At 39.7% G+C, this 100,747-nt stretch carries 101 protein-coding genes and 1 other RNA gene (1 of these 102 running past the window's edge); 42 read left to right on the top strand and 60 right to left on the bottom strand.

The window, feature by feature from the left end:
* The 6 genes in view from LS74_RS00600 to mqnP are tightly spaced (at most 27 nt apart) and all read right to left on the bottom strand, a layout consistent with a single transcriptional unit that may run on beyond the window.
* Nucleotides 1–431, bottom strand: partial view of a hypothetical protein gene (locus LS74_RS00600; RefSeq protein WP_034585291.1) — the 5' portion only. It extends 229 nt beyond the left edge of the window; the window shows 431 of its 660 coding nt (coding positions 1–431); the start codon lies at nucleotides 429–431; the stop codon falls past the left edge of the window.
* The gene (locus LS74_RS00605) at nucleotides 428–1,696 is read right to left on the bottom strand and encodes a sialidase family protein (protein ID WP_236096734.1); all 1,269 of its coding nucleotides are present in this window, start codon (nucleotides 1,694–1,696) and stop codon (nucleotides 428–430) included. The genes LS74_RS00600 and LS74_RS00605 overlap by 4 nt, the downstream gene beginning before the upstream one ends.
* A 27-nt stretch (nucleotides 1,697–1,723) precedes the next feature.
* Nucleotides 1,724–2,911 (bottom strand): pyridoxal phosphate-dependent aminotransferase, encoded by a 1,188-nt coding sequence (locus LS74_RS00610; protein ID WP_034585288.1) that lies wholly within the window; start codon nucleotides 2,909–2,911, stop codon nucleotides 1,724–1,726.
* A gap of 23 nt (nucleotides 2,912–2,934) precedes the next feature.
* Nucleotides 2,935–3,462 (bottom strand): hypothetical protein, encoded by a 528-nt coding sequence (locus LS74_RS00615; RefSeq protein WP_014666680.1) that lies wholly within the window; start codon nucleotides 3,460–3,462, stop codon nucleotides 2,935–2,937.
* The gene (locus tag LS74_RS00620) at nucleotides 3,462–4,076 is read right to left on the bottom strand and encodes a hypothetical protein (protein ID WP_236096735.1); all 615 of its coding nucleotides are present in this window, start codon (nucleotides 4,074–4,076) and stop codon (nucleotides 3,462–3,464) included. Before LS74_RS00620 ends, LS74_RS00615 begins: the two co-directional genes overlap by 1 nt.
* Nucleotides 4,046–4,930 carry a menaquinone biosynthesis prenyltransferase MqnP gene (gene mqnP / locus LS74_RS00625; RefSeq protein ID WP_034585283.1) on the bottom strand — a complete coding sequence of 295 codons (885 nt, stop codon included), beginning with the start codon at nucleotides 4,928–4,930 and terminating at the stop codon, nucleotides 4,046–4,048. The genes LS74_RS00620 and mqnP overlap by 31 nt, the downstream gene beginning before the upstream one ends.
* A 257-nt stretch (nucleotides 4,931–5,187) precedes the next feature.
* On the opposite strand from mqnP, the gene LS74_RS00630 reads away from it, so the two are divergent.
* From LS74_RS00630 to LS74_RS00665, 8 genes are read left to right on the top strand one after another with little or no spacing between them, the layout of a single operon-like run.
* Complete coding sequence (locus LS74_RS00630) at nucleotides 5,188–5,871, top strand: CvpA family protein (RefSeq protein ID WP_034585279.1); 684 nt, start codon at nucleotides 5,188–5,190, stop codon at nucleotides 5,869–5,871.
* Nucleotides 5,872–7,467, top strand: coding sequence for a lysine--tRNA ligase (lysS, locus tag LS74_RS00635; protein ID WP_034585277.1), 1,596 nt, complete (start codon nucleotides 5,872–5,874; stop codon nucleotides 7,465–7,467).
* Nucleotides 7,467–8,717 carry a serine hydroxymethyltransferase gene (locus LS74_RS00640; protein ID WP_034585274.1) on the top strand — a complete coding sequence of 417 codons (1,251 nt, stop codon included), beginning with the start codon at nucleotides 7,467–7,469 and terminating at the stop codon, nucleotides 8,715–8,717. Before lysS ends, LS74_RS00640 begins: the two co-directional genes overlap by 1 nt.
* A gap of 10 nt (nucleotides 8,718–8,727) precedes the next feature.
* Nucleotides 8,728–9,273 carry a DUF1882 domain-containing protein gene (locus LS74_RS00645; RefSeq protein ID WP_034589604.1) on the top strand — a complete coding sequence of 182 codons (546 nt, stop codon included), beginning with the start codon at nucleotides 8,728–8,730 and terminating at the stop codon, nucleotides 9,271–9,273.
* A gap of 29 nt (nucleotides 9,274–9,302) precedes the next feature.
* Nucleotides 9,303–10,268, top strand: a complete 966-nt coding sequence (locus LS74_RS00650; RefSeq protein WP_034589605.1) for an SPOR domain-containing protein — start codon at nucleotides 9,303–9,305, stop codon at nucleotides 10,266–10,268.
* A 22-nt stretch (nucleotides 10,269–10,290) separates the two neighbouring features.
* Nucleotides 10,291–11,247, top strand: a complete 957-nt coding sequence (locus tag LS74_RS00655) for a Gfo/Idh/MocA family oxidoreductase (protein WP_138128655.1) — start codon at nucleotides 10,291–10,293, stop codon at nucleotides 11,245–11,247.
* Nucleotides 11,248–11,817: an acyltransferase gene (locus tag LS74_RS00660; RefSeq protein ID WP_034589402.1), complete on the top strand. Its 570-nt coding sequence runs from the start codon at nucleotides 11,248–11,250 to the stop codon at nucleotides 11,815–11,817.
* 1 nt (nucleotide 11,818) lies between these two features.
* Nucleotides 11,819–13,075: a nucleotide sugar dehydrogenase gene (locus tag LS74_RS00665; protein ID WP_034589400.1), complete on the top strand. Its 1,257-nt coding sequence runs from the start codon at nucleotides 11,819–11,821 to the stop codon at nucleotides 13,073–13,075.
* Here LS74_RS00665 and LS74_RS00670 read toward each other — a convergent pair.
* From LS74_RS00670 to htpX, 11 genes are all read right to left on the bottom strand, one after another.
* Entirely contained in the window at nucleotides 13,050–14,300 is a 1,251-nt protein-coding gene (locus tag LS74_RS00670) for a ComEC/Rec2 family competence protein (RefSeq protein WP_236096747.1), read from the bottom strand. The two genes, LS74_RS00665 and LS74_RS00670, sit on opposite strands and share 26 nt — an antisense overlap.
* An 81-nt stretch (nucleotides 14,301–14,381) precedes the next feature.
* Nucleotides 14,382–15,863 (bottom strand): replicative DNA helicase, encoded by a 1,482-nt coding sequence (locus LS74_RS00675; protein ID WP_034588913.1) that lies wholly within the window; start codon nucleotides 15,861–15,863, stop codon nucleotides 14,382–14,384.
* A gap of 279 nt (nucleotides 15,864–16,142) precedes the next feature.
* The gene (locus LS74_RS00680) at nucleotides 16,143–17,369 is read right to left on the bottom strand and encodes a sensor histidine kinase (protein WP_034588914.1); all 1,227 of its coding nucleotides are present in this window, start codon (nucleotides 17,367–17,369) and stop codon (nucleotides 16,143–16,145) included.
* Between the two features lie 5 nt (nucleotides 17,370–17,374).
* A complete protein-coding gene (locus LS74_RS00685) occupies nucleotides 17,375–18,076 on the bottom strand; it encodes a response regulator transcription factor (protein WP_104742914.1) in 702 nt (233 codons plus the stop codon).
* 203 nt (nucleotides 18,077–18,279) lie between these two features.
* Complete coding sequence (locus LS74_RS10850) at nucleotides 18,280–18,438, bottom strand: hypothetical protein (protein ID WP_167480455.1); 159 nt, start codon at nucleotides 18,436–18,438, stop codon at nucleotides 18,280–18,282.
* Nucleotides 18,439–18,539: 101 nt separating this feature from the next.
* On the bottom strand, nucleotides 18,540–18,953 hold the full coding sequence (locus LS74_RS00690) for a DUF1104 domain-containing protein (RefSeq protein WP_034585650.1): 414 nt from the start codon (nucleotides 18,951–18,953) through the stop codon (nucleotides 18,540–18,542).
* Nucleotides 18,954–19,016: 63 nt separating this feature from the next.
* Entirely contained in the window at nucleotides 19,017–19,799 is a 783-nt protein-coding gene (locus LS74_RS00695) for a TSUP family transporter (RefSeq protein WP_084584208.1), read from the bottom strand.
* Between the two features lie 157 nt (nucleotides 19,800–19,956).
* Complete coding sequence (locus LS74_RS00700) at nucleotides 19,957–21,144, bottom strand: porin family protein (RefSeq protein WP_034585647.1); 1,188 nt, start codon at nucleotides 21,142–21,144, stop codon at nucleotides 19,957–19,959.
* Nucleotides 21,145–21,320: 176 nt separating this feature from the next.
* Nucleotides 21,321–21,899: a GTP cyclohydrolase I FolE gene (gene folE, locus LS74_RS00705; RefSeq protein WP_034585644.1), complete on the bottom strand. Its 579-nt coding sequence runs from the start codon at nucleotides 21,897–21,899 to the stop codon at nucleotides 21,321–21,323.
* 336 nt (nucleotides 21,900–22,235) lie between these two features.
* Entirely contained in the window at nucleotides 22,236–22,370 is a 135-nt protein-coding gene (locus LS74_RS11610) for a hypothetical protein (protein WP_268903677.1), read from the bottom strand.
* Nucleotides 22,367–23,296 (bottom strand): zinc metalloprotease HtpX, encoded by a 930-nt coding sequence (gene htpX, locus LS74_RS00710; RefSeq protein ID WP_034585639.1) that lies wholly within the window; start codon nucleotides 23,294–23,296, stop codon nucleotides 22,367–22,369. Before htpX ends, LS74_RS11610 begins: the two co-directional genes overlap by 4 nt.
* A 103-nt stretch (nucleotides 23,297–23,399) precedes the next feature.
* Here htpX and ciaB point away from each other — a divergent pair, with 103 nt between their 5' ends.
* The gene (ciaB, locus tag LS74_RS00715) at nucleotides 23,400–25,457 is read left to right on the top strand and encodes an invasion protein CiaB (RefSeq protein ID WP_034585637.1); all 2,058 of its coding nucleotides are present in this window, start codon (nucleotides 23,400–23,402) and stop codon (nucleotides 25,455–25,457) included.
* Nucleotides 25,458–25,555: 98 nt separating this feature from the next.
* Here ciaB and LS74_RS00720 read toward each other — a convergent pair whose 3' ends face one another.
* Both LS74_RS00720 and LS74_RS00725 read right to left on the bottom strand, forming a co-directional pair.
* On the bottom strand, nucleotides 25,556–26,953 hold the full coding sequence (locus LS74_RS00720) for a CCA tRNA nucleotidyltransferase (RefSeq protein ID WP_034585633.1): 1,398 nt from the start codon (nucleotides 26,951–26,953) through the stop codon (nucleotides 25,556–25,558).
* Between the two features lie 63 nt (nucleotides 26,954–27,016).
* Complete coding sequence (locus tag LS74_RS00725) at nucleotides 27,017–28,198, bottom strand: FAD-binding protein (protein WP_052086371.1); 1,182 nt, start codon at nucleotides 28,196–28,198, stop codon at nucleotides 27,017–27,019.
* A 223-nt stretch (nucleotides 28,199–28,421) separates the two neighbouring features.
* On the opposite strand from LS74_RS00725, the gene LS74_RS00730 reads away from it, so the two are divergent.
* The gene (locus LS74_RS00730) at nucleotides 28,422–28,928 is read left to right on the top strand and encodes a DUF4149 domain-containing protein (protein ID WP_034585630.1); all 507 of its coding nucleotides are present in this window, start codon (nucleotides 28,422–28,424) and stop codon (nucleotides 28,926–28,928) included.
* Between the two features lie 43 nt (nucleotides 28,929–28,971).
* Here the strand turns inward: LS74_RS00730 and flgE are convergent, their stop codons facing one another.
* Nucleotides 28,972–31,128, bottom strand: a complete 2,157-nt coding sequence (gene flgE / locus LS74_RS00735; RefSeq protein ID WP_034585628.1) for a flagellar hook protein FlgE — start codon at nucleotides 31,126–31,128, stop codon at nucleotides 28,972–28,974.
* A 178-nt stretch (nucleotides 31,129–31,306) separates the two neighbouring features.
* Here flgE and LS74_RS00740 point away from each other — a divergent pair, with 178 nt between their 5' ends.
* Nucleotides 31,307–31,747, top strand: a complete 441-nt coding sequence (locus tag LS74_RS00740; RefSeq protein WP_034585625.1) for an L-threonylcarbamoyladenylate synthase — start codon at nucleotides 31,307–31,309, stop codon at nucleotides 31,745–31,747.
* Nucleotides 31,748–32,002, top strand: a complete 255-nt coding sequence (locus LS74_RS00745; protein WP_034585622.1) for an RNA-binding S4 domain-containing protein — start codon at nucleotides 31,748–31,750, stop codon at nucleotides 32,000–32,002.
* 62 nt (nucleotides 32,003–32,064) lie between these two features.
* On the opposite strand, the gene LS74_RS11140 is transcribed toward LS74_RS00745, so the two are convergent.
* From LS74_RS11140 to LS74_RS00810, 16 genes are all read right to left on the bottom strand, one after another.
* Entirely contained in the window at nucleotides 32,065–32,658 is a 594-nt protein-coding gene (locus LS74_RS11140) for an alkaline phosphatase family protein (RefSeq protein ID WP_236096736.1), read from the bottom strand.
* A 12-nt stretch (nucleotides 32,659–32,670) separates the two neighbouring features.
* Nucleotides 32,671–32,880: a hypothetical protein gene (locus LS74_RS11145; protein WP_236096737.1), complete on the bottom strand. Its 210-nt coding sequence runs from the start codon at nucleotides 32,878–32,880 to the stop codon at nucleotides 32,671–32,673.
* A gap of 47 nt (nucleotides 32,881–32,927) precedes the next feature.
* Nucleotides 32,928–33,905 carry a hypothetical protein gene (locus LS74_RS11150; protein WP_236096738.1) on the bottom strand — a complete coding sequence of 326 codons (978 nt, stop codon included), beginning with the start codon at nucleotides 33,903–33,905 and terminating at the stop codon, nucleotides 32,928–32,930.
* 264 nt (nucleotides 33,906–34,169) lie between these two features.
* Nucleotides 34,170–34,988, bottom strand: a complete 819-nt coding sequence (gene dapF, locus LS74_RS00755) for a diaminopimelate epimerase (RefSeq protein WP_034585619.1) — start codon at nucleotides 34,986–34,988, stop codon at nucleotides 34,170–34,172.
* Between the two features lies 1 nt (nucleotide 34,989).
* Entirely contained in the window at nucleotides 34,990–35,598 is a 609-nt protein-coding gene (gene coaE, locus LS74_RS00760) for a dephospho-CoA kinase (RefSeq protein WP_034585617.1), read from the bottom strand.
* Between the two features lie 8 nt (nucleotides 35,599–35,606).
* A complete protein-coding gene (locus tag LS74_RS00765; protein WP_034585614.1) occupies nucleotides 35,607–36,395 on the bottom strand; it encodes a spermidine synthase in 789 nt (262 codons plus the stop codon).
* A 95-nt stretch (nucleotides 36,396–36,490) separates the two neighbouring features.
* An RNA gene (gene ffs, locus LS74_RS11740) (signal recognition particle sRNA small type) lies at nucleotides 36,491–36,588 on the bottom strand.
* A 47-nt stretch (nucleotides 36,589–36,635) separates the two neighbouring features.
* Nucleotides 36,636–37,316, bottom strand: coding sequence for a homeostatic response regulator transcription factor HsrA (gene hsrA / locus LS74_RS00770; protein WP_034585611.1), 681 nt, complete (start codon nucleotides 37,314–37,316; stop codon nucleotides 36,636–36,638).
* Between the two features lie 47 nt (nucleotides 37,317–37,363).
* Nucleotides 37,364–38,122: a polysaccharide deacetylase family protein gene (locus tag LS74_RS00775; RefSeq protein ID WP_034585608.1), complete on the bottom strand. Its 759-nt coding sequence runs from the start codon at nucleotides 38,120–38,122 to the stop codon at nucleotides 37,364–37,366.
* A complete protein-coding gene (gene flgL, locus LS74_RS00780; protein WP_138128657.1) occupies nucleotides 38,119–40,686 on the bottom strand; it encodes a flagellar hook-associated protein FlgL in 2,568 nt (855 codons plus the stop codon). Before flgL ends, LS74_RS00775 begins: the two co-directional genes overlap by 4 nt.
* A gap of 133 nt (nucleotides 40,687–40,819) precedes the next feature.
* Nucleotides 40,820–44,386 carry a carbamoyl-phosphate synthase large subunit gene (gene carB, locus LS74_RS00785; protein WP_034586161.1) on the bottom strand — a complete coding sequence of 1,189 codons (3,567 nt, stop codon included), beginning with the start codon at nucleotides 44,384–44,386 and terminating at the stop codon, nucleotides 40,820–40,822.
* A 115-nt stretch (nucleotides 44,387–44,501) separates the two neighbouring features.
* Complete coding sequence (locus LS74_RS00790) at nucleotides 44,502–44,804, bottom strand: hypothetical protein (RefSeq protein WP_034586164.1); 303 nt, start codon at nucleotides 44,802–44,804, stop codon at nucleotides 44,502–44,504.
* 10 nt (nucleotides 44,805–44,814) lie between these two features.
* Complete coding sequence (locus tag LS74_RS00795) at nucleotides 44,815–45,012, bottom strand: hypothetical protein (RefSeq protein ID WP_034586168.1); 198 nt, start codon at nucleotides 45,010–45,012, stop codon at nucleotides 44,815–44,817.
* 57 nt (nucleotides 45,013–45,069) lie between these two features.
* Entirely contained in the window at nucleotides 45,070–45,936 is an 867-nt protein-coding gene (gene purU, locus LS74_RS00800) for a formyltetrahydrofolate deformylase (RefSeq protein WP_034586170.1), read from the bottom strand.
* Complete coding sequence (gene sppA / locus LS74_RS00805; protein ID WP_034586172.1) at nucleotides 45,933–46,817, bottom strand: signal peptide peptidase SppA; 885 nt, start codon at nucleotides 46,815–46,817, stop codon at nucleotides 45,933–45,935. Before sppA ends, purU begins: the two co-directional genes overlap by 4 nt.
* 44 nt (nucleotides 46,818–46,861) lie before the next feature.
* A complete protein-coding gene (locus LS74_RS00810) occupies nucleotides 46,862–47,242 on the bottom strand; it encodes a RidA family protein (RefSeq protein ID WP_034586174.1) in 381 nt (126 codons plus the stop codon).
* An 82-nt stretch (nucleotides 47,243–47,324) separates the two neighbouring features.
* On the opposite strand from LS74_RS00810, the gene LS74_RS00815 reads away from it, so the two are divergent.
* Together LS74_RS00815 and LS74_RS00820 are read left to right on the top strand one after the other, a co-directional pair.
* Complete coding sequence (locus tag LS74_RS00815) at nucleotides 47,325–47,807, top strand: hypothetical protein (RefSeq protein WP_034586176.1); 483 nt, start codon at nucleotides 47,325–47,327, stop codon at nucleotides 47,805–47,807.
* 84 nt (nucleotides 47,808–47,891) lie between these two features.
* Entirely contained in the window at nucleotides 47,892–48,473 is a 582-nt protein-coding gene (locus LS74_RS00820; RefSeq protein WP_034586179.1) for a hypothetical protein, read from the top strand.
* A 75-nt stretch (nucleotides 48,474–48,548) separates the two neighbouring features.
* On the opposite strand, the gene oadA is transcribed toward LS74_RS00820, so the two are convergent.
* From oadA to pgsA, 7 genes are all read right to left on the bottom strand, one after another.
* Nucleotides 48,549–50,348 carry a sodium-extruding oxaloacetate decarboxylase subunit alpha gene (oadA, locus tag LS74_RS00825; RefSeq protein WP_034586182.1) on the bottom strand — a complete coding sequence of 600 codons (1,800 nt, stop codon included), beginning with the start codon at nucleotides 50,346–50,348 and terminating at the stop codon, nucleotides 48,549–48,551.
* Nucleotides 50,349–50,416: 68 nt separating this feature from the next.
* On the bottom strand, nucleotides 50,417–51,157 hold the full coding sequence (locus tag LS74_RS00830; protein ID WP_034586185.1) for a YaaA family protein: 741 nt from the start codon (nucleotides 51,155–51,157) through the stop codon (nucleotides 50,417–50,419).
* Complete coding sequence (locus LS74_RS00835; protein ID WP_034586188.1) at nucleotides 51,154–52,350, bottom strand: DUF3298 and DUF4163 domain-containing protein; 1,197 nt, start codon at nucleotides 52,348–52,350, stop codon at nucleotides 51,154–51,156. Before LS74_RS00835 ends, LS74_RS00830 begins: the two co-directional genes overlap by 4 nt.
* Before the next feature lie 37 nt (nucleotides 52,351–52,387).
* The gene (locus tag LS74_RS00840; RefSeq protein WP_034586190.1) at nucleotides 52,388–52,771 is read right to left on the bottom strand and encodes a hypothetical protein; all 384 of its coding nucleotides are present in this window, start codon (nucleotides 52,769–52,771) and stop codon (nucleotides 52,388–52,390) included.
* A 26-nt stretch (nucleotides 52,772–52,797) separates the two neighbouring features.
* Nucleotides 52,798–53,475, bottom strand: coding sequence for a YggS family pyridoxal phosphate-dependent enzyme (locus LS74_RS00845; RefSeq protein WP_034586194.1), 678 nt, complete (start codon nucleotides 53,473–53,475; stop codon nucleotides 52,798–52,800).
* Between the two features lie 12 nt (nucleotides 53,476–53,487).
* Nucleotides 53,488–54,552 (bottom strand): RIP metalloprotease RseP, encoded by a 1,065-nt coding sequence (rseP, locus tag LS74_RS00850; RefSeq protein WP_034586197.1) that lies wholly within the window; start codon nucleotides 54,550–54,552, stop codon nucleotides 53,488–53,490.
* 10 nt (nucleotides 54,553–54,562) lie between these two features.
* A complete protein-coding gene (gene pgsA / locus LS74_RS00855; RefSeq protein ID WP_034586199.1) occupies nucleotides 54,563–55,108 on the bottom strand; it encodes a CDP-diacylglycerol--glycerol-3-phosphate 3-phosphatidyltransferase in 546 nt (181 codons plus the stop codon).
* 185 nt (nucleotides 55,109–55,293) lie between these two features.
* On the opposite strand from pgsA, the gene corA reads away from it, so the two are divergent.
* From corA to LS74_RS11040, 3 genes are all read left to right on the top strand, one after another.
* Complete coding sequence (gene corA / locus LS74_RS00860; RefSeq protein ID WP_034586200.1) at nucleotides 55,294–56,262, top strand: magnesium/cobalt transporter CorA; 969 nt, start codon at nucleotides 55,294–55,296, stop codon at nucleotides 56,260–56,262.
* Nucleotides 56,262–57,011 carry a TerC family protein gene (locus LS74_RS00865; protein ID WP_034586202.1) on the top strand — a complete coding sequence of 250 codons (750 nt, stop codon included), beginning with the start codon at nucleotides 56,262–56,264 and terminating at the stop codon, nucleotides 57,009–57,011. The genes corA and LS74_RS00865 overlap by 1 nt, the downstream gene beginning before the upstream one ends.
* Nucleotides 57,012–57,126: 115 nt before the next feature.
* Nucleotides 57,127–58,635, top strand: a complete 1,509-nt coding sequence (locus LS74_RS11040; protein WP_034589567.1) for an OmpP1/FadL family transporter — start codon at nucleotides 57,127–57,129, stop codon at nucleotides 58,633–58,635.
* A gap of 393 nt (nucleotides 58,636–59,028) precedes the next feature.
* Here LS74_RS11040 and LS74_RS00875 read toward each other — a convergent pair whose 3' ends face one another.
* The 10 genes from LS74_RS00875 to LS74_RS00920 form a co-directional block, all read right to left on the bottom strand.
* The gene (locus LS74_RS00875) at nucleotides 59,029–59,586 is read right to left on the bottom strand and encodes a Fe-S-containing hydro-lyase (RefSeq protein ID WP_034589279.1); all 558 of its coding nucleotides are present in this window, start codon (nucleotides 59,584–59,586) and stop codon (nucleotides 59,029–59,031) included.
* A gap of 18 nt (nucleotides 59,587–59,604) precedes the next feature.
* Nucleotides 59,605–60,450, bottom strand: a complete 846-nt coding sequence (locus LS74_RS00880; RefSeq protein WP_034589277.1) for a fumarate hydratase — start codon at nucleotides 60,448–60,450, stop codon at nucleotides 59,605–59,607.
* A gap of 181 nt (nucleotides 60,451–60,631) precedes the next feature.
* Nucleotides 60,632–61,324 carry a 3-methyladenine DNA glycosylase gene (locus LS74_RS00885; RefSeq protein ID WP_034589276.1) on the bottom strand — a complete coding sequence of 231 codons (693 nt, stop codon included), beginning with the start codon at nucleotides 61,322–61,324 and terminating at the stop codon, nucleotides 60,632–60,634.
* Nucleotides 61,325–61,346: 22 nt separating this feature from the next.
* Nucleotides 61,347–62,954, bottom strand: a complete 1,608-nt coding sequence (locus tag LS74_RS00890) for an ATP-binding cassette domain-containing protein (RefSeq protein WP_138128659.1) — start codon at nucleotides 62,952–62,954, stop codon at nucleotides 61,347–61,349.
* On the bottom strand, nucleotides 62,954–64,090 hold the full coding sequence (locus LS74_RS00895) for an ABC transporter permease (RefSeq protein ID WP_138128667.1): 1,137 nt from the start codon (nucleotides 64,088–64,090) through the stop codon (nucleotides 62,954–62,956). The genes LS74_RS00890 and LS74_RS00895 overlap by 1 nt, the downstream gene beginning before the upstream one ends.
* The gene (gene yejB, locus LS74_RS00900; RefSeq protein WP_034589547.1) at nucleotides 64,083–65,135 is read right to left on the bottom strand and encodes a microcin C ABC transporter permease YejB; all 1,053 of its coding nucleotides are present in this window, start codon (nucleotides 65,133–65,135) and stop codon (nucleotides 64,083–64,085) included. The genes LS74_RS00895 and yejB overlap by 8 nt, the downstream gene beginning before the upstream one ends.
* Before the next feature lie 91 nt (nucleotides 65,136–65,226).
* Nucleotides 65,227–65,427 (bottom strand): KCU-star family selenoprotein, encoded by a 201-nt coding sequence (kcuS, locus tag LS74_RS00905; RefSeq protein ID WP_002956502.1) that lies wholly within the window; start codon nucleotides 65,425–65,427, stop codon nucleotides 65,227–65,229.
* Nucleotides 65,428–65,445: 18 nt separating this feature from the next.
* Entirely contained in the window at nucleotides 65,446–66,342 is an 897-nt protein-coding gene (locus LS74_RS00910) for a hypothetical protein (protein ID WP_034588522.1), read from the bottom strand.
* 11 nt (nucleotides 66,343–66,353) lie between these two features.
* Nucleotides 66,354–67,172: a hypothetical protein gene (locus tag LS74_RS00915; protein ID WP_236096739.1), complete on the bottom strand. Its 819-nt coding sequence runs from the start codon at nucleotides 67,170–67,172 to the stop codon at nucleotides 66,354–66,356.
* 294 nt (nucleotides 67,173–67,466) lie between these two features.
* Nucleotides 67,467–69,623 carry a carbon starvation CstA family protein gene (locus LS74_RS00920; RefSeq protein ID WP_034588525.1) on the bottom strand — a complete coding sequence of 719 codons (2,157 nt, stop codon included), beginning with the start codon at nucleotides 69,621–69,623 and terminating at the stop codon, nucleotides 67,467–67,469.
* Between the two features lie 247 nt (nucleotides 69,624–69,870).
* On the opposite strand from LS74_RS00920, the gene LS74_RS11155 reads away from it, so the two are divergent.
* From LS74_RS11155 to LS74_RS00935, 3 genes are all read left to right on the top strand, one after another.
* A complete protein-coding gene (locus LS74_RS11155) occupies nucleotides 69,871–72,126 on the top strand; it encodes an autotransporter outer membrane beta-barrel domain-containing protein (protein ID WP_236096740.1) in 2,256 nt (751 codons plus the stop codon).
* 69 nt (nucleotides 72,127–72,195) lie between these two features.
* Nucleotides 72,196–73,704: a bifunctional indole-3-glycerol phosphate synthase/phosphoribosylanthranilate isomerase gene (gene trpF / locus LS74_RS00930; protein WP_138128661.1), complete on the top strand. Its 1,509-nt coding sequence runs from the start codon at nucleotides 72,196–72,198 to the stop codon at nucleotides 73,702–73,704.
* A 22-nt stretch (nucleotides 73,705–73,726) separates the two neighbouring features.
* Nucleotides 73,727–74,773 carry a CapA family protein gene (locus LS74_RS00935; RefSeq protein WP_034589368.1) on the top strand — a complete coding sequence of 349 codons (1,047 nt, stop codon included), beginning with the start codon at nucleotides 73,727–73,729 and terminating at the stop codon, nucleotides 74,771–74,773.
* Nucleotides 74,774–74,826: 53 nt separating this feature from the next.
* Here the strand turns inward: LS74_RS00935 and LS74_RS00940 are convergent, their stop codons facing one another.
* The 3 genes from LS74_RS00940 to LS74_RS00950 all read right to left on the bottom strand — a co-directional run bounded on the left by LS74_RS00940 (nucleotide 74,827) and on the right by LS74_RS00950 (nucleotide 76,762).
* A complete protein-coding gene (locus tag LS74_RS00940; RefSeq protein WP_034589369.1) occupies nucleotides 74,827–75,393 on the bottom strand; it encodes a hemerythrin family protein in 567 nt (188 codons plus the stop codon).
* A 23-nt stretch (nucleotides 75,394–75,416) separates the two neighbouring features.
* Nucleotides 75,417–75,980: a hemerythrin family protein gene (locus tag LS74_RS00945; protein WP_034589370.1), complete on the bottom strand. Its 564-nt coding sequence runs from the start codon at nucleotides 75,978–75,980 to the stop codon at nucleotides 75,417–75,419.
* Between the two features lie 71 nt (nucleotides 75,981–76,051).
* On the bottom strand, nucleotides 76,052–76,762 hold the full coding sequence (locus LS74_RS00950) for a ribonuclease HII (protein WP_138128671.1): 711 nt from the start codon (nucleotides 76,760–76,762) through the stop codon (nucleotides 76,052–76,054).
* A gap of 191 nt (nucleotides 76,763–76,953) precedes the next feature.
* Between LS74_RS00950 and LS74_RS00955 the strand changes: the two genes are divergently transcribed.
* The 3 genes from LS74_RS00955 to LS74_RS00965 are packed head-to-tail and all read left to right on the top strand — an operon-like array spanning nucleotide 76,954 to nucleotide 79,216.
* Nucleotides 76,954–77,778 carry an ABC transporter substrate-binding protein gene (locus tag LS74_RS00955; protein WP_034589242.1) on the top strand — a complete coding sequence of 275 codons (825 nt, stop codon included), beginning with the start codon at nucleotides 76,954–76,956 and terminating at the stop codon, nucleotides 77,776–77,778.
* 6 nt (nucleotides 77,779–77,784) lie between these two features.
* Nucleotides 77,785–78,492, top strand: coding sequence for an amino acid ABC transporter permease (locus tag LS74_RS00960; RefSeq protein ID WP_034589241.1), 708 nt, complete (start codon nucleotides 77,785–77,787; stop codon nucleotides 78,490–78,492).
* Nucleotides 78,479–79,216 (top strand): amino acid ABC transporter ATP-binding protein, encoded by a 738-nt coding sequence (locus LS74_RS00965; RefSeq protein ID WP_034589240.1) that lies wholly within the window; start codon nucleotides 78,479–78,481, stop codon nucleotides 79,214–79,216. Before LS74_RS00960 ends, LS74_RS00965 begins: the two co-directional genes overlap by 14 nt.
* Before the next feature lie 16 nt (nucleotides 79,217–79,232).
* Here the strand turns inward: LS74_RS00965 and LS74_RS00970 are convergent, their stop codons facing one another.
* A complete protein-coding gene (locus LS74_RS00970; protein WP_034589238.1) occupies nucleotides 79,233–79,892 on the bottom strand; it encodes a serine O-acetyltransferase in 660 nt (219 codons plus the stop codon).
* Between the two features lie 140 nt (nucleotides 79,893–80,032).
* Nucleotides 80,033–81,184 carry a GTPase ObgE gene (obgE, locus tag LS74_RS00975; protein WP_034589690.1) on the bottom strand — a complete coding sequence of 384 codons (1,152 nt, stop codon included), beginning with the start codon at nucleotides 81,182–81,184 and terminating at the stop codon, nucleotides 80,033–80,035.
* A 102-nt stretch (nucleotides 81,185–81,286) separates the two neighbouring features.
* On the opposite strand from obgE, the gene LS74_RS11160 reads away from it, so the two are divergent.
* Nucleotides 81,287–82,738 (top strand): glycosyltransferase family 2 protein, encoded by a 1,452-nt coding sequence (locus LS74_RS11160; protein WP_236096742.1) that lies wholly within the window; start codon nucleotides 81,287–81,289, stop codon nucleotides 82,736–82,738.
* 38 nt (nucleotides 82,739–82,776) lie between these two features.
* Here LS74_RS11160 and rpmA read toward each other — a convergent pair whose 3' ends face one another.
* Both rpmA and rplU read right to left on the bottom strand, forming a co-directional pair.
* Complete coding sequence (gene rpmA, locus LS74_RS00990) at nucleotides 82,777–83,034, bottom strand: 50S ribosomal protein L27 (RefSeq protein WP_034589087.1); 258 nt, start codon at nucleotides 83,032–83,034, stop codon at nucleotides 82,777–82,779.
* 10 nt (nucleotides 83,035–83,044) lie between these two features.
* Nucleotides 83,045–83,359 carry a 50S ribosomal protein L21 gene (gene rplU, locus LS74_RS00995; RefSeq protein ID WP_034589090.1) on the bottom strand — a complete coding sequence of 105 codons (315 nt, stop codon included), beginning with the start codon at nucleotides 83,357–83,359 and terminating at the stop codon, nucleotides 83,045–83,047.
* Between the two features lie 137 nt (nucleotides 83,360–83,496).
* Here rplU and pgp3 point away from each other — a divergent pair, with 137 nt between their 5' ends.
* From pgp3 to LS74_RS01080, 18 genes are all read left to right on the top strand, one after another.
* Nucleotides 83,497–84,360, top strand: coding sequence for a peptidoglycan metallopeptidase Pgp3 (gene pgp3 / locus LS74_RS01000; RefSeq protein ID WP_034589093.1), 864 nt, complete (start codon nucleotides 83,497–83,499; stop codon nucleotides 84,358–84,360).
* Nucleotides 84,361–84,380: 20 nt separating this feature from the next.
* Nucleotides 84,381–85,385 carry an NAD-dependent 4,6-dehydratase LegB gene (locus LS74_RS01005; RefSeq protein ID WP_034589094.1) on the top strand — a complete coding sequence of 335 codons (1,005 nt, stop codon included), beginning with the start codon at nucleotides 84,381–84,383 and terminating at the stop codon, nucleotides 85,383–85,385.
* Nucleotides 85,386–85,395: 10 nt separating this feature from the next.
* On the top strand, nucleotides 85,396–85,608 hold the full coding sequence (locus tag LS74_RS11165) for a hypothetical protein (protein WP_236096743.1): 213 nt from the start codon (nucleotides 85,396–85,398) through the stop codon (nucleotides 85,606–85,608).
* A complete protein-coding gene (locus LS74_RS01010; protein WP_236096748.1) occupies nucleotides 85,574–86,566 on the top strand; it encodes a radical SAM/SPASM domain-containing protein in 993 nt (330 codons plus the stop codon). The genes LS74_RS11165 and LS74_RS01010 overlap by 35 nt, the downstream gene beginning before the upstream one ends.
* A 23-nt stretch (nucleotides 86,567–86,589) precedes the next feature.
* Nucleotides 86,590–87,960 carry a glycosyltransferase family 2 protein gene (locus LS74_RS11170; protein ID WP_236096744.1) on the top strand — a complete coding sequence of 457 codons (1,371 nt, stop codon included), beginning with the start codon at nucleotides 86,590–86,592 and terminating at the stop codon, nucleotides 87,958–87,960.
* Nucleotides 87,961–88,011: 51 nt separating this feature from the next.
* The gene (locus LS74_RS01025; protein ID WP_034587367.1) at nucleotides 88,012–89,220 is read left to right on the top strand and encodes a LegC family aminotransferase; all 1,209 of its coding nucleotides are present in this window, start codon (nucleotides 88,012–88,014) and stop codon (nucleotides 89,218–89,220) included.
* Complete coding sequence (locus LS74_RS01030) at nucleotides 89,213–90,085, top strand: NeuD/PglB/VioB family sugar acetyltransferase (RefSeq protein WP_034587369.1); 873 nt, start codon at nucleotides 89,213–89,215, stop codon at nucleotides 90,083–90,085. Before LS74_RS01025 ends, LS74_RS01030 begins: the two co-directional genes overlap by 8 nt.
* Nucleotides 90,082–90,723, top strand: a complete 642-nt coding sequence (locus tag LS74_RS01035; RefSeq protein ID WP_052086421.1) for an acyltransferase — start codon at nucleotides 90,082–90,084, stop codon at nucleotides 90,721–90,723. The genes LS74_RS01030 and LS74_RS01035 overlap by 4 nt, the downstream gene beginning before the upstream one ends.
* Entirely contained in the window at nucleotides 90,720–91,352 is a 633-nt protein-coding gene (locus tag LS74_RS01040; protein ID WP_034587371.1) for an acetyltransferase, read from the top strand. The genes LS74_RS01035 and LS74_RS01040 overlap by 4 nt, the downstream gene beginning before the upstream one ends.
* Nucleotides 91,352–93,076, top strand: coding sequence for an asparagine synthase (glutamine-hydrolyzing) (gene asnB / locus LS74_RS01045; protein WP_034587373.1), 1,725 nt, complete (start codon nucleotides 91,352–91,354; stop codon nucleotides 93,074–93,076). Before LS74_RS01040 ends, asnB begins: the two co-directional genes overlap by 1 nt.
* Before the next feature lie 52 nt (nucleotides 93,077–93,128).
* The gene (gene neuB, locus LS74_RS01050; protein ID WP_034587375.1) at nucleotides 93,129–94,133 is read left to right on the top strand and encodes an N-acetylneuraminate synthase; all 1,005 of its coding nucleotides are present in this window, start codon (nucleotides 93,129–93,131) and stop codon (nucleotides 94,131–94,133) included.
* Nucleotides 94,133–95,290, top strand: coding sequence for a UDP-N-acetylglucosamine 2-epimerase (gene neuC, locus LS74_RS01055; protein WP_034587377.1), 1,158 nt, complete (start codon nucleotides 94,133–94,135; stop codon nucleotides 95,288–95,290). The genes neuB and neuC overlap by 1 nt, the downstream gene beginning before the upstream one ends.
* 109 nt (nucleotides 95,291–95,399) lie before the next feature.
* Nucleotides 95,400–96,170, top strand: a complete 771-nt coding sequence (locus tag LS74_RS01060) for a formyltransferase family protein (protein ID WP_236096745.1) — start codon at nucleotides 95,400–95,402, stop codon at nucleotides 96,168–96,170.
* The gene (locus LS74_RS11175; RefSeq protein ID WP_236096746.1) at nucleotides 96,112–96,441 is read left to right on the top strand and encodes a DNA-3-methyladenine glycosylase; all 330 of its coding nucleotides are present in this window, start codon (nucleotides 96,112–96,114) and stop codon (nucleotides 96,439–96,441) included. Before LS74_RS01060 ends, LS74_RS11175 begins: the two co-directional genes overlap by 59 nt.
* A gap of 69 nt (nucleotides 96,442–96,510) precedes the next feature.
* Nucleotides 96,511–96,807, top strand: a complete 297-nt coding sequence (locus LS74_RS01065; protein WP_034587379.1) for a hypothetical protein — start codon at nucleotides 96,511–96,513, stop codon at nucleotides 96,805–96,807.
* Nucleotides 96,800–97,843 carry an SDR family NAD(P)-dependent oxidoreductase gene (locus LS74_RS11705; protein WP_034587381.1) on the top strand — a complete coding sequence of 348 codons (1,044 nt, stop codon included), beginning with the start codon at nucleotides 96,800–96,802 and terminating at the stop codon, nucleotides 97,841–97,843. Before LS74_RS01065 ends, LS74_RS11705 begins: the two co-directional genes overlap by 8 nt.
* Complete coding sequence (locus LS74_RS01075) at nucleotides 97,836–99,560, top strand: ANL family adenylate-forming protein (RefSeq protein WP_138128663.1); 1,725 nt, start codon at nucleotides 97,836–97,838, stop codon at nucleotides 99,558–99,560. The genes LS74_RS11705 and LS74_RS01075 overlap by 8 nt, the downstream gene beginning before the upstream one ends.
* A partial coding sequence (locus LS74_RS01080) for an ANL family adenylate-forming protein (protein ID WP_082226924.1) occupies nucleotides 99,551–100,747 on the top strand: 1,197 nt, incomplete at its 3' end. The genes LS74_RS01075 and LS74_RS01080, both read left to right, overlap by 10 nt.

Here is a 100,747-nt window from a genome sequence, read left to right on the forward strand (position 1 = left end):
ATAAAAAGCGTTATTCTAAACTCTAAATGGTAAATATCCACAAAACCACAGCCCAAGATTCCAAAAATTCCCAATGCTCCAAAATACAAAAAGATTCCAAGCACAATCCACACATATTGCACATTTGGTGAAAAAAATGGCTTATGCAAAAAAGCTTGTAATTTCTGTTTTGAATCTTGCCTCACACAATCGCTTACCCAAAACCTTAGCAAATAATACAAGCATAGTAAAATTAACATCACGCTAGGCACATCAAATAACGCATAGACATAATCACACAAACTCCATTCCATAAAAGGTATATTAAAGATAAGAATCCACGCTAGACTAAGCCCTGCTAGAAGCTTTTTTGAAGCAAAAATAAAAGAGAGACAGCACACAATTCCTGCAAGAGCAATGATATTTAGCCCAATGCTTACAGCCAGATTCACTTTTGTTCTCCCCCTTGTGTGAGATAATGTATAGGATTTTTTAATACCGCCTTTGGTATCAATGCAACACGAATATACAAACGCCCATAGGTATAAGCCACAGCGACATACTCACTACTCTCCGCCACACTTGGATAAGACACTTCATTATCAAGGAGTGTATCTAGCTTCAATACAGGCTTAAAGCTCACAGATTCTGAATCTAAGCTTTTTTCATTAAGATTCATAATCCACAGCTCCTCGCGTTTATTGCCATTCTCCCTTTGCGTTTGATTATGAAGCAAATATGTAGAATCTAAACTCCTAAAAAGCACGGAAGAAAAATCAAAACTCTGCAAATTACTCGTCTTTGGGCTTTGGCAAATCTCATTGCATAATGATGTAAAAAGCACATTATTATACGCCTTGTGATTGCGATACACACCAAAGGCAGTATGGGAATCTAATGGAATGAAGCTCGGCTGAAGCTGTGAGTGAAGCTCTAAAGGCTTTGTAATAGAATCTAGCTGTAATGTGGGGCTAAAATCAAGCAAAAGCGGATATTTATTTGCAAGCTCGTGGTAGATTGGCAAAATAAATCCGCCATCTTCTTTTAACATCGGCGGTGTGCGGACAAGATGAGAAAAATTAAAAAACGGGCTTAAATGTAGCTCTTTAACAAAGCTAAGATTTGACAATGTAGAATCTAAACGCAACCAATAGATTTTACTTGTAGCCCAGCCGCCTAGACTTACTCCCACAACAAACAAATGCACCCGATTTTGCCTATCCACAAACGCGATAGGATTCCCTAGCTTTTTTATAAATTTTCCGCTAAGTTGGGATAGTTTTTGTGCGTCTAAAAGGCGGTGCGGTTCACTCCAAGTGCCAAGATTCTTATTTTTTAGGGTGCTATTATCTAAAGTCTTATTTTGAGATTCAAAAGTAAAAAAACTTTGATAAATCCCCACATCTCTAGCCCCTTCCCTACTCCCTGCAAAATATAGTAGCATAAAGTCCTTATCACTCACAGAGCTAACATTTGTAATGCTACTTGCGTGAGCAGAGATTTGAGTATTTGGAATATCAAAATAGGTAATAGAATCTAAAGCGTGTGAGCTTGTAGCTAGAGATTCCCGCTTTGAATCTTTGGAAAAAATGGGTGCAGAAACAAGGGTGTGTTTGCTTAAATCAAGCGTAGTTTTAGGGCTTTCATCGGTGGCAATGCACCACCAAGCACACAAAAGCAAAATACCAACAAAACTTACACTTCCCTTTCCCAGCATATTCTACAAAGGCTATCCACAAGAGATTTAAAGAAGTGTTTTAACAAACTTAGAAATACGCGCTATCCCCATTTCAAGCTGCTCTAAAGAACACGCAAAAGAAAGCCGCACAAAGCCTTCCATACCAAAGGCACAGCCGGGCACCAACGCCACACCTTGCTCTTTTAGCAATGCTTGGCAAAAGCCCATAGAATCTGTGCCATATTGAGGCAAAGCAGAGATATTGACAAAAAGATAAAACGCACCTTGTGGAGCTATAACGCTAAGATTTTGAATATTATTAATCGCATCACACGCAAAACGCATACGCTCTTCAAATGCCACTCGCATTTCTTCAATATCATTATCCGCCTCACCCTTTAGGGCTACCACAGAAGCCTTTTGTGTGATAGAGTTAATATTTGAAGTGCATTGACTTTGGAGATTATCCATAAGTTTGACAAGATTCTTATCCTTACACGCTAAATAGCCCATACGCCACCCTGTCATCGCCACTGATTTGCTTAAACCATTAATGGTAATAGTGCGCTCACACATATCTTGGCTAATCACCGCAGCAGAAGTGAATTTCACCCCGTAAGTGAGCTTCTCATACATCTCATCACTCACAACCCATACATTGCTATCTTTTAGCACCTCTGCTAAGCCTTCTAGCTCCTCTTTAGTATAAACCATACCTGTTGGGTTAGAAGGGGTATTTAGCACAAAAATTTTTGTCTTTGGTGTAATGGCTTGTTGCAACTGCTTAGGTGTGATTTTAAAATTGCTTTGCTGTGAAGTCTCCACAAACACAGGCTTCCCACCGCTATAAGTTACAAGCTCTGGGTAAGTAACCCAATAAGGTGAAGGGATAATCACTTCATCACCTGAATCAACCAAAGCCTGAAAGACATTAAAAAGTGAGTGTTTTGCACCATTGCTGACAAGAATCTCATTCTTTTCATACTGCAATCCATTCTCACGCAAAAGCTTATTTTGGATAGCCTCTCGCAGCTCGGGAATCCCCGCTACCGCAGTGTATTTTGTAAAGCCGCTTTTTAACGCTCTAATGGCTTCATCTTTTATCACTTCTGGCGTGTCAAAATCCGGCTCTCCAGCTGAAAAACTCAAAACATCTTGCCCTTGAGCCTTTAGCTCTCTAGCTAGTGTGCTTATAGCAATTGTTGTAGATTCTTGAAGCAGTTCCACGCGTTTGGCGTATTTGTGATTTTTCATTGTTTTTCTCCTTTTATGTGGATTTATTCCTTAATATCCGCAAGTTTTAGAGTAAATTCTATCTCGCCCTTGCTTAAACGCATCTCTTTTGCAATCGCATCTATACTCCACCCATCGCGGAACATTCCTAAAATGCGTTTTTGGTCTATATTAGTGCTTGAGCTTGGGAAGTATCCAAACTCGCGGATTTTCTCTTCTAAGCTTACAAGCTTCTCTTCAATATATGAACGCTCTTTGTTAAATTGTGCTTCCAAAATCTCAATCTGCCGATACACGCTCACTAGCGAGTTATTTACCGCATCAGCAGATTCTGTTTTAATCTTGGTATTAAGTGCCGTAGAACTTAGCTGACTTTCAAGCTCACTATCTTTAATCCACTTGTGAATCTTAAAAATCTCCCCATTAATGTCTTCCATACCCTTTTCAAATCGGCGTATGCGTTTATGTAGCTCCAAAGAACGACTATAACTCAAAAATGCCACCAAACACACAATTGCTATGGATACAAGCGAAACAATCATCGCCATAGAACTCATTGAAACCCCAAACATCACTCCACTCCTTTCATTGCACTTTTAGAATCTAAAATCATTAATCGCTCCATTTGTGCCACAAAGCTATCAAAATCCACAACATCGCTTTGATGAATCTGCGTAAAAACAACAATCCTTTCATCAATAGCCTTTGCAAAAATACCGACATAACGCTTTGGAAAAGCATTTAAAAATATCCGCAAATAATACTCCTGCCCCTTTTCAAAGACATTCTCTGGCATACATAGCACACTATGTCCCACGAAGTTTGCTATGCCCTCCCCACTCAAAGGCACATAGGCAAAGCTTTTATTTAATAGAATCTGCTCAATATTTTCTACCTTTTGATACAGCTCCACAAGCAATTCAAGCAAGACTTCATCGGTATCTTCTAGGCGGTTTTTAGATTTATTTTTATTGAGCCATTGTGTGATAGAGCCATAGCGATGTTGAGAGAGTGCGACAAACTCTTTTCTATACGCTTCTAGATTCTCTTTTGCCTTTGCAAAGGCTACTTCAATCTCGCAAGGCACAATCCGCGTTTGTATCCCTTGGGCTTGTAATATTCCCTTAATATCCATTACATTTTCTCCATAAGAATCTAGCCCACCACAGAATCTAGCAAAATACATACAAAAAATATAATACCCAAATATCCATTTGTAACAAAAAATGCCTTGGGTATGTTATTAATATGCACACTTACAAGATATTGCTCATAGCTTAGCATTAACGCCCCTAGCCCCACGCCTATCCACGCAACTGCCCCAAGATGAGCCTCATACACAAAGCACCCCCAAAAAAGCACCGCTACAATATGGCATAAACGCGAAATCCACAATGTCGCCCTAAGCCCAAAGTATGCGGGTATAGAGTGGAGATTCTTAGCCTTATCAAAGTCCATATCCTGAATGGAATATAATAAATCAAACCCAGCCACCCAAAACAGCACACCAAGAGAGAGTAAAACACTCCACAAAGGCACTTCTCCCATAACGGCAATGACCCCAGCAATAGGTGCTAGTCCCAAACATAAACCAAGCACCCAATGAGCCATAGCACTAAAACGCTTTGTGTAAGAATAAAATGCCAAAATGACTAAAAATGGCACACTCAAATAAAACGCAAGGGTATTAATCAAATAAGACACCGCCACAAAAAGCAGTGCGTTTATGATATTAAAAGCAATAAGGGCGGAAAGCTTAATGCGTCCATCAACACTTGGTCGGCTACTTGTGCGGAGATTCTGTGCGTCAATATCTCTATCTTTAAATCGGTTAAAACCCATTGCAAAATTTCTAGCAGTGATTAAAGCTAAAACACAGAGCAGGAATGTTTCCCAGCCACACCACGCAACACCATATTGCTGCATACTCGCTACAACCATAGCAATAAGGATAAAACTACTTGAAAAAATGGTATGTTCAAATGCGACAAGCTCACTGAAATTTTTAATCTGTTTGCTAAAACTTTGCAAAACACTCATTGTGTGGATTCCTTAGTTTTTGTTCTTATTTTCAATAACTTTAAGGGTAAAAAGCAGGATTCTAAAACACCTTACCAAAAAATAAGCTAAAACTCTTGCAAAATAACGCAAAATCGTTTAATATATCGCCTTTAAAGCCCAAATGAAATATTTTCTAAGTTTGAAAATCTCAATGTATAGAATCTTTACAGATTTCATAGATTTATGGGCATAGGCAACCACCGCTTTTATTTTACACAGGGCAAGGATTTGACATTATGGATAAATTCAGTTACATAGATATAGGCATTATTGTTTTGCTTATTTTGCTTTCACTCAAGGGCATTTGGCAGGGAATTATACGAGGATTAGCGAGTTTCTTAGGTATTTTGCTTGGGATATTTTTTGCTTCAAGATTCTATGATGGGCTTGGCGAGTGGTTTGCGATAAATATTTACAATCTCGGCTCTCCAGAGCTAAACGCCCTTGTAGGCTTTGTGATTATTATCACGCTCATTTGGGCGGGATTTTTACTCCTTGGGGAGATTTTATTCCGTATGGTGCGATTTACGCCGCTTGTGAGCGTTGATGCAGCTTTGGGCTTGGCTTTTGGATTCTGCAAGGCGTTTTTGCTTTTGTCTATCATCGTTTTTGGAATCTCACAAATCGCGTGGCTTAAGAACTTTTCACAAAATGTTGAGCAAAATAGCTCTATTTTTCCTATGATGAAAAATCTCTCTATCAAAATTATGAATCTTGAGCAGATTCAGGAAGTAAAAGAGAATCTCAACCTTGACAAGAAGCTTAATAATGCTGAAGATGAAATTAAGGATTTGAGCGAGAATCTTGAAAAAGCTAGGCAAAAGGCTATTGAAGAAGCGGAGAATCTTTTACAAAATCAAACTAGAGAAACTCAAAGCCAAGATTCTAATGACAAATCTACACAGCTAGAAAGGCAATAAATGTTTTCTAATTTTTACATACAACAACGCATTAAAAAAATGCAACTTATGCGTGAAGAGGGTTTAAACCCTTATGCCAATGACGCAAAACGCAGTATAAGTAATGATGACTTTTTACAAAAATATGCTTTTCTAAAATCCCAAGAGCAGGGGGCGGAGAGTGGGGATTCTAACTCCGCAGTATCCAAGCCTACGGAATCCCAGCCCATAGAATCTATTGTAGGGCGAGTGCGATTTATCCGTCTTATGGGTAAGGCGTGTTTTGTGAAAATTCAAGATGAAAGCGGGGTGCTTCAAGCTTATATCTCAAAGAACGATGTGGGCGAAGATTTTGCGTATATCAAAAAGATTTTAGAGGTGGGGGATATTATCAACATATCAGGCTTTGCGTTTGTAACTAAAACCGGGGAGCTAAGTATCCACACGCTAAGCTTTAAGATTCTAAGCAAAAGTATCGTGCCACTGCCAGAGAAATTCCACGGGCTAAGCGATATAGAGCTGCGTTACCGCCAACGCTATGTGGATTTGATTGTAAATGAGAATGTCAAAGAAACCTTTAAATTACGCAGTAAAATCATTTCGTGTGTGCGGCAGTTTTTTGAAAAAAAGGGATTTTTAGAAGTAGAAACGCCTATGCTTCACCCAATCCCCGGTGGTGCAAATGCGCGTCCTTTTATCACGCATCATAATGCCCTTGATGTGGAGCGATATTTACGCATTGCCCCAGAGTTATATCTTAAAAGGCTTATTGTAGGCGGATTTGAAGCCATTTTTGAGCTGAATCGTAATTTTCGCAACGAGGGAATGGACCACTCGCATAATCCCGAATTTAGTATGATTGAATTTTACTGGGCGTATAAGACTTATGAAGATCTCATCACACTCACCCAAGAGCTTTTTACATATCTTTTAGAAGAGCTTAAACTCCCTAAGATTCTAAAGCACAACGACACAGAGATTGACTTTAGCAAGTGGCAGATTCTAAGCTACAAAGAAGCTTTAGAATCCATAGGTGGATTAGATAAACATATCATTGAAAACAAGGAATTATTACTTCAAACACTCCAAGAGAGACATCTCAAAGTTGATAGTTCTTTCAGCTATGGAAAGCTTTTGGGAGAGGCATTTGATGAGTTTGTAGAATCTAAGCTTATCAATCCCACTTTTATCACGCAATACCCCATTGACATTAGCCCCCTTGCAAGACGCAATGATGAGAATAGAGAGATTGCCGATAGGTTTGAGCTTTTTATCGGTGGCAAGGAAATAGCTAATGGATTTAGTGAGCTAAATGACCCCCTTGACCAGCTTGAGCGTTTTAAAGAACAAGTCAAGGCAAAGGACGCAGGAGATGAAGAGGCTCAATATATGGACGAAGATTATGTATGGGCTTTAGCACACGGAATGCCCCCAACTGCGGGTGAAGGCATAGGGATTGATAGGCTAGTTATGCTTTTAAGCGATGCAAAAAGCATTAAAGATGTGATTTTATTCCCTGCTTTAAAGCCAAGTAAAACAAATTTTGATATAATGCCAAGCGATGATACTGCTCAAGCCAATCAAGGAAGCCCAAATCACGCAAATAAGGAGAAATGATGAACTACGCAATAAAAGAGCAAGATCCTGAAATTTATGAACTCATAGAAAAAGAATTTGAGAGACAAAATGATCACTTGGAGATGATAGCAAGTGAAAATTTCACATTTCCTAGCGTTATGGAAGCTATGGGTAGTGTTTTGACAAACAAATATGCTGAAGGCTATCCTTTTAAGCGTTATTATGGTGGTTGCGAGTTTGTAGATAAGATTGAAGAAATTGCTATCAATAGGGCAAAACAACTTTTTGGAGCAAGTTTTGCCAATGTCCAGCCTCATTCAGGCTCACAGGCTAATGCAGCTGTGTATGCCGCACTACTAAAGCCTTATGATAAGATTCTAGGAATGGATCTAAGCCACGGCGGACATCTCACACACGGAGCAAAAGTCAGCAGCTCCGGGCAACTCTATCAAAGCTTTTTTTATGGTGTGGAGCTTAATGGCTACATTGATTATGATAAGCTCGCACTTCAAGCCCAAGTCGTTAAACCAAATATCCTTGTATGTGGATTTTCAGCTTATACGCGTGAGCTTGATTTTAAGCGATTGCGTGAAATTGCGGATTCTGTTGGGGCTTTGCTTATGGGTGATGTAGCCCATATAGCTGGGCTTGTAGTGGCTGGAGAGTATCCAAATCCTTTTCCACATTGCCATATCGTTACAACAACAACACATAAAACATTACGGGGACCACGCGGTGGGGCTATTCTTACAAATGATGAAGAGCTAATGGCAAAGATTAACAAAGCTGTGTTTCCGGGGATTCAGGGCGGACCGCTTATGCACGTTATAGCTGGTAAGGCAGTAGGGTTTAAAGAGAATCTTAAGCCCGAATGGAAAGTGTATGCTAAGCAAGTTAAGGCTAATATCCAAGCTCTAGCAAAGGTGTTATTACAACGCAACTATAATCTTGTAAGTGGAGGGAGCGAAAATCACCTTGTGCTTATGAGCTTCCTTAATAATGACTTTAGCGGTAAAGATGCGGATTTAGCCCTTGGTAATGCAGGAATCACTGTAAATAAAAATACCGTTCCGGGAGAAACACGATCCCCTTTTGTTACAAGCGGTATAAGAATCGGCTCTCCAGCTCTCACGGCAAGGGGTATGAAAGAGAAAGAATTTGAGCAAATTGCCAAGTGGATTGCTGATATTCTTGATGATATTTCAAATGTTGATTTACAGCAGAAAATCAAAAAAGAGATTAAAGATTTTTCAAAAGATTTTAAAATCTATGAACGACCAATTTTTTAGGGGGTAAATTGTGACAGAAATGGATCTGAAACTGATAAAAATGGATACTTCCCATTATTATCAGCGTGTCAGCGGACTAGGTAAAAAGGTAAGTCATATGGGAAGAATTCTCTATGATAAATATGAGCGAGTGGATTCTATGCTGACTTCTATGCTGATTAACAAGCATTTTCGCAAAGAGATTACAATTGCTCATTCACTTTTGCTTGGCAAAGGCACGAAGGTTGAAAATATCGTCTTTGACTACAATGGGCGGAATCCCGAGAGATTCTATCATCGTGCGCAGCTGCTTTTGCGTGAAGAGGGCTTTTTGAACTTTACTGCTTTTTCTACAAAGACCCCGGGACATTTACATCTTTATGTGCATAAAGGACATACGGAGATTAACGAGGGTAAGCGACTTATTAAAACGCTTTCAATGAAGTTAGCCCAGCATTGCCCAAAGGAATGGAGAGTATTTCCAAATGATGAAATGCCTCCACATTTTAATATTTTGTGCCTACCCTATGATGTCTATGCAAAAGAGCGTGGGGCATCTTGGGCAAGACATATGTAAGCAAAAAAACCCTAAACTAAGGAGAAAAAATGGAAACAAAACGAGAATTAAATGATATTTTAATCAATGATGATGATTTGCAACAACAAAATCGCACCAAAAAGCTTATGATGATGGTGGGAGTAGCTATCATCATTTTATGTATTCTAATTGCGGTGATTTTTGTTATCACCCGTGGTGAAGAGGATCTTAGTGAAAAAACCATAGCAGACAACAACGGCTTAACCTCAATGGGATCTACCCCTATCCAAGAGCCACAAAATGGTGGTTTTGTAAATGTGCCTATTGACAATAATACAGGTAGCGATGATAGGTTTCAACAGATTCTTGATGATATTCGCAACCGCAATGGCGATTCAAATAACCAAGTGGCACAAGACACAACACAGCAGCCCACTGCTCCTAGCACTCCACCGCTCACAACACCTACACAAAACCAACCCAAACCTACGCAACAAACCACCCAGCCTAAGCCTACACAGCAAACAAATCAAAATCAACCTGTATTGCCAAACAACACAACATCAACCAAAAAACCAGAGCCGTCTAAACCAGCTCAAACAGCAAGTAACGCGAATTCTATAAATACAACTAAAAAGCCAGAGCCAGCCAAATCCGCTCCAGCACCTACTCAAACTCAAACACCAAAGCCACAGCCTACCCAAACAGCTACGCCTACAAATAGCGTTGCCAATGCTTTTGAAGGTGTCGCCACCTCCCCTGCTACCACTTCGCCTATGGATCGCTCAAAAAATGGGCAAGTCGCTACAAAAGGCTTTTATGTGCAAGTAGGCTCTTTTGCCAACAAACCAAGTGAAGAATTTTTAAAGAAAATAGGCAATTACAGCTACCGCGTATATGCAGGGACATCAAGCAATGGACAACAAACGACAAAATATCTCATCGGTCCGTATAACTCACGCACAGAAGCGGCTAGAGATTTGCCAAATTTCAAAAGCCTTGTAGCTGATCCGGTGCATTTTGAAGTTAAATAACACAAATAATACTAAATAATTTATGAGCCAAACGCCTAGCAAAACCTTTGGATTAGTCGGTGTGGGCGGCTTTGTCGCTCCTAGACATCTTCAAGCCATTAAGCAAAATAATGGCACACTTCTTTGTGCGATTGACAAACACGATTCTGTGGGAATCTTAGATAGCTATTTCCCACAGGCTGATTTTTTTACAGAATCCGAACGCTTTGAACGCCACCTTGACAAACTCAAACGCAATAGCACACCGCTTGATTATCTTAGTATCTGTTCTCCAAATCATCTGCACGATACGCATATCCGCCTTGCCCTGCGGAATGGTGCTTCAGCGATTTGCGAAAAGCCCCTCGTGCTTAATCCTTGGAATCTAGACGCACTCTTATCAGCCCAAAATGAAACAAATAAACACATTTACAGCATTTTGCAACTCCGTTTGCACCCAAGCATTCTAGCCCTTAAAACACGCATAGAGCAATCAAACAAAGATTCTGTGTTTGATATTGATTTAAGCTATATTACCGCTAGGGGCAAGTGGTATTTTCACTCGTGGAAAGGGGAAGAGAGTAAGAGTGGTGGTGTTGCGACTAATGTTGGGGTGCATTTTTTTGATATGCTGATTTGGATTTTTGGCGATGTAGAGCAAAGCATCGTGCATTATCGCTCTCATTCAAGTGTAAGTGGAATCCTAATATTAAAAAAGGCAAGGGTTAGGTGGTTTCTCTCCATTGATGAAAATCTTTTGCCCCAGCATATAAGAGAGCAAAATAAAAGAGTGTATCGCTCCTTATCTTTACAAGGTGAAGAATTTGCCTTTAGCGATGGGTTTAATGATTTACACACACTAAGCTATACGAAGATTCTCAATAATGAAGGCTTTAGCTGTGAAGATTCAAGAAAGGCTATTGAGCTTACTTATCATATTAGAAATGCCACGCCCATTGGATTACAGGGCGATTATCATCCCTTAAACAAAAGGCTTTAAATGGCGGTTTTTATCCACGAAAGTAGCATTATTGATGAAAATGTGTTCATCGGTGAGGGCAGTAAGATTTGGCATTTTTGCCATATTCTAAGTGGGAGCATTATAGGTAAAAACTGCTCTTTAGGGCAAAATTGTATGGTAGGCAAAAATGTCATCATTGGCGACAATCTCAAAGCACAAAATAATATCAGCATATATGAGGGGGTAAAAATCTGTGATGATGTGTTCTTGGGACCCAGTGTAGTTTTTACAAATGTCATTAATCCCAGAGCTTTTATCTCACGCAAAGATGGCTTCCGCCCTACCCTTATCAAAAACGGGGCTTCCATCGGGGCTAATGCGACAATCATCTGCGGTGTGGAAATTGGCGAGTATGCACTCATTGGTGCAGGAAGTGTGGTAACAAAAAATGTGCCGGACTTTGCCTTGTGCGTGGGGAATCCTGCAAGGCAAATCGCTTGGGTAGATAAGGCAGGAAATAGGCTTACATTTAATAAAGACAATCTAGCCTATGATAGTTATGATAACACCGCTTATCGCCTTGATGACAATAGAATCTTAAAGGTATGAAATGCCTTTCCCCACGCTTCAAAATGCACATATCGCTATCATCGGCTTAGGCTATGTTGGTTTGCCCTTGTCTGTGGCTTTTAGCAAAATCTACCCCACCATTGGCTTTGATATAAATCCACAGCGTATTGATGAGCTAAAATCTAGCTTTGATAGCACACAGCAAGTAAGCAAACAAGAGCTACAAAACTCCCCAAATCTTAGCTTCACGCATAATCTCTCGCACATCGCACACGCAAATATTTACATCATCTGTGTGCCTACACCTATTACAGAAAATAAAACGCCAGATCTCTCCGCCCTGATTCACGCAAGTAAGCTTGTAGGCAAGGTTTTACAAAAAGGTAATATTGTCATTTATGAATCTACCACCTACCCCACCTGCACGGAAAATGAATGCAAAAACGCCTTAGAAAAAAGCTCAAATCTCACTTTCAACACTGACTTTTACCTTGGCTACTCGCCTGAACGCATTAACCCAAGCGATAGCTCCCACACACTCACGCAGATTCAAAAAATCACTTCCGGTAGCACAAAACAAGTAGCACACTTTATTGATAGCCTATATAGCTCAATCATCACAGCCGGGACTTTTTGCGTCTCATCAATCAAAACCGCCGAAATGACAAAAATCATAGAAAACGCTCAACGCGATTTAAACATCGCCTTTATCAATGAAATGTATATGATTTGCGATGCCCTGCAGATTGACGCCCTAGAAGTGCTTGAAGCGGCAAAGACAAAGTGGAATTTTCTGCCTTTCACACCCGGGCTTGTTGGGGGGCATTGCATAAGCGTAGATCCCTATTATCTCACGCATAAGCTTCATAGTATCGGCTATCACCCGCAAGTGATTAGCTCTGGGCGGCTCATTAATGACAATATGCCACATTTTATCGCACAGAAAATCATCAAACTACTTATTCAAAATGGCATTGAGATTCTAAACGCAAAAGTTTTAATCCTTGGCATCACTTTCAAGCAAAACTGCCCTGATATACGAAATTCCAAAGTCCCCATTGTGAAAAAGGAGCTAGAATCTTTTGGGCTAAAAGTAGATGTGTATGACCCTGTGGCAAATAAGCAAGAAGTGCTAAGGCAGTATCAAATCTCACTTTTAGATGAGCTGCCCTTAGCCTATTTTGACTGCATTTTTCTAGCCGTAGCTCATAATAAGCTCCTTTGCCTTAATCACAAAAAGCTAGGCAAAGCAAAATCTATCTATTACACGCTCACAGCCCATAAGCTAGATTCATAAACCGCATACATAAAAAGCTAAAAAAGCCTAGCCCCACGCAGTGCAAGGCAATATAGGCTATTCTAAAACGCATAGCCAAAACACATAAAAGCAAAAATAGACATAAAAGCCAAATCGGTGTAAAAAACTCAATAGAATCTAGCCTTAAACCCATAGCCCATTGCAAAACCCCATCATACAGCCAACCAAAGCCCAAAATATGAGCCACAAGCATACAAGGGAAAAACACCACAAAAAGCAAACTTAAAGGAATACTAAGCATATTTAAAGGTGTGAAATAAGGAAAAAACCAATGCACCAAAACAAGCATATCTAAAAAAATCAGCGTATTAAACCATAAAGGCAGTAGCACAAACTTCCCCATAACACCCCGCCATTTTTGAATCTTGCTAAACTTCGCAAAGAGATAGATAAAAAACACTCCGCTAACAGATAGCCCAAAACCCACAGAAAAAATTAATCTCGGGAATAAAGCCAAACACAAAGCTACCACTACAAAAAGTAGCCTAAAGCTTAGCAAATTTATCCCGCTAAAAATAGCTACAAATCCGCACACACTCATCACATACGCTCTTAAAAAAGAAGGTGTAAAATCAAGCACAAGCAAATATAAAAATAGCACCGCACACAGCAAGATTCCAATATCAAAATATTTGTTGCGATAGCTTATAAATCTATGGAATCTCCCATACACAAAGCCCAAAAGCCCTCCAAGCACAAGGCTTAAGATTCCCAAGTGAAAGCCACTAATGGCAATGAGATGAGCTATGCCTAATTTATTACTTAAATCTCGCCAAGTATGGGGCAAAAAGTCCGCTAAAAAGAGCGTTTTATACAGCGAAGCAATAAGCGGCTCATTATGTTGAGATTCTATATACGCCCTAAGACTCTGCCTATAATCCAAATCCGCTAAAAGCGAAATGCGATAAGAGATAAAAAAACAGCTTTTTAGATACTCCACAAAGCCACATTCTAGCCTTTTGCCATAGATTCTCACAAATCTATGCGCTAAGTCTTTTATATCTTCTTTGCTTGTTGTGTAGAAAATCTCGCCCCTATCGCTCTTTAGCTTTAAAACTTGATAGCTTGAATTATTTTTGTGCTTTGTGTATTGAGCGATGACTTGAGCGTAAATCTCTTGGGTATCTTGCGGGGCGATATAGGCACGATATGCGTTATATTCTAAAAGCATATTACCCATAAAAAGAGCTAGACACAACCCCACAAATGCCAAAATCTCCCTTTTTGTGTGTAAAATCTCCACTGCTAAGGGAGAATGTGTAGAGTGAGTTTTGCTATTCACTTGTTAAAAGACATTGGGCATATCAAAGTTAGAATCTGTTGGGCTTTGGGGTGGTGTGCTTCGCTCCATATTCTGCAAAAAATCCGCACCATCAATACGCGTTTGCGTCATCTCGTGGCTGTATTCTTCAGGCTTATCCTCAAAACGCGTAAATTTTTTATTAAACTGAATCTCCACATTGCCTATCTCACCATTGCGGTTTTTAGCGATAATAATCTCTGCTGGTTCAATCTCACGCTCAGTATGCTCGGGCTTAAAGTCCTTTTCCTTACCCTCTTTTTTAAGCCTTGCATATCGCTCCTTATCCGCTCGTCTTGCATACACATCATCGCGATAAAGAAACAAAATCACATCAGCATCTTGCTCTATAGCTCCAGAATCTCGCAAATCTGACAAAATAGGACGCTTATCATCGCGAGATTCCACAAGGCGATTAAGTTGAGATAGGGCGATGATTGGCATTGAAAGCTCCCTTGCTAACATCTTAAGTCCGCGTGAGATTTCAGAGACTTCCACTTGTTTGCCTATCTCCCCCTTACCACCATTCATCAGCTGTAAATAATCAATAATCGCCACACTTATTTGCGGATTCTGCTTTTTGAGCCTACGCAGTCGCCCTTTGAGTTGAGCGATACTAAGCGAAGAGGCATCTACAATCTGCAAAGGCTGATTTGCTAGTTTATCCACCACACCACTTAGCTCACTTATCTCATTCTCAGTAAGATTTGCTATGCGGAGATTCTGCAAGGGGATTGATGCCTTTGCACTTAGCATTCTCATACCTAACTGCAAATAAGGCATTTCAAGGCTAAAAATCACTACACCCTTATTGTTATCTAAAAAATGTTGAGCGAGATTTAACACAAAAGTCGTCTTCCCCATAGACGGACGCGCACCTATGATGATTAAATCCCCTTCATTAAAACCTGTTGTAAAGCGATTTAGCTTTTTAAAGCCTGTGTCAAGTCCGGTTAGCTCAAGATTCCCACGATTTTTAAGCTCTATGATATGATCCATTACATCTCTCGCCACCTGCCCTGCGTCATACACATCATCATTTGATTTTCCCAAGCTCATATCGCTAAGTTTCCTACTCACTTCATCAACAATCTCTTCCACACTTTGATTATTATCAAGTGATTTTTCACGCAAAAGATTAGCCAAAGAGTGCATTTCACGCTTGATACTTGCCTCTTTAATCTCATCAATATAGGCTTCAATATTCGCAATAGGATTAATAGCTTGAATCTCAAGCAGCTCTTCTTGCGTGATTTTCTTATTTGCAGGTTTCTTAGCTAGGATAAACTCACTATCAATAGGCAGATTCTCTTTATTCAAAATCTCACACATTGCAAAAATATCCCTATGCACCGGATATAAAAAGTCCTTAGCACTCAACTCTGCAGCAATCTCTTCAAACTTTTCAGGCGAGAAAAAAATAGATGAAAGCACGATTTTTTCAATCATAATAATTGTTTCTTGCATACACAATCCTTGATATTATTTATAGAATCTTTAGATAAACCAAGCTCAAGTAGGGGGCGTGTAAGATTCACAGATACACCTTGAGAATGTATCTGCTTTTAATTATCTTAGTGGCACTTGACTACTATAATGCATAGTAGTATAATGGCGACTAAGATTTTTGTGCAAATCTTACACATCGCAACCTCCTTTATAAAGAAGTAGGTTGCTACTCAGGGGGAAGCCGCCCCTTGAGGCAACCCCTAAAAGCATTATATCCACTTTTAAATAAAAAGTTTTTTACCCCTTATTTTCTTGTTTCCATATTAAAGTAAAGCGACTTCCCCTGCCCTGCTGACTTTGCACTTCTATATCTATGTCATACTCATCGCAAATTCTTTTTACCAATGTTAGCCCTATGCCAAAGCCCCCTTGATAGTCATTGCACCGCACATATCGTTCAAAGATTCTACCCTTTTGAGAATCCGCCATACCACAGCCACTATCGCTAATGCTTAAACGCCCCTGCCCTAAAACAATCTCAATCTCCCCACCCTTTTTATTGTATTTAATCGCATTGCTTAAGAGATTGTCAAGCACACAGCTCATCTTTTCCGCACTCGCAAAAATATAGCTAGATTCTGCCCTAACTCCCACGCACAAAGCCTTTTGCTCAAAAAATGGCGAGAAATACTCCAGCCGCTCCTGCAATAGAGTATGTAAAGCAAGATTTTCACACTTATGGCTTATGCTATGGGGGAAGTTATACGCCACTAAGATTCTATAAATATGACTTAGACTTTTAGAGGCAAGTTTAATCCGCTCTATTTTTTGGGCTTGTGTGGGGGTAAGATTATCAAGTGAAAGCGTCTCAATACTCATTAGAATAATGCTTAAAGGTGTGTTTATCTCGTGGGTAGAATCTTTAATAAAAGCATTCAAGGAATTAATCCTTTGCTGCATAGGCTTTAAAGAGAGCTTAACCAAAAAATACGCCACCACGCCCACCACAAAAAGTGAGAGCAAAAAATACCCTATCATCTTTAGTCGCAAAACAAACATTTGAGATTCTAAAGAAGCATCTTGTATGAAAATCTTATATCTCGCATTATCGCGGTATTTTGATACAAGATTCTTCTTACTCTTATGAGCTTTTGGAATCTTTTCGTGCATTGAAGGCTCAATAATCACATATTCCCCACGCATAGCAAAGCCCTCTTCTATCTCACTTTGACTAAGCTTTACTTTCAATGTATCATACAAAACCGCACCTTTTTTATTGTAGATTCTAAGCGGTGTGCTAATCTCACTTTGAATCTGCGTAAGCCCAGCTTGCAAGTCATCTTTATTATTATGTAAAATCTCATATACTTCAAGGCTTATCTCACGCAACTCACTGACTTGATTTGCTATCAAATGTCGCGCTTCTTTGGCATAAGAAAACCAAAAAAACACGCATAAAAAAATGCCTGTTGTCCCCAGATACAGACTTAGAATCTTAATGATACTCTTTGCATTCTCACTCAAAACACCTACTCCACATTGTTGTTTTCATTATAGCAATATCCACCATAGCAATACCCTCTGCCGCGTTGATTGACAATGCTATCTTTACCTAGAATCTTACGCAGATTTTTCACATACGCACGCAAACTCATTTCACTTGGCTCTTGCTCGTATTCCCACAGAGTATCAAAAATCATCTCTTGGGAGACATAGCTCCCCTTGTGTTGTAAAAGCAGTGAAAGCAAAAGGCTCTCTTTTTGTGTCAAAGGCACAATGGCGTTATGCTCATCATAGAGCAGTTGCGTTAAGATTCCAAACTTCATACCATTATGTAGCTTCACATATTCCGTATGCGTATGGGAAAAAGAGCGTTTCAGCAATGTGCGGATACGATATTGTAGCTCCAAAAGCTCAAAGGGCTTTTTGAGATAGTCATCACACCCCGCCTTATAGCCACTTTGTAAATCATCAATCCTATCAAGCGAAGTGATAAAAATGCTCGGTGTGTTTTTCCCACACTCCCTAAGCTCTTTTAGTATATCAAATCCATTACCCAAAGGCACTTTCACATCAAAAATCCACAAATCAAAATGCTGCTCATAAGCACAATTTAACGCATCTTTAGCATTATCACAAAGCTTCACATCATAGCCCTGCTCGTTTAAAAACTCAAGCAGAATCTCACTTAGCACAAAGTCATCTTCTAGTAATAAAATCTTTGCCGACATCTTTTACTTCCCTTTTGTTCCTTTTTGCACTTTTGCTTTTTTACGCTCATTATAAGCTAAGTATAGCAGTATTGTGGTAAAACACGACTTTGCCACTTTAATGATTATAGAATCCACTGAGATTCTAAGCCTTTGTCATATTGAGCCATAGGCGAAATATCTTTGTTAGATTTTATATTTTCACTATTTTTGCAAAAAAGGGTTTATCCCCCTTCCGTCCCCCTTAGCCCCAAAAAAGCGGAGACTTTTTTGGGGCTAAGGGGGAGACCTCGCTTATCCCTCTCTAGCTTCAAATCGGCGGTGGCACTACTGCCACCTTGAATCCGATTTTTCGCACCACGAGAGGGGCGAGATTCTGCCATTGTGGCATTTGCTCGAGATTCTGCGTTTTTAGAATCTGCGTAGCTATACTTTAAGCGTAGTTAGCTTTGCCACCTTTCATTATCATTGCAAGGCAAGTTTTTTATTTCTTTTTTGGCTCACAATGCTTTGTATCCTTGCATTCACCCTTACACGCTTTCAAGTGCTTGTGCGGTGGCAATCCACTCTCTTTTAGCTCTTTTTCACTCATCTTTTCCACACGCTTTTTCATTGCCTCGTGCGTAGCCCTCTTATACTCGCGGTATTGCTTCACGCTCATATTTTCAGTAGCCTTTTCATATTGTGCTTTGAGCTTCTCTCTAAAGTCTTTTGCCTCTTTTTCACTTTTAGCTTTCATTCGCTTTGCTATCTCAAGCTCATAGTCAGCAAATTCTTCAACCTTCACTACGCCAGAAAGTGAGATAAGCTCCTTATCACTTTTCTTACTAAAATCCGCCGCATTCACACACAGCAAACCGCCAAAAGCCACAGCCAACACACATATTTTAAGTTTCATAAAAACTCCTTTATATAAATTTGTCCCTTACAGACACGAGAAGTTTATACTTTTAAAATGAAATCAAAGTGAAGTGAAAAATTCTTTATACAGCAGATTCACACACGCGGCTAAAGACACGCACACCACAAGGGGTTTTATAATCTTCACTCCATAGCCAATAGCCACTCGTGAGCCTAGACTCGCCCCTGCAAACTGCCCCAATGCCATACATAAACCCACAATCCACAAAATATGCCCCCCAAAGGCAAAGATAAGCATTGAAGCAAGATTTGTAGCAAAATTAAAAAGCTTTGCGTGTGCCAAGGCTTGAAGCAGTGAAAAGCCCCCAAGCGTAATGAGAGAAAGCATTAAAAACGAGCCAGTCCCCGGACCAAAAAAGCCATCATAAAAGCCAATTATGCCTAGCACAAAGCCAAGCCCCACACTGCCTAGCACTGCCTTGCTAGAATCTTGCGTGATTTTTGGTGAAAATAGAAAATAAAAAGCAAAAATAATGAGTAAAAACGGGATACATTTACGCAAAAAATCACTCTCAAAAAGCCCCACACATACACTCCCAAGCATAGAGCTAAGAAAAACCACACACACAAAGCCAACACTTCCTTTTAAATCAATATGCCCCCTTTTGTAAAAATGCAAGCTCGCCCCAAAGCTCCCAAAACAGCTTTGAAACTTATTTGTCCCTAGGGCTTGAAGCGGTGGGATTCCAGCAAAAAGCAGGGCAGGGATAGTTATCATTCCGCCCCCTCCAGCTATAGAATCTACAAATCCCGCCACAAATGCCGCTAAAATAAGAAAACAAACCATACCTGCACTTATATCCATACCAAAATCAAATGCCATAGAAAAATCCTAAGAAAAAATGTGAGAAAAGCAGTATTATAAGCCTAAAGTGCTAAATGTGATATGAAACTTTAAAATAAAAGGAAGTAAAACAAAAGATATGAGAAAAAGCAAAAGGTGCCAAATGGCACCTTTCTTAAAGGAAACAAAACAAGGATTAGAAATCCCATTTGATTCTAGCAGCAGCGATAACACCTGTTTCTTTGCCACTAAAGCCTTTAGTCCTGTCAGCCTGATAAGCCGTAGCGTGTGAGCTAATGCCATCTGTTCCCTCAATTGTTTGATAATAACTGATTTGTGGAGCAAAAGTAAAGTTTGAGCTAACTTTGTAAGGAAGCTGAATAAATGCTGAATAACTATGAATCATTGAATCTTTAGTTGCTCCAGAAGCAGTCGTTACAGCCTTTTCTTGTCCTTTTCCACCAAATGTCGCTTGATACCCAGCACCGATAATAACACTCATATCATCAGAAAGCTTTGTGCCAAACTCCACTCTAGCACCCGCTCTTTGTGCATCTAACCCAGCTACATCAAGTGTGGTATGCTGATAAGCACCTGCACTTATTCTTGTGAGTTGCTCGCCATAGAGATTCCCATTTTTACCATAATGTGCCATCATTGAAAGGAAAGAGCCACCAAATGTAGGTTTATAGCCTATCCAAGCGTGATATGCACTTGTCCCATCAGGCACACCAGTTTGAATTGTGCCAGAATTGTAGTATTTATAAGTCGCCGCTACTTTAAAAGTAGGTTTGCCTTTTTCATCGTTGATTGAATAGCTCGCAGCGATACGAGGAGATTCTTGATTTGGCTGCCCATCTTTAGCACCAGCACTTCTTCCATTGCCCACTTTATCTTCCACAAGAGCTAGGCTTAGTCCAGCTACATTATATTGAATCTGAATCTTTCTGCTTCCAGTAGCGATACCACCAAAGCCACTTGAGCCATTGTCGTTGTTAAAGAAGTCGTTTGTAAAGCCATTATCAATCGTTGGCGTATTTGTCTTACCAAATAGGATTGTCCCTGCTGAAGTTGTATAAGATCCCCAATATTGTCTCCAACCTGTGCCTACACCATCTACAGCCACACCATCTTCTACTGCACCCCACTCTACATTTGCTTTAAACTTATCTTTTTGGAATTTCACACCAAATTGTGAGTTATTTTGAATCCCAATAAGGTATCCTGCATCAGCTCCAGCTTTGCCACTTTCACCATAGCCCACATAACCACGGATTGATCCATATACATCAACCTTTGTGTCATCGTTGTTATATACTTCAAAAGCCATTGCTGGCAACACAAGAAGAGCCGATAAAGCACTGCTTACAACTATCTTTTTCATAAAAAACCTCCATTAAGAGTTGTTTAGGATTGTAGTTCAAGTTTGAACTAGTGCCATTATCATTAGAAAATGTATAAAATGTCAAGGCTAAATGTAAAATTTATGTAAAATATGGGCAGAATCCCCACAAACTAAGCACTATTTCACAAAATGTCAAATAAAGATTATCCTTGTTTTTAAGGATTATTCAGCAGTTGCATAAACTCTGCACGAGTTTTAGAATCTTTCTTAAATAGCCCACGCAACGCAGAAGTGATGATGTGCGACTGCCTTTGCTTCCCTCGCATTTCAAGGCATAAATGTCTTGCTTCACATACCACCATTACACCCTTAGGGCTTAGCTCACTCATCAGTGCATTAGCAATTTGCGCTGTAAGCTGCTCTTGAATCTGCAAACGATGTGTGAAAACTTCCGCTAGTCGTGCCAAGCCACTAATCCCCACGAGTTTAGAATCAGGAATATAGCCTATGGATATAAAGCCAAAAAAAGGCAAAAGATGATGTTCGCACATAGAATAAAAGGGCAGTTTTTTAAGCACTATCATTTCATCACATACGCCATCTTCAAAGACACTGCCTAGGGCATCTTTGGGGCTTTGGGCATATCCATCTAGCATTTCTGCAAAGCTTGTAGCAATACGCTTTGGTGTGGATTCTATCCCCTCTCGTTTAGAATCTTCCCCTACAAACGCACATAAAGATTCAAAAAACGCCTTTGAATTTTGCTCTAAGGCTTTATCTTGTGGTGTTTTCATTTGCCACTCCTTTGTAAATTTTGATAATAAGATTTTACCTAAGATTCTAAGCTTTTATCATACCGAAGCGTAAGCTTTAGTTGAGATTCTGCGTTTTTGTCGTATTGAACCTTTGAAAAAAGCGAAGTATCTTTATGTTGTGAGAGAGTGTTTTTACTTTTTTCTTTTCATAAAAAGTGGTTTTGAACGCTAGTTTCTGTTTTTCTGTTTTTTTTTTAAGGGGGAGGGGCTTAAATTGCGAAGTCGCTCCCTCCCCCTTAAAAATCCCCCACCCCTACAACGCTTTTATAGGTTTGCGTTTCACGCGATTTAATTTTACACGCTTAAAGATATACTTTAAGCGTAAGTTAGCCTTGTTGTCGCACCACGAGAGTGGCGAGATTCTGCCATTGTGAAATCGGCTTGAGATTCTGCGTTTTTGGATTTTTCGCTACTCCCGCAAGATTCGCTCAATACTGAATGCCTACTCAAAATCTCTGTCCTAGCAAAGACTTAATACGATTTTGTATGCTAGGATGTGTGCTTAAAATCTCGCTTGTGTCAAAAAGATACGCACTTGCACGCGTAGGATTTGGCTCTGTGTAAGTGTTTTGCGCATAATCTTGGCTAATCTTTTGTAACGCCCTAATCATCGGCTCACTATCTCTCATCAAATACGCCGCACCAGAATCCGCCATATACTCACGATTACGAGAGATAAACAGGCTTAGCACCATTGTAAGCAGTGGCAAAATAAACTGCAACACAAGCAGGATATTCCTAGCTACACGAGCTCCTTGAGAGTTTGAGCTACTGAAATAAAAGGCAAAGATATTCACCCCCAAAAGCATAATATTGCTTAAAATCCCAACACACATTGTAAGCCTCACATCGCCGTGCCGTATATGGCTTAGCTCGTGGGCGATGACGGCTTTTAGCTCATCTTCTTTTAATCGCTCTAAAAGTGTAGAAGTGATAGCAATCATAGAGTTTTTTTCATTCCACCCACTTGCAAAGGCATTCATATATGGGGCTTCTATGATATATAATGCTGGTTCAAAAGGGCAATTTGCACTTTTAAGCAAATCGCTAAAAACGCCATAGAGTGTGGATTCTCTGCGGGAAAGCACGAGATTTGGATTTATGCGTTTATACTCATTGCCACTTAGCATAATGCGTGAAAACTGCCCCACGCTATACATAATCACGCCAAATGCCACAACGCCCATTATAAAAGTGATAAGGGGGAATTCCTGCAAGGTCAGCAAAAGATAGAATCCCTCCTGCAAACTCTCGCTATTTAGCCGAATAATATCCGCCAACAACCCGATAAAAACAAAAATGGCAATATACACGCACAAAACAGCATAGGTTTTAAGCTGATTTTGTCTAATAATGCGTTCAAAACGAGAATCCATAAGCTCCCCTTAAATTCATAAGCCTTTGCTTAACATTTATTCAGCGATATTATGGCAGAGTTTTGCTAATTTATCCCACACAAGCAAAAACTAAGGAGATATTATGGAAAAATCAAAAGCAGTATTTGAAAATGAGCTTACACAGATTTATGAACTAAGCCAGATTCAAAGCAGGGAGATTTATACATTTTTTGACGCTATAACACAGCAGGATTCACCTAAACACAAGATTTTATGTGATTTAAGTAAGCAATGTAACCTTGAACCTAGTCAATCAACCCTTATGGCGTTGTGTGAGCGTATAGTAAATCTGCGAGAAGATAAAATCGTGCAGATTTTACAAACGCAATATGCGGAGAGCGAAAACAAAGAATATGAGATTGACAAAGCACGATATATGCTCCTTGATTTTGTGATGAGATTCTACCAAGGGCAGTTTGAAAGCCTTTTGCAAAGCATAGAGCAAAAGGGGCTTTTAAGTGCTTTTTATAGGGAGATTCTATCTAGCACACATCGCGTTGGACTTGCGATGAATGGCTTTTTTGTATCGTGGCAAAAACGACTGATTGATAAGATAAACCGAGACTTTGAGAAAACATATAGCTTCGTAGAATCTCCCGCAAACCTAGATTCTGCAGAAATATCTTGTGATGATTTTTTGGGCTCTCAAGGTGGGGGTGAAGGGAGTTTGCTCAATGCAAATGACCAAGCCAACACCGCAGACTCCCACAAAAGCACACAAGAGACAAGGCAGTTTCTAGAATCTAGCCTTGATAGAGATGAAAATGGCGTGTATATCGGGCGGTGCTACTCTATCCCATTGCAAGTTGGCACAAAGTTTATCTCACAGCCTTATATCAAGGCATTCCCACAAGAAGTGGAGTGTATTATTAAATCTTTGAAGCAGAGTATTGAAAATCTTAGTTTGCTAGAAGATTCTATATATCACGTAAAAGATGCTTATATTACCTATTTTAACGCACTTATAAAAGCGTGGAGAGAGAGTGAAAGCCAAAATCTCATCAAGCAATGGCAGGAAGTAGATTTAGCGTGGATGGCTATCAAAACACCTTTGCAAATCGCTCACCCCTTTGAATATTATGAAGATATTTATCGCCATAGTGTCGCACCAGAGTGGGATTTACGCCTAGAAAATAAAAAGAATGAAACAAAAAGCTATGCTAAAAATCTTGTGGGGGCAATGTTTCAAAGCTTGAGCCAAGAATTAGAGTTAGATTTTAGGCTTTATAATGCCATTACTTGTGCATTTAAGCAAACAAGCTTGTATAACTCACTGCCGCTTTTGTATTATGGAGCGGAGAATAATGGGCTATTTTCCGCACAAGTGGTGCCAAATGATGAGACAATCTCCAGTCAAAAGGGCAAAAAGATCTTTGCTTTCCCAGATAGAATCATCAATCAAGCTAAAGCCAAACCGCAGATGAAAATTAATGTAGAATTTTTCGGGGCAGAGCTTTTGGAGAAGTGGCGTGAGATTTTATTTCATAATGAAAGGCTTTGGCACTTTGTGTATGACATTAGCACGAATGGACACGAATTTGGGCATATTTTGTGGGTGGATTGGCAGAGTGAAGGGCTTATGAATATTGATGGAGAGTTCAAAAATATAGAAGAATTTAAGGCTACTTGCGGTGGGCTTGTAGCGTGGTTTTTACACTATGAGAAAGCAAAAAATATGGGGCAAGATTCTGCGGATTGCAAAGATTTGAAAGAGATTCTTGCTTATGAAAAAAGTTTAGGGGGAATGGATAAAATTTTAGAATCTTTGCTTGAAGATCACATTAGGCGTTGTATTGGGCTTATGGCGTGGAGAGAGAGCTTGGAAGTTCGGGCGTATTATTGTGAGGGGCTATTGCATTTAAGCGGATTATTTGAAAGCGGGGCATTAAGCTTTGATAAGGCACAAACACCGCATTTGCAGATTCACAAAGAACATTATGTTAGGCTCATAGAGTGGTATCAGCACACTTACACATCTTTGGCTAAGCATTATATACAAAAGCTCCCAGCAAATGCGTGGCTTGAACGCTTTATCAATCGCAATGGCTATCACGCTACAAATCCGCAAGTTAGATCTTTTGCTGACTTTTATTGGGAGCGGTATAAAAGCATTGGCAATGAGATTTACTCGCCTTTGTAAAAATTGTAGAATGGTTAGTTTGTGTTTGTAGATTCTACAAACACTTAGCCTTTAAATATATTTTGACGCACTCTTAGCACAAAAATAACCTTACTAAACTAGCCCCTTAGCTCCCCTGCCCTTATCAGCAAAGCTTCTCTAGAGTGCTTTAATTTTTCACTTGCAATCTCTTCTAACAATATCTGCAAGATTCTGCCTATGTCCTTCCCCACAATACCTAGAGCCTTTAAGTCATCGCCCTTCACACACAGCTCCTTTAGACTTAAAGGCAGGTTTGAATCTAGCACCTGCTCCATAGCTTTTTGAAACTCTTTAAGTCTCTTTTGAGTTGAATCTTGCGTTGAATCTTGAGCCACCACCGCCATTTTTAGCCTTATCATATCACGCAAAATCCGCTCTCCGCTAATAGATAACTCCTTATCCCCACTCATTTTCTCACTTGCACAGCCCCGCTCCAAATGCCCAAACTCCCTAGTCTCCCTACCGCCAAGGGCGATAATCCGCTCTGCTATCTCCTGCCTATTTGTCTCAAGGGGTATCTCACACGCTTTTAGAATCTCACTCACATACCGCCTTGTTTTATTATCAAATTTGAGAGATTCTAAAATCTTATCCACCTTATCTCTTTTGCTTGTTTTGTCCCCATCACACACTTGAGCTAAAAATAAAGCCCATACAAATGCTTTAGATTCCATATTTTGTGGTAATCTTACTTCCAGTCTTTCAAAGCTTATCATTCCGCCAAATGCTACATTCAGCACATCACTATACTTACGCATAATTTTTTCCGCCGCCCTGCCACATAAAAGCTTTGTAAGCTCATCTCTTATGCGTTCTTTTGAGATATAGCATAAATTCTTAGCACATTCTCGCAGTGCAGAATCTGTGTGCGATTCTATCTCAAAGTCCAAAGTCGCAGCAAAACGCAAGGCACGCAAGATTCTTAAAGCATCTTCATTAAAACGCAAATACGCCTCCCCCACACACATAATCTTACGATTGATAATATCCCTTAGCCCACCTACCTTATCAATTAGCCCCGTTTGCGGCGAATACGCAAGGGCATTCATCGTAAAATCCCGCCTTTGCAAATCCAGCTCTAATTCAGTAGTAAATCTCACACTATCAGGTGCGCGTTTATTGCTATAAGCCCCCTCTATGCGAAAAGTGCTTATCTCATAAACTTCACTATTATAAATCACGCTTATCGTGCCGTGCTTTAAACCTGTGGGGATTGTGCGGGGGAAAAGCTTTATCACTTCACTTGGCAGGGCAGAAGTAGCAATGTCATAATCACTTGGCAAATTTTGATAAGCTAAATCACTTTTAAGCCCCGCATTATCGCTACATTCTAAAGTATGTAAAATCATATCACGCACACACCCACCGACAATATACACCTTATACCCTTGCATTTGTAATTGAGAAAGGATAAACTCCACGCTTTCAGGCAGTTGTGGGGTGAAATCTTTAGGATTGAAGTGAGATTCTGACATTACTTAGAATCTCGCCTAGATTCTAAATGTGTTTGCAAACTAAAATCTAAGCCAGATTCTAAACTAGATAATCTTGCCATTTTCTAGCCCTTTTCTTAAACGCAATAGCCCAAATCGTAAAATCAACCGCCGAATGCAAGGCACAAACATAAAAGGATAACGGACATAATGCCGAAATAAAGTTTTCACAATAAGCATTCTAGCCTTTGCCCTATACGCTTTATGCAGGGCATTGTGAATCTTATCGGCAGAATGCAGGGCATTTATATCACAAGTATTTAAAACACTAGCTAGAATCCTAGAGCTATTCATCGCTCCACTTATGCCCTCCAGTGTGCTTGCGTTAATAAACCCAGCTGCCTCACCGATTAAAAACACGCCACTATGCCCTAAGACAAAATCCTTTAGCCTTGTAGGTTGCAGCACCAAACACGCCTCCTTTTTTAAAGGCTTCCCAAAGATAAAGCCCAAAGTGCGAAGTCGCTCTATCTGTGTGCGGAATCGCTCTTGGCAGTTTGCGTGTGGATACGCCCCACCGAAGATAAAATAGCTATTTTTTGACATACTCCAGCTATAACTTGGCGTAAGTTCTTTATCAAAAATACAAGAAAGCATAGGGGCGTTATGCTCCTTATACCATTCTTGGATACACACAAACGACTTTGTCTTAAGCTGTGGGTAGAGATACCGCCGTAAATGGCTCTTTGCCCCATCAGCACCGATGATAATCTTAGCCTTACAAGTAAAATCCTGCGATATTTTAGCATTCTTAGAATCTTGGCGTTTAAAATGGAGCGTGTAGATTCCATTTTCACCTTGCTTGAGACTTTTAAAATACGCCTTATGAAAGGTAGAAATATGACTAGGAATGCGTGATTTCTGCCATAAGTCAAAGGCGTGTCGCTCCATATTAATGTAGCCTTTTTGAATGTAGGAGGCGTAAGGGTAGCCATAATCAATGGTATTGATGGCAAAAATTTGAGGCTCTACAAGTAAGCGTGTGGGAAGATTTAGCCCTTGTGTAGCAAATGCTTTCTGCCCACCCTCAGATAGTAGCCCACCACAAGGCTTATGAAAACTCTCATCAAAGCAATCCCCGCTAGAATCTTTTTTATCAATAGCGATGACCTTGAGATGAGATTGTAAAAGTGAGGCGAGATTACTCCCTGCCACACCTAAGCCGATGATGGCTATATCAAACTCCCCCAAATCCCGTGTCTCTTTTGACATTGTATTTTCACGCATTACCCTATCCACAATCCTTTCTAAAATCTTTCGCCTTATTCAAAAATAAGGCAAGGATTTTAGCATAGTTTCATTAAATGCTTTTTGTAGGGCAGGAGTCTTAAAACTAAAATTACAAGCTTGTTCTTTCAATATTTTTTACTTACAACAACCAGTATCCAAATCGAATATTTTAAATTTAGATTCTTTATTTATAATAATGAAAATCATTAAAGGAGAACAAATGAAACTTTACAAAACTTTTCGCATTCTTGATTCTATCTATGGGCTAATGCTTAGCATTGGCGTTGGGTGTATTATTGCCTGTGCGTTTGCAGCAGCGACAATCTTTGGTGCTTCTAGCTTTTTGCCACAGCTTTCAATCAGCGATAGTGGCTTACTTATGGGAAAAATCTTTGAAAAATGCAATGTGTATTTCAATATTCTAGCTATTGTCATTATCATTTATGAGCTTGCCACATTTTTCACAGCTAGGCTTTTTGCTTATAGCACACAGCGGCAATTGTGGCTTTTACTCGGTGGGATAAATGTCATTCTTATCTTTCTTTTTACACTTTATTACACGCCTTACATAATGGAATCTCAAGCTCTAGGGAGCTTTGGCACACCTGAATTTGATTCTATGCATAAGCAAAGTGAAATGGTTTTTAAGATTTTACTTTTCACACTTTCTTTAAGTGCGATATGGAGAGGGATTATCGGCTCTAAGCCTTTTAATGCGTGTAAATAACAGATAAGATTCTATGTCTCAACATAGAATCTATACCATAAAATTATTGCTTAAGATTTAAAAGCGTGTTAAGAATCTGATCTGAAGTCGTAACCGCCTTTGAGTTGGCTTGGAAGCCCCGCTGCACGACAATGAGTTGCGTTAAGCTTCGGCTCAAATCCACATTACTCATCTCCAGCTTACTTCCACTCACACCGCCTCTTCGCCCTGTGTTTGCCGCACCAATCATCGGCTCACCGCTATTTCCTGTCTGTGAGAACACATTCCCACCTTCAGCTTGCAAACCAGTATTGTTAGCAAAGTTTGCCAACGCTACTTGTGCTAGGGCGATTGAGCGTCCATTACTAAACGCCCCAAGCAACGAGCCATTTGAGTCAAAGCGTATATCCATCAAATCTCCAGCTTGATAGCCATTTTGATTGATCGCATAAGTTTCAGAGATTTTATCCACGCTCGTTAAGCCCCCAAAACTCTCATTCGCACCAAATTTTAATTCAAGCCTTTGAGGTCCTTTACTTCCATTTTTAGGGTCAAACTGCAATACCGGCGGATTCATACCAGAGAGTGAACCATCGCTATTAAATGTCGCTCTCCCACCCTCAAAGACATTAGGCTTAGTCGCGGAACCGCCGACAAATTGTGCAGGTTCAGGCACCACAGCCCTAAAACTCCATACCGCATCGCCTGTCTTCCAAAACTCAAAGCGGATATTATGCTTACTTCCCAAACTATCCACAATATCCACACTCGTGGCGTGTGTAGCTTTATTAATCTTGCCTGTATTGACAGCCGAGCCACCCTCAATAAGTGAAGCGGTATTTAATGCCTTAAATGTTTCTTTGAAAAGGACATTGTTTGTTACATTATCCGAAAAGTGGCTTGTTACATAAAGGCTTAGGTTGCGTTGCTCATCATCAGCATCATCACCATTTGTGATTTCAAACATACCCCAGCGATTAAGCGTTACAGCCACGGAAGCGGTGCTTTCTTGGTAGGTTTTTTCGGGATTTTTAATCATATTTGCATCATATTGGATAAGTGCTCTTAAATCCTCTGTCGTTCTAAACTGCCCTGTTGTAGAATCTGCATCTTCGGATTTTGTATAGCGGTATCTAAAGGCGGTAATATCCTCTTCACCCTTCACAAAATTTTGGAACACACCTGTGCCATCAGCGGTAATGCGGACATTTTTAACTTTCTCTCCGCCGTCCATTTGATTGCGATTTTCAATCCTTAGCTGCCCCGCATCCACATAAGCACTTACACCTGTTTTATCCCGCAGTGAGTTAATTGCATTTTGTGCCGCCACAATGGAGCTAACACCCGTTATTGCAGAATTGTTAGAAAAGCTTACTTTTTCACCATTAATGCCTATGGTGCTGACTTCATCGGTTGCCACGGTATCGTGCTTAATCACAGCAGTTTTATAGCTCATCCAAATGCCCTGATTTTCATTCAACGCAAACGCATCGCCATCATCATTGAATAAAACACCCATATCCTCGCCCACTTGCATAAGCACACCACGAGAATCATACACCGGCTGAATCCCATCAGCTGCCGTCCTAGCAGTAGAATCTAGTGCTGCTACCTCTTGCATTTGTTCAATATGTCGCCCTGCGTTAAGATTAGCCCTTAGAGTAATAGTCTTTGTCGCACGTGCTGGCATAACCATACCCGGGTCAATTTGGATATTTCTCACCGGTCCTGTGTTATCCACTCTAAAAAAGTCAAAATCACTCATTGTGCCAGATTCAGCCGCTTCAAGTGGAGGACGCACCCAGCCTTGCACGACATAACCACCTGTTGTTACAAGATTCCCATTAGCATCAAAGAGAAACTCTCCATTACGCGTATAATTGTGCGTTGTCCCGCGGTCTGGCGAGATAATGAAAAATCCATCACCCTCAATGGCAATATCAGTTTTCACATCGGTATTTTGCGTATTCCCTTGTGAAAAAACCTTTGTCGTCGCATCAATCCCAACACCCAAACCGATTGAGAAGTCATTCTGCCCTCCTAGCCCATTTTTGTAAGGTGAAGTAGCAATCAGCTTAATTTGAGATAGCATATCCACAAATGACGCCCTTGAGTATTTAAAACCAACGGTATTCACATTGGCAATGTTGTTACTCTCCACATCAAGTGCGATTTGATGTGCTTGCATACCGCTAACACCCGACCATAAAGACCTTAACATATTGTATCCTTTCCATTAAAATCTGCGATATTCACACAAAATGATAAGCAATAGATATTCCAAAAATACAAAAATTTAGAAAAAATTTTTACAATTTTTAAAAACACACATCTCAAGGGGATTATTTATCTTATGCTAAGATTTTAAAGTTTTTAATTGAGATTCCAAGGAATTTATGATGGAGCAAGATTCTATATTTTTAGCACAATGCGATACCACAGCGGGATTATTAAGCAAGAATCCACAGATTCTAAACTTACGCAAATCACGCCCCAAATCTCAAGCCCTGCTTATAGAATCTTATAATTTAGAGCATTTAAAAACCTTAGTGCGTTCGCCAAACAAGCATAAAAACACGATTCGCAAAGCTAAAAATAGCACCTTTATTTACCCTAATGGCAAGGCGGTGCGAGTAGTAAAAGATGAGCTTCATTCACGCTTCTTGCGAGATTTTCAAATGCTTTGCTCCACTTCGGCTAATCTCACGGGAAAAAGTTTTAATAAGCAATGGGCGTATGAAGTATGTGATGTGATTGTGTGTGATAGGCGGGGCTTTAGTGAATCTAGCCCATCAAAGATGTATAAAATTAATCATTCTAAGATTCAAAGGAAGCGATAAATGCGTGTTGATAAATTTTTAAGCAGTGTGAATATTTTGAAAAGGCGGAGTATTGCCCAAGATATGTGCGATAATGGTGTCGTAAAGATTAATGGTAATGTGGCTAAAAGCAGCAAGGAAGTGCGTGTGGGGGATAGAATCTCACTTCATTATTTAGAATACACAAAGCACTATGAAGTCCTAGCCCTGCCCACGACAAAGACGATTCCCAAAAGCAAAAGCAGCGAGTATTTTAAGGAGATTTTTGAATCCTAGTTTCTAAACACCCTTAGATTCTAGACATTTCTAAATTCTCTTACACAACCTAGCAATCTATCTTAATGCTCTATCCCATCAATCTTAAATGTGCCGTTTTTGACAGATTCTGTGATGTCTTGCCAACTGCTTTTATCATAAACATTGCCTTTAACTTGAAAATAATGATTGATAAGCCACTCATTCTTTTTGTGTAAAGAGATGTCCCAATGAATAGGGATTGTGCTAATAATATTTCTATTTTTAGGATAGTTGCTAAGAATATTTTTTGGCACATTAGGACACCCATTAGGCAGATTATCGCAAAACATACTTGGACTATCATAGTTTGCCATAAGTCTGGAATCTAGTTTTAACTTTCCACTTGTATTAAAATCTTTAAACAAAAATAATGAGACAGGACGATGCCCCTTTTGACTTACAGAATATGGTATCCCAATATCATCAAATCCGCTATGATCGCTTACTACAAAAATCTGTGTGTTGTCATAGATTCCATTTTCTTTGAGCCATTGCACAAAATCGCTAAGGTAATTCAAAGCACAAGCTTCCGTATCATAATGCCGAAAATATACCCTCTCATATTCTTTAACAACATAGTTCATCATATCTTTATGCGGATATGTATCAAAAATAGAATCCTGCGTAAAAGGCACATATTCACCATTTTAAAAAGATAATGTATAAGGCAAATGTGTCATCAATGAGTGGAGATATTTAAAAGTTGGCTTTTTAGATTCTGTGTTGTGTAAATGCGTAAAGGCATAAAATGATGATGCAAATTCTAGGGCTGCTTGTTGATTTGAAAGATTTTCATCTCCTAATAGCCACCGCTCCACCATTGTAGATTCTAGGGCGAAAAAACAGCTCCGGAGCAAAGCGAAATAAACCAGTATGAAGAAGCAAAAACTTTACTCCATCTTTTTTAGCCAAAATCTGCTTGCTCATTCTTTCTTTTATATATGGATTGGAATTGTAATAATAGCTCGCATAAGCACGAGCGTTTTGTATAAGCGTTATGTTGTTGTTGTATATTTTTTACCTTGTCAAATCTTGTTGAAAGATCTGCCATAAAATACCCCACATCATAGCCGTTCTTTACAAAAGTATCACCTATAACACCAAAGGCTTCAGTGATACTATCATCAAGATTATCTTTTCTGGCATTCATATTATATACAGCATAATGCTCCCCGCCGATAAGCGTAGCAATACTATGAATAGTAGAGTTTGTCGTAGATATAGCGTTATCAAATAGCACAAAGCCATCAAGCTGTGTTTTAAACTCTGGGAATTGCTCTAAGAGTGGATGCATATGTGAGCCACTAAACATATCAAGCACCATAACTATGATATTCTTTTCAGTCTTAGAGTAAGAGAATAATTCTTTTTCATAAGGTTGCAGATTGTTTAAATCTTGAATATTCTGGGCGTGAGAATATTTTGCATAATCTTGTAAAGAGTGTGCTATACCTATAAAATAATAACTACTCATAACAAAAAGTGTAACAAATAATATACCCCATATCTGTTTAAGCCATTTTGTCATCAATAAACAAAAGATTATAGAAACACATACTGCAAGAATAAAACAGACATATTTTTGAATCCTTAAATCAGGATTGGCAAAGTTTGGTTTTTGAAATATAAAATGATCCATCGCTCCATAATCACCCACGATTACAAATGTATATACAAGCCCTATACAGAGAATGACACTTACACCCCAAACTCCAATCTTAAGCAATCTTGTCTTATAAAAGAAGCTTGTGAAGTAAATTAATCCAAATGAAGAGAGAATAAAAAAGCCAAATAATGCTCCTAGTGTTTGATATGTTTGGCTTATGTCAAATTGTGATACATCACTACCATAAATAGCATAAGGGCTAAAGACGCATATCATAAAGCAGATATTAAGAATAGCTAGAATGCTAATATTGCGATAGGTTGTGTAGGTTTTAGAATCTATGGCAGCGTGTGGGGTGAAAATGTTGAAAAGAATGGTTTTGAGTTTGGTGTTTTTAAATCGTATCCTAGCCTGTGAAAATTTGTCTTTATGAAAGAAGCTATCTGCCGTATCTTAGCTACATTTAAATCTTTTTCTACATTGAGGTTATACCCCCCCCCCCCCGCTGTTTAATATGTGTATTTTTCACTCATCTCTCCTTTATATAGAATTAAGCCACTCACAAATGGCGATGCGTTGGACTTTGCCCTTAAATAAAATATGCTGATTTTCTGTCATTTGTAGCTCTAAAATCTCATTGCTTGGTGGGATAAGCAAAGCCTTTTTCCCACACAAGCCTAGCCTTAAAGCCATAGCAAATACCGCAGCTGCACCCGTCCCACACGCTTGGGTAATGTCCTCCACTCCCCTTTCATAAGTCATATACAAAATCCTGCTTCTATCGCTACTTTCATCAATGTAGGCAAGATTCACATTCGCATTATATTTTTCACGCAAAGCCCTTAAAAGCTCATCTTTTAAGTATGTCAGCATTTTTTTATCATTCACAAAGCCCACAAGGTGTGGCACTCCACTATCAAGTAAAGCCCACGATTTAACGCCGTAAGGATTAGATTCTACTATGTGTTCTTCCACAAGCTTATAAGCACCCAAATCGCTTTGCACTAAGCTGGTATCACTCTCATCTATTGTAATCCCTATAATCCCAGCCTGACTTAAAAAGCTATGCTTCCTAGGAGCTATGCCCTCCACAAATGCGTAATGCCCGATACTCCTACTCGCATTACCACACATTTTAGCCTTTGAGCCATCAGCGTTGTAAAACTCCCACTCATACGCATATTTTTTAGAATCTTTAGAATCCTGCCCCAGCAAAAGCACAACCATACCATCAGCACCAATACCATTATGTCGCTCACATACACGCTTTGCAAGGCTAGAACGCCCCCCATTGTCGCGTTCAAAACTTTGAAAAATCAAAAAGTCATTGCCACTGCTACTATATTTAATAAAACGCATACTAACGCCTATATGATGGCAAAGATTGTAAATAAGATTCTAGCCGTTGCTGCAAGGAACGCAAATCTCCATCATTACCTATAATATCATCTGCCAAGCGACATTTCTGCTCAATAGGAATCTGCGCCTCTAGTCGTGCTGTGGCATCTTCAAGGCTTAGATTATCACGCTTTATGATTCTAGCAATGGCTTTGTCTTTTGGCGTATAAACCACAAGGGAGCGTGCCACAGGGTAAGTCTCCTTGCCACCAACTTCAAAAAAAAGTGGAATGTCCAAAAAATACCACACACCCTTTTCCTCAAGCTGCCACGCTTTTGAGAGAATCTCAGCTTGAATGGGCGGATGCAGAATATTTTGAAGTTTTTCACGCTCCTTAGATGAACTAAAAATAATTTTTCCTAATTTTTTACGATTAATTTTTCCATTCTCATCTGCAATAGAATCTCCAAATGCTTTAAGCACTTCCACCGCATACTCATCAAGCATTTTGTGAGCTATGCTATCCCCACATACACTCTCATATCCATACAATGAAAGAAAGCTCACAAGTGTGCTTTTTCCACTCCCAATAGATCCTGTCAATGCAATAGCATAACGCAGCTCCCCCATTTTACCCCCTAAAAACGTGCAATACCATTAAGTTTATCAAATAAAAAGTTTGGCAGCACAAAGGCATTTTCGTGAATCTTGGCATTATAATATTGCAACTGCGGAAGAAGATCTATCTTTTGCAAAAGCATATCCGCACAAGGGTGAAGCCTTTTAGAAGCAAAAATATAACTCTTATCGCTCAAAATGCTGATGTGCGAGAAAAAAGGCATAATGATTTGAAAAAAATCCTCGCAATATTTGAGAGATTCAATAAATAGATTTTCTTCAAGCAAAGGGTGATGATTACGGATAATCAAAATCCCCTCACTTGTCAGCATACGCGATAAGCCATCAATTTGATGTTTATTCAAAATAGAATCTGCGATGATAACATCATACTTTTTAATCTCTAAGTCCATTGCTTGAGCTACAAGCCTAAAATCTTTATGCTGCATAACCTGATGAAAATGGGGCAAAAAGCTCATCAGTGAATCTAAGCTCTTTCTGTCCCCTTGCACACAATCAACGCTTACATTGTGTTTCAAACATTCATAAGCAATCTCAAGATTAAAACTATCAAAAAGCAATACATTTTTTGGCTTTTGGATAACGCAAAGTGGAATATGAGAGAGAAGCTCAGATTCTATATAGAGATATTTTTTAAGCATTAAATGCTTTTCATCAATCATCGCTACTTCATCAAAATCAGCACTCTTAAAAATCTCTACAATATGTGTGCTACGAGAATCTACAAGCTTTCTTTCAATGGTGTATTCCTGCCTAAAATTTGAAGTGAGTTGTCGTGTAATCCACATAACAAAAAAACCTTTCAACATTAAATCTCAAGGGCTAAACTCTACAAAATATTTTTAAAGATGAAGTTAATAGCGAGTAAATGAGTCCTAAAAACTCCCTTGCAGGTGCTTATGGCACACAAAATTACAAGATGCTCTGCTGTGTTCCCACCCTGAAGCGTTGTCTTGCAAACTTATTGCATAAGTCTGCAAGGAAGCGGTGGAATTATATCTTAAAGTGCTTAAAAGTGATTGAAGAAATTAGCTCTCGCTTGGTTTTTTAGGATAACAAAAGCGATAGCCCCTGCGGCGAACAGTCTCAATCGTGCCGATATTAAGAGGTTTATCCATTTTTTGACGAATCTGATTAATCGCCACTTCAATGACATTTGGTGTTACAAGCTCTGGCTCCTCCCAAATCGCATCAAGCAGTTGTTCTTTTGAAACGATTTGATCACGATGGCGTGCAAGGTGGGTAAGCACCTCAAAAGGTTTGCCTTTAACCTCAATCTCTTGCCCCTTATATGTAATTTTCTCTTCATCTGGGTTAATGACTAAATCCTCAATTTCAATCACACTTGAACCCCAAAATCGCAATCTAGCCTGAATCCTAACAAGCAAAACTTCAGCATTAAAAGGTTTAGAAATAAAGTCATCAGCTCCTTCTTTAAATGCGTGAAGTTCATTTTCAACAGAAGACTTGCTAGACATTATCACAACAGGTGTGCGTGGGGATTTTTCTTTCACTTGAGAGATAATATCAACTCCGCAACCATCTGGTAAATCCCAATCCGATAGCACCAAATCATAGTTACGAATACTGATAAAGTATTCCCCATCTTTTAGATTCTCCGCAATATCAGTTTGGTAGCTATGCCCATTTAACATATCCTCAATACTCTTGCACAAAGCCGAATCATCCTCAATGACTAAGATTCTCATTTTCCTTTCCTCTCAATACTTAAAATTAGCTTCAATTATAGCATAATTTATAATAACAATTTCCCAATTCTAAAATTTCTTGTGCTTGAAGTAGCAAACAACACCTTTTTAAACCAAAAAAGATTATCTTTCACATCAAAACGCTTAAGTGCATCATTACTTTCTTCTACTTGATTTAAGCCACCCTGCATTGTGTAAAACGCTTCATAGCCCATACTCTTAGCTGTGCGGAGCAAACCTTGATTATAGTTTCCATCTGGCCAAGCTAGGTGTTTTGTATCCACACCAAGCTGTTCTTTAATCAAGCGTTTTGAGAGTTCAAAATCATCGTGCCACGACACAGACACGACATTTGAAAACTGATAAGTATGCGTCATAGAGCCGATACTAAATACATCTTGCATTTTACACACCTCTTCCCAATTACACATCACACTTCTTGGGCTATGCAAAAGCGTATTTTTACACTCACTATGTGGGATAGGCTGATATTCTTGCTTCTGCTTTGAAGATTCATCTATCCACTCTGTTACCACAAAAAGCCCCGCCTTCACCCAATGATGTTTTAATACCTCATAGGCATTTTGGTAAATATCCCTCCACGCCCCATCAAATGTAAGAAGCACACATTTTTGCGGTAGCTCCATCTGTCCTTGTTTGATGGCTATCATATCATCAAGGCTTAAAAAAGTGTAAGATTTTTTCTGCAAATACTCTATCTGCTTTTCAAAAACTGCTAATGAAACACTGTGAGAATCTTGCATATCACGGATATGTGTGTAACGGAGTATAGGAATACAATTCATAGATAATTCACCAATGACATTTGATTAATACGGCTTGTTGAAGCAAGCACAGCATTGTAATTTGTCGTAAGGTTTGAGAAGTGATTATAAGTCTCTGCAACATCAGTGCCAATAGTATCACTCTTAATGGATTCTATTTGCACACGCAAGACTTCATTGCGTCTAATGACATTCTCAAAACTCCTGCTATGCGCGCCATTAAGTGCTATCATCTTTTCTATATGATCGCTTAAATGCCCAAAAAGTTCAATGCCATTTTGAATCCCCTTATTCCGCATTTCACTTGTATATTCGTCCCCAAACGCGTCTGGGCGATACACCCCTGCCCTTACAGCCTCAATAATACCATCAAGGGATTTGAAAAAATTCACATCAGGTTCATCAATAGTGAGTGCATTATTGGCATTAAAAGTCAAAGAAGAGCGGTAGTTGCGTATTCCCTGCTCACTAAAATCATTACTTGCATTATCATACATCATAAATTTCATACGCGACACAGAACGCATTTCATCACTTATCTCAATACGCCCATCTTGTGTCAAATACGCACTTACACGCCCTTTTGTCTGGGCTAGAAGCGATTCATAGGCATTTTTGCCTTCTTGCGTTGGCACACCCTTTTGAGCTTGGGCGTTTTGATAATACTCCATAGGCTGATTGCTATAATTAAGGGCAATGTTAATCGCATCAAGTAGTTGCCGATAGGACACATCATCGGCTTTGCTGATTGTTACTGCTGGTGGCTCATCGTGGGGATTATAAAGTGGGATTGAAAACTCCGCTTGAGACTTTGGATCATTCAAGTCAAAATCCGCATTAGGCAAGACAAGATAGCTCCCCTTATTGCTAAACTCAATACGCGCATTAACAGGGATTCCATTATGGTCTTCAAGCACGAGATGATAGGTCTGCCCATCTAAACTTCCCCCAGCCACAGCAGAAAGCTTTGTCTCATCATTCGCATACCCCATACCATTTGCTAGAATCTGCGATACATTAGAGATAAGCTTTGAGCCTTGATTATCAAAGCTGACTTGATCATACTCTGTGCGATAGTCCCGCCTTATACCCTTTGTCTCTAGCCCCATATCATTAAGCGTTGTGAGAGAGAGACTAAAGCCACTAGGACCATTATATGGCGGATTCATCATATCCCTATCTTTATGCGTTACATTCATATCACGCAGCACAAGCTCCCCACGGATAATCTCGCCTTCAACCTTGCCGCCAAAATGCTTTTTAATCATAGCAAGTAAATCCTGCACTTCTAAATCATCACTCACCGCCACACTTAAAGCTTCAATAGGCTCTTCATTAATCGTGCCATCATCGTGATTTGGGCGAGTCCCTGCTATCACAAGTGTGCTTACATCTTCATTTAGCACATCTTTGAGCTTTGTATTAAGCGTAGCAGGGAAGTTATCCTTAGTCAGCAAGGTTGAAGGGAAAGTGAGATTTCTGTGATCATAATTATCTTTTATCGCCTCAAGATGAGATTGTGAAAATTCCCCCATAAATGGGCTTTTTTGAAAACTCGTAACCCTAGCTCCAAGGGCTGGAAGATCATCAAGATTCTCAACATCCATATCACTTGATATAAGATTGAAATCCAAATTCGCATTACCGGGCTGAAGATTCTTAATCTCAATCTGCCCCCAAAAATTCAGGCTCACATCAACAACTTTATTCTTGCTTGTATTCCCAAACTCCTTGCCTATTTTATCTAACAAGTCCTGCACCTTTGTGGCGTTATTTGGATTCTTATAGCCCACATCAAAGTCAAATTTACTCTTAAAGCTTGTGCCATCTGGTCGCACACCGCGTAAGTAAAAATACTCCTTGCCATTGTTACTTGTGTCATCATCGTTATCACCTAGCAAATCACGCAAGGTATCCCCTGCCTTAATATACACTTCTTCGGGTATATCACCGCGTTTAATCCTATCCATAATGTCGTTATTCAGCTTTGTTTGATTAAATTTGCGGATATTTGTAGTGATACTCTTATGATGGTCAGAATCTCGCCCAAAAAACAGCTCCTGCCCCGTGATATTATAAGGTATAGGATTATTGTTACTTACCAATGCTTCCAAAGTTTCATCATTGCCCTTATATGTGCCATCAGGCTCAAAAGGGCGGATTTTGACATTACTCCCGGCAAAGAGAAACTCCCCACCAATAGAAGTATTAGCAATATTTATCATATGATCTTTAAGCTTTTCTAAGTCCCTAGCAATCGCCTCGCGTGAAGTAGGAGAGTGAATATCATTTGCCGCTTGAATAAGCTTTGTATTAAACTGCTCGGCGGTTTGGGAAAGCTCTGCTAGAGCCTTATCGGTATTAAGCGTAGAAGTATAGGCATCATTACCCACATCAATGCCTTGATCAAGATTGATTTTTTCATATTCAAGCTTGAGATTCTGATTAAACACACTACTATCTTGGTAACCATACTGAATCTTAAGCCCCGAAGCAATCTTAGTATTTATATCCATAAGTTTGCTTTGCATCGTGCCTTGATAATAATTCATTTGGTTATACTTCGTGCCAAATGTAACTCTCATTGTCCTATTCCTTGCATATTTTTCGTCCTTGAAACAACTCTGCCTTATCTATATCGGCACTTTAAGCAAAAACAATACCTTTTTACTATCTAAAGACTTAAATTAACAGAATCTAGCTTCTCGCAAAATCTGCTTAACTTTCCAAATATTCCTGCAAAGAAAAGGCTTGAGAAAGATTATATTTTTTAATATCCCTAATGGCTTCAATCGCCACACGAGCCGCAGCCAAAGTCGTAAAATACGGAATAGAGCCTTTGATAATTTGTGTGCGGATAAGATGTGTGTCATCTTTGTTTGAAAGATTATCGCTTGTATTGATAGCAAGGGCGATTTGATTATTCATCATACGATCTATGATATTTGGTCGCCCCTCACTTACTTTCAAAATATGACTTGCTTCAATGCCATTTTCACACAGAATCTTATATGTCCCTTCCGTGGCACAGATAGAAAATCCAAGCTTAATGAAGTCATTTGCTAATGCTACGCCCTCTTTCTTATCAAGACTCGCAAGGGATAAAAACACTTTTCCACTTAAAGGCAGGGCATTTTTACACGCAAGCTGACTTTTAGCAAAACTTAGTCCAAAGCTTTTGCCTATCCCCATAACCTCCCCTGTGCTTTTCATCTCTGGTCCAAGTGAGAGTTCCGCTCCACTAAGCTTTGTAAAAGGAAAAACAGATTCTTTTAAGCACACATACTGAAGGGTTTTTGGCTTAAGGGGGCTTTGCGTGAAATCAACCTTTTGATATTTATCATAAAATCTTAACGCTTCTTCTAGTGTAGAATCTTTAGATTCTGCTTTTTTTACACTATGATTCCACATAACTCTTGTGGCAATTTTAGCTAAAGGAAGTCCTGTAGCTTTGCTTACAAAAGGCACGGTGCGACTAGCACGCGGATTTACTTCAATCAAATACAATTCATTATTATAGATTGCATACTGCACATTCATAAGCCCCACTACACCAAGTTTCAAGGCGATTTTAGCCGTGCTTTGCTCTATCTCTTTTAGCATAGATTCCCTAATATTTATTGTCGGCAGGGAACTCGCACTATCCCCGCTGTGAATCCCCGCCTCTTCAATATGCTCCATTATCCCGCCGATATACACACTCTCCCCATCGCTAATGCAATCCACATCAAGCTCAATGGCATATTCCAAAAACTTATCAATAAGCACAGGAGAGCTATCACTCACAGCAATCACTTCGTCCATATACTGCTTTAGCTCATCATCATCATACACTATCCGCATAGCCCGTCCGCCAAGCACATAGCTGGGTCTTACAAGCACGGGGAAGCCGATTTTATTAGCCACACTATATGCCTGTTCTTTCTCATAGGCTATGCCATTTTGGGGCTGCTTTAGCCCTAGATTATTTACAAAACTTGCAAATTTCTCTCTATCTTCTGCGGTGTCGATGACTTTTGCACTTGTGCCGATGATTTTAGCATTGATTTTTGTTAGGGAATTTGCAAGTTTTAAGGGTGTTTGTCCGCCAAAATGAACGATTATGCCATCTGGCTTTTCTCTCTCAATCACAGCCCGGACGCGTTCAAAATCAATTGGCTCAAAGTAAAGCACATCGCTTGTGTCATAATCTGTGCTAACGGTCTCTGGGTTGCAATTATACATTATGCTTTTTATGCCTAGATCATTTAGGGCAAAGCTTGAATGAACGCAGCAATAGTCAAACTCGATGCCTTGACCGATGCGGTTAGGACCACCGCCGATTATCATAACCTTAGAAAAATTCGTCTCGTGGTGAATTTCACGGGAATCTGCAGAATTGCTTGTGCGACAGCCCTTTAGGCTAGTCTCCGCACAATTCTTTGATAACCCACGAACTTCACTCACGATACTAGAATTTTCTGTGTTGCTAGAATCCATATCACTAGAATCTTGGCATTCTGTATTTACAGAATCCGCAATTCTAGGATTTTGCGTAAGATTTTGGGGTTGTGCAGAAAATTCTGCGGAGGCTAGCCTCAAAGGGCTGCCGCACAAAGAATTTTCAAACTCCCCAAAAGATTGCGTGAAAGCCGAATTGCCAACACTCACAAAGTTACCTATTGTTGAGTAAAGATACGGCGTAAGACTAGGAAACTCCGCCGCACAAGTATCCACCTCATTATACACACACTCCACACCAAGCCCAATCCTAGCCTGATATACTTCACTCTCACTTATCTCCATTCCATCATTATGCTTTAGCCAATGGGCTATCATCTTATCGCTAAAGCCATAGCTTTTTATCCGCCGCATAAGAGATTCGTCACTTAAAATCTGCGAAGTAATACTAGATTCAGAATCTACAATCTCTTTTATCTCGTGTAAAAACCACTTATCAATCTTACATAGCTCGTGCATTTCTTCAATACTCATTCCAAGCCCAAAGCCCTCGGCGATATAAAGCAGCCTATTTGCGTTTGGTCGTCTAATCTCTTTTTTAATAGTCTCTAAATCATTGCAGATTTGATTTAACCCAAAAATGCCTGTCTCAAGGCTACACAACGCCTTTTGCAAACTCTCTTTAAAGCTCCCGCCAATCGCCATTACTTCGCCGATAGACTTCATACTCGTTGTGAGTGTGGAATCTGCCTGTGGGAATTTCTCAAATGTGAATCTGGGTATTTTTGTAACAATATAATCAATGCTAGGCTCAAAACTCGCCGGCGTGCCTGTGATGTCATTTTTTATCTCATCTAAGCTAAAGCCAACAGCTAGCATTGTAGCCACTTTTGCGATAGGATAGCCTGTTGCCTTACTTGCAAGGGCGGAGCTACGCGATACACGCGGATTCATCTCAATGACAGTCATTCTGCCATTTTTTGGATTTATAGCAAACTGCACATTGCTCCCGCCGGTATCTACGCCGATTTCTCGCAAGATTTTAAAACTTGCATCACGCATTCTTTGATACTCTTTATCCGTGAGTGTTAAAGCTGGTGCGATAGTGATAGAATCTCCCGTATGCACACCCATAGGGTCAAGATTCTCAATGCTACACACGATGATGCAGTTATCAAACTTATCGCGTATAACCTCCATTTCATATTCTTTCCAGCCAAGCAGGGATTCTTCAATTAAGATTTCATTAATGGGGCTTGTCTCTAAGCCATTTTTAGCCACCGCTTTAAACTCATCAATATTATATGCCACGCCACTGCCCCCACCTGCAAGGGTAAAACTAGCCCGAATAATAAGTGGGAATCCTATCTCTTTTGCTGCCTCTAGGGCTTCTTCTTCTGTGTAGGCATAGCGGGATTTTGGCAAGTCCATACCAATTTTTAGCATCGCTTCTTTAAAAGCCTGTCTGTCCTCGCCCTTTTTTATCGCACTAGGCTTTGCACCTAAAAACTCTATGCCCTCAAGCATTCCTTTTTCATACATACTCATTGCGACATTAAGGGCTGTCTGTCCGCCCATAGTCGGCAAAATCGCATCAACGCTCTCTCGCTTAATAATATCCGCAATAATCTCTTCAGTAATAGGCTCAATATAAGTGCGATCCGCAAAGTCTGGGTCTGTCATAATAGTCGCTGGATTTGAGTTTATAAGCACGACACGATAGCCAAGAGCTTTTAGCGTTTTTACCGCCTGTGTGCCAGAGTAGTCAAACTCACAAGCCTGACCAATGACAATAGGACCTGAACCAATGAGTAAAATCGTGTGAATATCGGTGCGTTTTGGCATAGGAATCCTTTTTCATATTCTTTATATTCTTTGGATAAATCCACAGATTCTAGCCTAAATGTGCTTAAAAATTACTAGAAAACATTGATGGGGCATAAAATATACGAATCTCTCATTATACAAATCCCCACCATAAAAGCTCCTGCCACACAAGATACAACAGCACCGCCCACAGCACAAAGCAAAGTAGCCAAGAAACACTCCACGAGATAAACACACTCATTTGTGAAAATCCATTATAGATTCTATCTAGCATAGAATCTAGCCAAGCAATAGATAGCTTTTTGCCCCTTTTACTTGTTTTACGCACCTTATGCTGTGAAAGCAAAGCCTTTTTACGCAAAATAAAAAGCTCTTTGATACTTCTAGAATCTTGATCTTTTTTCGATTTTTGGGCTTGAGTTGTTTTCCTAGACATTTTATCATCTCTACATAAAAGGCTTAATCAGCACAATATACAACAAAAAAATAACCAAAAGCCGCAAGGGTAAGGCTAGGCGAAGCGTATAAAAATGTTTTTGAAAAGTTTTGCTTGTATGTGGTGGGGCTTTAAAGCCAAAGATAAGATACACCAGCCACTGCAATGCACAAAAAATACCTATACATACATCAATTAGCACTTCCATCAATCAGCACCTCAAGCAAAGCAATTTTTGAATCCATTTTTAACCTAACATCATTTTTTAAAATATAATCGTTTTATTCCCATACACAAAGATTCTATCTTCTAATGCCAAATTTAACGCACGAGAAAGCACAATCTTTTCAATATCCCTGCCCGCCTTTTGCATATCCTGCCACGAATAGCTATGATTAATATGTATCACATCTTGGGTAATAATAGGACCTTCATCAAGATTCTCATTAACAAAATGTGCCGTCGCACCAATAAGCTTAACGCCCCTTTGGTGTGCTTGTTTGTAGGGATTAGCCCCGATGAATGCGGGTAGAAAGCTATGATGAATATTAATAATGCGATTTTCAAAATGCGAGACAAACTCATTTGTGAGAATCCGCATATATTTTGCCAACACAATATAGCTATGATTAAAGCTAGAAATACACTCCAAAAGCTTATCTTCGTGTGCTTTGCGACTTAAGCCCTCTGCAGAAATATGAAAAAAAGGTATCCCAAACTTCATCGCCAAAGGTTCTAGCACATCATAGTTACTGATAATAGCCTCAATCTGTGCGTTTAGCTCTCCGCTATCGTGCCTAAGGAGCAAGTCCCCCACACAATGATTTTCTTTCGTGCAAAGGATAAGTATCTTTTTTTTACCCACATCTTGAATCTTAAGTGTGCTTTGACGCGGCAGAATAGATTCCAATCTCTTTTGTAAAATCTCATCGTTAGCCTCACCATAAGTATGTGTCCGCATAAAAAACCGCTCATTTTCCTTATCCACATATTCATCATTGCGTTCAATATTCAGCCCAAGCTCATAAAGCACCGATGAGATATGATAAATAAGCCCTTTTTTATCCGGCGCACTAATAAGTATCACGCGTTCATCACGCTGTTGAGCAGCCTGAATAAGATGTCCTTTCATAAAGTAGCCTTAAGCGATGGGATTGAAAGGGATAGAATCTTAGAACTCATAGTATCAAAAAGCTTATCCATATAGGTTTCAAATTTATCCTTTTCAAGCCAAATAAGCTTATCTACACCCACTTTTTGCCGCAACTCTTCCATTGCCCCTTGCATAGATTCTACCTTATCAATCAAGCCAAGCTCCAAAGCTTTATTTGCAGAAAAAACTTTCCCTTCAGCAAAATCGTGGTAATCCTTGCTTTTTAGCTTTTCCCCTCTAGCCCTCATCACATCGCTATAAAACATAGCATACTGCTCTTGTAAAAGATTTTCAAGGAATTGCCTTTCTTCCACACTCCATTTGCGTGTCATCGTGCCTATCTCTTTATATGCCCCAGCTTTAATGCCCTGCTCTTTCACACCCACTTTTTGCATAAGCTCTTCAATATTTACCCCGCTAAAAATCACCCCCACAGAGCCTATCAACGCCCCACGATTAGCATAAATCTCATTTGCATACATTCCTGCATAATAGCTTCCACTCGCCATTGAGCCTTGCACATAGGCAATCACGGGCATTTTTTGAGCTAAATCCTTTATCATATCAGCAATTTCAATACTCGCTCCAACAAGCCCTCCCGGTGAATCTATCACAAGCAACACGCCTTTAATATTTTCATTTTCTTTGATTTTTTTTACCGCGTGTGCGAAGCTCTCACTCTCATAAATTGGCATTGTTAGATGAAGTTTTGCCACATTTGGCGGATTATTCTCACTCTCATCGCCCCCAGCAAAAATCACAAGTAGCACGACAAACAAAAAAAGCAATGCCTTAAAATATTTGTTAATAAAATCAAGCGGTGCGGTAAAAATACGAGTAATATTACGCAAATCCTCCATTATTTGTCTCCTTTATATGTGTCGTTTCAAAATCCTAGAATCTCCTAAAGCACAGCAATGCACTCAATTTCTACAAGGGCATTTTTAGGCAGTGTCTTAACTGCAATGGTGCTTCTAGCGGGTTTATGTGAGCCAAAAAACTCCGCATACACCGCATTTAACGCATTAAAATGCTCCATATCGCTTAAAAAAACGCTTGTCTTAATAACCTTTTGCAGACTGCTCCCTGCAGATTCTAAAATAGCTTTAAGATTATTTAAAACTTGTGTGCTTTGAGCGGTAATATCTCCGTCTATAAACTCGCCTTGTGGTGTTAGAGCGATTTGCCCAGAAGTGTAGATTACACCATTATGGATATAAGCTTGAGAATAAGGACCGATAGCTTGGGGGGCGTTTAATGTGCTGATGGGCTGTGTATTTTCCATAAAATTCCTTTAAAATAAAAAACTTAAGATATAATTCTAGCAGTAAAATCTTAATCACAAACTTCATTTTTAAGGGGCAAATATGCGTATCACAAGTGCGGGTATCAAGGGTGTATTTTTAGCGGTGTGTATGGGCTTTAGCATTAATGTTTTAGCAGATAATATGATTCTTGATTTTGAGACTATTGAACGCATTGAGCTTAATCTCAAGCCCAATCAAACGCTAATGATTGATCACAAAAGGGGTGTGTTGCTTGGCATTATGGAGATTGCCCCAAATGGCTCAATCAAGCGTCTGCCTATCCCAAAGGAGCTTTTAGGCAAAAGTGAAGCTGATGTAATGGGTGGCAAAAAAGACGAGTATAAAAGCAATACAAGCCATTTTGGTGGTAGCCCCACAACAATTTATCACAAAAATATCAAAGGCAAGGCAAAATCCGCCACAGGCAATGAAAAAGCAGTAGAAACTTCAAGTGGGATTAAAAAACGCGAGGGTAATAGAGAGTGGGATAAAAGCAAGATTATCTACGAGCAAGAAGAGCAGACACTAGATATTTTACGCTAAATTTTAGAAGACTAGAATCTAAATTTACAAAAATTATTTGTCTTATAAATAGTTTTTACGCAAATCGTTTTTAAGGGGTAAAAAATGAGACTATTAAGAATCTTTATATTTAGCATTATGATATGTGGCGGTTTAAGAGCTGGGCAAGAGCCACATATAGTGGGAAATTGGTCTCAAATAGCTTCCTTTCACTATGGCTTTAGCAGAGATTTAAACAAGATAGATTCAGATAAAGTAGCTAAAGATAGATTTGGCGGAATCATTGGTGCAAGTGTAGGGTGGAATTTCTTTGTAAATGATAATTTTGCTTTAAAGCCTTCTGTATCCATTCCTTTTACTGATTATGAAATAGGATTTGGTGCAAGGCTTAAATATCTTTATATGGACACTTATGCCCCCACTCACTCTGTGGGTGGAATGCTGTATATTCACCCTCCAAGAGATTTTGGCGCCCTTAATCTTATAATTGGTGTCGGAGCAAACTTTAGCGAGAAACATAATCTCAAAGCAAATGGAGCATATATTGAAGTAGGTCTAGGCATAGCAAAAATAATTCCGTTTTTAGTCAATACCGATATTACCTATCGTGCAAATATCTACAGCAAATCTAATGATTTAGATTTGGGGACAATCCATAGCTTAAACTTTGTTTGGACTTTTCTCTAAAGATTCTATTTTTATGCTATGGGCTTAAAAAGCAGATTCTTACAACAAGCAGAATCCACACAAGCACAATAGCCACTAGCCAAGCAGCATTATCGCCACATCGCTTCCTATCTGCATTCCTTGCGTAGCATAAATCTCTTTGACTACGCCATCTATGGGGGCTAGCACTTCATTTTCCATTTTCATAGCCTCTACAATCGCCAAAGTATCGCCAAGCTTCACCTTATCACCCACCTGCACCTTAAGCTTTGTAAGTGTGCCGGGCATTGGCGATTTAGCGTGTCCGGGAGCGGTGGCTTGTGGCAATGCCCCTGCCTTTTGCTCTCTATGAATCTTAGATTCTAATGATGTATCTATACTCTCTACAAAAACTTCCTTTAGCTCCCCATCTACGCGGATAAAAAACGGACGCACCTCATCAGTTCTCTCCCCACTGCCCTCAACCTTAATCTCATAATGCTCTCCATTGACAACAATATTAAACTCCTTAGGCAATTTGCTATCGCATTTTTCTTCAAAAGATTCTAATGGTTCAGGCTTTAACGCATTGGCATTCCGCTCTAGCAAAAAAGTCTTAGCAATATTCCCAAAAATCGCAAAAGAAATCACATCTTGCGGACTTTTAGCAAACTCTTTTGAATCTTGCCTTGCCTTTTCTAGCTCTGGCTCTAATAAATCCGCCGGACGCACATCTATGATTTTCTCTCCCTCACCTAGCACCTTTTTGACTAAAGATTCATTTAATGCCGCAGGTGTGCGACCATACAAGCCCTTGATGACATTACGCGTCTCTGTGGTAATAGTCTTATACCGCTCTCCCATCAGCACATTAAGCACCGCTTGTGTCCCTACAATCTGGCTTGAAGGCGTTACCAAAGGCACATAGCCAAAGTCCGCTCTCACCTTTGGAATCTCACTCATCACAGAATCCATTCTATCAAGGGCATTCTGCTCTTTTAGCTGGTTTGCCATATTTGAAATCATACCGCCCGGGATTTGACTAAGCAAAACGCGTGTGTCAATTTGATTATATTGAGATTCAAACTTTTTATATTTTCTGCGGTTTTTACGCAAAATCTCCGCTGCCTTCTCCATTGGCTCTAAATCTAAGCCACTATCCCACTTGCTCCCTTGCAGTGTGGCGACCATTGACTGCGTGCAGGGGTGGCTTGTGCCTTCACTTAAAGCAGAATTTGCTAAATCTAGCACATCTACACCAGCTTCGACTGCCTTTAAATGTGCGCCAAAGGCAAATCCAGCCGTTGAATGCGTATGTAGGCTTAAGCTCACGCTTATCTCTTCTTTCAATGCTTTGATTAAATCATAGGCTACAAAAGGCGTTAAAAGTCCTGCCATATCTTTAATAGCAATAGAATCACAGCCCATTTTCACTAGCTCTTTAGCGTATTCCACAAAGCTTTGTATCGTATGCACCGGCGAAGTCGTGTAGCAAATCGCTCCTTGTGCGTGTTTGCCATATTTTTTGACAGATTCAATAGAAGTTTTAAGATTTCTAGAGTCATTAAACGCATCAAAGATTCTAAAAATATCCATTCCCGCTTGAGAGGATAGCTTGATAAACTCATCTACCACATCATCAGCATAATGCCGATAGCCGATGAGATTCTGCCCCCGTAGCAACATTTGCAAAGGCGTTTTCACACAGACTTTTTTAAACGCATACAAACGCTCAAAAGGATCTTCTTTCAAATACCGCAAACAAGTATCATAAGTCGCCCCACCCCAAACTTCCAAGCTATGAAACCCAATAGAATCAAAAATTTCCGCCGCTTGAAGTAAATCCTCTGTCCGCATACGCGTAGCTAGAAGTGATTGATGTCCATCTCGCAGACTATTTTCTGTGATTTTTATCATTACGCCAAACCTTTAATGTTGAGATTAAAAATTGTATCGCATTTGATATTACAAAAGGTAAAATCCCCTTAGGATACAACTTCATAGGTTAAGATTGTAGCATTTTTGCCGTGTTTTACTTCGCTCAAAACTAGCCCTGCTATCTCTAAATGCTCTAATTCTTTTGTAGAATCTAGCCCCTTTTGAGCCACCGCCCTTGCGTAAATTCCACGATAATGTTTAGCATAATGGCTCACTCTCTTACCATTTTTTAAAAACACCACTTGTGTATAATGCTTACATTTTTCTACCTGATAGACTTTGAGATACGCCTCCGCACGCAAATCTAGCGCTTCACTATTTTCTAAAATCTCATCAATACTTGGCTTAAGATTCTTATATAATGCTTTCAAAGCAAAAGTCCCCTTACCCTTACCCTGATGAAGATTATAATAAGGCAGTGGCGTATCTGCCCTAAGCATTCCAAATAAATTACTAAAAATATAAAGATGTTCTCGCACATAACTCTTTGCTTTAGAATCTAATCTTTCAAAATCTAAAGCCTTATACCCCACGCCATTATATAATCTCACCGCTTCAACACAAGGGGCATTCAAGCAGTTTTGTGCTAAAGCAAGTTCATCTAAATCTAGTTTTTTAGTGCCAAAAAGTGTGGCAATCTCGCTTTCAGCCCCACTTTGCAAAAATGCTATATATTCTTCCACCGCTTCTTTTACCACCAAAGACACGCCATTAGATTCTAGGTCAAACACTCGTAAATCCCCATTTGGGATTATCTTACCTTCACTTGGGCTAAATAGAATCTTCATTTAAGCCCTTGTGGAAATCCCAACACTTCATCAATAATGGGCGTATAAATAGAATCTTTTCTTAGCAATTCCCCCAACTGCCCACGCCCCTTTATACCCAAATCTTCAGCACTCATAACCACGCGTATAAAGCCACTCGCATAAGGGGCAATCTCATAGGGCTGCCATATCATCACAATTCCAGCCCTTGTAATGAAAAACAAACTAGACATCTCCCTTAAGGGCAAAGATTCAGCAAAAAGCTCATTCTTTTGTGGCTCTAGCTTTTGACTTAGCAAAGAGAGAATCTTATCCTTTTTACTCATATCAAACACATCTTCAATCTTGTTTGAAAGCTCCTTGCCACTCTGCAGTGAAAAGCTACGGAATGCAATCTCGGTGTTGCCGTGCGCCCCACCCTCATAGGTATATTCACTTTGCCTAAATGTAATGATTTTATTTCTCGCTACCACTTCTATACTACTATCATACTCGCTATTAAAGAGCAGTCCCCCGCCATCTTGTGTGAGCTGACTAAAGCTATCTTGTAGCTCTTTTTTTAGGCTATTTACAAGGCTTTGCTTATCTTTTGCTCCATTATTTAGGGCAAGATTTAAATTCTCAATCGCCCCTTGTGGAATCTTATTATTCTGCGGGATAAAGGCTTTTGTAATACTTTTTATATATTCCACATTTTGCCCTTCAACATTTTGACTACTCTTAAAACGCTCTGTCAAAAAATCAATCTCATACAGCTCACAGCTCTCACATACCTTAAAGGCAAATTCCTTGCCCTTTAGCTCACTATCCGCATTCCACACGCCTTTTAGTACCAATGCTTGAGATTCTAGCCCAGATTCAAGCTGTGAAAGTGAAAAATGCGAGGTTTCATTATTATCTGTGAGAGTAATGCTTATACCCAACGCTCCATTATCAATTCTGTGAAGCAATATATTCACAGCCTTGCCCTTATTGCCAATAATACCAAAAGCGACATAGAATCTTTGCTCATTTGGTAATAGCCCAAGCATTTGGCTAAACTCACTCTCACTGCGGACTTTTAGCACAAGGGGCTGATTTTGTTTTGCCCCAGATTCTATGCTAGATTCTTCTTTTTTAGAATCCGCATTAGAATCCCCATTATCCCCACAGCCCACAAACATCACTCCACCGAGTAGCAAAGCCACACCACAAGCAAAAAGATAGTTTTTCATTTTCTCCCTTAAATAGATTCTCTCTCCACTAGCATTTCTACCAGCCTCGTGCGATAGCGTGGCAGCTCACACACCCAGAGAGAATCCGCCCATACACATCAGCACTTTTCATCATTTCATTTTGTTTCAAAAACCGCTCCAGCACTTCAATATTTTCAGCACTCCTATCCACAATCCCACTTACGACATTAATATTTCGCCTTTGTGTCGCACCAAGATAAGTATTTGGATCTGTGCATTGCAATTCCTTATTGAGCATCTTAAACTCCGCCAACCCCTCATCAATCCACTCTTTTTTATTATATAAAAAGCCTTTTTCCATTTGATTCATCGCATATTCCATATTTTGCATAATATGCACCAAAGAGCTTTGTGCAAAAGCCCCGCACACCAAAATTCCTAGAATCCACAAAATTTTCATTTATCCACTCCTTTGTTATAGCTTACTCAATGTCCTTCAAACAGCTTTGAGCCGATACGCACGAGATTTGCCCCATAAGCAATGGCAATTTCAAAATCCCCACTCATTCCCATAGAGAGAATCTTAGCCCCCTTATCTTGCAGGGAATGAAAAATATCACTTGTCTTTTGAAAGCTTTGCTCTACTTCAGTGCGATTTGGGCTATTTGCCCCGATACACATCACCCCTTCCATAATGAGATTAGGGCAGGTTTGCAAAATCTCATCATACACTTCTTTAGCAGATTCTACACTCACGCCACTTTTGCTTTTCTCATCTGCTGCATTGATTTGGAGTAACGCCCTAACCTTTGCTTCTCCTAAAAGCGTTTGCAAACGCTTTTGAATCGCTTGAGCGGTTTTGAGTGAATCTACACTATGAATAAGGCTAGGCTTTAATGCCAAAAGAGCATTTATCTTATTTTCCTGCAACTTCCCTATAAAATGCCACTCCAAAGGCACATCATCTAAGATTTGAGCCTTCAAGCGTAAGTCCTGCACCTTATTTTCACCAAATGCCCTTTGTCCGCACTCATACAACGCCCTTATAGAATCTGCATTTTGATACTTACTCACCGCCACAAGTGAGATGATTTGATGTGCGTTATAAGCCAATCTAGCCCTTTCAATCCGCCGCAAGATTCGTTCAAGTTGCAAAGCTAACATTTCTTTCCCCCTTTATGCTAAAAGCCTAAAAATATCATTATACAGCCCAAGCAGCATTAGCCCAAGCAACACCGCCCAACCACAAAGCGTGAGATAATACGCCACATTTTCACTCGGGGCTTTCCGCATAATCACTTCATAGAGATTAAATATAATATGCCCTCCATCAAGGGCGGGAATAGGCAGGAGATTTAAGATTCCAAGATTCACAGAGATTAGGGCTGTAAGCCAAAGCAAATGCGTTAGCCCAGATGACGAAGCTGAACCAATCACAGAGACAATGCTTACCACCCCGCCAACTTCACTGCTAGGCACTACTCCGCTTATAAGCTTTATAATACTTTGAGCGATAAGCGTGCTTGCCTTGATACTCTCGTCTATCCCAAACACAATAGAATCTAGCCCCTTGTAATACACCATTCCAACCGCCCCAGCACTGCTTATGCCAATAATCTTGCGAGTAATATTCTCCCTAAAAATATTTTGAGCTTCCTGCTCCGTGGGTAAAACACGCACACTAAGACTTTCTTTTAATTCCCCTTGCCCTCTTTGAATCTGTAGCTCTAACTCTCCTTGAGATTCTATAATCATAGAATCTAGCTCTTCCCAAGTCTTAATCTCCTTACCATTTATCGCTAGAATCCTATCTCCTGCTTTTATCCCAGCTTTCACCGCAGGATAGTTTGCTTTCACTTCTCCAACCACAGGTAACAAGCTTGCTTTTCCCAAAAGCCCAACAGCCATATACAACAAAAACGCCAAAAAGAGATTAAAAAATGGACCAGCAAGTAAAATCGCTATGCGTTGCCAAGGCGACTTAGAGAGATAAGAATCTACTTCATAATTTTTTAGCTTAGGGTTGCTTTCATCTTGCCCTTTTAGCTTGACATAGCCACCTAGCGGGATCATTGATAAGGCATATTCTGTTTGCCCAAACCGCCACGACACAAGCTTTTTGCCAAAGCCTATGCTAAAGACTTCTACTTTTACACCACAGATTCTAGCGACTATAAAATGCCCCAGCTCGTGGAAAAACACAAGAAATGAAAGGATTAAAAGAGCGATAAAAATACTCATATATCTCTACTCATACATTTATGCTTTTTACATATTTTATCGTGTAATCCGCCCCGGAATACAATGTGAGTGCCACTGCTACCCATAGCAGAACCTCCCCACCCGGAAAAAAATCCGCTAACAAAAAGCCAATAGCCGCAATCTGTGCGCCCGTTTTATACTTCCCACTTGCACTTGCTGCCACACTTGCCCCACTCCCAGCGATAATCACCCTTAAACCGGTAATAAAAAACTCCCTTGAAAGGATTAAAAATACCGCCCAAGGCGAAGCCCTATCTAAAATCAACAATGCAATAAAAGCCGATAGTATAAGCATTTTATCCGCCAATGGATCAAACACCTCTCCAAAACGCGAATGCACCCTGTATTCCCTAGCGATATATCCATCAAAAAAATCTGTCAATGACGCCACACAAAAAATAAGGCAAGTGAGATAATTTACCCAGCTCTTATCCACAAAATCAGGCAAAATCACATCATAATGCAAAGCAACAAAAAGTAATAAAATCGCTAGAAAAATCCTTGAAATGCTTAAGATATTAGGCAAATGCTTCACTCTCAATCCCTTTTCTACTTGTGAATCTTAATCAAAATATGCGGAAAAATTAGGCTAGATTCTACAACGGATTATTTAACTTAGCACAAAACCAAGCAAAAGTTATATAAGAGTTATACAAGAATTATACGAGTTTTTGCTACAATCACAACGTTTTTAAAGCATAATACAGCAAAGGAACAACGATGATTAATATTTTTGTAAGACGCAATGGCTTAATCGTGCGTGAAAGCCTGCTACTCAACGATACAAGTGCCGCCATATTAAAAGAGCAAGATAAGATTCTATGGATTGACCTTTTTCACCCTTCAACTGATGAAGTCAATCATATCTCCAAAACTTACAACCTTGAAATCCCCACAAAAGAAGAGCGAGAAGAGATTGAGCAATCCGCGAGATATTGGGAAGATAGCGGCAGCATTACCATTAATACCTACTTCCTTGTCCGCTCTTTAGAATCTGAACTCCACAACGAAACAATCACCTTCTTGCTGTGTAAAAATATCCTTTTCACTCTGCGTTATAGTGAATTCCGTGTGTTTGATGAGATTCAGCAAATTGTCCTAGCCACGCCTAGAGTGTTTGAAGATGGCTTTGATTTAATCGGTAAAATCTTTGAAATCCGTGTAGAAAAGGACGCCGACTTGCTAGAATCTGCAGCAAAAAACACTCGGGCTTTAAGAAAAAGGGTCTTTAACTCACAAGTGATAAATTATGATGAAATGCTAGAGGAGCTTTCATCTTTGCAAGAGCTGAATATGAGTGTGCGAGATTCCCTTTTTGATAAAAGGCGTGCCATTACTGCTATCCTTAAAAGCGATAAAGCCGATAGCGATATGAAAAAAAATATTACCATTGTGCTAAAAGACTTAAATTCACTTGTAGAATTTACCGCAGTCAATATGCACGCCCTAGATAATATCCAAACCATTCTCACAAACCAAATCAACATTGAGCAAAATAAAACCATTAAGCTATTCACGGTTGTTACCGTGGCGATGATGCCCCCCACACTCATTGGCACAATCTATGGTATGAACTTTGACTATATGCCTGAAACACATTGGGATTTTGCCTATCCTGTGGTGCTTGTGATTATGATTCTCTCCACAATCTTCCCCATTATCTACTTTAAGAAAAAAGGTTGGATTTAATGGATTTTTCTCATCTTTTTCATCAAGCGTTTTTTTGGATTGATGATTTTAATGCGTGGGTAGCCCTAGCTACGCTGATATTTTTAGAAATTGTGCTAGGCATTGATAATCTTATCTTCCTAGCTATTATCATCGCTCGTCTGCCTGAATCTAAGCGTGAAAAAGCTAGAATCTTTGGCTTAGCCCTTGCTATGCTTTCTCGCATTGCCCTGCTTGTCTCACTTTTTTGGGTAATGAAGCTTACAAGGCCCCTTTTCACACTATGGGATTTTGCAGTCAGTGGGCGGGATATTGTGCTATTTGTAGGGGGATTATTCCTTATCTACAAAGCCACGACAGAAATCCACGCTATGACACAGCCCCAAGATTCAAAGCCCCACGCCAAGCAATACGCCGCCTTTGGCATAGTGATTATGCAAATTATGGTGCTAGATATTGTCTTTTCACTAGATTCAGTGATTACCGCGGTGGGTATGGTGGATATTCTCCCGGTGATGATTATTGCCATTATTGTAAGTGTGTGTGTTATGCTCTTTGTCTCGCAAGGCATTTCACGCTTTATAGAATCTAATCCTAGCATTAAGATTCTAGCCCTTGCGTTTTTAATCCTTGTTGGCGTTACGCTTGTGGCAGATAGTATGCACTTCCATATACCAAAGGGCTATATTTATTTTGCTATTGCCTTTTCTTTGGGTGTTGAGATGATTAATATTTATCTTGCTAAAACTCGCACAAAAGATTCTCATTAACTCTTTTATGTTTTAATTCCGCTTTTCAAATTAGTTGCATACGCAACTATTATTTTAAATCATTTAAATCAAATGTAAGGATATTTGATGACAAAGCTACTAAGAGAGAGAGAGAATGCAGTTTGGGGGCGATATGCGATTGATGAGAATCTTTTATCTTATATATCTATGTCTTTTTGGCTCAAATCTTTTAGCTTCAGGTTTCCGCTTAACGGAGCAAAGTTTGAATGGCACAGCGTTAAACTCCGCTTATATCGCTGGGGCGTATGGAGCAGATTCTACATATTATAATCCCGCAAATATGGGGCTAGGCGAATACGGCAATAGACACGAGCTAGAAATAGATGCAAGTATTATCTATATCCCTGCATTTGAGTTTGATGCGGTAAGTATGGATAAGGGTATGAATCTAAGCTGCGATAAAGCTTCTGGCATAAATATGTGTGGTGCTGCTAGAAACACTATAGGTGGCTGGGGACAATATGGTGGTAAAAATGGTGCTATCGTTGATGGCTATGCTAAAAAGACACTTCAGCCCGTCCCAAAGATTTTTTATAAAACCCGCACTTATGAGATTCTAGGCTTAAAAACAAACTTTGGATTAAATTTCACAACCCCTTCAGGCTTATCTATGGACTGGGGCGGGGAAGCTGGAGCATTCCTAGATGATGTAATGATTATGATGATGGAGTTTAATCCCGTAGTAAGCTTTAAGCTTAGCGACCAAGTAGCTATCGGTGGGGGCTTTCGCTTTCTTTACTCGGCTGGGGAGTTTGGCAATACCCTTTTTGTGCCAATCTCACAAGATATGAAGCAAGATGCAGTGCTTGGCAACATTCTTATCCACGCTGAAGGCACAACTAAAGTTACTCAAACTTCAAATGCCGCTGCCAATGGCTATGGATATAATCTCGCTCTTACAATCCGCCCTTTTAAAAGCAGTGATTTACTTGTAGCCGTTACCTACCGCTCAAACATCGCCCTAGAGATGAAAGGCTCTCTGTCTGCAACTTCTTATATAGATATGGGAGCTATGGCAAGTGGCACAATAGGAATGGACGCAGATTTAACCCTTGGAGCCGATTTACCCCCTATTGTCAATATCGCCATTGCTAAAAGATTTGGCAAAGTCCTAGCCGAATTTGTAATGGAGACAACTTACTATGGCAAAGCTAGAATCTTTGAATTTGCCTATGCTAATCAAAAATTTACACAAAATATCACAGGTGTTGATTTGCCACTTAATATGGGTAATACGGCTGATTATGTTAAACCCGATGAAATGCTAGGTGCAGCAGATTATTCCGCTGTGGCGTATGGTAATGGCTGGAAAGACGCAACCGCCTATCGCCTAGGGCTTACCTATCAGCACTCCCCAAAACTCAAAATTATGGGGAGCTTTGCCTATGATAAGACTCCCGCTCCACAAGGGCAGTTTGGGATTCCAGATGCAAACGCCTATGCCTTTGGCTTAGGTGCGAGATATGAGCTATGGGACGGCAAAGCCGATGTAGGTGTCGCCTACTCTCTAGCTTTGAAAGATAATCGCAAAAGCTTTCTTAGAAGTAAAGACGGCTTAGGACAACTCCAACTCCTAACCTTCGGCGCAAAATACCGATTCTAACCCCCCGCAGAATCTCAAGCAGATTCTACAATAGTAAAATGCTGATGAGCTAGTCCTACGCTTAAGCCACGACCTTAAGCGTGCTAAAATCAATGGTGGCAATTCACAAAGTGAATCGCCTACTTTGAAAGCGTCATTGGGTGGGGGATTTTAAGGGGGAGGGGTGATTTCGCAATTCAAGCCCCTCCCCTTTAAAGAAAAAATCCACAAAATTCAAAACAAAAATCTAGTATTCCATTCCACTTGATTTATAGAAAACTAAAATAGAATCCAAGACTTAAAAGCTCTCATTAAAACAAAACAAACTAAAGATTTAACACAACAGCAGAGATTTATAAGATTTTTTACACTTGAGATTCTCCCCAAATATAAGAGAGAATCTCAAAAAAGAAGTTAGATGAGTTTGTAAGGGGCTTGTCCCACTTCATAGTAGTTATTCCCTTGTGAATCAATAGCCACAATCGCTGGGAAATTCTCAATCGTAAGCCTTGCTACCGCTTCAGGTCCAAGCTCTGGGTAAGCTAACACTTCATACTTTGTGATACATTTAGAGATAAGTGCCGCTGCACCACCCACAGCCACCATATACACAACGCCGTGCTTCACCATAGAATCCACCACTTCTTGACTGCGATAGCCCTTGCCTATCATTCCGTGAATACCCTGCTCTATGATTGTAGGCGTGTATTTATCCATTCTCCCGCTTGTTGTGGGACCTGCTGAACCTATCGCATTGCCAGGCTTTGCAGGAGTAGGACCAAGATAGTAAATTGTTTCACCTGCCAAATCCACAGGGAGCTTTTCTCCCCTTGCCAATGCTTCGGTTAATGCCTTATGTGCAGCATCTCGTGCAGCTAGAATCGTTCCGCTTATAAGCACACTCTCCCCAGCTTTTAGGCTTTTTGCCACTTCTTTACTCAAAGGTGCTGTGATTTTCTTTGGCTCTGTCATTTTCTCCTCCTTAAATGCTTATAGCTCAATATCAGCGTGTCGTGCAGCGTGGCAGTTAATATTCACCGCAACAGGAAGCCCGGCAATATGTGTGGGATACCACTCTACATTGACCTTAAATGCCGTTGTCGTGCCACCTAGCCCTTGTGGTCCAACACCTGTTTTATTCGCAATCTCAAGGAGTTCTTCCTCAAGCTTAGCATATCGCTCATCGGCGTTTTTAGAATCTATCTCACGCACTGCGGCTTGTTTGGCTAAAAGAGCAGCCTTTTCCATTGTCCCGCCGATACCTACACCAATCACCATAGGCGGACACGCATTTGGTCCAGCAAGTTTAACCGCTTCTGTGAAAACCTTTTTCACTCCCTCAATACCATCAGCAGGAACAAGCATTTTTAAAATACTCTTATTCTCACTTCCAAAGCCTTTAGGGCAGACTTTTAAATGCAATTTATCGCCCTTTACAATGCGTGTATGTATCACAGCAGGAGCGTTATTTGTGGTATTTTTACGCTCATAGAGTGGCTCGGCTACAACTGACTTTCGCAAATAGCCATTTGTATAGCCCTCTTTAATCCCTTCATTAATCGCATCTTCAAGGTAACCCCCAACGATATGCACATCTTGCCCAATCTCCACAAATACCACGGTCATTCCCGTATCTTGACAGATAGCCATCATATTTGTTTCGGCAATTTTTCCATTTTCCATTAGTGTGTTAAGGATATTTTTCCCAAGCTCGGATTTCTCACTCTCTTTTGCAGCTACAAAGGCACGCTTAATATCCGGCGTTTGGATACAACACGCGTCAATGGCAAGTTTGGCAACAGCAGATTTAATATCTTCAAATCGCACTTCTCTCATTACTTCCTCCTTAAATGTATTTGAAAACAGCAGAATTCTACTACCCAAAATGTAAAAAACGCTTTAAATAAGCTTTTTTTCTTATATGAGATTCAAATACTCAAACCAAAGGTGGCAAAAGCCTTCTTTGTGTTTTTAAAAACACAAAGTCAAATACTTACTTACTTAAAATATTCTTAGCTTAGTTTAAACCCATTGCTTCCTTTAAACTCGCAATATCGCCCTTTCTTTTCCCAAACTCCACAATCTTGCCGTGGAATCTCGCAAAAATCTGCCCCAAACTTATATCATTTATCTCGCCCTTATACAGCTCAAGCACAGAATCTAGATTCTCCCTTATCCCACACTCACAAAACTCCCTTAGCTCCTCATAGTCATCTATCTGCCGCCCCAACGCACATAAAAGCTTGTAAGTATATTTATCTACCACCATATATTCCCGCAAACACGCATAATTCAAAATGCTATATGCACTTTCACACCCTATGCCCTTTTGCTCTAATAACCACTCTAAACTTACAGATTCTACAAACGCCTTAAAACTCCCAAAATCGCGGATAATCGCCCTAGCAAGATTCACAATCCGCACAGACTTTTGCTTTTGGAATCCATTGATATGACTTTCAAGCACATAAGAATCTAGCCCAACCACTCGCATAAGATTAGATTCACTTTTGCTAGGCTCTTCTAAGATTCCAGCCTTTCGCATAGAATCTAGGCTTTTTTCCACCCTACTCCACTGCGTATTTTGCGTTAAAATACTGCCCAACACCACATCAAAAGTGCCATAGCCCTCCCACCACCAGCTAGGCAGTCCGCTTAATAGATTCTGCTTTTTTAACGCCATAAATAAATCAAAACTTGAATCTAGCATTATTTTTCACTCCCTTTTTCTTTTATTTACCAAAAAACGCTTCTATCAAAGCCCTTGCTTCCACACTCTGCGGAGTTTCAAACACATTCTCACTTGTGCCATACTCCACCGCCACACCCTTGTGTAAAATCAACACTTCATCACTCAACTCTCGCAAAATCTCTAAATCGTGCGTGATAAAAATATAGCTCATCTGCATTTTCTCTTGTAGTTCTAATAAAAGCGTGAGTATGAGCTTTTGAGAGCTTTTATCAAGGGCGGTTGTAGGCTCATCAAGCAATAAAATCTTAGGCTCTCTTACAATCGCCCTAGCAATGGCTACGCGTTGCTTCTGCCCCCCGCTTAGTTCAAAGGGATAGGCGTGAGCCAAGCTAGAATCTAGCCCTGTCATTTCCAAAGCCCACGCGATTTTTTCCCTATATGCTTCATTTTTTGCCTTATTTTCTATCTCTTGAGGGAGCTTTCCCAACGCTTCTTTGATAATATCGCCAACACGAAACCGCGGGCAGAGTGAAGAAAAAGGGTCTTGAAACACCATACTGATTTGCCTTCGCAAAAGCTTCACATCTGCCTTTGTGCGTTTAATCTGCCTTTCATTAAGATATAACTCCCCCTTTGTCTCAAGCAAATGCAAAAGCCCTAGGGCAAGGCTAGACTTCCCACCGCCAGATTCCCCAGCGATTCCTAGAATCTGCCCTTTTTTCAGGCAAAAACTTAATGGGGATAGAATCTGCTTATAAGTGCTTGTGAAAAATCCTTGCTTTTTTACCCCCACACTTAAATCCCTAGCCCTTAGCACAATGTCTTGTTGCATAAAATCGTGGCCTGCTTGCTCTAAAGCCTTGCGTTTAGGGAGCTTTAAAGATTCAATTAAAAATCGCGTATAGGAATGCTGCGGGGCGTTAAAAAGCTTCTCACTCAAAGCAGATTCTACAATCTTGCCATCTTTTAGCACCACCACCCTATCGGCAAACTCCCGCACAACGCCCAAATCGTGGCTAATAAACAAAATCGCACTCTGCTTTGCTAGGCTTGAAAGCAGCTCCATAATTTGCCGCTGCACCAGCACATCTAGAGCAGTCGTAGGCTCATCGCAAATAAGCAATTTTGGATTATTCACAATACTCATCGCAATAGCTACGCGTTGCTTCTGCCCCCCGCTTAGTTCAAAGGGATAAGCGTGAGCCAAGCTAGAATCTAGCCCAATTAATGCTAAAAGCTCTGCTAATCGCTCTTTTGCCTTATTTGCTAAAGCCCTGCCTTTAAGATGGGGGTAAAGCTCATTAGCGTGGAGATAAAAGCTCTCCATTATTTGTTTGCCGACTTTATGAAGGGGATTAAGGCTTGAAAGCGGCTCTTGTGGGATATAGGCAATGTCCCTGCCACGCAGAGATTCTAGCTCTTTTTGCGTGAGTGTTGCTAGATTTTTATTCTCAAACTCCACACTACCACTTTGCAAAGCAATATGCGGATTGAGCTTCAAAATAAGTTGAGCCAACATACTCTTGCCCGAGCCAGATTCACCAACTAATGCAACTTTCTCGCCGGGCTTAATGTGTAAGCAAATATCTTGCAAACCAAAACGAGCAGAATGCAGAAAATGAGCATTAAGATGAGAGATGTTTAGCATTACACGCCCTGCTTTGAATCTTTTGGATCTAGGCTAGATTCTCGCCCAGTTTCTTTAATGTGAGCTTTAAGATGTGCTTTAATATGCGGATCAAGTGCATCACGCAACCCCTCGCCGATAAATACAAGGATTGAAAGCAGCACACACAAAGCCAAAAACGCACTAATGCCTAAATGTGGTGAGATGAGATTATTTTTACCTTGGGAAAGTAACTCACCTAAACTCGCACTTCCAACGGGCATACCAAAGCCCAAAAAATCAAGGCTACTTAGCGTTACAATGCTTCCTGCCATAATAAAAGGCGTGAAAGTCAAAGTCGCACTCATCGCATTAGGCAGGATATATGAAAAAATGATTTTTATATCACTTACTCCCATTGCTTGAGCGGCTTTAACATACTCTAAATTCCTAGCCTTTAAAAATTCAGCCCGGACAAGATTCACAAGCAAAATCCACGAAAATGCCCCCACCACACACAGAATCCACCAAAAGCTAGGCTCAAACACACTTGAGATGATAATAATCACAAATAAAATAGGCACAGCATTAAAAATCTCTATCATTCTTTGTCCCATTAAGTCCAACACCCCACCATAATACCCCTGCAATGCTCCCACCACAACGCCTATCACTACACTACACACACTTAAAATAAGAGCAAAAATAATGGAGATTCTATATCCATAAAGTAGCCGACTTGCTACATCTCTTGCCTTATCATCTGTGCCAAGCCAATGCTTAGAATCCGGAGGCGTGGGGGCTTGAGCGTTTAAATCCATAATAATGCTATCATAGCTATAAGGAATCATTGTCCTTAGCACAAAGGCGTCTTTTAATAGCTCATCTCTCACATAGCTATCAAGGTAATCACAAGGCGTTTGAAAATCCCCACCAAACGCACTCTCTGGGTAATCCACAAACACAGGAAAATACATCTTAGAATCTTTATAGATAAAAAGGGGCTTTTCATTAGCAATAAACTCCGCAAACACGCTACACACAAACAGCACAAGAAAGACAATCAAAGAGTAAAATGCGCGTTTATTTTGCTTAAATACTGCCCAACGCAGTTGCAAATTGCTTTGTTTTATAGATTCTCTATGCGTAGATTCTATGCGTTTTTGAATCTTAGACATTTTTACTTCCAAAATGAATCCTAGGATCAATAAAGCAATACAAAATATCGCTAATAATGCCTATCACAAGGGCGATAAAGGTAAAAATATATAATGTCCCAAACACCACAGGATAATCGCGATTAACCACACTCTCATAGCCTAAAAGCCCAAGCCCATCAAGGCTAAAAATAATCTCTATGAGCAAACTCCCGCTTAAAAACGCTCCCACAAACACCGCAGGGAATCCACTCACAATCAAAAGCATCGCATTGCGAAAAATATGCTTATACAAGATATGTCTTTCACTCCCGCCCTTTGCCCTAGCACTCATCACATAGCTTTTATGAATCTCTTCTAAAAAGCAATTTTTACTGAGCATACTCAAAGTCGCAAGCCCACCGATAGAAATACACAGCACCGGCAAAAATAAATGCCACAAATAATCTACAATCTTCCCAACAACGCTTAAAGATTCAAAATTCTCACTCACTAGCCCACGCAAAGGGAATATATCAAAGTAGCTCCCCCCACAAAATAGCACCACAAGCACCACCGCAAACATAAACGCCGGAATCGCATTTAACACCACAATCACAACGCTACTTAGCACATCAAATTTTGAGCCATTCCGCACCGCCTTTGCAATACCCAATGGAATGCTGATAAGATAAATCAGCAGTGTGCTAAACACGCCTAGAGAGATAGACACAGGGAGTTTTTGAGCGATGATTGAAAGCACACTTGATTGTGCGTAAAAGCTCTCGCCAAAGTCAAAACACACAAACCGCCATAGCATTTCAACATACCGCTCACTTAAAGATTTATCAAAACCATAGAGTTTTTTTATCTCTTCAATAAGTTCAGAATCTAGCCCCACAGAGCCTTTGTAAAGCGTATTTGAGCCTGTTGGGGCTTCGGTAATTTGAGAGAGATTTTCCATTTTAGCGATACTTTGCTCCACCGGACCGCCCGGGGAGAGTTGCATAAGCAAGAAGTTAATAGTCATAACCCCCAAAAGCGTGGGGATAAGCAACAACAAACGCTTAAGAATATAGCCTAGCACCGCTTTCCTTTAGAATTTAAGAGTTTAAAACCATATTGTAGCAAAATGAAGATAAGTTTTTGTCATCGCAAACCTTGCGAGTTTATCCTTATCAGCACTTTGTCCTACCCGCTCCGTATTTTGCCTCTAATGCCTCGGCAAAAAACTCTTTTTGCGTTTTTGGAATCTTATCGGGGTGGTGGATTCTCATATGTTCTACATATTTATCATAGCTTGGCATACCCACCAGCAAGTGAAAGAATCTATCACTTCGCCGATAGAGAGCTTTAAGCCTAGCAAATAGTTTTTTCACTTTTTTACACTCTCCTTTTTAGAATCCATAACTATACTGTAAAAGCAATCTATGCGTTGAGTTTTCTGGCTCATAGATTGCTGTGGGATCACCTGTAATACTACTGCTTGTCCGCATAGGATCTGCTGCACCAATATGCCAATACTCATATACTAAGCGGATAGATCGCGATGTAGAATCTTTGCCATAATATGTGCGACCGATAAAGGCATTTAACCCAAAGCCATTTTTTTGCGTTACATAATAATCATCATTGAATCCATACTCCGAGGCGGTGGAGAGATGATTACCAAAAATTAAATACCGATAGCCTAGTCCGTAGTTTAGCACACCTTTATTGCCTATATACACTTCACCCTCAAACTCAAGCGGCACATACAAGTAGCCTTGAAGTCTATCCATTATCATAAATTCTGTGCGGTTGAAAAAATAGCCCAAACCACCTTGGAGATACAAACTCGCCATTTGAGAAGCTTTTAAAAGATTATATCCACCCCTTAGCTCTACATCACCAGCAGACATACCCATCATACTGATAACCCTTTGTCCATTTCTTTGTGTATTATCCGTATCAAGTATGCCGCCTGTGTAGATTCCAAGTGCATACCCAAGCCTTGCACTCCCCTCAAGCTTTATCCCCAAAGGATTTACCAAGCCAAGCTCCCCCATAAGCCCAAAAGTTGCGGTATCTATTCGCATTACCCTAGAGCCATCACGCCCTACTTCACCATAATGATGATAGCCCGTATAAAAGCCCAGAGAGCGATACAAGCCGCTTTTCATAAGGCTTTTTTGACTGCCATAAGCGATATATTCTTCATCTGCTAGGCTTTCTGCCACGCCAAATATGCCAAAACCCACACATAGCATACCTAGCACATAAGCTTTAAATTGAGCTAAGATTCTAGTTTTCATCACAGCACCTCCTAAAACCCAAAGCCCACGCGTAAGCCTACAAAGCTTGTGTGGGATTTAGGATAGTGGATTGTAGCACTCGCACCCGCAATTACACCCGGCGTGGTAGAATCTGCTGGCATACTGACATTAAGGCTTGAAGATGCACCCAAGCTTTCAAACCTTGCATAAAGCTGAGTAAAGAAAAAAGAAGTTTCATTCACATAATACCGAAGCCCCAGCATAAAACGTAGTGCATTTTGCCCTCCATCAAATGACAATGTATGGGATTGGTTGCTACCATTCACGCCCACACCGCCACCTGTGCCTAAAAGCACATCATACGAAGCAAGATATTCTAGCTTTACCTTATGATTTAAGGCTACATTACCGCGTAACTCCAAGGGCAGATAGGTCCCACCAAGTTGTGCTGCAATGGGCATATTGCCATAAGTAATCGCCCCAGTAGATTCACGCAACCCTATGCCAAGATAAAGTGGGTTATCCCTTGTGCGTGTGATGAAGTAATAGCCCAAGCCAAAATTTATATCAATATTTATCCCCAAGCCCCCACGCACGGGTGCTGTGCTTAAAAGTTCAGAACCCACAACAGGAGCAATGCCATTAAGATTCCCAGCACTGCCACCAAGACCTACAAATCCATTATGTGCGAAGCGATTATCATAAATCGTCTCATACTCATAATAGAGCATCGTATGTGCGGCGTTAAACTCACTCTTTCCAGCCTTGTGATTAAACCACGCCTCCTGAATCCCAATCCTATCAATGCTTTCACGCCCCTGCAATAAACACAGAGAAATTCCACACAGCAAAAAAATATACCTTTTCATCTCGCACCTCCGCATAAGTCCTATATACCTTTATTCCACAGATTGCCTTGTATTTTTTGTTGTCGTAACACTTTACAAAAAAAAAAAAAAAAAACATAACAAGCCTTACGCCTACACTATTTCAAAATGATACAGGATTTCACATTTTTTCACTTTACATTGAGCTTAACAGAATCTTTATGGATTTCCGCCCCGTAAGATAAGCCTAAAAGCCACTCCTACAAAGGCGGAGATTCTAAGCAACTAAGCTTAGAATCATAAGCAAGAATCTAAAAGGCAGAATCTAATGCACTTTTAATGCACTCCTGCCATACGCCCTTCAAAATCACTTGCCTTACGATATGGACTTTCAGCCATTGGGAGTTTCTCTCCATTAGCACAACGCCAACAAATCATCACGCATTTAATCAAAATTAAACAAGTAACCACCATAAACAAGCCACAAAGCAAAGCATTGATGAGATTATTATTTGCAATAGTAGCAAATTTCGCCGCTTCAGCTGTAAGATTTGTAATGACACTTTCATCTGTTGTTTCTTGAATCTTTTGCATAGTTGCCGCTGCCTTTTGGCTATTAATCTGCCATAATGCTATGTGGCTTACCGCATCGTGCACCTTTTCACCATTTGCTGGAAGAAGTTTTAAGATTCCAGCATAGAGCGTGCTAATAAGCACCCAAGCTGCCGGGACAATAGCCACCCAAGCTTGTTTTGCTTTACCCATTTTGAAAAGCACTACAATCACGGTGAGTAACGCCATTCCCGCTAACATTTGATTAGAAACACCAAAGAGTGTCCAAAGTGATTTTACCCCACCTTGTGGGTCTGTAACACCTTGATAAAGGATATAACCCCAACCAGCTACACAAATTAATGTCGCCACAACACCCCAAAACATTGAGTGAATGTTACCAATAGGCTTATAGACATTTCCTAGCACATCTTGCACCATAAAGCGTCCTGCTCTAGTCCCCGCATCAACAGCTGTAAGAATAAACAATGCTTCAAACAAAATCGCAAAGTGATACCAAAATGCCATAGAGCCTTGATTGAAAAGTGGCACTTGAGAAATGATGGTCGCTAGTCCAATAGCAAATGTCGGCGCACCACCGGTTTTGCTCAAAATTGTCGGCTCTCCCACTTCTTTTGCCATACCAAGAATGTCTTCAGGCGTGATGACAAAGCCCCAGCTACTAATCGTCTGTGCAGCAATGGCTGCTGCTTCTGCGACATCTTTTACCCCAGCTGTGCCAAGTGCCGCAGGAGCGACATTGATTGAAAAATAAAGCCCGGGTGTGAGAATCACCGCTGCGATAAGTGCCATTACAGCCACTGCAGATTCCATAAGCATAGAGCCATAACCCACCATTCGTGCGTGAGATTCTTTCTCTAGCATTTTTGGCGTTGTCCCACTTGAGATTAAAGCGTGGAATCCGCTAATCGCCCCACAAGCAATGGTGATAAACAAGAATGGGAAAAGCTGTCCGCTAAAGACAGGTCCCGTGCCATCAATGTATTTTGTAACGCTTTCAAATCGCACTTCAGGCATAACGACTAAGATTCCACCAGCCATAAGCACAATAACACCAATCTTTAAGAATGTGCTAAGGTAATCACGCGGAGCAAGTAAGAACCACACCGGCAAAATTGCCGCAATGAAGCCATAAGCTATCATTACATAAGTAAGTGTTACCGGAGTTAGTGTAAAAATCTCTGCCAACTGCGGATTTGCCGCAACATCACGCCCATAATACAAGGCTAAAAGCAAAAGGATAAAGCCAATGATACTTGCCTCGCCAATTTTACCCGGGCGGATAAAACGCATATGAAGCCCCATATAAATGGCAATGGGAATTGTCATAGCGATTGTGAAAAGTCCCCAAGGAGATTCAGCCAAGGCATTGACAACCACAAGAGCTAAAATCGCAATAATCAACATCATAATGCCTAGAATCCCAACCATTGCGATACTTCCCACACCCTTGCCTAGCTCAAGTTTGATAATCTCACCAATAGACTTACCATTTCTACGCATAGAGATAAAAAGCACGGTAAAGTCGTGAACCGCCCCAGCAATCACAACGCCCACAACAATCCAAATCATACTTGGCAAATATCCCATTTGTGCCGCAAGGATAGGACCCACAAGCGGACCAGCTCCAGCAATCGCAGCAAAATGATGTCCAAAAAGCACGATTTTATTTGTCGGCACAAAATCGCGTCCATCATTATTCACAACCGCAGGAGTCGCACGATTATCATCAAGCTCTAACACCTTAAAAGCGATGTATTTAGAGTAATAGCGATACGCTATGGCATAAATACATACCGCCGCTACCACAATCCACACTGCTGAAATGCTTTCACCCGTATGCAACGCCAAGACACCAAAGCAGTAAGCACCAATGAGCGAAACAATCGCCCACAACCCTATACTGAGAATCTTATTCATAATGCTCCTTTGTTAAGTTAGAATGGATTACGGCTCTAAGTCTAAACACTTCAAACTTAAAGCCTATCACGCAATAAAATAAATGTTTAACTTTTTTGAAAAATATGGCAGTTTAGTAACATCATTAATGTGAGAAAATTCTATATGTTTCATTTTGTAATGATTTTTGCGTGATTTTGTGGTTTTTATGCAGTTTGCCTTAAGATATATTGGGATAGAATCCGCGGATTTTTACTTTGAGGGTTGAATGTATTTGAAGCTTAATTTGCCTTTGTGGCGATTATCATCTTTGTATCGCCTTAAGATTCTATGCGTTGTGCTATATGCACCACTTTTTCTCTATGGCATAGACTACACAGGCAAACTACCTAGCCAAATAACCTTGCAAAATGGAGTAAGCCAAAGCCACAATCTCATTGCAAAATGTGGAAATCAATACTGCTACGCAGGATTACCCGGTGATTTTATTAATAATGCTTACGATTTTAGCTGCTCTACAAGTAGCGGGGCTTCTCACTTGTCTATTCACGCTATCACACCACAAAACCCTATCAATCAAACATTATCCATTTTTTATATTGGAAAGCTCAATGTCGGCTCAAATTCAAACCTAGAAATCAACGATTTTCACACAATATCATTTCAAAAAGGTTTGATGCTTGATACTAACGCATCACTTGAAATCATCTTACAAAAAGGTAAAAAAATTAATGCAAGTGAGTTTGGTGCATCTTCAAAAATGATTCTTTCACGCCAAGCAAATCTTTATCTAGGTAATGGAGCAAATCTTTATGCTACCAATATGGATTTTTTCATCTTAGATTCTCAAGCTTTTATAGACAAAAATGCGACAATGAGAGTAGAGGCTGATACCATACGGATTCATAATACTTTACATAATTATGGAACATTGAATCTCCAAGGTGAAGTGTGGAATGTAGGAGCAAGTCCTAATGGTATTAGTCTAGCTACTTCAAATTTTTTAAATACAGAGGGCAAAATAACAATTCAGGGTAATTTTTATAATGGGGGCAAACCAAAAAATGATGGTGGGTTTGATTTTACATCGCCTGGTGGCGGGAATCTTATCAATTATGGAGGAGAAATCCACATTACAGGGCAACTCATTAATCAAAAAGGTGAGGAACTTTCCCGTGTAGAACACTCAAATGTGCAGATTTATGGTGGGAGCATTAAGGTAGATGGCAGTATGACAAATGCCGCGGATAGTAGCCTTATCTTTGGCGCATATAATGGCAAACTAGGGCAGCTTATCGGCAATGTCAATAATCAAGGCAAGATTCAAGTAGATATTGCCGGAGCAGAGCTAGGCTCACATCAGCTTATCACAGGCACATTAAGTAGAAATACAAATATGGAGATTTTAGCCGGTGGGGGCAAAAGTGAGTTCATAAACTCTAGCTCACAAGGCAATGGCTCTATCAAGCTTGAAAAGAACACCCAAGCTATTGATACCTTTCTCCAAAGCCTAGATAAAAATCAAAATAGCATTCTAACAAGCCTTGAAAGCAATCTAGAGCAAGATTCAAAGAGCCTTTATACTTATGGCAATAGGGCGTTTCTCACAAATTTGAGTTCCAATATTGACACTTCTGCAAATATGCTAAGCACACAAGCCCCTAGCTTAAGCCTTTGGAGCATTATGCAAAATACTACTTTGCCCCTTATCTATCAGCCACCGATGAAAAGATTTTCATTTAATCTCGCTCCCTTTGCCTCAAATGCAAATAGTGCAAATCTCTCCACCCCACTTTATGGCACAAGCCTAAGTGCTACTTTGCAACAAGGACTATATTCTTTGAACGCATTTGCTACTTATGGGACTTCTCAAAGCACAAGTGCTTTAGATTCTACACAAACCCACCTTAACTCAACCGCATTGCTTATCGGCACATATAGCAAGCTCACTTTGCCAAAGCTTGAGCTAACACTCCTTGCTTATTATGGCAATACACAGCACACAAACAAACGCGAAGTCCTTTTTAGCTCAAGCACCTTTCAGGGCAAACTCTCCTACAACGAGTTAGGATTGCAAAGCACACTTGGCTATCCCATAAACTATCATAGATTCTATTTTAAGCCATTTTTAGGGCTTTCTTACACACTTGGTATGCAGGGGACATTTGCTGAATCTCAAGCAAATAACGCCAATATACCTACGCTTTCTCTTAAAGCCCAGCAACACCACACGCTAAGTCTCTTGCTAGGCACTCAAATGCGTTATTATTTTGGATCTCGTCATATTCTCTTTGGTGGGCTAAATCTACAATATGTCCCAACTCCCACACAGCAAACAACAGCCTATTTTGGCAATTCACCACTTTATTTTACAAACCCACAAACACTTGGTTACACGCTTCATTTAGGTGGCTCTGTGCCTTTGCATAAGCACATCTCACTTAGTCTTTATGCCCTATACGCTCAATCGCCAATACAGTTTAAGACATATTCAGGCACACTCAATCTTTCATATTATTTTTAATATTGCCTAAGCTGTGCTAGAATACGCCCTATCCACCTATCTCATATCACTTAAGGAACGCATAAGTTTATGGTAGAAGTCCTAGCTAAAATTATCGCCAAACGCTCACAAGATATCGCCACAAAGGGCTTAGACTTTGGACACGCTATCCCACAAAATAGAATCCACCCACTTATCCCACCAAAGCTAGATAAGCCACTCATTATCACCGAGATTAAACGCGCCTCGCCTTCAGCTGGGCATATAGGGGATATACATTCAGTTACACATTTAGCACAGAACTATCTTAATGGCGGAGCTTCAGCTATATCAGTGCTATGTGAAGAGCGACATTTCAATGGGAGTTTGAGAGATTTAATGCAGGTGAAAAACGCTTATCCAAATGCCTGTGTTTTACGCAAAGATTTTATACAAGATTCACAAGAAATTGAGATTAGCTATCGTGCTGGGGCGGATATGGTGCTGCTTATTGCGGCGATGTTTATTGATGAAAAAGATGGCTTTTTGCAACTTCAAAAGATTTATGAAAAATGCTTATCCTTTGGCATTACGCCCTTACTTGAAGTGCATAATCAAAGAGAGATTGACTTTATCGCTCCATTGCAGCCCGCCCTTGTGGGTGTGAATTCACGCAATCTCCATACTTTTGAGATTGATATACCCTCCGCTTGTGTATTAAGACAATCTTTACAAGATTCTCTACCTACAAGCAAAGTCATTTTTGAATCTGGCATAGATTCAGCTTCAAGTGGCTTTATGGTAGGCTCTCTAGGCTTTAATGGATTATTATGTGGCAGCTACCTTGTGGCTCACAAAAACCCAACTCACGCTATTCAATCGCTTAAATCAGCCTTTGAGCTTAGCTTTACACAAAAGCCACGTTTCTACAATGATGTGTTTCACAAATGGCATAAGGGGAAAACTCTTATTAAAATATGCGGTATTACAAGCCTTGATGATGCCCTGCAAATAGGCGAGTTAGGAACTTATGGTGGGTTAGATATGCTAGGCTTTATTTTGGCTAAAAACTCTCCGCGTTTTATAGAATCTAAACAGATTCAAAACATAGCAAAAGCCCTGCAAAAGCTTTATCCGCATATTTTACGCATAGCTGTGGTGAATGATAAACACTCCTTAAACACCGCTAAGATTCTGTATAAAGAGGGTTATATTGATGGGATTCAGCTCCATAGCCTTAATCCACAAACGCCAAAAATGTATGCCAACACTTCGCTTGAAGACGCCCTGTATTGCTACTATGTGGCACAAAATGTAGAGAATCTAACGGATTTTAGCAAGGAATACGCAGGAGCATTCTGCCTTATAGATTCTAAAAGTATTCAGGGGGGAGGCTCTGGCAAAAGTGTAGCAAAAGATGTGCTTTTATCGCTTAAGGAGCGGTATTTGTGCGTTGCTGGGGGCATTAACCCGCAGAATCTAAAAAGCTTTCTAGCACTCAAACCCTCTCTACTTGATATAAACTCTGGCGTAGAAAAATCCGCAGGGCTAAAAGATATAAACGCAATTCAGCAGATTCTTAACACGCTAGAATCTAGCCATAACCCTAAAGCAATATAATCCCAAACACAAAGGAATATCAATGAAAAAACTGCTTTTTGTATTTTGTGTCATTTTAAATCTTTCGCTTTCTGCTTACGCAGATTCTAAACTCACGCTTATTATGGCTGGGGACGCCCTGCTACACGCTTCTGTGTATAATGATGCAAAAAGAGAAAATAACCATTACGACTTTAGCCCTATGCTCAAAGCTCTTGAAGATGTTGTCCCAAAATATGACCTTGCTTTTTACAATCAAGAGACGATTCTAGGCGGCAAAGAGCTTGGCTTAAGCACTTATCCCGCCTTTAACTCTCCACAAGAATTTGGCGATAATATGCTCTCTTTAGGCTTTAATCTTGTCTCTCTAGCTAATAACCACACGCTTGATAGGGGTGAAAAGGCTATACGCTCCTCCCTTGCGTATTGGAAAGATAAACCTGCTCTCACCGCTGGAAGCTATGAATCCTTAAAAATGCGTGATACTCCACAGATTCTAGAAAAAAATGGCATTACATACGCACTTTTAGCCTACACTTACGGCACAAATGGAATCCCTGTTCCAAAGGGCAAGGAATATCTTGTGAATGTCTATACAAAGACAATGCTTGAAAAGGACATTAAGGCTATACGAGACAAGGTGGATTTGCTGATTGTATCAATGCACTGGGGGATTGAGTATGAGTTTGAGCCAAGTGCAGAGCAGAAAAAATATGCCAAGCTTTTAGCGGATTTGGGGGTGGATTTAGTCATCGGCACACATCCGCACGTTGTGCAACCCGCAGAATACATAGGAGATACTTTAGTATTTTACTCACTTGGGAATCTTATCTCCGCACAAAAAGGCACAAATAAACGCATAGGAATGCTAGGAAGCGTGGAGATTGAGAAGCTTGAAAATGGCAAGGTGAAAGTGAAAAATCCTAGTGCAGAGCTGATTTATACCTACTACAATTCACGCTTTAAGGATTTTAAGCTAATGTGGTTTAACGATCTCAACAACGCAATCCTGCCTGATTATAAGAAAATCTATAAGCAATATACAAATATTATCACTCAAGGAAAAAGTGAGATTCAAATTGGATTATAGATTTAAGATGAGCTACTAGAATCTAGCGGTAGGTAAGATTCTAGCCAAAGATTCTAGCGTTGTGCTTTAAAATGAATGCGTTGATGGCATTCTTTGCAATTAATTGGGTGGGTAGAATTACTCACAAAAATATGCATAGATTCTGTGAGCTTATGCTCCTTGCCCGGACACGCACAAGTATAATAGTAGTACTTGACATCTCGCACTTCACAACTCGCATTTTTCTCTAACTGCTCTTTGCGATACTTTTCAATCTGCATATCCTCTTGCAAAATATGTGTCAAAAGCCAATCTTTAGCAATTGTTGAAATCATCTCTTTTAGAATCTCCACAGAATGCACATTTTTCACCATTCCTGCCATATCGGCAACAATTGTGCGGTGAATCTTCCTATGCTCTTCCAAACGCGGATAGCCAATAGCCTGCATATACTGCTCTTCATCTCTAAAGTGCGTTTTCATATAGTCAAAAAACTCAATAAGGATCATCTTTACTTCATTGGCTGAACTAGGGCTATTAGCGATACGATACGCCTTATGAGCCAAAGTAAAAAGCATTTGATGTTGCTGGTCAATAATCTCGTGATGAACGCTAAAATCATCGCTCCAATCTGGTAGCATATCTCCTCCTTAAGCCAAGTGATTTACCCAAGTGCATTTTGAAACTTAATGCTTTGCTGACATTCTTTGCAGCGGATACTTTGTGTGCTGTTTTTCACAAAAATATGCATAGATTCTGTAAGCTTATGCTCCTTGCCCGGACACGCACAAACATAGAGATAAAATTTTTGAGGTTGTTTGGTTGGATTTTTGCTTTGGGCTTCTTTGCGATATTTTTCAATCTGCATATCCTCTTGCAAAATATGTGTCAAAAGCCAATCTTGCGCCATAATCATAATTTTGTCTTTTAGCTCATTTGCCGAGTGAATGCTTTTTACCATAGCTGCCATATCAGCAACGATTTTTCTGTGAATCTTTCTGTGTTCTTCCAAACGCGGATAGCCAATAGCCTGCATATACTGCTCTTCATCTTTAAAATGCGTCTTCATATAATCAAAAAATTGGGTAATCATATCCTTGACTTCATTGCGCGTAGTATGGCTATTGGCAATCTTATACGCCTTATGTGCAAGGTCGAATAATATTTGATGTTGCTGGTCAATAATCTCGTGATGAACGCTAAATTTTTCACTCCAACTCGGCAACATAGCAAACCCCCATTTCCTTATTTTAAACTGAAAGCGACTTAGATTCTATCTCTTTTATATTTAATTTTAAGTTAAAATAAACATTCTTGTATAAGAATCTTAAAACTTTTGCGGTGATGGGGACAATATCCATTTTTGGCGATGGCTTTTTTATGTTGCAATGTCCCATAGCCCTTATTTTTGGCTAAAAAATACTGCGGATACAGCTTATCAAGCTCACGCATTTGCCTATCCTTACTCACTTTTGCCACGATAGACGCACAGGATACAATGGGCAAAACATCATCAGCCTTAATCATAGTTTGCACCCTAACGCCACTTTGCGTAAGGATATGTGGAATTTTAGCGTGAAAGATTGTATTGCCATCTATTGTTATTTCCTGTAAAGCATTCTTTGAATCTGTGAGATTCTGCTCCACATCTTGTTCTAAAAGATTGTGTTTTGCGGTGTTTTGTCTCACATTCTGCCCTATAAGTTTCTGTGAAATAGCAAACTCCGCAATCCCACATAGAATCTGCTCTATGCCATTTTTCATCGCAATACTTAAACCAAGCTTATCAATCTCCCACGCTTCAATCTGTGCCACAAACAGCCCTATTTCACCCTTATGTTGAGATTCTAACAAAGTTTGATAGATACGCTCTCTTTGCTTTGGGGATAGCTTTTTACTATCTTTTGCACCAAAATGTGCAATATTTTCCTCTCTCCCAATCACACCAGCAACAAACAATGCCCCGCAAATACAGCCTCGCCCAGCTTCATCAATCCCCGCTACCCACATAGAATCTGCACCTTTTAACTTCAAATAGTATCTTTATGCCCCACAAGACACACCAAAATTGCCTAGATTCTATACTATTTCGCATAAATCTAGCCAAAAATCACAGCTCAAGGCTTTATTTTAAGCTTAAGACATTACAATTAAGCCCTTTATGTTATAAATCTTAAATTATCTTTAATGGAGACATTCAAATGAAAACATTGATAAAGTTGCTAGAATCTTATAGATCGCTCACGCTATGGGCTAAAAGCCTGGCATTACTTATGGCAACGCTAGGTATATTTACTCTCAATGCGTGTAATGATAATGAACTCATCGTAGCCACTTCGGCAAATTTTGCACCTTTTGAATATATTGATGGCAAGGAATTTAAGGGTATTGATATGGATATTGCTGAAGTCATTGCCAAAAAGCTTAACAAAAAACTTGTAATTAAAGATACGGAGTTTGATTCTGTGGTTACTTCACTTGCAAGTGGTAACGCACACATCGCCCTTTCAGGTTTAACGATTAACGACACTCGCTCCAAAGTTATTGATTTTAGCCAAACTTATTTTAGTGCTTCACAAATGGTGATTGCTAGGGCTAATGATACACGATTTGCAAATATCGCCACAAAAGAAGAGCTTTTAAAAACACTTCAATCTATTCCAAATCTTAAAATCGGTGTGCAGGTAGGCACAACAGGCGAGTTTTACGCTAAAGGTGATAGCGATTGGGGCTTTGAAGGATTCCATAACGCACAGGTAAAAAGCTTCTCAAATGGGGCATTAGCTGCAATTGCTATGAAAAATGAGCAGATTGACATTGTGATTATTGATGAAATGCCAGCGCGTGAGATTATCAAGGCAAATAGTGGCACACAGCTCATTGATATTGCCTTGACGAATGAAAAATACGCTATTGGCATAGCACCTAATGATAAAGAGCTTAAGGATTCTATAAATGCCATTCTCAATGAAATACGGCAAGATGGCACATTAGAATCTATCATCAATAAATATTACGCACAATAGGCTTATATGGAACTCACACAAAAATACGAGCTTTTCTATCATCAGTTTATCACAAATGGCGGCTATAAGCTTATCCTAGAAGGGCTTGGCACGACACTGCTGCTTGCTATTGCAGCTCTCATCATTGGCGTGATTATCGGCACACTTGCAGCCATTGCCATTACGCACAAAACCCCTTCAATCCCGCATAGAATCTTATGTGTGTTTCTAAAAGCCTATGTTGGATTTTTCCGCGGGACACCTATTGTGGTGCAGTTGCTTTTTATCTACTTTGTGATTCTCCCAGCCTTTGGGCTAAAGGGTATGAGTGCGTTGCTTGTGGCGGTGGTGATTTTTGGGCTAAATAGTGGAGCGTATGTGAGTGAGATTATCCGCAGTGGGATTTTAAGCATTGATAAAGGGCAAGATGAAGCCGCAAGGGCGTTGGGACTTAGCTCAAGCTTAAGTATGCGTTATATCATATTCCCCCAAGCGTTGAAAAATTCCCTGCCGACTTTGGGTAATGAGTTTATCGCCTTATTGAAAGAAACTTCCGTGGCAAACTACATCACGGTTCACGATTTAACCTATGCGTTTAAAAGCATAGGCAGTGCGACTTATGAATATATGTTTCCATACTTTTTCCTAGCCCTAGCCTACTTACTGCTTGTAATGTGTGCGAGCTATCTTGTGAAACTCTATGAAAGGAAGTTACGAGCAAGTGATACGCATTAATGGGCTAAAAAAATATTTTGATTCTAAGCTTGTATTAGCAGATATTCATCTCCATATTAAAATGGGCGAAAAGGTCGTCATCATAGGACCAAGTGGGAGTGGTAAATCAACCCTGCTGCGTTGTTTGAATCTATTAGAAACACCAAGTGAAGGCGAGATTTGGCTTGATGATAAGATGATTTTCCCGCAACACAAGCAAGATTCTTGGGATTTAAACAAGGCTAGGACAAAAATGGGTATGGTGTTTCAACATTTTAATCTTTTTAATAATCTTAGCGTTTTGCAAAATCTCACCCTTGCCCCCACACTTTTAAAACTCTTAAATGAAAATGAAGCTAAACAAAAAGCCCAAACACTGCTTAAACGCATAGGACTGCTTGATAAACAAGATGTGTATCCCTCCCGCCTAAGCGGCGGACAAAAGCAACGCGTAGCCATTGCCAGAGCACTTATGAATAAGCCTGAAGTTATGCTTTTTGATGAGCCAACTTCTGCGCTTGATCCTGAAATGGTGGGCGAAGTGCTTGATTTAATGCGGGATTTAGCCAATGAGGGTATGAGTATGGTGTGTGTAACGCACGAAATGCGATTTGCTAGAGAAGTGGGGCGTCGCATTATCTTTATGAGTGAGGGTAAAATCATAGAGCAAGGCACTCCACAAGAGATTTTTGAAAACCCCCAAACCCCAAGACTTAAAGACTTTTTAAGTAAAATTAGAAACTAGTCTTTAGAATCTTTATTTAAGAATCTTTGTCTATCCCAAAAAACTCTTTTAGCACATTGTGATTGCTAGGCAAGATTCTATGATGTGGATACGAGCCAACCACAATGGAATTGCTCGGCACATCTGTGTTAATGATGAACGCATTTGCACCAAAGATGACATTATCGCCAACTTGACATCTCCCAATAACCTTGCTTGACGCACATAGCACCACGCCTTCCCCCAAAGTAGGATAACATATCTCGCCATCTCGTGTATCGCCCCCAATAGTGCAGTTTTGATACACGCAAAGATAATTCCCATATTCTGCTCTGCCAAATACACTTCCCACAGGGTGAGTGAGATAAAACACTTCGGGCAGACATATCTCATAAAACAAATCAACGCCGTGCAAAATTTTATTCAAATAATATGCCTTTGTAGCAAGTTTAGGCTTGTTTGCTTTGTAGAGCGTATGTGAGAGAAAATACAAAAATACCGCATATTTATCAGAATGATAAAAATCTTCAATACTTAATTGAGCTTCATAATACTTAAGGCAAATCCGCCTATTACATTGCTCAAACGCCTCTAACGCCCTTGCCACATCGCTAGATTCTAGCTTTAGAGAATCTAGCCCGAAAAAGAATATATCTATCTGCCCCTGCACCAATGACAAAACTTTAGAGGTTAGCATAGCTCACCCCCAAAAAAGTTTGTGTCAATATTTAAAAAATTAGCATAAACAAAGAAATTATTTATCTGTAAGAAAGCACAAAGGCTTTTTATTTTATTTTTTAGCTTTGAGAGATACCCCCCCCCCCCCGCAATATTATTTTACTTTTCATTGTATTCCTTTGTTTTATTTTGAGTTGAATAAATTGCTAAACTCTTTGCTAAAAGACTTTTTAGCCTATCAATCCGCTGATTTGTCGCACTAGAGATTGTCATAATAAAGCATAAATTTTTAGAATCTTGTGTCTGTTCCACACCACCCTGTGTGTCAAACATAGAATCTAAACTCTCCTGCCTTAAAGTTTCTGCTACAATCTCACATTCCCCCGATAAACCCCACATCGCAGGAAAATGCTTTTTTACAAATGCGTTAAAACTAGATTCTATCTCACTTCCACCCAAAGTATCACTTTTACTTAGCACAATGCCAAAGGGGCGAGTTTGAAGCGTAGGAGAAAACTTTTCTAGCTCACTACACAAGCTTTCAAATTGTAAGGAAATATCCATATCCCTACTCACATCAAGCACAAATAGCAACATTTTAGTGCGTTCAATATGCTTTAAAAACTCTAAGCCTAGCCCCCTGCCTTCACTTGCCCCATCAATAATGCCCGGAATATCCGCCACCACAAACGAGCTATAATCCCCCACATCAACAACACCAAGATTTGGCACAAGCGTGGTAAATTCATAATTAGCAATCTCTGGTTTTGCGTTTGATAGCACGGAAATGAGTGTAGATTTACCCACATTAGGATAGCCCACAAGCCCCACATCGGCAATCAGCTTTAACTCCAAAGCAATATGTCGCTCCTCCCCATTCAAACCGCTTTGAGCGTAAGTTGGTGCTTGATTTGTGGAGTTTTTAAAATGCGAGTTCCCTAGCCCACCCTTGCCACCTTTCAGCAAACGCACACACTTGGGGCATTTATCCATATCAATAATAATCTCTTTTGTGTCAAAATCTAGAATCTGCGTCCCCAAAGGCACTTTAATGGTAATATCCTCCCCCCTCTTGCCACTACACCGCCTAGCCCCACCGGGCTGCCCATTCTTAGCCTTATAATGCCTTGCTCCGCGGAATTTTGAAAGCGTATCCGTATTATTATCCACCTCCACATACACATCGCCGCCATCGCCGCCATCGCCGCCATCAGGTCCCCCTTGAATCGCAAACTTTTCCCTGCGGAAGCTCACAGCCCCAGCCCCGCCCTTACCAGAAGCGATAAAAATATCCACACTATCTACAAACATACACTTTCCTACACTCTAATTTTTGCAAAATCATAACATTAATAAAATAATATGCTATCATTCCAAGCATTCCCCACAATAAACCAACCAAGGAGCGTTACAATGTCAAAAGATACAAGTTCATATCAGCCAAAAGTCGCTATTATCGTGCCAATTTACAATGTGGAAAAGTATTTAAAAGATTGCTTAGATTCTCTTATCCATCAAACATATAAGAATCTAGAGATTATACTTGTAGATGATGGAAGCACAGATAAAAGCACTGATATAGCAAAAGCATATTTTGAAAAAGATTGCAGAATCACACTTATATGCAAAAGCAATGGAGGACAAGGGAGTGCGAGAAATGTGGGGATTGAGTATGTAAGCGATGGATTTTTTATCACTCCACTTTTGCAGCCAAACACCGCTTTGTCGCCAAACCTAGCAGATTCTATAAGCCCAGCATACGACACAAATTATCAATCTATACCTTTTATCTTTCACGCTACGCTTAAGCCAAATGCCCTTAGTGCCAATCATATAGACTATCTTACAGGCAATGTATTTTCTTTTGCTTCTAGCTATGTAGCTATGGGGGGGGGGGGGCATAAGCTAGAATCTAAGTCATATCGCTCCCCAAATTCCACAAACCGCACAAAATCCCTTAAAAATCCCTTAGACTTTCCACATAAGCCCATTGACTACACCCTATCATCTTGTATTATTTTCTCTCACTCTCCCACACCGCCACAACAAATTGAGTATATTCATTTTGTAGATTCTGATGATATGTTAAGCCTTGATTGCATAGAACAATGTATAGCAAACATAGGGGAATGCGATATTATATGGCACGATACGAAGTATATTTATGAAGATGGCATAAGCCCAAGCCCGTATGAACAAAGTCTTTTAGAATGGCTTAAGCTTGATACCAAAGCAATTCAAAAGCCATTAAAAGCAAATGAAGTATGGGCTAATTTAGAAGGCTTCTCGTGTGTGTGGGGGGGAGTTTTTCATATATCTCTATATGAAAAACTCCGATTTGCTCCGCAAATCCAAAGCGAAGATGCCCTTTTTGGTATGCTCCTTTTTGCCAAGGCAAAAGCCATTAGAATCCTGCCAAATCCCCTGTATATCTATCGCTTAAGAGCAGATTCTACAAGCGACCACACGCTTAAGCAAGATTCTACGCCCAAGCCCTATCCACCCTATCTTACAGAGATAGCCTATACATTTGCCAATAGCTATAAAATCAAGCATTATCACTTTGCCTACTCCTGCACTTATATTTGTCTTGGACTTTTAGCGTATATTGAGAGTTTAAATGATTCTCAATTCGCGTTAAAAAATAAACTCATAGAGTTTTTGCAAGTAAGGGCTATATATGCTTTTGGTGCTATGAGTTTTGAATCTGATCCTAAATATGTCCGCCCACTATTGAAGCCCTTAGAACCTTATATGCAAAAGGTAAGTAGAGCTAACAAAATAGCCTATTTTATGCCAAGAGTTTTTAAGATTCTAAAATGGATAAATGGGAAAAGGAAGAAATTAAGAAAGGAAAAAAATTAAAATAGCTAGATTCTGCGGTAATGCAGAATCTAAGGGGGTTAAGAAGCGGGGATAACAGAAACTTTCTTGCGATTTTTGTCTTTTTGTTGGAATTTCACAATTCCATCAATCAACGCATAAATCGTATGATCCTTGCCTAGCCCTACATTATCACCCGGATGCACTTTTGTGCCTCTTTGACGGATAATGATATTCCCCGCACGCACAAATTGAGAACCAAACTTCTTCACACCTAAGCGGCGTCCAGCTGAATCGCGGTTGTTTTGGGTGCTACCCTGACCTTTCTTGTGTGCCATTTCTGCTCCTTTATTTTGCTACGATTTTAAGAATCTTCACACGAGTAAAATCGCGTCTAAAGCCTCTTTTTGTCTTGCTATCTTTTCTTCTGCGTTTTTTGAATGTAACGACCTTTTTGCCTCTGCCCTCATTGATGACTTCCGCTTCAATCTTAGCACCCTTTACAAAAGGATCGCCAATTTGTGCCTTATCATCACTCACAATGGCTAAAACTTCGTTCAATTCAACCTTTGACTTTGGCTCAAGGCTCATCTTATCAAGTAGCACAATGCTCCCTTCAACGACCTTGTATTGTTTGCCTCCATTCTTAAAAATTGCATACATCGCGTATCCTTGTGAATTGAAGTGTTATTTTTGCTTTTAGAAAACAAAAGGGGCGATTTTAACGCAACATTCTTTAATCTAAGCTTTGAATTGCTATAATTCCGCCTTTTTAGATTCTTATAACACAAAGGATTTATATGCTTTTTTTTCACAAGATTCGGTTTAAAGCCGCTTTGTTGGCTCTGCTCGTGCTGTCCCACACTTCAAGTATATATGCTAAATCCCAAAAATCTCAAGCCCCCACAGCCTATAATGGCACAATCTTTATTTACCAAACCTCCACGCCAACCCCGCTTAACTACAATAATGGCAAAAAATCACTGCACTATATGCCCCACCCTAGCAAAAAGGGAGAGTTTATCGCCTTTGTTCCCATAGGCTATTATGACAAGGGCGTTAAAACCCTGCATAGCCCAAAACAAACAGAATCTACTCTGCAAACAATCAAAATTCTCCAAAAAGACTATCCAAAAAAGGAGCAAATCAATGTTGCTAACAACAAAGTCAGCTATTCTAATGAAGTGGCAAAACGCATAGAACAAGAAAAAAATGCCGCTGTGAAAACTTATGCCACCATCACAAAAGGGCGATTGTGGGATAAGCCTTTTATCAAACCTTTAGATTCTGTCATCACCAGCCCTTATGGAAGTGCTAGAATCTTTAATGGCAAGATAAATAGCTACCACGGCGGCACAGATTTACGCGCAAGTATCGGCACACCTATTCTTGCTACAAATGACGGAAAAGTAGCCCTCGTGCAGGATCGCTACCTTTCAGGTAAATCAATCTACATTGATCACGGCTCTGGCGTGTATAGTGTGTATTTTCACCTTGATGAGTTCCTAGTCAAGCAAGGGGATATGATAAAGCAAGGGCAAGTCATTGCCAAAAGCGGCGATACGGGGCGAGTGAGTGGAGCGCATTTGCATTTTGGCATTGTGATAAATGGCACAAATGTTGATGCAATGGACTTTATTGAACAAGTCAATGCATTGTTTTAATAAAAATAAAAGGAGTTTTTATGCAGATTCTAATCACAGGGGCAAATGGCTTTATCGGCTCTCATCTTACACAAGCCCTTTATGAGCAAAGTAAAATACCAGATTCAGTATTTTTTAACGCAAAAATTAAGGTGTTAAGCCTATATAATTCCTTTAACTCGTGGGGTTGGCTTGAGGATATTGATTGTTTGGATTCTATTGAAGTGATAAGTGGCGATATACGCGATCCGCATTTTTGTAAGCATATTTGTAAAGGTGTGGATATGGTATTTCATCTTGCCGCACTCATCGCCATTCCCTATTCTTATGTTGCACCAGATAGCTATGTAGATACCAACATTAAAGGCACGCTTAATATCTGTCAAGCTGCGCTAGATTCAGGTGTCAAACGCATTATCCACACAAGCACAAGCGAAGTCTATGGCACGGCACAATATGTCCCCATTGATGAAAAGCATCCATTACAACCTCAAAGCCCATATTCCGCAAGTAAAATCGGTGCAGATGCCATTGCGATGAGTTTTCATAACGCCTTTTGCCTACCCCTTACCATAGCACGACCCTTCAATACCTATGGACCAAGGCAGAGTGCAAGGGCGGTTATCCCAACGATCATCACACAAATCGCAAATGGTGCAAAGCAGATTAAACTAGGCGACACAACGCCAACGCGGGATTTTAACTATGTCAAAGATACTTGTGCGGGATTCATCGCTCTAGCCTTAGCACAAAACACCATAGGCGAAGTTGTAAATATCGGCTCAAATGCTGAAATAAGCATCCAAGATACGCTAGAGCTTATTAAAGAGCTAATGAAAAGTGATGTGGAATTTATCACAGACAAGCAGAGAATCCGCCCCGAAAAGAGCGAAGTCTTCCGTTTGTGGTGTGATAATACAAAGATTCAATCTCTCACAGGCTTTAGCCCACGATACACGCTCAAAGAAGGCTTACAAGAAACAATTACTTGGTTTTCAAACCCAAATAATCTTGCCAAATACAAAAGTGATATTTACAACATCTAAAGGAGAAAAAATGCCAACAACTTCACAACACACAAACCCCACACAAAATATCAATAGTGGAGAAAAAAATCGCCCAAAAGTGAATCTCGCCACCTTGCTAGATTCTAATAAAATTATTCCACATTATGAAAGCATAAGAGAGAAAATTTTTAACGGGGGGGGGGGATATACTAAACTCTTTACCACCCATTGCTGCGGAATTTCACTGGTGTGCGAGCTGTAATTACAACTGCGTACATTGTAGCTACGGACAAAGACGACAAAACAAATCCCGCCTAAGCCCCGAAGTCATCACCCAAACAATCAAAGATTTAAGCTCCCTTGGCACAAAAGCCGCCTATATCTCCGGTGGTGGAGAGCCAACTACCCTTAGCAAATGGCACAATTATGCTCAAATGATGCTAGATTCACAAATGGAAGTCGCCCTTATCACAAACTCCGTAGCCATTAAGCCCGAGCATTACGAGCTTTTAAGAAAATTTAACTACATTGCCGTGTCGGTGTATTCCACAAAAGAGGAGCAATACAAAGCAATTGTAGGCTCTCATCACTTTGAGGGGCAATTCTCACTGCCTAAAAAGCTAAAAAACGAAGATTCTAAACTCATCGTTGGGGCAAGATGCGTCATCAATGGTATTAATTACCAAGAGATTTTTAATACCTACAAAAAGGCTATGGAAGAGGGCTTTGATTATATTATCTTTATCCCTGCGGTGGATTATGAGAAACGCTCCATTGATTTGAGTGAAGAACAAAAGCAAAGCGTATTAAAGCAGATAGAAAATGGACTTTCACACATAGACCCCGCCACGACAAATCTTATTAATGTCAAAAATAATGGTGTGGGACATTATGGCAGCACATACTTGCCAAAACTCCAAAAAAGCGTGTTATGTAACGCCATTGCTATGCGGAGCAATGTATTTATCAACTATGATGGCGAAGTGTATCTCTGCCAACCCCTTATAGGCAACAAAGAATATAGCCTAGGCAATCTTAACGAGCAGAGATTCTTAGACTTATGGAATGCAAAAAGGCATAATGAAGTGATTGCCAAACTCCACGAGAAATTTGCCAAAGGTGCGTGTGAAAACTGCCGAGCTATATCCTATAATGTAGCGATTGATACATTGCTCCAAGGCAATAAACCTGCTATAATCCCAAGTGATAATTTTCTCTAACAAACTCACAAAAGGAGCATTAAATGCAAAAAAATGTAAAGCAACTAGAGCCAAAAGTCGCTATTATCGTGCCAATTTACAATGTGGAAAAGTATTTAAAAGATTGCTTAGATTCTCTTATCCATCAAACATATAAGAATCTAGAGATTATACTTGTAGATGATGGAAGCACAGATAAAAGCACTGATATAGCAAAAGCATATTTTGAAAAAGATTGCAGAATCACACTTATATGCAAAAGCAATGGAGGACAAGGGAGTGCGAGAAATGTGGGGATTGAATACCTATCAAGTGGATTTGATATTTTGCCTTTATCGTCTCTTAATAATATCTTTATATCAAAAGGCTCACTTAAAGCAACCGCTCTAAGTCACAATGCCTTTATAGATTTAAGAGATTCAAAAGATTCTGCATTTAGCACGGGGGGGGGGCATAAGCTAGAATCTAAGTCATATCGCTCCCCAAATTCCACAAACCGCACAAAATCCCTTAAAAATCCCTTAGACTTTCCACATAAGCCCATTGACTACACCCTATCATCTTGTATTATTTTCTCTCACTCTCCCACACCGCCACAACAAATTGAGTATATTCATTTTGTAGATTCTGATGATATGTTAAGCCTTGATTGCATAGAACAATGTATAGCAAACATAGGGGAATGCGATATTATATGGCACGATACGAAGTATATTTATGAAGATAATATCCCCAAAGAGCAGCACACTCCCCTTTTGCAATCACTTTATCTTACACAAGAACAAGCCCAAAATAGAATCTTCACTGCCCTTGAGCTATGGAAATATACCGATTCCTTTTCTTGGGTCCATCAAGGATTATTTGCATTTTCACTCCTTGACAATTTGCGTTTTTCAACGCCACTTGCTAATGAAGATGCCCTTTTTGGTATGCTCCTTTTTGCCAAGGCAAAAGCTATTAAAGTAACATCATTTTATGGGCTTATTTATCGCTATCACGCCGCTTCAGTATCAGCACACAGAGAATCTCAAAACATCTATCGCAAAACCTATCCCCTCTTTATGAGTAGTATTGTTATGGCATTTCAAAATGGCTATAAGATTAAACACTATTATTTTGCCTACTCCTGCACTTATATTTGTCTTGGACTTTTAGCGTATATTGAGAGTTTAAATGATTCTCAATTCGCGTTAAAAAATAAACTCATAGAGTTTTTGCAAGTAAGGGCTATATATGCTTTTGGTGCTATGAGTTTTGAATCTGATCCTAAATATGTCCGCCCACTATTGAAGCCCTTAGAACCTTATATGCAAAAGGTAAGTAGAGCTAACAAAATAGCCTATTTTATGCCAAGAGTTTTTAAGATTCTAAAATGGATAAATGGGAAAAGGAAGAAATTAAGAAGCCAATCTTAAAGGATTATAAGATACAATGTCGCCCTTTAGCAGAAAACACAAAGGGTGATAATGAGTGATTTTCACACTATTTTTACTTTTATTCGCAATCTTTATGACAGCCCACAAGGCTTTATCCCACTACACGAGCCGCGATTTATGGGGAATGAAAAAAAATATCTCTTAGAGTGTATTGACAGCGGCTTTGTTTCAAGTGTAGGGACATTTGTAGATTCATTTGAAAAGGAAATAGCAAAATTTTGTGGTAGCAAATACGCCATAGCCGCCACAAATGGCACTTCCGCCCTACACGCCGCACTTCACGCCCTTGAAGTCAATACAGAATGCGAAGTCATAACCCAGCCCTTAAGCTTTATCGCCACAAGCAACGCCATTGCCTACACAGGGGCAGCTCCGGTGTATGTTGATGTGGATTTAGATACAATGGGACTATCCCCGCATTCACTCAAAGCCTTTTTAGAATCTTATGCGATAAAAAAGGGGGGTATTACCTACAATAAACAAAGCGGCAAGATTCTTAAAGCCTGTGTGCCAATGCACACCTTTGGACACCCTACAAGAATCCAAGAGATTAAAGCAATATGCGATGAATGGGGAGTTTTACTTGTTGAAGATGCAGCAGAGAGCTTAGGGAGCTATGTATATAACGCAGATTCTCAAAAGAGTAAAGATTCTCAAATCCACACCGGCACCTTTGGAATCTGTGGTATCCTTAGCTTCAATGGTAACAAAACCATAACTTGCGGTGGCGGTGGGGCGATTCTTACCCAAGATGAAGCATTAGCAAAAAAGCTCAAACACCTTACCACCACGGCTAAAATCCCCCATCCTTACGAGTATGAACACGACACACTAGGTTTTAACTATCGTCTTCCAAATATCAACGCAGCCCTAGCCCTAGCTCAAATAGAGCAGCTCCCAGCGTTTTTACGCGATAAGCAAGATATTGCTAAAGAATATGAAGCATTTTTTGCCACACAATCACATTGTAGCTTTATAGGTGCTAGAGTAGGCACACAGCCTAATTTTTGGCTTAATGCTCTGCTATTAGATTCTAAATCATTGCGTGATGAGTTTTTAGAGCAAAGCAACGCTCAAGGCATTATGACACGCCCCATTTGGAAGCTTAATAATGAGCTAAGTATGTATCGCCACTGCCAAAGTGATGAGCTAAAAAATGCCAGATTCTTGCGTGATAGGATTGTCAATATCCCAAGCAGTGCGAGAATCCACAACTTAAAAAGCCTAGCTAATGGCTAAAGTATTCCACATACTTCATCGCATTAAGCCAAAGCTTGTGCTTATCGGCGGTGGCGGACACGCTAGGGCTTGTATTGATGTGATAGAGCAGGAAAATCGCTTTAAGATTTATGGCATTGTAGATTCTTTTGCTTTGCAAAATGGCATTAGCGAAGTGCTAGGCTATCCTATACTTGGCGGTGATGAACTGCTAGAATCTTTATATACTCAAGTCAAAATCGCCTTTATCGCCCTTGGACAGATTAAAACACCCGCCCATAGAATGCGTATTTACCAAAATCTTAAAGCCATAGGCTATAATCTTCCCACTATCATATCCCCACTTGCCTATATCGCAAAGGGAGTGAATCTTAAGGAGGGAAGTATCATTATGCACCACGCTCTTGTGAATGCAAATGCCAAAATCGGCACAGCTTGTATCATTAACTCCAAAGCCCTTGTAGAACACGACTGCGTTGTAGAAGATTTTTGTCATCTCTCCACCGCAAGTGTGATAAATGGCAACTGCCACATCGGCGAAGGAAGCTTTTTAGGGAGCAATATGATTTTAGCTCACAATACCGCCGTAGCCCCAAACTCTGTGCTTTATAACAATCCGCTAGAAGCTTCACAAAATATCTCTCGCATAAGCCCAAGCCTAGCCAACAAAAGCAATTCGCAAGGTAGTTTGCAAGAATCCGCCACGCATTATTCCAATAAGAATCTCTCTTTACAAATAGATAAAAAATTAACGGGGGGGGGGGATAGAGTAAAATATCTCTATCCTTGCAACTCCGGCTTTTCTTTCTTTAGATTCCAAGCAAAATCTTTTTACCCTTTCTCAAAACATATCACTTCATCTTATCCTGTAAAGATTGCCATATGAATGGATTTTACAGCATAAATGAACTCCTAGACTTAGGCATAAAGATTCCAAAAAATCCAAAAAATATTTTTATCTCAAAAAAAGCAAGTCTTTATAATGCAGAACGCATAAGTGTGGGCAATTATGTCCGTATTGATGATTTTGCGATTTTAAGCGGAAATATACAAATAGGTAGCTTTATCCACATAGGAGCGTGGGCTAGTCTCTCTGGCGGGGAGGTTGGCATTGTATTAAAAGATTTTTGCGGACTTTCGCAACGCGTAAGCCTTTTTAGCTCAAGTGATGATTATAGTGGGAAAAGCCTAACCAATCCTATGATACCCTCAAATTTTAAAAGCGTTAGCACCTCTAAGATTGTCCTACAAAAGCATTGTATCGTGGGTGCTGGAAGCGTGATTTTGCCATCAAGTAGTGGCTTAAGCGAGGGGGTAAGTGTGGGGGCTTTAAGTCTTGTTGTTCGCCCCACAAAACCTTTTGGAATCTACTTTGGCAACCCCGCAAAAAGAATCTTAGAGAGAAGCAGAAATATTCTCACACTTGAAAAGGAATTTTTGCAATCTTTAAAAGGTGAATTTTTAACGGGGGGGGGGCATAAGCTAAACTTTTTCTGCTATTCCTTATCCAAGGAATCTGCGTGAAAAATATCATTATTGTTGGAAGCGGAGGTTTGGCAAAAGATATTTATCCCGCCTTAAAATCCAATCTTAAGCCTGATGAAAAAATTAAAGGATTTTTAGTTGATGACAAATCAAAATATACTAAAGCCAATTTTGATGAGCCATATTTAGGCACAATAAATGAATATATCATAGATGAAAATGATTATTTTCTCATCGCATTTGGCAATAACCCCGGAAGAGCTCAAACCTATCAGAATCTTAAAGCCAAAGGGGCAAAATTTTTTACTTTCATTCACCCAAGCACTCTTCTGCCAAAACGATTTTACATTGGAGATTCTGTCCTTATAGGAGCATTTTGCATTATTGGTGAAGATAGTGTAATTAAAGACAATGTGTTTATTAATAAATTTGTCAATGTTGGACACGATAGCACAATCTTTGAACATTCAATTTTATGTCCTTATGTTATGATTTCTGGTGGTTGCACCATAGGACAGCAAAACTTTCTTGCTACACGCTCAACAATTGCTCCAAATATTCATATAGGAGATTTTTGCACAATTTCTGCACACACATTTGTCAAAAGAAATATTTGTCGCAACAAATTTCTATACAACACTTCAATTACCAAATCAAAGGAAAAATAATGTGTGGTTTTGTTGGCACTATGGGGCAAAATAGCCTCGCTTCTTTCTCGCTCTTGGAAAAATCTGTTAATTCTATCGGGCATAGAGGCTCACCCTCTCTTCAACCTCAATTTTATAAAAGCCAAATGTTTTGCTGTGGATTTTCTAGGCTGGATATTTGCGACCTTAATGACAGGGCTAATCAACCTTTCTTCAAGGAAGGATATGAACACATAATGTGTTTTAATGGAGAGATTTATAACTATCAGGAGCTTAAAAATGAGCTTATAAAACTTGGATATACATTTGAGACCACATCTGATACAGAAGTGGTTTATTATGCATATCATCATTTTGGCAAAGAATGCTTCAAAAAACTAAGAGGTATGTTTGCCATTGCTATTTTTCATACCAAAACGCAAGAATTATTGTTGGCACGAGATCATTTTGGAATCAAGCCACTTTATTACTGCATTAAGCACGACAAAGTGTATTTTTCAAGTGAAATTAAAGCGTTTAAGAGTTTTTTGAAGTTTGAGGTTTTAAAAGAGAATATTATAGAATTTTTAAGCCTTGGCATTAACTTGGATAACACAACGCTATTTAAGGATATTTACAGCGTTTTACCCGGGGAGATATTATATTTTGATAGCCCTTTAGCCTGTAAGACAACCCCTTTCTTTTCTCTACTTGACACATTTAACACTTCATCTTCCCTAGATATAGACACAATAGAATCTATACTTCTTAAAAGCATAGAAAAACATATTCCAACTGATGTTAATTACGGCATACAACTTAGTGGTGGTTTAGATTCATCTTTTGTAACAACTATCTGCCACAAATATAATCAAAACCTTCAAACTTTTAGTGTAAATTTTCATATCCCAACACTTGATGAAAGCTATTTTCAAAATATGCTTACTTCGCAACTTGGAATCCACAATCATTCTTTTATTTATGATGATTTTTTTAACATTGAATTTTTAAAACAAAGCATTTATTATGAGGATTTCCCACTTCATCATCCAAATATACTTGCTTCAAATAAACTTAACAATCTAGCTTCAAAATGTGGCTTAAAAGTGCTACTATCAGGAGATGGAGCAGATGAAGTATTTTGCGGTTATCAATGGCACTTATTACAACCCCAAATGATAGATAATCTTAGCTTGGCTTTATTGAATCTTGCTTATGTATCACCTCAACTTCTATCACAAACTCTTAATCTCCCGCTTAAACCCATCAACAAAACCCTTATAGATGAAACACGAAAGATTCAAACTGACAATATGATGACTTTTTTAGGTCAAAAAATATATCTTCAAAAATGGCTAAGACGACAAGATAGAAGTGGTATGCAAAATTCACTAGAAATAAGAGTGCCATTTGTGGATACACACCTTATTCAAGCCCTTAACAGCCTTGATACCAAGACAAAAACACAAAATCTAGCACAAAACAAATTCATTCTCAAACTTATAGCACAAAAATATATGCCTTACAATTTAGTATATCAACAAAAAATCGGCTTTCCTATTCCAATTAGAGAATGGTTTTCCAGTTCGCAATCACATATGCTACTTAGCCTACTGCAAAGCAATAGAGCCAAAGATAGACATATCTATAATAATCAGCAAATATCCCACTTCATCAATGCCCACCAATCAAATCAAGGTGATTATAGTCGTTTGCTATGGCTTTTATGCAACCTTGAGCTGTGGCTACAAGTTTATATTGATTAAAGAGAAAAAACGATAGAATACTCTCTCAAAATCGTCACATTAAGGAATATCTATGTCAAAGGTATTAATCATCGCGGAAGCTGGTGTCAATCACAATGGCGATATAGACATCGCCAAAAAGCTTGTTGATGTCGCTGCTGAATCTGGAGCGGATATAGTGAAGTTTCAAACATTCAAATCAGAAAATTGTGTAAGCAAAAATGCACAAAAAGCCGAATATCAACTCCAAACAACAAATAAGCAAGAAAGCCAACTTGATATGATTAAAAAGCTTGAGCTTGACTTAGAAACACATAATATTCTTATAAGCTATTGTAAGCAAAAAAATATCAAATTTCTCTCCACGCCATTTGACCTTGAAAGTGTGGATTTGCTCCATAATCTTGGGTTAGAGATTTTTAAAATCCCAAGTGGTGAGATTACAAATCTCCCCTACCTACGCAAGATAGGCAAATACAATAAGCAAGTCATACTCTCCACCGGTATGGCAAATCTAGGCGAGATAGAATCCGCCATTGCTGTGCTTGTAGATTCTGGCACAAAGCGGGAGAATATCACGCTTTTGCAGTGCAATACAGAATACCCCACACCTTTTGCTGATGTGAATCTTAAAGCGATGAAAAGCCTTAAAAAAGCCTTCCGTCTGCCTGTTGGCTATTCCGATCATACACCGGGCATTGCCATTCCTTTGGCGGCTGTGGGTATGGGAGCAAAGGTTATTGAAAAGCATTTCACGCTTGATAAAAATATGGAAGGACCTGATCATAAGGCAAGTTTAGAGCCTTGCGAGTTAAAAGCAATGGTGCAAGGCATACGCGAGATAGAATTAGCCTTAGGCGATGGAATTAAACAAACAAGTGCGAGTGAAGCAAAAAACAAACCCATTGCTAGAAAGTCAATCGTGGCAAATTGTGCGATCAAAAAAGGGGAGATTTTGAGTGAAAGCAATCTCTACACAAAGCGTCCAGCAGGGGGAATCTCCCCTATGGAATGGGATAAAGTCATCGGTACAAAGGCAATCCGCGACTTTGAACCTGATGAGATGATAGAACTCTAATGCGTAAAATCTGCATTGTAACAGGTACTCGTGCGGAGTGGGGCTTACTCGCTCCATTGGCACATAAGATTCATAATGATTCTAACTTAGAGCTTCAAATCATCGCCACGGGAATGCACCTTAGCACCGAGTTTGGACTGACTTATCGCGATATTACCCTACCTATCAATAAAAAATGTGAGATTCTATTAAGCTCTGATACGCCCATCGGGCTTTGCAAGGCTATGGGACTAGCTCAAATCTCTATATGTGAGGCTTATAACGAGCTAAAGCCTGATATTATTGTCGTGTTAGGGGATAGATATGAGATTTTTGCCTGTGTGGCAAGTGCTATGATATGTCGCATACCTGTGGCACATTTGCACGGCGGGGAAGCCACAGAAGGGCTCATTGATGAGGCGATACGCCATAGCATTACAAAGATGAGTCATCTTCATTTTGTTGCCACAGAGGCGTATAAAAAGCGTGTGATTCAGCTAGGCGAAAACCCATCGCGTGTGTTTAATGTTGGCGGATTTGGGATTGATAACATCGTATCACTTGATTTTTTAGATAAAGCAAGTCTAGAATCTAGCCTTAACTTTACGCTAAGAGAGAGAAATTTTCTTATCACATTCCACCCTGTAACGCTTGAAAATGCCACCGCACAAGAGCAGTTCCAAGAGCTACTTAAAGCTTTAGAATCTCTATCGACCCGCTATGATATGGGCTATATTTTCACAAAGGCAAATGCCGATACCGATGGACGCATTATAAATGAAATGATTGATGAGTTTGTTCGCACACATAGTAATGCTATCGCCTTTACTTCAATGGGGCAGCTGCGGTATCTTAGCACAATGCGATTTGTAAATGCAGTGGTAGGGAATAGCTCAAGTGGGCTAGGCGAAGCCCCAAGCTTTAAAGTCGCTACAATCAATATCGGCGATAGGCAAAAGGGGCGGATTAAGGCAGATTCTGTGATTGATTGCAAACCAAGCTGCAAGGAGATTTTACAAAGCTGTGAATATGCGATGAGCGGGGAGTTTCAAGCGATTTTACAAAATGTGAAAAATCCCTATGGGGAGGGCGGGGCTAGTCAAAAAGCACTTGAAGTTCTAAAAAGCTACCCACTTGAAGGGATTTTGAAAAAGGCATTTTATGATGTGGATTTTTAGAATCTTAAACTCCCAAATCCACATAAAACAAACTCGCACAAAACAAGCAAGGCAAAATAAGTAAATAAAACTATGTTACAATACTAAAATCTTACACAAAGGCAGTCATTTGAAAATCTTTTTTATCGGTTGCGTTGAGTTTTCATACATTTCACTTCACACACTCATCACAAGATTCCACATTCAAAAGAAGCTTGAAATTGTAGGTGTGGCGACAAAGGAGCATTCCGCATTCAATGCTGATTTTTGTAATCTCGCTCCATTGTGTGAAGAATCTCACATTCCTTTCATATACACAAAAGATATTAACTCCCCTGCCACGCTTGATTTTATTCATTCTTGTAAGCCTGATGTGATTTATTGCTTTGGCTGGAGTTCGCTCATTAAAAAAGAGCTTTTAGATTCTTATCCTATTATTGGCTATCACCCTGCTGCATTGCCGCATAATCGCGGACGCCACCCTATCATTTGGGCTTTAGCTCTTGGATTGACACAAAGTGCAAGCACATTTTTCCTTATGGAAGAAGGGGCAGATAGTGGGGCTATCATCTCACAAGTGCCTTTTAATATCAATTTTAAAGATAATGCTAAAAGCCTGTGTGAAAAGGTAGAATCTATCGCGCAAAAGCAGATTTGCGATTTTACTGCGGCTCTTCTCTCCGCTGTGGAAAATCCAAAAAATATAGCGAAATTTGGGGAAATCACGCCAAAAAATAATTCGCTAGAAAAGAATCAGCCTGAATCTACAAGCCAAGATTCTCTAAATTTAGCTGGGGGGGGGGGCGATACACAATTCTATCTATGCTCAAGCCCTTTTTGCTATGGCTACACCGCAAAATCACTCCATTGCCAATCTCTGGCGGAAAAGGGGTGTGCGTGATGGTGTGATTGATTTTAGAATGAGTGCGGTTGGGATTTATAACCTTATCCGTGCCTTAAGTCAGCCTTATGTTGGAGCGGAAGTAGTTTATAATGGCAAACATTATAAGGTATGGGAAGCAAAGATTGTTAAGGTGGATTTGCCTAATATAGAATCTGGCAAGGTTTTGAGAGTGGATTCACAAGGGGTGCTTATCAAAGCCTATGATGATGCTATCTTACTCACACAGCACGAGTTTGATACCTTGCCAAAGGAGGGCGACTACTTCTAACTCTTTAACTCCCATTGCTTTTTGCTCCTATTTTTTAGCTTTACATTAGTTTATAAGGGAGCAAAAAAAATGCAAACACAAATACAATCATTAATCTTCACATCTCTCAAATCTCTAGCAGATGAGCTAGAAAACGAGAATCTAAAAAATCCAACGCTTGAAACAAAAATCTATGGGATTGAGGGCAATTTAGATTCTCTAGCCCTTGTAAGCTTTATCGCTGACTTAGAGGAAATGTTAGCTGAAACGCTTAACATTAATCTTGTCTTAGCTGATGAAAAGACAATGAGCGGAAGAAATTCACCATTTAGAGATGTCGCTACCCTAAGTGCTTATATCCTAGAAAAGAGCAAAGAAAATGCCTAGAGTTATACTTATCACAGGGACACGCAAGGGCATAGGCAGGGATTTAAGCGAGTATTACTTAAATAAAGGCGATATTGTGTGTGGCTGTTCGCGGACACAAAGCAATTTAGAGCATAAAAATTACAGACATTTTACCCTTGATGTGAGTGATGAAAATGCGGTTGTAAATATGGTAAGGGCTGTGAAAAAGGAATTTGGCACGATTGATGTGTTGCTAAATAATGCCGGAATTGCTTCTATGAATCATATCCTTACTACACCACTAAAAACTATGCAAAATATCTTTAACACAAATGTATTTGGTAGCTTTCTTTTCTTGCGAGAAGTCTCAAAGGTTATGGTGCAAAACTATAAAAAGCGTGTAAAGGATTTAGAATCTAAGGGGCTAGATTCTAAAAATAATGCGAAAAATGCCATTGCGGAAGCGGTTTGTGATGATTTTAAAGAATCTGCAATCTTAGATTCTAACAATAAGGATTCTACTGCGGAAGGATTTTTGAGTGATTTTAGAGAATCTGCAATCTTAGAATCTAGCAATTCTAAGATTGTGAGTGAAAAATGTGGGTTGCAAGGAAAATCACAAGGGAGTTTATTAAACATAAATGACCGCAGTGATTTTTCGCAGCTCCCGCATTTATCGCCACAAGCTGAATTGCCACGCAAAAACACCAAAGAGACAACGCAGAATCTAATGCCCTACCGCATTGTAAATTTCGCCACAGTCGCCACCCCGCTACGCTTAGAGGGAGAAGCCGCCTATGCCGCCTCAAAAGCCGCATTAGTCAATCTCACACAAGTATGTGCTAAGGAATTAAGCGAGTTTGGCATTACCATAAACGCCGTTGGTCCCACACCCGTGCCAACGGATTTAATCAAAAATGTCCCTAAAGCAAAAATGAACGCCCTTTTAAACCAACAAGCCATCAAACGATTTGGTGAGTTTAGCGATGTGCTAAATGCCATTGAGTTTTTCTTAGATGAAAAGAGTGATTTTATCACCGCACAAGTTATTTATCTTGGAGGCGTAAATGCGTAGTGATTCTTATAATTTCACGCACCCATTTTTACGCAAGATTGAGAGTTTTGAGCAAGATTCTATATGTCTTATTGCACAAGATCAAAGCCACACTTATGGGAAGCTTTTAGATTCTACGCGCAATGCCCTAAATTTGCTAAATGACATAAAGGCAAATAGTGTCATTGGCATTATCGGCGATTATGATTTAAAGACTTTAGCCTTTTTCCTAGCGTGTGTAGAAAATGGCTTTATTATAACGCCGCTATCTGCTTCACTTATCCCAAAAGATTCTATATTCTCTCCTATGCTTCAATCCTGCATAAAAGAAGGGCAGATAGACTATCTTTTCTATAATAACACCTTGCATTCTACGCATAACACAGATAAGAAACACAGCATTATCGCTTCCTTGCAGGCAAATCACACAAGCGGATTAATCCTTTTTTCAAGCGGTAGCACAGGCAAACCCAAAGCAATAGTGCATAATCTAAACACCTTGCTTCAAGGCTTTTTAGAGAAAAAGCCAAAGCGTATAAATATCTTATTATTCCTTATGTTTGATCATATAGGTGGGCTAAATACGCTTTTTAATGTGCTAAGTCTTGGGGCGTGTGGCATTACTCTAAAAAATCGCAAAGATATGCAAGAGGTTGCAAAAAGTATTCAAGATTATAAAATCGCCCTTTTACCCGCTAGTCCTAGTTTGCTTCATCTCTTTTTGCTTTCAAACCCAACGCAGCTTTATGACTTAAGCTCACTGAGACTTATTACCTATGGCACGGAAAAAATGTCAGATTCTCTTTTAGCAAAGCTTAAAAATGCTTTTCCAAAAGTGCGATTTCACCAAACATTTGGAGCAAGTGAGATAGGTATCACGCAGACTACAACAAAGGATAATTTTATCCGCCTTGATAATATGGAATATAAGATTGTAAATAATGAGCTTTTTATCAAATCCCACACAAACGCACTGGGCTATCTTAATAGTGATAATAGTGTGTTTGATGATAAAGGTTATTTTGCAACAGGGGATTTAGTAGAAGTAAAAACTATTAATGGGGAAGAGTATATAAAGATTATAGGCAGGGCAAAGGAGGTTATAAATGTAGGTGGAGAAAAAGTTATCCCACAAGAAGTTGAAGGAGTGCTATTACAGATTCCATTTATAAGTGATTGTGTTGTATATGGAGAATCTAATGCTATCACAGGGCAAAGTGTAAGTGTAAAGGTGGTGTTAGATTCTAATCATTACATAAAATCTAGCAAAGCAGAATCTGCAAACTTAGATTCTAAAAACACAGACAGCAACACTGCGGAAGTATTTTTGAGTGATTTTAGAGAATCTGCCAACTTAGAATCTAGCAATTCTAAGATTGTGAGTGAAAAATGTGGGTTGCAAGGAAAATCACAAGGGAGTTACCTAAGCGGTAATGACCGCAGTGATTTTTCGCAGCTCCCGCATTTATCGCCACAAGCTGAATTGCCAAAAGAGACAACGCAGAATCTAGAATTAAAAAAATACATAAGAACTTTCTGCAAAGACAAACTCGCCCCCTTTAAGATTCCAAGTAAAGTAAGCATTGTGGAATCTTTGGAAGTGAGTGAGAGATTTAAGAAATTGCGACTTACTAATGGGGGGGGGGTAACACTCTATGAGTCCTGCTATGCAACCTATCATTATGAATCTTTATCATTTCGCCATATCTCTATATGTGAGAATTTACAATGTGCGTAAGTTTATTTATGCACAAAATGTCGTGCTATGGCGACAAAAATGCCTTAATACTCAACGACACACCCTACACTTATGCGGAGCTTTGCAAGAAAATGTCAGCCTTTAGTCTTTCTCAAACTATGCTTACAATCCCAAATAATGCAGTGATAGCACTTAGGGGAGATTACAGCCTTTCTTATGTCATAGTATTTTTAGCTTTATGCAAAAAGCAGTGCATTATAGCTCCCTTACTTCCACGAAATATTGACATTTCGCTACAAGATTTTGGGGTAGAGTTTGTGCTAGACACACAAGAAAATAAGCTAGATTCTATCAGTCCAAAATCACATAGTTTGCTTGATAGTTTAAAAAAGCAAAATAATGGCGGATTAATCCTTTTTTCAAGTGGTAGCACAGGCAAACCTAAAGCCATAGTGCACAATCTAAACACACTTTTAGAATCTTATTGCAATAAAAGGCAAAATCCATTGCGTATAATGAGTGTGTATTTGCCTGACCATATCGCAGGGATTGATGTAATGCTAAATACCTTTGGGAGCGGTGGAAGCCTTATTATCCCAAAAGAGCGGAGTCCGCAGTGGATTCTAGAATCTTTACAAAAACACAAAGTAGAGATTCTGCCCGCCTCGCCGACATTGTTGCGACTTTTGCTTGTAGCTGGATTAGGCAATTATGATTTAACTCATTTAAAGCTAGTTATTTATGGTAGTGAAAAGATGTCTTCAAAACTTTTAGAATCTCTGCAACAAGCCCTGCCACACACAAGATTCAAACAAAGCTTTGGGACAAGTGAAACAAATGCCATTAAAACCAAACAAGCAGATGAGAGCGACTTTGCAGAGTTTTTTAGAATCATAAATGCAGACTACAAGATAATGGATAATATACTCTATCTTAAATCCCACACAAACGCACTGGGCTATCTTAATAGTGATAATAGTGTGTTTGATGATAAAGGTTATTTTGCAACAGGGGATTTAGTAGAAGTAAAAACTATTAATGGGGAAGAGTATATAAAGATTATAGGCAGGGCAAAGGAGGTTATAAATGTAGGTGGAGAAAAAGTTATCCCACAAGAAGTTGAAGGAGTGCTATTACAGATTCCATTTATAAGTGATTGTGTTGTATATGGAGAATCTAATGCTATCACAGGGCAAAGTGTAAGTGTAAAGGTGGTGTTAGATTCT

Source organism: Helicobacter magdeburgensis, from assembly GCF_000765825.2.
Lineage (GTDB): Bacteria > Campylobacterota > Campylobacteria > Campylobacterales > Helicobacteraceae > Helicobacter_C > Helicobacter_C magdeburgensis.

Bases quoted from the DNA above. Each gene is read 5' to 3' on its own strand.
- LS74_RS00605 (WP_236096734.1), bottom strand. From the start codon at position 1,696: ATGCTGGGAAAGGGAAGTGTAAGTTTTGTTGGTATTTTGCTTTTGTGT.
- LS74_RS00610 (WP_034585288.1), bottom strand. From the start codon at position 2,911: ATGAAAAATCACAAATACGCCAAACGCGTGGAACTGCTTCAAGAATCT.
- LS74_RS00615 (WP_014666680.1), bottom strand. From the start codon at position 3,462: ATGTTTGGGGTTTCAATGAGTTCTATGGCGATGATTGTTTCGCTTGTA.
- LS74_RS00620 (WP_236096735.1), bottom strand. From the start codon at position 4,076: ATGTATTTTGCTAGATTCTGTGGTGGGCTAGATTCTTATGGAGAAAAT.
- mqnP (WP_034585283.1), bottom strand. From the start codon at position 4,930: ATGAGTGTTTTGCAAAGTTTTAGCAAACAGATTAAAAATTTCAGTGAG.
- LS74_RS00630 (WP_034585279.1), top strand. From the start codon at position 5,188: ATGGATAAATTCAGTTACATAGATATAGGCATTATTGTTTTGCTTATT.
- lysS (WP_034585277.1), top strand. From the start codon at position 5,872: ATGTTTTCTAATTTTTACATACAACAACGCATTAAAAAAATGCAACTT.
- LS74_RS00640 (WP_034585274.1), top strand. From the start codon at position 7,467: ATGAACTACGCAATAAAAGAGCAAGATCCTGAAATTTATGAACTCATA.
- LS74_RS00650 (WP_034589605.1), top strand. From the start codon at position 9,303: ATGGAAACAAAACGAGAATTAAATGATATTTTAATCAATGATGATGAT.
- LS74_RS00655 (WP_138128655.1), top strand. From the start codon at position 10,291: ATGAGCCAAACGCCTAGCAAAACCTTTGGATTAGTCGGTGTGGGCGGC.
- LS74_RS00660 (WP_034589402.1), top strand. From the start codon at position 11,248: ATGGCGGTTTTTATCCACGAAAGTAGCATTATTGATGAAAATGTGTTC.
- LS74_RS00665 (WP_034589400.1), top strand. From the start codon at position 11,819: ATGCCTTTCCCCACGCTTCAAAATGCACATATCGCTATCATCGGCTTA.
- LS74_RS00675 (WP_034588913.1), bottom strand. From the start codon at position 15,863: ATGCAAGAAACAATTATTATGATTGAAAAAATCGTGCTTTCATCTATT.
- LS74_RS00685 (WP_104742914.1), bottom strand. From the start codon at position 18,076: ATGTCGGCAAAGATTTTATTACTAGAAGATGACTTTGTGCTAAGTGAG.
- LS74_RS10850 (WP_167480455.1), bottom strand. From the start codon at position 18,438: ATGGCAGAATCTCGCCCCTCTCGTGGTGCGAAAAATCGGATTCAAGGT.
- LS74_RS00690 (WP_034585650.1), bottom strand. From the start codon at position 18,953: ATGAAACTTAAAATATGTGTGTTGGCTGTGGCTTTTGGCGGTTTGCTG.
- LS74_RS00695 (WP_084584208.1), bottom strand. From the start codon at position 19,799: ATGGCATTTGATTTTGGTATGGATATAAGTGCAGGTATGGTTTGTTTT.
- LS74_RS00700 (WP_034585647.1), bottom strand. From the start codon at position 21,144: ATGAAAAAGATAGTTGTAAGCAGTGCTTTATCGGCTCTTCTTGTGTTG.
- folE (WP_034585644.1), bottom strand. From the start codon at position 21,899: ATGAAAACACCACAAGATAAAGCCTTAGAGCAAAATTCAAAGGCGTTT.
- htpX (WP_034585639.1), bottom strand. From the start codon at position 23,296: ATGGATTCTCGTTTTGAACGCATTATTAGACAAAATCAGCTTAAAACC.
- ciaB (WP_034585637.1), top strand. From the start codon at position 23,400: ATGGAAAAATCAAAAGCAGTATTTGAAAATGAGCTTACACAGATTTAT.
- LS74_RS00720 (WP_034585633.1), bottom strand. From the start codon at position 26,953: ATGTCAGAATCTCACTTCAATCCTAAAGATTTCACCCCACAACTGCCT.
- LS74_RS00725 (WP_052086371.1), bottom strand. From the start codon at position 28,198: ATGCGTGAAAATACAATGTCAAAAGAGACACGGGATTTGGGGGAGTTT.
- LS74_RS00730 (WP_034585630.1), top strand. From the start codon at position 28,422: ATGAAACTTTACAAAACTTTTCGCATTCTTGATTCTATCTATGGGCTA.
- flgE (WP_034585628.1), bottom strand. From the start codon at position 31,128: ATGTTAAGGTCTTTATGGTCGGGTGTTAGCGGTATGCAAGCACATCAA.
- LS74_RS00740 (WP_034585625.1), top strand. From the start codon at position 31,307: ATGGAGCAAGATTCTATATTTTTAGCACAATGCGATACCACAGCGGGA.
- LS74_RS00745 (WP_034585622.1), top strand. From the start codon at position 31,748: ATGCGTGTTGATAAATTTTTAAGCAGTGTGAATATTTTGAAAAGGCGG.
- LS74_RS11150 (WP_236096738.1), bottom strand. From the start codon at position 33,905: ATGATATGCGTCTTTAGCCCTTATGCTATTTATGGTAGTGATGTATCA.
- dapF (WP_034585619.1), bottom strand. From the start codon at position 34,988: ATGCGTTTTATTAAATATAGTAGCAGTGGCAATGACTTTTTGATTTTT.
- coaE (WP_034585617.1), bottom strand. From the start codon at position 35,598: ATGGGGGAGCTGCGTTATGCTATTGCATTGACAGGATCTATTGGGAGT.
- LS74_RS00765 (WP_034585614.1), bottom strand. From the start codon at position 36,395: ATGTGGATTACACGACAACTCACTTCAAATTTTAGGCAGGAATACACC.
- hsrA (WP_034585611.1), bottom strand. From the start codon at position 37,316: ATGAGAATCTTAGTCATTGAGGATGATTCGGCTTTGTGCAAGAGTATT.
- LS74_RS00775 (WP_034585608.1), bottom strand. From the start codon at position 38,122: ATGAATTGTATTCCTATACTCCGTTACACACATATCCGTGATATGCAA.
- flgL (WP_138128657.1), bottom strand. From the start codon at position 40,686: ATGAGAGTTACATTTGGCACGAAGTATAACCAAATGAATTATTATCAA.
- carB (WP_034586161.1), bottom strand. From the start codon at position 44,386: ATGCCAAAACGCACCGATATTCACACGATTTTACTCATTGGTTCAGGT.
- LS74_RS00790 (WP_034586164.1), bottom strand. From the start codon at position 44,804: ATGTCTAGGAAAACAACTCAAGCCCAAAAATCGAAAAAAGATCAAGAT.
- LS74_RS00795 (WP_034586168.1), bottom strand. From the start codon at position 45,012: ATGGAAGTGCTAATTGATGTATGTATAGGTATTTTTTGTGCATTGCAG.
- purU (WP_034586170.1), bottom strand. From the start codon at position 45,936: ATGAAAGGACATCTTATTCAGGCTGCTCAACAGCGTGATGAACGCGTG.
- sppA (WP_034586172.1), bottom strand. From the start codon at position 46,817: ATGGAGGATTTGCGTAATATTACTCGTATTTTTACCGCACCGCTTGAT.
- LS74_RS00810 (WP_034586174.1), bottom strand. From the start codon at position 47,242: ATGGAAAATACACAGCCCATCAGCACATTAAACGCCCCCCAAGCTATC.
- LS74_RS00815 (WP_034586176.1), top strand. From the start codon at position 47,325: ATGCGTATCACAAGTGCGGGTATCAAGGGTGTATTTTTAGCGGTGTGT.
- LS74_RS00820 (WP_034586179.1), top strand. From the start codon at position 47,892: ATGAGACTATTAAGAATCTTTATATTTAGCATTATGATATGTGGCGGT.
- oadA (WP_034586182.1), bottom strand. From the start codon at position 50,348: ATGATAAAAATCACAGAAAATAGTCTGCGAGATGGACATCAATCACTT.
- LS74_RS00830 (WP_034586185.1), bottom strand. From the start codon at position 51,157: ATGAAGATTCTATTTAGCCCAAGTGAAGGTAAGATAATCCCAAATGGG.
- LS74_RS00835 (WP_034586188.1), bottom strand. From the start codon at position 52,350: ATGAAAAACTATCTTTTTGCTTGTGGTGTGGCTTTGCTACTCGGTGGA.
- LS74_RS00840 (WP_034586190.1), bottom strand. From the start codon at position 52,771: ATGAAAATTTTGTGGATTCTAGGAATTTTGGTGTGCGGGGCTTTTGCA.
- LS74_RS00845 (WP_034586194.1), bottom strand. From the start codon at position 53,475: ATGTTAGCTTTGCAACTTGAACGAATCTTGCGGCGGATTGAAAGGGCT.
- rseP (WP_034586197.1), bottom strand. From the start codon at position 54,552: ATGAGTATTTTTATCGCTCTTTTAATCCTTTCATTTCTTGTGTTTTTC.
- corA (WP_034586200.1), top strand. From the start codon at position 55,294: ATGATTAATATTTTTGTAAGACGCAATGGCTTAATCGTGCGTGAAAGC.
- LS74_RS00865 (WP_034586202.1), top strand. From the start codon at position 56,262: ATGGATTTTTCTCATCTTTTTCATCAAGCGTTTTTTTGGATTGATGAT.
- LS74_RS11040 (WP_034589567.1), top strand. From the start codon at position 57,127: ATGCAGTTTGGGGGCGATATGCGATTGATGAGAATCTTTTATCTTATA.
- LS74_RS00875 (WP_034589279.1), bottom strand. From the start codon at position 59,586: ATGACAGAGCCAAAGAAAATCACAGCACCTTTGAGTAAAGAAGTGGCA.
- LS74_RS00880 (WP_034589277.1), bottom strand. From the start codon at position 60,450: ATGAGAGAAGTGCGATTTGAAGATATTAAATCTGCTGTTGCCAAACTT.
- LS74_RS00885 (WP_034589276.1), bottom strand. From the start codon at position 61,324: ATGCTAGATTCAAGTTTTGATTTATTTATGGCGTTAAAAAAGCAGAAT.
- LS74_RS00890 (WP_138128659.1), bottom strand. From the start codon at position 62,954: ATGCTAAACATCTCTCATCTTAATGCTCATTTTCTGCATTCTGCTCGT.
- LS74_RS00895 (WP_138128667.1), bottom strand. From the start codon at position 64,090: ATGTCTAAGATTCAAAAACGCATAGAATCTACGCATAGAGAATCTATA.
- LS74_RS00910 (WP_034588522.1), bottom strand. From the start codon at position 66,342: ATGAAAACTAGAATCTTAGCTCAATTTAAAGCTTATGTGCTAGGTATG.
- LS74_RS00915 (WP_236096739.1), bottom strand. From the start codon at position 67,172: ATGAAAAGGTATATTTTTTTGCTGTGTGGAATTTCTCTGTGTTTATTG.
- LS74_RS00920 (WP_034588525.1), bottom strand. From the start codon at position 69,623: ATGAATAAGATTCTCAGTATAGGGTTGTGGGCGATTGTTTCGCTCATT.
- LS74_RS11155 (WP_236096740.1), top strand. From the start codon at position 69,871: ATGTATTTGAAGCTTAATTTGCCTTTGTGGCGATTATCATCTTTGTAT.
- trpF (WP_138128661.1), top strand. From the start codon at position 72,196: ATGGTAGAAGTCCTAGCTAAAATTATCGCCAAACGCTCACAAGATATC.
- LS74_RS00935 (WP_034589368.1), top strand. From the start codon at position 73,727: ATGAAAAAACTGCTTTTTGTATTTTGTGTCATTTTAAATCTTTCGCTT.
- LS74_RS00940 (WP_034589369.1), bottom strand. From the start codon at position 75,393: ATGCTACCAGATTGGAGCGATGATTTTAGCGTTCATCACGAGATTATT.
- LS74_RS00945 (WP_034589370.1), bottom strand. From the start codon at position 75,980: ATGTTGCCGAGTTGGAGTGAAAAATTTAGCGTTCATCACGAGATTATT.
- LS74_RS00950 (WP_138128671.1), bottom strand. From the start codon at position 76,762: ATGTGGGTAGCGGGGATTGATGAAGCTGGGCGAGGCTGTATTTGCGGG.
- LS74_RS00955 (WP_034589242.1), top strand. From the start codon at position 76,954: ATGAAAACATTGATAAAGTTGCTAGAATCTTATAGATCGCTCACGCTA.
- LS74_RS00960 (WP_034589241.1), top strand. From the start codon at position 77,785: ATGGAACTCACACAAAAATACGAGCTTTTCTATCATCAGTTTATCACA.
- LS74_RS00970 (WP_034589238.1), bottom strand. From the start codon at position 79,892: ATGCTAACCTCTAAAGTTTTGTCATTGGTGCAGGGGCAGATAGATATA.
- obgE (WP_034589690.1), bottom strand. From the start codon at position 81,184: ATGTTTGTAGATAGTGTGGATATTTTTATCGCTTCTGGTAAGGGCGGG.
- LS74_RS11160 (WP_236096742.1), top strand. From the start codon at position 81,287: ATGTCAAAAGATACAAGTTCATATCAGCCAAAAGTCGCTATTATCGTG.
- rpmA (WP_034589087.1), bottom strand. From the start codon at position 83,034: ATGGCACACAAGAAAGGTCAGGGTAGCACCCAAAACAACCGCGATTCA.
- rplU (WP_034589090.1), bottom strand. From the start codon at position 83,359: ATGTATGCAATTTTTAAGAATGGAGGCAAACAATACAAGGTCGTTGAA.
- pgp3 (WP_034589093.1), top strand. From the start codon at position 83,497: ATGCTTTTTTTTCACAAGATTCGGTTTAAAGCCGCTTTGTTGGCTCTG.
- LS74_RS01005 (WP_034589094.1), top strand. From the start codon at position 84,381: ATGCAGATTCTAATCACAGGGGCAAATGGCTTTATCGGCTCTCATCTT.
- LS74_RS11165 (WP_236096743.1), top strand. From the start codon at position 85,396: ATGCCAACAACTTCACAACACACAAACCCCACACAAAATATCAATAGT.
- LS74_RS11170 (WP_236096744.1), top strand. From the start codon at position 86,590: ATGCAAAAAAATGTAAAGCAACTAGAGCCAAAAGTCGCTATTATCGTG.
- LS74_RS01025 (WP_034587367.1), top strand. From the start codon at position 88,012: ATGAGTGATTTTCACACTATTTTTACTTTTATTCGCAATCTTTATGAC.
- LS74_RS01030 (WP_034587369.1), top strand. From the start codon at position 89,213: ATGGCTAAAGTATTCCACATACTTCATCGCATTAAGCCAAAGCTTGTG.
- LS74_RS01035 (WP_052086421.1), top strand. From the start codon at position 90,082: ATGAATGGATTTTACAGCATAAATGAACTCCTAGACTTAGGCATAAAG.
- asnB (WP_034587373.1), top strand. From the start codon at position 91,352: ATGTGTGGTTTTGTTGGCACTATGGGGCAAAATAGCCTCGCTTCTTTC.
- neuB (WP_034587375.1), top strand. From the start codon at position 93,129: ATGTCAAAGGTATTAATCATCGCGGAAGCTGGTGTCAATCACAATGGC.
- neuC (WP_034587377.1), top strand. From the start codon at position 94,133: ATGCGTAAAATCTGCATTGTAACAGGTACTCGTGCGGAGTGGGGCTTA.
- LS74_RS11175 (WP_236096746.1), top strand. From the start codon at position 96,112: ATGGCTACACCGCAAAATCACTCCATTGCCAATCTCTGGCGGAAAAGG.
- LS74_RS01065 (WP_034587379.1), top strand. From the start codon at position 96,511: ATGCAAACACAAATACAATCATTAATCTTCACATCTCTCAAATCTCTA.
- LS74_RS11705 (WP_034587381.1), top strand. From the start codon at position 96,800: ATGCCTAGAGTTATACTTATCACAGGGACACGCAAGGGCATAGGCAGG.
- LS74_RS01075 (WP_138128663.1), top strand. From the start codon at position 97,836: ATGCGTAGTGATTCTTATAATTTCACGCACCCATTTTTACGCAAGATT.